The 114,483-nt window shown below is 70.8% G+C and carries 104 protein-coding genes, 3 tRNA genes and 1 pseudogene (2 of these 108 running past the window's edge); 55 read left to right on the top strand and 53 right to left on the bottom strand.

Annotated elements, in window-relative coordinates:
• Positions 1 to 151, top strand: partial view of an RNA 2'-phosphotransferase gene (locus EIZ62_RS16390; RefSeq protein WP_156693410.1) — the 3' portion only. 392 nt of this gene lie to the left of the window's left edge; only the last 151 of its 543 coding nucleotides appear in the window; its start codon lies off the left edge, out of view; the stop codon is at positions 149 to 151.
• Between the two features lie 61 nt (positions 152 to 212).
• On the opposite strand, the gene EIZ62_RS16385 is transcribed toward EIZ62_RS16390, so the two are convergent.
• The gene (locus EIZ62_RS16385; protein WP_156693409.1) at positions 213 to 1,106 is read right to left on the bottom strand and encodes an LLM class flavin-dependent oxidoreductase; all 894 of its coding nucleotides are present in this window, start codon (positions 1,104 to 1,106) and stop codon (positions 213 to 215) included.
• A gap of 94 nt (positions 1,107 to 1,200) precedes the next feature.
• Between EIZ62_RS16385 and EIZ62_RS16380 the strand changes: the two genes are divergently transcribed.
• Positions 1,201 to 2,061, top strand: coding sequence for a Cof-type HAD-IIB family hydrolase (locus EIZ62_RS16380; RefSeq protein ID WP_156693408.1), 861 nt, complete (start codon positions 1,201 to 1,203; stop codon positions 2,059 to 2,061).
• 4 nt (positions 2,062 to 2,065) lie between these two features.
• Here EIZ62_RS16380 and EIZ62_RS16375 read toward each other — a convergent pair whose 3' ends face one another.
• The 5 genes from EIZ62_RS16375 to EIZ62_RS16355 form a co-directional block, all read right to left on the bottom strand.
• Positions 2,066 to 3,301 (bottom strand): peptidoglycan DD-metalloendopeptidase family protein, encoded by a 1,236-nt coding sequence (locus EIZ62_RS16375; RefSeq protein ID WP_244375740.1) that lies wholly within the window; start codon positions 3,299 to 3,301, stop codon positions 2,066 to 2,068.
• A gap of 89 nt (positions 3,302 to 3,390) precedes the next feature.
• Positions 3,391 to 5,166: a sensor histidine kinase gene (locus EIZ62_RS16370; protein ID WP_156693407.1), complete on the bottom strand. Its 1,776-nt coding sequence runs from the start codon at positions 5,164 to 5,166 to the stop codon at positions 3,391 to 3,393.
• Positions 5,167 to 5,186: 20 nt separating this feature from the next.
• Positions 5,187 to 8,837, bottom strand: a complete 3,651-nt coding sequence (gene cydD, locus EIZ62_RS16365; RefSeq protein WP_156693406.1) for a thiol reductant ABC exporter subunit CydD — start codon at positions 8,835 to 8,837, stop codon at positions 5,187 to 5,189.
• Between the two features lie 15 nt (positions 8,838 to 8,852).
• Complete coding sequence (gene cydB / locus EIZ62_RS16360) at positions 8,853 to 9,857, bottom strand: cytochrome d ubiquinol oxidase subunit II (RefSeq protein ID WP_156693405.1); 1,005 nt, start codon at positions 9,855 to 9,857, stop codon at positions 8,853 to 8,855.
• Positions 9,858 to 9,873: 16 nt separating this feature from the next.
• Positions 9,874 to 11,400, bottom strand: a complete 1,527-nt coding sequence (locus EIZ62_RS16355; RefSeq protein ID WP_156693404.1) for a cytochrome ubiquinol oxidase subunit I — start codon at positions 11,398 to 11,400, stop codon at positions 9,874 to 9,876.
• Positions 11,401 to 11,598: 198 nt separating this feature from the next.
• Here EIZ62_RS16355 and EIZ62_RS16350 point away from each other — a divergent pair, with 198 nt between their 5' ends.
• Entirely contained in the window at positions 11,599 to 11,967 is a 369-nt protein-coding gene (locus tag EIZ62_RS16350; protein ID WP_156693403.1) for a cyclophilin-like fold protein, read from the top strand.
• A 91-nt stretch (positions 11,968 to 12,058) separates the two neighbouring features.
• Here the strand turns inward: EIZ62_RS16350 and hisC are convergent, their stop codons facing one another.
• Positions 12,059 to 13,141 carry a histidinol-phosphate transaminase gene (gene hisC / locus EIZ62_RS16345; RefSeq protein WP_156693402.1) on the bottom strand — a complete coding sequence of 361 codons (1,083 nt, stop codon included), beginning with the start codon at positions 13,139 to 13,141 and terminating at the stop codon, positions 12,059 to 12,061.
• A 441-nt stretch (positions 13,142 to 13,582) separates the two neighbouring features.
• Here hisC and EIZ62_RS16340 point away from each other — a divergent pair, with 441 nt between their 5' ends.
• The 3 genes from EIZ62_RS16340 to EIZ62_RS16330 all read left to right on the top strand — a co-directional run bounded on the left by EIZ62_RS16340 (position 13,583) and on the right by EIZ62_RS16330 (position 17,003).
• The gene (locus EIZ62_RS16340) at positions 13,583 to 14,689 is read left to right on the top strand and encodes a LacI family DNA-binding transcriptional regulator (RefSeq protein ID WP_156693401.1); all 1,107 of its coding nucleotides are present in this window, start codon (positions 13,583 to 13,585) and stop codon (positions 14,687 to 14,689) included.
• Positions 14,690 to 14,921: 232 nt separating this feature from the next.
• Positions 14,922 to 16,019 (top strand): metallophosphoesterase, encoded by a 1,098-nt coding sequence (locus EIZ62_RS16335; protein ID WP_156693400.1) that lies wholly within the window; start codon positions 14,922 to 14,924, stop codon positions 16,017 to 16,019.
• A gap of 159 nt (positions 16,020 to 16,178) precedes the next feature.
• Complete coding sequence (locus EIZ62_RS16330) at positions 16,179 to 17,003, top strand: hypothetical protein (protein WP_167536385.1); 825 nt, start codon at positions 16,179 to 16,181, stop codon at positions 17,001 to 17,003.
• A gap of 76 nt (positions 17,004 to 17,079) precedes the next feature.
• Here the strand turns inward: EIZ62_RS16330 and thiC are convergent, their stop codons facing one another.
• Positions 17,080 to 18,861, bottom strand: a complete 1,782-nt coding sequence (gene thiC, locus EIZ62_RS16325; protein WP_156693399.1) for a phosphomethylpyrimidine synthase ThiC — start codon at positions 18,859 to 18,861, stop codon at positions 17,080 to 17,082.
• Positions 18,862 to 19,060: 199 nt separating this feature from the next.
• Between thiC and EIZ62_RS16320 the strand changes: the two genes are divergently transcribed.
• The gene (locus EIZ62_RS16320; protein WP_156693398.1) at positions 19,061 to 20,398 is read left to right on the top strand and encodes a YibE/F family protein; all 1,338 of its coding nucleotides are present in this window, start codon (positions 19,061 to 19,063) and stop codon (positions 20,396 to 20,398) included.
• Between the two features lie 98 nt (positions 20,399 to 20,496).
• On the opposite strand, the gene EIZ62_RS16315 is transcribed toward EIZ62_RS16320, so the two are convergent.
• From EIZ62_RS16315 to EIZ62_RS16300, 4 genes are all read right to left on the bottom strand, one after another.
• On the bottom strand, positions 20,497 to 20,931 hold the full coding sequence (locus tag EIZ62_RS16315; protein WP_156696432.1) for an SsgA family sporulation/cell division regulator: 435 nt from the start codon (positions 20,929 to 20,931) through the stop codon (positions 20,497 to 20,499).
• A gap of 151 nt (positions 20,932 to 21,082) precedes the next feature.
• On the bottom strand, positions 21,083 to 21,868 hold the full coding sequence (locus EIZ62_RS16310; RefSeq protein WP_208828228.1) for an IclR family transcriptional regulator: 786 nt from the start codon (positions 21,866 to 21,868) through the stop codon (positions 21,083 to 21,085).
• A gap of 352 nt (positions 21,869 to 22,220) precedes the next feature.
• Positions 22,221 to 22,442, bottom strand: a complete 222-nt coding sequence (locus tag EIZ62_RS16305) for a DUF5326 family protein (protein WP_156693396.1) — start codon at positions 22,440 to 22,442, stop codon at positions 22,221 to 22,223.
• 144 nt (positions 22,443 to 22,586) lie between these two features.
• Positions 22,587 to 22,904, bottom strand: coding sequence for a cupin domain-containing protein (locus EIZ62_RS16300; RefSeq protein WP_156693395.1), 318 nt, complete (start codon positions 22,902 to 22,904; stop codon positions 22,587 to 22,589).
• 51 nt (positions 22,905 to 22,955) lie between these two features.
• Between EIZ62_RS16300 and EIZ62_RS16295 the strand changes: the two genes are divergently transcribed.
• From EIZ62_RS16295 to EIZ62_RS16280, 4 genes are all read left to right on the top strand, one after another.
• Positions 22,956 to 23,336 carry a phage holin family protein gene (locus EIZ62_RS16295; RefSeq protein WP_156693394.1) on the top strand — a complete coding sequence of 127 codons (381 nt, stop codon included), beginning with the start codon at positions 22,956 to 22,958 and terminating at the stop codon, positions 23,334 to 23,336.
• 47 nt (positions 23,337 to 23,383) lie between these two features.
• The gene (locus EIZ62_RS16290) at positions 23,384 to 24,505 is read left to right on the top strand and encodes a cystathionine gamma-lyase (protein WP_156693393.1); all 1,122 of its coding nucleotides are present in this window, start codon (positions 23,384 to 23,386) and stop codon (positions 24,503 to 24,505) included.
• Positions 24,506 to 24,721: 216 nt separating this feature from the next.
• Complete coding sequence (locus EIZ62_RS16285; RefSeq protein WP_156693392.1) at positions 24,722 to 25,618, top strand: LysR family transcriptional regulator; 897 nt, start codon at positions 24,722 to 24,724, stop codon at positions 25,616 to 25,618.
• Between the two features lie 62 nt (positions 25,619 to 25,680).
• Entirely contained in the window at positions 25,681 to 26,160 is a 480-nt protein-coding gene (locus tag EIZ62_RS16280) for an NUDIX hydrolase (protein ID WP_156693391.1), read from the top strand.
• 33 nt (positions 26,161 to 26,193) lie between these two features.
• On the opposite strand, the gene EIZ62_RS16275 is transcribed toward EIZ62_RS16280, so the two are convergent.
• From EIZ62_RS16275 to EIZ62_RS16265, 3 genes are all read right to left on the bottom strand, one after another.
• The gene (locus EIZ62_RS16275; protein WP_156693390.1) at positions 26,194 to 27,834 is read right to left on the bottom strand and encodes a globin domain-containing protein; all 1,641 of its coding nucleotides are present in this window, start codon (positions 27,832 to 27,834) and stop codon (positions 26,194 to 26,196) included.
• A gap of 975 nt (positions 27,835 to 28,809) precedes the next feature.
• Complete coding sequence (locus tag EIZ62_RS16270) at positions 28,810 to 29,238, bottom strand: GlcG/HbpS family heme-binding protein (RefSeq protein ID WP_156693389.1); 429 nt, start codon at positions 29,236 to 29,238, stop codon at positions 28,810 to 28,812.
• A 60-nt stretch (positions 29,239 to 29,298) separates the two neighbouring features.
• A complete protein-coding gene (locus EIZ62_RS16265) occupies positions 29,299 to 30,516 on the bottom strand; it encodes an MFS transporter (RefSeq protein WP_156693388.1) in 1,218 nt (405 codons plus the stop codon).
• A 140-nt stretch (positions 30,517 to 30,656) separates the two neighbouring features.
• Between EIZ62_RS16265 and EIZ62_RS16260 the strand changes: the two genes are divergently transcribed.
• Together EIZ62_RS16260 and EIZ62_RS16255 are read left to right on the top strand one after the other, a co-directional pair.
• Entirely contained in the window at positions 30,657 to 31,118 is a 462-nt protein-coding gene (locus EIZ62_RS16260; RefSeq protein WP_156693387.1) for a MarR family winged helix-turn-helix transcriptional regulator, read from the top strand.
• Between the two features lie 34 nt (positions 31,119 to 31,152).
• The gene (locus tag EIZ62_RS16255) at positions 31,153 to 31,605 is read left to right on the top strand and encodes a GNAT family N-acetyltransferase (RefSeq protein WP_156693386.1); all 453 of its coding nucleotides are present in this window, start codon (positions 31,153 to 31,155) and stop codon (positions 31,603 to 31,605) included.
• Positions 31,606 to 31,662: 57 nt separating this feature from the next.
• Here the strand turns inward: EIZ62_RS16255 and EIZ62_RS16250 are convergent, their stop codons facing one another.
• From EIZ62_RS16250 to dnaB, 5 genes and pseudogenes are all read right to left on the bottom strand, one after another.
• Entirely contained in the window at positions 31,663 to 33,039 is a 1,377-nt protein-coding gene (locus EIZ62_RS16250; RefSeq protein WP_156693385.1) for a serine hydrolase domain-containing protein, read from the bottom strand.
• A 41-nt stretch (positions 33,040 to 33,080) separates the two neighbouring features.
• A complete protein-coding gene (locus EIZ62_RS32745) occupies positions 33,081 to 33,206 on the bottom strand; it encodes a hypothetical protein (RefSeq protein WP_280117745.1) in 126 nt (41 codons plus the stop codon).
• Positions 33,207 to 33,302: 96 nt separating this feature from the next.
• Positions 33,303 to 33,542: pseudogene (locus tag EIZ62_RS16245) on the bottom strand (hypothetical protein); the annotation flags it as partial.
• 39 nt (positions 33,543 to 33,581) lie between these two features.
• The gene (locus EIZ62_RS16240; RefSeq protein ID WP_156693384.1) at positions 33,582 to 33,896 is read right to left on the bottom strand and encodes a hypothetical protein; all 315 of its coding nucleotides are present in this window, start codon (positions 33,894 to 33,896) and stop codon (positions 33,582 to 33,584) included.
• A gap of 69 nt (positions 33,897 to 33,965) precedes the next feature.
• Positions 33,966 to 35,456: a replicative DNA helicase gene (gene dnaB, locus EIZ62_RS16235; RefSeq protein ID WP_156693383.1), complete on the bottom strand. Its 1,491-nt coding sequence runs from the start codon at positions 35,454 to 35,456 to the stop codon at positions 33,966 to 33,968.
• Positions 35,457 to 35,878: 422 nt separating this feature from the next.
• Here dnaB and EIZ62_RS16230 point away from each other — a divergent pair, with 422 nt between their 5' ends.
• The gene (locus tag EIZ62_RS16230; protein WP_156693382.1) at positions 35,879 to 37,216 is read left to right on the top strand and encodes an MATE family efflux transporter; all 1,338 of its coding nucleotides are present in this window, start codon (positions 35,879 to 35,881) and stop codon (positions 37,214 to 37,216) included.
• Between the two features lie 284 nt (positions 37,217 to 37,500).
• Here the strand turns inward: EIZ62_RS16230 and rplI are convergent, their stop codons facing one another.
• The 4 genes from rplI to rpsF form a co-directional block, all read right to left on the bottom strand.
• Positions 37,501 to 37,947, bottom strand: coding sequence for a 50S ribosomal protein L9 (rplI, locus tag EIZ62_RS16225; protein ID WP_156693381.1), 447 nt, complete (start codon positions 37,945 to 37,947; stop codon positions 37,501 to 37,503).
• Between the two features lie 17 nt (positions 37,948 to 37,964).
• Positions 37,965 to 38,201, bottom strand: a complete 237-nt coding sequence (rpsR, locus tag EIZ62_RS16220; RefSeq protein ID WP_005315025.1) for a 30S ribosomal protein S18 — start codon at positions 38,199 to 38,201, stop codon at positions 37,965 to 37,967.
• A gap of 61 nt (positions 38,202 to 38,262) precedes the next feature.
• Positions 38,263 to 38,844: a single-stranded DNA-binding protein gene (locus EIZ62_RS16215; protein WP_156693380.1), complete on the bottom strand. Its 582-nt coding sequence runs from the start codon at positions 38,842 to 38,844 to the stop codon at positions 38,263 to 38,265.
• 77 nt (positions 38,845 to 38,921) lie between these two features.
• Positions 38,922 to 39,212, bottom strand: coding sequence for a 30S ribosomal protein S6 (gene rpsF / locus EIZ62_RS16210; RefSeq protein ID WP_004950685.1), 291 nt, complete (start codon positions 39,210 to 39,212; stop codon positions 38,922 to 38,924).
• Between the two features lie 271 nt (positions 39,213 to 39,483).
• Here rpsF and EIZ62_RS16205 point away from each other — a divergent pair, with 271 nt between their 5' ends.
• The 3 genes from EIZ62_RS16205 (at position 39,484) to EIZ62_RS16195 (ending at position 42,211) form a co-directional block, all read left to right on the top strand.
• Positions 39,484 to 39,798, top strand: a complete 315-nt coding sequence (locus EIZ62_RS16205; protein WP_156693379.1) for a hypothetical protein — start codon at positions 39,484 to 39,486, stop codon at positions 39,796 to 39,798.
• Between the two features lie 142 nt (positions 39,799 to 39,940).
• Positions 39,941 to 41,059 carry a lipid II:glycine glycyltransferase FemX gene (locus EIZ62_RS16200; RefSeq protein ID WP_156693378.1) on the top strand — a complete coding sequence of 373 codons (1,119 nt, stop codon included), beginning with the start codon at positions 39,941 to 39,943 and terminating at the stop codon, positions 41,057 to 41,059.
• A 120-nt stretch (positions 41,060 to 41,179) separates the two neighbouring features.
• A complete protein-coding gene (locus EIZ62_RS16195) occupies positions 41,180 to 42,211 on the top strand; it encodes an alanine racemase (RefSeq protein WP_156693377.1) in 1,032 nt (343 codons plus the stop codon).
• Between the two features lie 75 nt (positions 42,212 to 42,286).
• On the opposite strand, the gene EIZ62_RS16190 is transcribed toward EIZ62_RS16195, so the two are convergent.
• Both EIZ62_RS16190 and EIZ62_RS16185 read right to left on the bottom strand, forming a co-directional pair.
• Positions 42,287 to 43,774: a glycosyltransferase family 87 protein gene (locus EIZ62_RS16190; RefSeq protein WP_156693376.1), complete on the bottom strand. Its 1,488-nt coding sequence runs from the start codon at positions 43,772 to 43,774 to the stop codon at positions 42,287 to 42,289.
• Between the two features lie 205 nt (positions 43,775 to 43,979).
• On the bottom strand, positions 43,980 to 46,718 hold the full coding sequence (locus EIZ62_RS16185; RefSeq protein WP_156693375.1) for a transglycosylase domain-containing protein: 2,739 nt from the start codon (positions 46,716 to 46,718) through the stop codon (positions 43,980 to 43,982).
• 373 nt (positions 46,719 to 47,091) lie between these two features.
• Between EIZ62_RS16185 and EIZ62_RS16180 the strand changes: the two genes are divergently transcribed.
• The 3 genes from EIZ62_RS16180 to EIZ62_RS16170 all read left to right on the top strand — a co-directional run bounded on the left by EIZ62_RS16180 (position 47,092) and on the right by EIZ62_RS16170 (position 50,282).
• Positions 47,092 to 47,808 (top strand): PadR family transcriptional regulator, encoded by a 717-nt coding sequence (locus tag EIZ62_RS16180; RefSeq protein ID WP_156693374.1) that lies wholly within the window; start codon positions 47,092 to 47,094, stop codon positions 47,806 to 47,808.
• A gap of 49 nt (positions 47,809 to 47,857) precedes the next feature.
• Positions 47,858 to 48,940 (top strand): inositol-3-phosphate synthase, encoded by a 1,083-nt coding sequence (locus tag EIZ62_RS16175; RefSeq protein ID WP_156693373.1) that lies wholly within the window; start codon positions 47,858 to 47,860, stop codon positions 48,938 to 48,940.
• Between the two features lie 73 nt (positions 48,941 to 49,013).
• A complete protein-coding gene (locus EIZ62_RS16170) occupies positions 49,014 to 50,282 on the top strand; it encodes an MFS transporter (RefSeq protein ID WP_156693372.1) in 1,269 nt (422 codons plus the stop codon).
• Between the two features lie 96 nt (positions 50,283 to 50,378).
• Here EIZ62_RS16170 and EIZ62_RS16165 read toward each other — a convergent pair whose 3' ends face one another.
• Positions 50,379 to 51,845 (bottom strand): CCA tRNA nucleotidyltransferase, encoded by a 1,467-nt coding sequence (locus tag EIZ62_RS16165; protein ID WP_208827941.1) that lies wholly within the window; start codon positions 51,843 to 51,845, stop codon positions 50,379 to 50,381.
• Positions 51,846 to 52,052: 207 nt separating this feature from the next.
• Between EIZ62_RS16165 and EIZ62_RS16160 the strand changes: the two genes are divergently transcribed.
• From EIZ62_RS16160 to trxA, 7 genes are all read left to right on the top strand, one after another.
• Positions 52,053 to 54,500, top strand: a complete 2,448-nt coding sequence (locus EIZ62_RS16160) for a DUF6049 family protein (RefSeq protein WP_208827939.1) — start codon at positions 52,053 to 52,055, stop codon at positions 54,498 to 54,500.
• Between the two features lie 46 nt (positions 54,501 to 54,546).
• Positions 54,547 to 56,721 (top strand): murein biosynthesis integral membrane protein MurJ, encoded by a 2,175-nt coding sequence (murJ, locus tag EIZ62_RS16155; RefSeq protein ID WP_156693371.1) that lies wholly within the window; start codon positions 54,547 to 54,549, stop codon positions 56,719 to 56,721.
• Positions 56,722 to 56,837: 116 nt separating this feature from the next.
• Positions 56,838 to 58,568: a protein kinase family protein gene (locus tag EIZ62_RS16150; protein ID WP_156693370.1), complete on the top strand. Its 1,731-nt coding sequence runs from the start codon at positions 56,838 to 56,840 to the stop codon at positions 58,566 to 58,568.
• A 57-nt stretch (positions 58,569 to 58,625) separates the two neighbouring features.
• Entirely contained in the window at positions 58,626 to 59,330 is a 705-nt protein-coding gene (gene sigM / locus EIZ62_RS16145; RefSeq protein WP_156693369.1) for an RNA polymerase sigma factor SigM, read from the top strand.
• Positions 59,327 to 60,247, top strand: a complete 921-nt coding sequence (locus EIZ62_RS16140; RefSeq protein ID WP_156693368.1) for an anti-sigma factor — start codon at positions 59,327 to 59,329, stop codon at positions 60,245 to 60,247. Before sigM ends, EIZ62_RS16140 begins: the two co-directional genes overlap by 4 nt.
• 143 nt (positions 60,248 to 60,390) lie before the next feature.
• Positions 60,391 to 61,365 (top strand): thioredoxin-disulfide reductase, encoded by a 975-nt coding sequence (trxB, locus tag EIZ62_RS16135; protein WP_156693367.1) that lies wholly within the window; start codon positions 60,391 to 60,393, stop codon positions 61,363 to 61,365.
• Positions 61,366 to 61,408: 43 nt separating this feature from the next.
• Positions 61,409 to 61,750, top strand: coding sequence for a thioredoxin (gene trxA / locus EIZ62_RS16130; protein ID WP_156693366.1), 342 nt, complete (start codon positions 61,409 to 61,411; stop codon positions 61,748 to 61,750).
• 103 nt (positions 61,751 to 61,853) lie between these two features.
• Here trxA and EIZ62_RS16125 read toward each other — a convergent pair whose 3' ends face one another.
• From EIZ62_RS16125 to rpmH, 9 genes are all read right to left on the bottom strand, one after another.
• Positions 61,854 to 62,471, bottom strand: coding sequence for a GNAT family N-acetyltransferase (locus EIZ62_RS16125; protein ID WP_156693365.1), 618 nt, complete (start codon positions 62,469 to 62,471; stop codon positions 61,854 to 61,856).
• Between the two features lie 333 nt (positions 62,472 to 62,804).
• Positions 62,805 to 63,935 carry a ParB/RepB/Spo0J family partition protein gene (locus EIZ62_RS16120; RefSeq protein WP_156693364.1) on the bottom strand — a complete coding sequence of 377 codons (1,131 nt, stop codon included), beginning with the start codon at positions 63,933 to 63,935 and terminating at the stop codon, positions 62,805 to 62,807.
• Positions 63,932 to 65,008, bottom strand: a complete 1,077-nt coding sequence (locus EIZ62_RS16115; protein WP_156693363.1) for a ParA family protein — start codon at positions 65,006 to 65,008, stop codon at positions 63,932 to 63,934. The genes EIZ62_RS16120 and EIZ62_RS16115 overlap by 4 nt, the downstream gene beginning before the upstream one ends.
• A gap of 235 nt (positions 65,009 to 65,243) precedes the next feature.
• Entirely contained in the window at positions 65,244 to 65,954 is a 711-nt protein-coding gene (gene rsmG / locus EIZ62_RS16110) for a 16S rRNA (guanine(527)-N(7))-methyltransferase RsmG (protein ID WP_208827937.1), read from the bottom strand.
• A gap of 122 nt (positions 65,955 to 66,076) precedes the next feature.
• Positions 66,077 to 66,586 (bottom strand): Jag family protein, encoded by a 510-nt coding sequence (locus tag EIZ62_RS16105; protein WP_156693361.1) that lies wholly within the window; start codon positions 66,584 to 66,586, stop codon positions 66,077 to 66,079.
• Between the two features lie 14 nt (positions 66,587 to 66,600).
• Entirely contained in the window at positions 66,601 to 67,836 is a 1,236-nt protein-coding gene (gene yidC, locus EIZ62_RS16100; RefSeq protein ID WP_156693360.1) for a membrane protein insertase YidC, read from the bottom strand.
• Between the two features lie 3 nt (positions 67,837 to 67,839).
• The gene (gene yidD, locus EIZ62_RS16095) at positions 67,840 to 68,166 is read right to left on the bottom strand and encodes a membrane protein insertion efficiency factor YidD (RefSeq protein ID WP_156693359.1); all 327 of its coding nucleotides are present in this window, start codon (positions 68,164 to 68,166) and stop codon (positions 67,840 to 67,842) included.
• Complete coding sequence (gene rnpA / locus EIZ62_RS16090) at positions 68,163 to 68,534, bottom strand: ribonuclease P protein component (protein ID WP_156693358.1); 372 nt, start codon at positions 68,532 to 68,534, stop codon at positions 68,163 to 68,165. Before rnpA ends, yidD begins: the two co-directional genes overlap by 4 nt.
• Positions 68,535 to 68,554: 20 nt before the next feature.
• Entirely contained in the window at positions 68,555 to 68,692 is a 138-nt protein-coding gene (rpmH, locus tag EIZ62_RS16085) for a 50S ribosomal protein L34 (RefSeq protein WP_018846094.1), read from the bottom strand.
• 360 nt (positions 68,693 to 69,052) lie between these two features.
• On the opposite strand from rpmH, the gene dnaA reads away from it, so the two are divergent.
• The 11 genes from dnaA to EIZ62_RS16030 all read left to right on the top strand — a co-directional run bounded on the left by dnaA (position 69,053) and on the right by EIZ62_RS16030 (position 83,798).
• Positions 69,053 to 70,822, top strand: a complete 1,770-nt coding sequence (gene dnaA / locus EIZ62_RS16080) for a chromosomal replication initiator protein DnaA (protein WP_156693357.1) — start codon at positions 69,053 to 69,055, stop codon at positions 70,820 to 70,822.
• A gap of 950 nt (positions 70,823 to 71,772) precedes the next feature.
• A complete protein-coding gene (dnaN, locus tag EIZ62_RS16075) occupies positions 71,773 to 72,903 on the top strand; it encodes a DNA polymerase III subunit beta (protein ID WP_156693356.1) in 1,131 nt (376 codons plus the stop codon).
• A gap of 138 nt (positions 72,904 to 73,041) precedes the next feature.
• Positions 73,042 to 73,932: a phosphogluconate dehydrogenase (NAD(+)-dependent, decarboxylating) gene (gnd, locus tag EIZ62_RS16070; RefSeq protein ID WP_156693355.1), complete on the top strand. Its 891-nt coding sequence runs from the start codon at positions 73,042 to 73,044 to the stop codon at positions 73,930 to 73,932.
• 58 nt (positions 73,933 to 73,990) lie between these two features.
• Positions 73,991 to 75,109, top strand: a complete 1,119-nt coding sequence (recF, locus tag EIZ62_RS16065; RefSeq protein ID WP_156693354.1) for a DNA replication/repair protein RecF — start codon at positions 73,991 to 73,993, stop codon at positions 75,107 to 75,109.
• A complete protein-coding gene (locus tag EIZ62_RS16060) occupies positions 75,106 to 75,639 on the top strand; it encodes a DciA family protein (RefSeq protein ID WP_156693353.1) in 534 nt (177 codons plus the stop codon). Before recF ends, EIZ62_RS16060 begins: the two co-directional genes overlap by 4 nt.
• A gap of 411 nt (positions 75,640 to 76,050) precedes the next feature.
• Positions 76,051 to 78,123, top strand: a complete 2,073-nt coding sequence (gyrB, locus tag EIZ62_RS16055; RefSeq protein ID WP_156693352.1) for a DNA topoisomerase (ATP-hydrolyzing) subunit B — start codon at positions 76,051 to 76,053, stop codon at positions 78,121 to 78,123.
• Between the two features lie 41 nt (positions 78,124 to 78,164).
• On the top strand, positions 78,165 to 80,867 hold the full coding sequence (gene gyrA, locus EIZ62_RS16050; protein WP_156693351.1) for a DNA gyrase subunit A: 2,703 nt from the start codon (positions 78,165 to 78,167) through the stop codon (positions 80,865 to 80,867).
• A gap of 2 nt (positions 80,868 to 80,869) precedes the next feature.
• Positions 80,870 to 81,523 (top strand): DUF3566 domain-containing protein, encoded by a 654-nt coding sequence (locus tag EIZ62_RS16045; RefSeq protein WP_156693350.1) that lies wholly within the window; start codon positions 80,870 to 80,872, stop codon positions 81,521 to 81,523.
• A 59-nt stretch (positions 81,524 to 81,582) separates the two neighbouring features.
• Positions 81,583 to 81,656, top strand: a tRNA-Ile gene (locus EIZ62_RS16040).
• Between the two features lie 221 nt (positions 81,657 to 81,877).
• Positions 81,878 to 82,012 (top strand): DLW-39 family protein, encoded by a 135-nt coding sequence (locus tag EIZ62_RS16035; protein WP_003958712.1) that lies wholly within the window; start codon positions 81,878 to 81,880, stop codon positions 82,010 to 82,012.
• A gap of 472 nt (positions 82,013 to 82,484) precedes the next feature.
• Positions 82,485 to 83,798, top strand: coding sequence for a hypothetical protein (locus EIZ62_RS16030; RefSeq protein ID WP_244375734.1), 1,314 nt, complete (start codon positions 82,485 to 82,487; stop codon positions 83,796 to 83,798).
• A 31-nt stretch (positions 83,799 to 83,829) separates the two neighbouring features.
• On the opposite strand, the gene EIZ62_RS16025 is transcribed toward EIZ62_RS16030, so the two are convergent.
• Together EIZ62_RS16025 and EIZ62_RS16020 are read right to left on the bottom strand one after the other, a co-directional pair.
• A complete protein-coding gene (locus tag EIZ62_RS16025; protein WP_156693349.1) occupies positions 83,830 to 85,338 on the bottom strand; it encodes a serine/threonine-protein kinase in 1,509 nt (502 codons plus the stop codon).
• Positions 85,339 to 85,415: 77 nt separating this feature from the next.
• Positions 85,416 to 85,964, bottom strand: coding sequence for a helix-turn-helix domain-containing protein (locus EIZ62_RS16020; protein ID WP_156693348.1), 549 nt, complete (start codon positions 85,962 to 85,964; stop codon positions 85,416 to 85,418).
• A 152-nt stretch (positions 85,965 to 86,116) separates the two neighbouring features.
• Between EIZ62_RS16020 and EIZ62_RS16015 the strand changes: the two genes are divergently transcribed.
• From EIZ62_RS16015 to EIZ62_RS16000, 4 genes are all read left to right on the top strand, one after another.
• Positions 86,117 to 86,189 (top strand) — tRNA-Ala (locus EIZ62_RS16015).
• Between the two features lie 223 nt (positions 86,190 to 86,412).
• Positions 86,413 to 88,098 carry a hypothetical protein gene (locus tag EIZ62_RS16010; RefSeq protein WP_156693347.1) on the top strand — a complete coding sequence of 562 codons (1,686 nt, stop codon included), beginning with the start codon at positions 86,413 to 86,415 and terminating at the stop codon, positions 88,096 to 88,098.
• A gap of 96 nt (positions 88,099 to 88,194) precedes the next feature.
• Entirely contained in the window at positions 88,195 to 88,956 is a 762-nt protein-coding gene (locus EIZ62_RS16005; protein ID WP_156693346.1) for a bestrophin-like domain, read from the top strand.
• 120 nt (positions 88,957 to 89,076) lie between these two features.
• A complete protein-coding gene (locus EIZ62_RS16000; protein WP_208827933.1) occupies positions 89,077 to 89,613 on the top strand; it encodes a DUF6344 domain-containing protein in 537 nt (178 codons plus the stop codon).
• Between the two features lie 115 nt (positions 89,614 to 89,728).
• Here the strand turns inward: EIZ62_RS16000 and EIZ62_RS15995 are convergent, their stop codons facing one another.
• The gene (locus tag EIZ62_RS15995; RefSeq protein ID WP_156693345.1) at positions 89,729 to 90,445 is read right to left on the bottom strand and encodes a DUF5324 family protein; all 717 of its coding nucleotides are present in this window, start codon (positions 90,443 to 90,445) and stop codon (positions 89,729 to 89,731) included.
• 286 nt (positions 90,446 to 90,731) lie between these two features.
• Here EIZ62_RS15995 and EIZ62_RS15990 point away from each other — a divergent pair, with 286 nt between their 5' ends.
• Both EIZ62_RS15990 and EIZ62_RS15985 read left to right on the top strand, forming a co-directional pair.
• Positions 90,732 to 91,265 (top strand): peptidylprolyl isomerase, encoded by a 534-nt coding sequence (locus tag EIZ62_RS15990; RefSeq protein WP_156693344.1) that lies wholly within the window; start codon positions 90,732 to 90,734, stop codon positions 91,263 to 91,265.
• A 130-nt stretch (positions 91,266 to 91,395) separates the two neighbouring features.
• Positions 91,396 to 92,259, top strand: a complete 864-nt coding sequence (locus EIZ62_RS15985) for a rhomboid family intramembrane serine protease (protein ID WP_156693343.1) — start codon at positions 91,396 to 91,398, stop codon at positions 92,257 to 92,259.
• A 282-nt stretch (positions 92,260 to 92,541) separates the two neighbouring features.
• On the opposite strand, the gene crgA is transcribed toward EIZ62_RS15985, so the two are convergent.
• Positions 92,542 to 92,799: a cell division protein CrgA gene (gene crgA, locus EIZ62_RS15980; RefSeq protein ID WP_156693342.1), complete on the bottom strand. Its 258-nt coding sequence runs from the start codon at positions 92,797 to 92,799 to the stop codon at positions 92,542 to 92,544.
• A gap of 150 nt (positions 92,800 to 92,949) precedes the next feature.
• Between crgA and EIZ62_RS15975 the strand changes: the two genes are divergently transcribed.
• The 6 genes from EIZ62_RS15975 (at position 92,950) to EIZ62_RS15955 (ending at position 97,182) form a co-directional block, all read left to right on the top strand.
• Positions 92,950 to 93,717, top strand: coding sequence for a DUF881 domain-containing protein (locus tag EIZ62_RS15975; RefSeq protein ID WP_156693341.1), 768 nt, complete (start codon positions 92,950 to 92,952; stop codon positions 93,715 to 93,717).
• Between the two features lie 20 nt (positions 93,718 to 93,737).
• On the top strand, positions 93,738 to 94,469 hold the full coding sequence (locus EIZ62_RS15970; RefSeq protein WP_156693340.1) for a class E sortase: 732 nt from the start codon (positions 93,738 to 93,740) through the stop codon (positions 94,467 to 94,469).
• Positions 94,470 to 94,567: 98 nt separating this feature from the next.
• Positions 94,568 to 94,729 (top strand): hypothetical protein, encoded by a 162-nt coding sequence (locus EIZ62_RS31970; RefSeq protein ID WP_150175734.1) that lies wholly within the window; start codon positions 94,568 to 94,570, stop codon positions 94,727 to 94,729.
• Complete coding sequence (locus EIZ62_RS15965; RefSeq protein ID WP_156693339.1) at positions 94,726 to 95,364, top strand: aminodeoxychorismate/anthranilate synthase component II; 639 nt, start codon at positions 94,726 to 94,728, stop codon at positions 95,362 to 95,364. The genes EIZ62_RS31970 and EIZ62_RS15965 overlap by 4 nt, the downstream gene beginning before the upstream one ends.
• Positions 95,295 to 96,467, top strand: coding sequence for a class E sortase (locus EIZ62_RS15960; protein WP_156693338.1), 1,173 nt, complete (start codon positions 95,295 to 95,297; stop codon positions 96,465 to 96,467). Before EIZ62_RS15965 ends, EIZ62_RS15960 begins: the two co-directional genes overlap by 70 nt.
• Positions 96,468 to 96,504: 37 nt before the next feature.
• Complete coding sequence (locus EIZ62_RS15955; RefSeq protein ID WP_156693337.1) at positions 96,505 to 97,182, top strand: class E sortase; 678 nt, start codon at positions 96,505 to 96,507, stop codon at positions 97,180 to 97,182.
• A 110-nt stretch (positions 97,183 to 97,292) separates the two neighbouring features.
• On the opposite strand, the gene pknB is transcribed toward EIZ62_RS15955, so the two are convergent.
• The 6 genes from pknB to EIZ62_RS15925 form a co-directional block, all read right to left on the bottom strand.
• Positions 97,293 to 99,338, bottom strand: coding sequence for a Stk1 family PASTA domain-containing Ser/Thr kinase (gene pknB, locus EIZ62_RS15950; RefSeq protein ID WP_156693336.1), 2,046 nt, complete (start codon positions 99,336 to 99,338; stop codon positions 97,293 to 97,295).
• 164 nt (positions 99,339 to 99,502) lie between these two features.
• Positions 99,503 to 100,969 (bottom strand): peptidoglycan D,D-transpeptidase FtsI family protein, encoded by a 1,467-nt coding sequence (locus tag EIZ62_RS15945; protein ID WP_156693335.1) that lies wholly within the window; start codon positions 100,967 to 100,969, stop codon positions 99,503 to 99,505.
• On the bottom strand, positions 100,966 to 102,408 hold the full coding sequence (locus EIZ62_RS15940; RefSeq protein WP_156693334.1) for an FtsW/RodA/SpoVE family cell cycle protein: 1,443 nt from the start codon (positions 102,406 to 102,408) through the stop codon (positions 100,966 to 100,968). The genes EIZ62_RS15945 and EIZ62_RS15940 overlap by 4 nt, the downstream gene beginning before the upstream one ends.
• Positions 102,409 to 102,435: 27 nt before the next feature.
• Positions 102,436 to 103,938 (bottom strand): Stp1/IreP family PP2C-type Ser/Thr phosphatase, encoded by a 1,503-nt coding sequence (locus EIZ62_RS15935; protein ID WP_156693333.1) that lies wholly within the window; start codon positions 103,936 to 103,938, stop codon positions 102,436 to 102,438.
• 135 nt (positions 103,939 to 104,073) lie between these two features.
• Entirely contained in the window at positions 104,074 to 104,589 is a 516-nt protein-coding gene (locus EIZ62_RS15930) for an FHA domain-containing protein FhaB/FipA (protein ID WP_156693332.1), read from the bottom strand.
• A 10-nt stretch (positions 104,590 to 104,599) separates the two neighbouring features.
• Positions 104,600 to 105,466 carry an FhaA domain-containing protein gene (locus EIZ62_RS15925; protein WP_156693331.1) on the bottom strand — a complete coding sequence of 289 codons (867 nt, stop codon included), beginning with the start codon at positions 105,464 to 105,466 and terminating at the stop codon, positions 104,600 to 104,602.
• Positions 105,467 to 106,065: 599 nt separating this feature from the next.
• On the opposite strand from EIZ62_RS15925, the gene EIZ62_RS15920 reads away from it, so the two are divergent.
• A tRNA-Leu gene (locus EIZ62_RS15920) sits at positions 106,066 to 106,152 on the top strand.
• Between the two features lie 252 nt (positions 106,153 to 106,404).
• Positions 106,405 to 106,611 (top strand): hypothetical protein, encoded by a 207-nt coding sequence (locus EIZ62_RS15915; RefSeq protein WP_156693330.1) that lies wholly within the window; start codon positions 106,405 to 106,407, stop codon positions 106,609 to 106,611.
• Positions 106,612 to 106,758: 147 nt separating this feature from the next.
• Here the strand turns inward: EIZ62_RS15915 and EIZ62_RS15910 are convergent, their stop codons facing one another.
• Positions 106,759 to 107,184, bottom strand: a complete 426-nt coding sequence (locus EIZ62_RS15910; RefSeq protein WP_156693329.1) for a MarR family winged helix-turn-helix transcriptional regulator — start codon at positions 107,182 to 107,184, stop codon at positions 106,759 to 106,761.
• A gap of 245 nt (positions 107,185 to 107,429) precedes the next feature.
• Here EIZ62_RS15910 and EIZ62_RS15905 point away from each other — a divergent pair, with 245 nt between their 5' ends.
• The 3 genes from EIZ62_RS15905 (at position 107,430) to EIZ62_RS15895 (ending at position 110,370) form a co-directional block, all read left to right on the top strand.
• Entirely contained in the window at positions 107,430 to 108,890 is a 1,461-nt protein-coding gene (locus tag EIZ62_RS15905) for a DUF2252 domain-containing protein (RefSeq protein WP_156693328.1), read from the top strand.
• A gap of 183 nt (positions 108,891 to 109,073) precedes the next feature.
• Positions 109,074 to 109,886 carry a hypothetical protein gene (locus EIZ62_RS15900; protein ID WP_244376213.1) on the top strand — a complete coding sequence of 271 codons (813 nt, stop codon included), beginning with the start codon at positions 109,074 to 109,076 and terminating at the stop codon, positions 109,884 to 109,886.
• A gap of 139 nt (positions 109,887 to 110,025) precedes the next feature.
• On the top strand, positions 110,026 to 110,370 hold the full coding sequence (locus EIZ62_RS15895; RefSeq protein ID WP_156693326.1) for a rhodanese-like domain-containing protein: 345 nt from the start codon (positions 110,026 to 110,028) through the stop codon (positions 110,368 to 110,370).
• A gap of 33 nt (positions 110,371 to 110,403) precedes the next feature.
• On the opposite strand, the gene EIZ62_RS15890 is transcribed toward EIZ62_RS15895, so the two are convergent.
• The 6 genes from EIZ62_RS15890 to paaA form a co-directional block, all read right to left on the bottom strand.
• The gene (locus tag EIZ62_RS15890; protein WP_156693325.1) at positions 110,404 to 111,537 is read right to left on the bottom strand and encodes an acyl-CoA dehydrogenase family protein; all 1,134 of its coding nucleotides are present in this window, start codon (positions 111,535 to 111,537) and stop codon (positions 110,404 to 110,406) included.
• 155 nt (positions 111,538 to 111,692) lie between these two features.
• A complete protein-coding gene (locus tag EIZ62_RS15885) occupies positions 111,693 to 112,751 on the bottom strand; it encodes a 2Fe-2S iron-sulfur cluster-binding protein (protein WP_156693324.1) in 1,059 nt (352 codons plus the stop codon).
• Positions 112,752 to 113,261, bottom strand: a complete 510-nt coding sequence (gene paaD, locus EIZ62_RS15880) for a 1,2-phenylacetyl-CoA epoxidase subunit PaaD (protein WP_156693323.1) — start codon at positions 113,259 to 113,261, stop codon at positions 112,752 to 112,754. It abuts the gene before it with no gap.
• On the bottom strand, positions 113,255 to 113,977 hold the full coding sequence (gene paaC / locus EIZ62_RS15875; RefSeq protein ID WP_156693322.1) for a 1,2-phenylacetyl-CoA epoxidase subunit PaaC: 723 nt from the start codon (positions 113,975 to 113,977) through the stop codon (positions 113,255 to 113,257). Before paaC ends, paaD begins: the two co-directional genes overlap by 7 nt.
• Positions 113,974 to 114,261: a 1,2-phenylacetyl-CoA epoxidase subunit PaaB gene (paaB, locus tag EIZ62_RS15870; protein WP_156693321.1), complete on the bottom strand. Its 288-nt coding sequence runs from the start codon at positions 114,259 to 114,261 to the stop codon at positions 113,974 to 113,976. The genes paaC and paaB overlap by 4 nt, the downstream gene beginning before the upstream one ends.
• Positions 114,258 to 114,483, bottom strand: partial view of a 1,2-phenylacetyl-CoA epoxidase subunit PaaA gene (paaA, locus tag EIZ62_RS15865; protein ID WP_156693320.1) — the 3' end only. 728 nt of this gene lie beyond the right edge of the window; only the last 226 of its 954 coding nucleotides appear in the window; the start codon falls outside the window, past its right edge; its stop codon occupies positions 114,258 to 114,260. Before paaA ends, paaB begins: the two co-directional genes overlap by 4 nt.

Genomic DNA, 114,483 nt, shown 5'->3' with positions numbered 1-114,483 from the left:
GACCCGGGTCGGCGCCCGCCGGGGCCGGCCCGTCGTGCTGTCCGTGGACGCCGCGGCCATGCACCGGGACGGCCACGTCTTCCACGTCAGCGCCAACGGGGTCTGGCTCACCGACGCCGTACCGCCCGCCTACCTCCGGTTCCCGGACTGAGCGCGACCGGGCGCGTCCGGGAGCCACCGGCGGCGACCCGCGCCGGACGAGTCCGCCCACGTCAGCGCAGCTGGGCGAGCGCCTCCGTGGCGATCCGCTCGTACACCTTCTCGTCGGCGGCGAACATCGAATCCGCGATCGGCGCGTGGACCACGATCTCCGTGAAGCCCAGCTCGGCATGGCGGCCCGCGAAGTCGACGAAGGCGTCGAAGGACTCCAGCGGGCGGTCCGGGGTGAAGCCCGCCAGCAGGACCTTGTCCAGCTCCGCCACGTCCCGCCCGGCGTCCGCGCACGCCTTGCCGAGCTTCTCCAGCTGGCCGCGCAGAGCCGCACGCGACTCCTCCGGCGTCCCCGTCCCGAACAGCTTCGGGTCCCCGGTCGTCACCCACGCCTGCCCGTGCCGCGCCGCCAGCCTCAGCCCGCGCGGCCCCGTCGCGGCGACCGCGAACGGCAGCCTCGGCCGCTGGACGCACCCCGGGACGTTCCGCGCCTCTCCCGCCGAGTAGAACGACCCCTCGAAGGTCACCGACTCCTCCGTCAGCAACCGGTCCAACAGCGGTACGAACTCGGCGAACCGGTCCGCCCGCTCCCGTGGCGTCCACGCCTCCTGGCCCAGCGCCGTCGCGTCGAAGCCGTTGCCGCCCGCGCCGATGCCGAGCGTGATCCGGCCGCCCGACACGTCGTCCAGCGAGATCAGCTCCTTGGCGAGCGTGACCGGATGCCGGAAGTTCGGCGAGGTCACCAGGGTGCCCAGCCGGAGCCGCTCCGTCGCCGTGGCCGCCGCCGTCAGCGTCGGAATCGCGCCGAACCACGGCCCGTCCCGGAACGGCTCGCGCCACGACAGGTGGTCATAGGTGTACGCGGTGTGGAAGCCCAGCCGCTCGGCCCGGAGCCACGCTTCGCGGCCACCATCGGACCAGCGACGGGTAGGGAGTATCACTGTGCTCAGACGCATACTTCGAGCCTACGGTGTCCCACCTGCAACACCCCAGGGCTCAGATGTGCAGCTATCCGCACGCCCGTGCACCCGCGTACGGGACAATGGGGCCGTGACCTCAGCGACCTCTCCCCGCCCCCGGCCCACGGCACAAGGACGTCCCCGGCTGATCGCCACCGACCTGGACGGAACGCTCCTGCGCGACGACAAATCGGTCTCCCACCGGACGATCGCGGCGCTCGCCGCCGCCGAGGAGGCCGGGATCGAGGTCTTCTTCGTCACCGGTCGCCCCGCCCGCTGGATGGGTGTCGTCAGCGACCACGTTCAGGGCCACGGCCTGGCCATCTGCGCCAACGGCGCGGCCGTCGTGGACCTGCACTCCGGCGGCAGGCTCCTGGAGGTCCGGCCCCTGGAGCGGACGACCGCTCTCGACGTCGTCCGGACCCTCCGCCGCGAGGCACCCGGCACCAACTTCGCCGTCGAGCTCACGACCGGCTTCCACTTCGAGCCCGACTACCCGCCCTTCTGGCTCGACCCGTCCGCCACGATCGCCCCCGCAGAGAAGATCCTGCACGAGGACGAGCCCGGATCCGGCGCCCCCGTGCTCAAGCTGCTCGCCCACCACACCGACCTGACGCCCGACGGCTTCCTCACCCTGGCCCGCACGGCCGCCGGCGACCGGGCGAGCATCACCCGCTCCAGCCCCAGCGCGCTGCTGGAGATCAGCGGCCTCGGCGTGTCCAAGGCCAGCACCCTCGCCCTGTGCTGCGCCGAGCGCGGCATCTCCGCCGACGAGGTCGTGGCGTTCGGGGACATGCCGAACGACATCGAGATGCTGTCCTGGGCAGGCCGCTCGTACGCGATGGGCAACGCCCACCCCGACGTGGTCGCCGCCGCCTCCGGCCGCACCGTCGCCAACAACGATGACGGCGTGGCCCGCGTCATCGAGGACCTGCTCGACGCGACCGCCTGACCGCTCACCGGGACGCCGGGAGCCGCACCCCGTGCTCGCGCAGCCAGCGCACGGGGTCGACGGCGGCGCCCATGTGCGGGGTGAGGCGGATCTCGAAGTGCAGGTGCGGCCCCGTCGAGTTGCCGGTGTTCCCGGACCACCCGATCGGCTGCCCGGCCGCGACCGGCTGCCCCGGGGACACCCGGGGCGCGGCGAGGTGCGCGTACTGCGAGTACCAGCCGCCCGCGTGCCGCACCACCACCTCGATCCCGAACGCGCCACCGCAGGCGACCGACTGCACCCGGCCCGCACCGACGGCCCGCACCAAAGTGCCCACGGGCACCGCGAAGTCCTGGCCCGTGTGCCGGCGCGCCCAGTGCGCCCCCGCCCGGTGGAAGCCGGCGGACAACACGTACTCCTCCACCGGCGCCACCCACGCGCGCGCCGCTCCTGCCGCGGGCCGGCGCGGTCCACCGTGTACCGCGCCGGTCCGGCTTCCGGCGCCCACGCCCGCGGCGCCGGTGACGGCGTCGGCGTCGGCGTTGGCGCGCAGCCCGTCGGTCCCGCCGCCCCGGACGGCCGCCGCGGCTCCGGTCTGTGCCCCGGCGGCACTCCCCACCCGCGGAACCACCCCGAGCCCCGCCACCGCATGCTCCACGACGCCCCCACCCGCGCCAGGCACCGCCGCGCTCCCGCACCGGCCCGCGGCCACCTTCCGGTCCGCCTCCGCCTGGAGCCGCCACTGGGCCCGCTCCAGCCGGAGCGCGATGCCCCGCCGGAGCGCCGCCAGCCGCTCGCGGCGGGCGTCCAGGTCGTGCCACGCGGACCGGGCCTCCCCCTCGGCGCGCGCCAGACGCCGCTCCGCCTCGCCCGTGCGCTCCATGAGACGGTTCACCGCCCGGTCCGCCTGCCGGGCGAGCCGCTCCGCCCGCATCACGCCGTCGGCGTCGTCGCCCAGCAGCAGCCGCGCCGCGAGTCCGGCGGAGCCGCCGGCCCGGTACTGGGCCCGCGCCACCTCCCCCATCCGGTCGTTCAGGACGGCCAGCTCGCGCCGCTTCGCGACCAGCTCACGCTGGAGCCGGCCGGCCAGCGCACGCTGCGTGGCGGCCGCGCGCCGGCCCCGTTCGTACGTCTCGGTGGCCCGCGCGGCCTCGTCGTACAGCCGCGCCACCTCGGCGGCCGCGCCGCCCGGCCCGTCGGCGGCGGCCGCCGGGGGCTGGGGGAGCAGGGCGAGCAGGACGGCCAGCGCCACGAGCACCATCCTGGGATGGTGGCGCCGGGCGCGCCCGAAGTCCGGCACCCCAGCGGTGTCGTACCGCCGTCCGGCGCATCCCGGTTCCGCCGACCGGCCTACGGACGCCCCCGCGAGGGTGCCCGCAGTGGCGCTTCCCAGACCAGCGTCGTACCGCCGCCGTCCTCGCCGATGCCGGGCCCGCACCGGCTGGACCCGCCCAGTGACTCGGCCCGCCGCGCGAGGTTGCGCAGACCGCTGCGCCGGCCGCCCTCCGGGAGGCCCACGCCGTCGTCCGCGACGGTCAGCCGTACGCCCGCGCTGCCGTCGGGGAGCGTCGCCGTGGCGTCCACGACGACCTCGATCCGCTGCGCGTGGGCGTGCCGGAAGGCGTTGGACAGCGCCTCCCGCAGCGCCGCCACGAGGTTCTTGCCGGTCAGCTCGTCGACCACCGTGTCGACGGGGCCGGCGAACCGGTGCGCGGGCGTGAACCCCAGGGGCACGGCCGCCATGTTGATCTCCCGCAGCACCCGGGTGCGCAGGCCCGACGGCACCTCGGCCGGGCCCTGCTGGAGCGCGAAGACGGCGGTGCGGATCTCCTGGATGGTGACGTCCAGTTCGTCGACCGCCCGTTCCACGCCGTCCTGGACGGCGGGGGCGAGGTTCTTGCGCTGGGCGCTCTCCAGCATCATGCCGGTGGCGAACAGCCGCTGGATGACCAGGTCGTGCAGATCGCGCGCGATCCGGTCCCGGTCCTCGTACACCGCCAGGCGCTCCCGGTCGCGCTGCGCCTCGGCCATGATCAGCGCCAGTGCGGCCTGGGAGGCGAACTGCGTGGCCAGGGTGCGTTCCATCTCGGTGAACTGGCGGGCGCCCGGGGCGCGCGGGGTGGCCAGCGCGCCGAGGACCCGTCCGCCGCTGTGGAGCGGCAGCATCATGCTGGGCCCGTACAGCCGCGCGAGTCCGGTGATCATGCGCGGGTCGGTAGCCGCGTCCGCGACGAACACCGGTTCACCGGCCAGCAGCCGCTCGACGACCGGGCTCTCCGGCGGGATGACGACGCCCAGCGCCGTGGACGGGTCGTCGGCGGAGACGGCGACGATCTCCAGACCGCCGCTGCCGTCGGCGGCCGGCAGCAGCACGACCCCGGCGGACGCGTCGGCGAGCCTGCGGGCCTGTTCGGCGACGACGGAGAGGGCCTCGTCGGCGTCGCCGCCGGAGAGCAGGGCCGTGGTGACGGCCACCGAGCCGTCGATCCACCGTTCGCGCTGGCGCGCCGCCTCGTAGAGGCGGGCGTTGCCGATGGCGATCCCCGCCTCGGTGGCCAGCACCCGCACCATGTGCAGGTCGTCGTCGGTGAACTCGGCCCCGTCCCGCTTCTCCGTCAGGTAGAGGTTGCCGAAGATCTCGCCCTGGACGCGGATGGGTACGCCGAGGAAGGTACGCATCAGGGGGTGGCCGGCCGGGAACCCCGCCGCGCGCGGATCCGCCGTCAGATCGGCGAGCCGCATGGCCTCGGGGTGGTGGATGAGCGCGCCGAGCAGCCCCGCGTGGCCGTCGGGGCGGCGGCCGATCGCACGCGCGATCTCGTCGGGCACCCCGTGGGTCACGAAGTCGGACAGGCCGCCGCCCTCCTCGTCGACCACACCGATGGCGGCGTAGCGGGCGTCGGCGAGTTCGGCGGCGGTCTCGCAGATCCGGTCGAGGGTGGAGTGCAGTTCGAGCCCGGTGCCGACGGAACGCATGGCCTCCAGCAGTTGCGGGACGCGGGCGGTCAGCTCGGTCGACAACCCCTGGAAACCCTGCGGGTCCTTCGGGCCCTTCGGGTCGTTGGGGTGCTTCGACTTCTTCCGGTCCGTCGGGTCCTTGGGGTCGTTGGGCCGCGGCTCGATCATGACAGTGAGCGTAGTTAGTCCTATTTGGCGAGGAAAGTCGGCTTCGCCGCCGGACCGGTCAGCAGCCGGTCGGCCGCCCGCTCGCGCTCCAGCATGCCGCGCAGGGGGCCGTCCGCGGCGGCCAGTTCGGCGTAGGGCCCCCGCTGGACGGTGCGCCCGTCCTCCAGGACGACGACCTCGTCGACCGCGCCGAGGCCGTGCAGCCGGTGGGTGATCAGGACGGTCGTACGACCCTCGGTGGCCCGCAGCAGGTCGTCGGTGAGCGCGTCCGCCGTGGCCAGGTCCAGGTGCTCGGCGGGCTCGTCGAGTACGAGGACGGGGAAGTCCGCGAGGAGCGTACGGGCGAGTGCCAGCCGCTGCCGCTGACCGCCGGAGAGCTGGGCGCCGTGCTCTCCGACGAGCGTGTCGAGGCCCTCCGGGAGGTCCCGCACCCACTCCAGGAGCCGGGCGCGCTCCAGCGCCGCGCACAGCTCGTCGTCGCTCGCGGCGGGCCGTGCGAGCCGCAGGTTCTCCCGGATGGAGCTGTCGAAGGTGTGCGCGTCCTGGGCGCACAGCCCGACCAGGCGGCGTACGTCGTCGCCGTCGAGCCCGGCCGCGTCCGCCCCGCCGATCCGGTACGTGCCGTCGTGGGCGTCCAGGAACCGCAGCAGCACCTGGGCGAGCGTCGTCTTGCCCGAGCCGGACGCCCCGACGACGGCGACCCGCCGACCGGGTTCCAGCCGCAGGTCGAACGCCGCGAGGGCGTCCCTGTCCTGCCCCGGGTACCGGGCGCCGAGCCCCCGCAGCTCCAGCGGGAACGCACCGCTCGGCGCCGGCTGCGGCTCGCGCGGTTCGTGTACGGGCACGGGGGCGTCGAGCACCTCGTACACCCGCCGCGCGCTCCGCTCCACGCGCTGGCGGTACTGCACGGCCAGGGGGAGACCGGTGACCGCTTCGAACGCGGCCAGCGGGGTCAGCACGACCACGGCCAGCGTCACGCCGTCGAGCCGCCCGTCGTGCACGGCCTGTACGCCCACGAGGGCGGCCGCGGCCACGGTCACCCCGGCGACCAGCGCCGAGAGGCCGCCGCCCAGGGCCGTGGCGGTGGCCTGGCGGGTGGCGATCCGGGTGAGGGCGCCGTCCGCCTCCCGTACCCGGTCGATCCGCCCGGTGAGCGCGCCCGCCACCGTCAGCTCGGCGCAGCCCCGCAGCAGGTCGACGATCCGGGTAGCCAGCACACCGCGCGCGGGGGCGAGCCGCTGCTCGGCGCGGCGGGCGACCGCGCCGGTGACCAGCGGCACGGCGACACCCGCGACGAGGAGGCCGGCCGCGAGGACCGCCCCGGCCTCGGGCAGCAGCCATGCGGTGAACCCGACGGCTCCCGCACCGACCACGGCGGCCGCCCCGGCAGGCAGCAGCCAGCGCAGCCAGTAGTCCTGGAGGGCGTCCACGTCGGCCACGAGCCGCGACAGCAGGTCGCCGCGCCGTACCGTGCGCAGCCCGGCCGGCGTGATCCGCTCCAGCCTGCGGTAGACGGCGACCCGCAGCTCGGCGAGCATCCGCAGCACGGTGTCGTGGGAGACGAGCCGCTCGGCGTACCGGAACACGGCCCGCCCGATGCCGAACGCCCGGGTCGCGGTGACGGCCACCATCAGGTACAGCACGGGCGGCTGTTCGGAGGCGCGCGAGATCAGCCAGCCGGACACGGCCATGAGTCCGACGGCCGAACCGAGGGCGAGGCTCCCCAGCAGCAGGGCGAGTCCGAGCCGCCCGCGCTGTTCCCCGGCCGTCCCCCGCACCCGGGCCAGCACGCCACCGCGCCCCGCCGCCCGGACGTGCGCGCCGGCGGCAGGCACGCCGGCAGGCGCGTCCGCCGTGAGCGCGTCGGTCTGAGGCGCGTCCCCTTCGGATGTGGTGGGCGCGTCCGCGTCGGGCGCCTGAGGCGTGTCCGCTCCGGGCGTTCGCTGCTGCCCGCCCACGAGGCCGAACGCCGCGTCGAGGGCGTCCAGACCGCGCGGCGTACCCGCCGAGTCGGTGACCGCCCCGGCGGGCACGGACTCCTGGAGCGTCACGACCCGGTCCGCCACCGCGAGGAGCGCCGGGCGGTGGACGACCAGCAGCACCGTGCGCCCCCGGGCGAGGCGGCGCACCGCGTCCACCACAACCGCTTCCGTCTCGCCGTCGAGGGCCGCCGTCGGCTCGTCGAGCAGCAGCAGCGGCCGGTCGGCCAGGAACGCGCGTGCCAGGGCGAGCCGTTGGCGCTGGCCCGCCGACAGGCCCGCGCCGTCCTCGCCCAGCACCGTCCCGGCGCCCGCCGGCAGCGCGTCCACGAAGGCGGCCGCCCCCGCGTCCCGCAGCGCCCGCGCGACAGCCTCGTCGTCCGCGTCCGGGCGGGCGAGCCGTACGTTCTCCGCGATGGTCCCGGCGAACAGGTACGGCCGCTGCGGCACCCACGCGATCCGCTCGCGCCACCGCTCCAGGTCCAGCGACGCCAGGTCGACGCCCCCGACGCGTATGCGGCTCCCGTCGTCCGACGGCTCCGCGAAGCCCAGCACCACGTCCAGCAGCGTCGACTTGCCGACCCCGCTCGGCCCGACCAGGGCGACCGTCTCGCCGGGCTCCACCACCAGCGACGCCCGGTCCAGCGAGGGCGAGGTGCGCCCCGGGTGCCGCACCGTCACGTCGTCCAGCTCGAGCCGCAGGGTGCCGGGCACTGGCGCGCCGCCACCCGTCCGGAGCGGTGTCTCCAGGACGGTGAAGATCTCCTGCGCGGCCGACAGTCCCTCCGCCGCCGCGTGGTACTGCGTGCCGACCTGGCGCAGCGGCAGGTACGCCTCGGGAGCCAGGATCAGGATGACGAGGCCCGTGTACAGGTCCAGGTCGCCGTGCACCAGCCGCATGCCGACACCGACGGCGACCAGCGCCACGGAGAGCGTGGACAGCAGCTCCAGCGCGAACGACGACAGGAAGGCGATCCGCAGCGTCCGCAGCGTCGCCTGCCGGTACTCGGACGTGATCGCGCGGATCGACTCGGCCTGGGCCTTGGCCCGGCCGAAGACCTTCAGCGTCGGCAGGCCGGCGACCACGTCCAGGAAGTGCCCCGACAAGCGGGACAGGAGCTTCCACTGCCGGTCCATCCTCGACTGGGTGGCCCAGCCGATGAGCACCATGAAGATCGGGATCAGCGGCAGGGTCCCGACGATGATCGCCGCCGACACCCAGTCCTCGGTGACGATCCTCGCCAGGACGGCCACCGGAACCACTACGGCCAGCCCCAGTTGCGGCAGGTAGCGCGAGAAGTAGTCGTCGAGCGCGTCCACGCCCCGGGTCGCCAGGGCCACCAGCGAGCCGGCCTTCTGGCCGCCGAGCCACCCCGGCCCCAGCCCGGCCGCCCGCTCCAGCAACCGCCTCCGCAGCTCCGACTTGACCGCGGCGCTCGCCCGGTGCGCGGCCAGCTCGGTCAGCCAGGAGACCACGCCCCGCCCGACCGCGACGGCGGTGAGCAGCACCAACGGCGTGATCAGGTCCCCGCCGCCCAGCCCCCGCTGGAAGGCGCCCACCACCACCTCGGCGATGAGCATGGCCTGGGCGACGACCAGCGCCGCCCCGATGACCCCCAGGGCCACCACCGCCGCCAGGAACAGACGGGTGGCCCGGGCGTACCGGAGCAGACGCGGGTCGATCGGTTTCACGTGAAACATCCCCTACTAGTGCGCGGCGTCGGCGATGTGCTGCGTACCGATGCGCTTGCGGAACACCCAGTACGTCCAGCCCTGGTAGAGCATCACCAGCGGCGCGGCGATCGCCGCACACCAGGTCATGATCTTCAGTGTGTAGGGGCTGGAGGCCGAGTTGCTGACGGTCAGGCTCCACTCCGGGCTCAGCGACGAGGGCATGACGTTCGGGAAGAGCGTCAGGAAGAGCATCGAAACCGCGGCCGCGATCGCGACTCCGGACAGCGCGAACGACCATCCTTCGCGCCCCGCCCTGATGGCGCCGACCGCGCCGACCAGCGCCATCGCGGCGACCGCCATGGCGACCAGGCTCGTTCCGTCACCGCGCGACGCCTGGAGCCATCCGAGGAAGGCCAGGGACAGCACGACGGTGACGGCTCCCAGGGTGAGCGCCAGCTTCCGCGCCCGCACCCGGATGTCGCCGACCGTCTTGAGGGCGGCGAACACCGTCCCGTGGAAGGTGAACAGCGTCAGCGTCACCAGTCCGCCCAGCAGCGCGAACGGGTTGAGCAGGTCGAGCAGCGTGCCCACGTACTCCTTCGACGCGTCGATCCGCAGCCCGCGCACGATGTTCGCGAAGGCGACACCCCACAGGAACGCCGGGATCAGCGACGTCCAGAAGATGGCCTGCTCCCAGTTGCGCTGCCACTTCTCCTCCGGGCGCTTGGCCCGGTACTCGAAGGCGACGCCCCGCACGATCAGGCAGACCAGGATGGCCAGCAGCGGCAGGTAGAAGCCGGAGAAGAGCGTGGCGTACCAGTCGGGGAAGGCTGCGAACGTGGCCCCGCCCGCCGTCAGCAGCCAGACCTCGTTCCCGTCCCAGACGGGTCCGATGGTGTTGATCAGCACCCGCTTCTCGACCCGGTCGCGGGCGAGCAGCTTGGTCAGGACGCCGATCCCGAAGTCGAAGCCCTCCAGGAAGAAGTAGCCGGTCCACAGGAAGGCGATGACGACGAACCAGATGTCGTGGAGTTCCATGCCTCAGCTCCAGTTCTCAGTACGAAAAGGCCATCGGCCGGTCGACTTCACGCTCGGGGTTCTCCGGGTCCCGGTCGTGGCCGCCGATCCTGGTGGGCGGGTTGAGGTCGGCCTCCGTCAGCTCGGGCGGGCCGGCCTTGACGTACTTCACGAGCAGCTTGACCTCGACGACGGCGAGGATCGCGTACAGCGTCGTGAACACGATCATGGAGATGAGGACCTCGGCCTGGGACACCCCGGGCGAGACCGCGTCACGGGTGCGCAGCACGCCGTACACCACCCAGGGCTGGCGGCCCATCTCGGTGAAGATCCAGCCCCAGGAGTTCGCGATCAGCGGGAAGGCCAGGGTCCAGAGGGCGACGAGCCAGTACATCCTGGTCAGCTTGGGGCTGAGGGCGTTCCGGAACAGGACGAGGTGGGGCACCTCGTCGTCCCCCACGCGCATGCGGGCGGGCAGCAGGAACCGCTTGCGGGTCAGCCACAGGCCGAGCAGACCGAGCGAGAAGGACGCCATGCCGAAGCCGATCATCCACCGGAAGCCCCAGTAGGCGACGGGGATGTTGGGCCGGTAGTCGCCCGGGCCGTACTTCTCCTGAAGGGCCTTGTTGGTGTCGTTGATGCCCGGCACGTAGGACTCGAAGTCGCTGTGTGCGAGGAAGGAGAGCAGGCCGGGGATCTCCACCGCGACCTTGTTGTGGCCCTTGTCCACGTCGCCGACGGCGAACACGGAGAACGGCGCCGGCTTCTCGCCCTCCCAGAGGGCCTCGGCCGCGGCCATCTTCATCGGCTGCTGCTCGTACATGACCTTGCCGAGGAAGTCGCCGCTGATCGCGGTGAACATGCCGCCGATCACCACGGTGACCAGGCCCAGTCGCAGCGAGGTCTTCATCACCGGGACGTGCTTCCTGCGCGCCAGGTGGAAGGCGGCGATGCCGACCATGAAGGCGCCACCGGTGAGGAAGGCGGCGGACATGGTGTGGAAGACCTGCGTCAGCGTGGTGTTCTGGGTGAGGACCAGCCAGAAGTCGGTGAGTTCCGCGCGCCCGGTCTTTTCATTGATCTTGTACCCGACCGGGTGCTGCATCCAGGAGTTGGCCGCCAGGATGAAGTAGGCGGACAGAATGGTGCCGATCGACACCATCCATATACAGGCGAGGTGGATCTTCTTCGGCAGCTTGTCCCAGCCGAAGATCCACAGGCCGATGAAGGTCGACTCGAAGAAGAACGCGATCAGCGCCTCGAAGGCGAGCGGCGCCCCGAAGACGTCCCCGACGAACCGCGAGTAGTCGGACCAGTTCATGCCGAACTGGAACTCCTGCACGATGCCGGTGACCACGCCCATCGCGATGTTGATGAGGAACAGCTTTCCCCAGAACTTCGTCGCCCTGAGGTACTTCTCCTTCTCGGTCCGCACCCATGCCGTCTGCAGACCGGCGGTGAGTGCGGCGAGGGAGATCGTCAGGGGAACGAAGAGGAAGTGATAGACGGTGGTGATGCCGAACTGCCACCTCGCCAGCGTCTCTGGCGCCAGAGCCAGGTCCACGTCAGCTTCTCCTTACGGCCTACGTCCTACGGTCCGGACGTCCTAGCGTCGCCTCGCCGATTCCGGTGGATCACGGGAGGAACCAGGCGCGCTTGTGAATGCGTTCACAATCACAAGCTATTATGACTCAAACGAAATCCGTACCGGAAACCGGGGGGCCTCTTCCCGAAAACTTCAACATCTTGTTGAATTCCGCGGGTGCAGATACGACTCTCCTGGCCCGCGGGCCATATCACCGCAACCCTCGACGAAACCCCCACGAGCAAGGCGCTCGCAGGGGTTCTCCCGATCACGTCCACCGCCCACACCTGGGGCGAGGAGGTCTACTTCGAGACCCCCGTCTCCCCCGCCCTGGAGGCCGACGCCCAGCAGGTCGTGGAGCCCGGCACGGTCGCCTTCTGGACCGAGGGCGACGCCCTGGCCCTGCCGTACGGGCCCACGCCGATCTCCCGCGGTGACGAATGCCGCCTGGCCGGCCCGTGCAACGTCCTCGGCCGCCTCGACGGCGACCCCCGCGTCCTCGCCACGGTCCGCTCCGGCGACCCGGTCCGCGTGGAACTCGCCTGACCCCCTGCCCGCCACGCCGTACGGCGCCCACGCCTCCGCCCCGCGCCCGCCCCGGCCGTCGGCCGGGGCGGGGCCGGAACGGGCCGAAGAGCTAGAACCGCTCCTTGCGGAAGGCCTCGGCCGCCCGCAGGAAGATGTCGTTCGCCTCGGTCTCACCGATGGTGACCCGCACGCCCTCGCCCGGGAACGCCCGCACGACGACGCCCGCCTGCTCGCACGCCGCCGCGAAGTCCACGGTCAGCTCACCCATCCGCAGCCAGACGAAGTTGGCCTGCGTGTCCGGCACGGTCCAGCCCTGGCCGGCGAGCCCCTCGGACACGCGCTGCCGCTCGCACACCAGGGACCCCACCCGTCCGAGCAGCTCGTCCTCCGCCCGCAGCGAGGCCACCGCCGCGTCCTGGGCGAGCTGGCTGACGCCGAACGGCACGGCGGTCTTGCGCAGCGCGGCGGCCACCGGCTCGTGGGCGACCGCGAAGCCGACCCGCAGCCCGGCGAGCCCGTACGCTTTGGAGAACGTCCGCAGCACGGCCACGTTGGGGCGGTCGCGGTAGATCTCCAGGCCGTCCGGCACCTCGACGTCCCGGATGAACTCCTTGTACGCCTCGTCCAGCACGACCAGCACGTCCGACGGCACCCGGTCCAGGAACCGCTCCAGCTCCTCCCGGTGCACCACCGTGCCGGTGGGGTTGTTGGGGTTGCAGACGAAGATCAGCCGCGTCCGCTCGGTGATCGCGTCGGCCATGGCGTCGAGGTCGTGGACGTCACCGGAGGTCAGCGGCACCTGCACCGGCGTCGCGCCGCTGACCTGCGTGATGATCGGGTACGCCTCGAAGGACCGCCAGGCGTAGATGACCTCGTCGCCCGGGCCCGAGGTGGCCTGCACCAGCTGCTGGGCCACACCGACGGACCCGGTCCCGGTGGCGATGTGCGTCACCGGCACGCCGAAGCGCTCGGCGAGCTCGTTCATCAGGCCCGTGCAGGCCATGTCCGGGTAGCGGTTGAATCCGGCCGCGGCGGCCAGCGCGCTCTCCATCACACCGGGCAGCGGCGGATAGGGGTTCTCGTTGGAGGACAGCTTGTACGCGACCGGTCCCTCCGCCGCGGCGGGCTTGCCCGGCTTGTAGGTGGGGATGCCGCCCAGCACGGCGCGCAGCTTCGGGCTCGTCTCGCTCACTCTGGTCCTCCTCGACCGTACGTACCACCAATACTGCTCACCATATGAGGATTCCGCCGTGCTGCGAATGGCCGATTTTCGGTCCGGGCCCCGCACCGGCTCCGGCAGGCGGTCCCGGCACCCCGCCCGCCCGGTCGCCCGGGCCCCCGCGCAGGCCCGCGCCACCGGCGCGACAGCAGGGGGGAGCGCTCCCGCGAGTGCCGCGCGCCCGTGGCTCGCGCCGTGGCGCGCGTCCCCCGTAGAGGTGAGTTGAGACCTCCCCGAAACATCGTCCATTTGGCAGGACCATGCGTGCCGACAACTGGCCGCGCCATGCGGAACACCCCAACTACCTCGGATTTCAAGGCCATTGGGGGGTGGCGACCGTGCAGAAACGTGCCTGTCAACGAGTGAATATGCGAACGGCCCAACCGCCCGACATCGCCCTACTATCGGCTCGCCATGACAGCAGCAGGGAAGCACCAGGTGAGCCGGGCACAGACCCGGGGAAGCCGGCAAGGGCGAGCGGGCATCCGGGACGTGGCCGCCGCAGCCGGGGTCTCCATCACGACTGTCTCCGACGCGCTCAACGGCAAGGGCCGGCTCCCGGACGCCACCCGCCGCCATGTCCGCGAGGTCGCCGACCGGCTGGGCTATCGCCCCTCCGCCGCGGCCCGCACGCTCCGTACCGGCAAGTCCGGCCTCATCGGCCTGACCGTGACGACCTACGGGGATGAACCTTTCACCTTCACCGAATTCGCGTATTTCGCCGAGATGGCCAGGGCCGCCACCTCCGCCGCGCTCGCCCGCGGCTACGCCCTGGTCATCCTCCCCGCCACCTCCCGCCATGACGTCTGGTCGAACGTCGCCCTCGACGGCACCGTCGTCATCGACCCCTCCGACCACGACCCGGTGGTCACCGAACTGGTCCGCCAGGGCCTGCCCGTCGTCTCCGACGGCCGCCCGGCCGGCACCCTCCCGGTGACCGCCTGGGTCGACAACGACCACGAAGCCGCCGTCCTCGACCTGCTCGACCACCTCGCCGCCGCCGGCGCCCGCCGGATCGGCCTGCTCACCGGCACCACCACCGACACCTACACCCGCCTGTCCACCACCGCCTACCTGAACTGGTGCGAGCGCGTCGGCCAGGACCCGGTCTACGAGGCCTACCCGGCCCACGACCCCTGCGCGGGCGCCGTCGCCGCCGACCGGCTGCTGGCCCGCCCCGACCGCCCGGACGCCGTGTACGGGCTCTTCGACCCCAACGGCACCGACCTGCTCGCCGCCGCCCGCCGCTACGGGCTGCGCGTACCGGACGATCTGCTGCTGGTCTGCTGCAGCGAGTCGACCGTCTACGCCGCCACCGAACCGCCCATCACCACCCTCTCCCTCAAACCCCGCCGGATCGGCACCGCGGTCGTCCAGCTGCTGATCGACGCCATCGAGGGGATCGACACCGACCGGCCCGTCGAGCAGGTGATACCGACCGAGTTGATCGTCCGGACCTCCTCCCAGCGGCGGCCCCCACGGACGACCGTCAGCCCTCCCCGGTCCCCGTCAGGAGCGTGACCGGCAGGTGGCTCCCGGGGACGACCGGAGCCACCCCTCGGTCAAGGCCGTGCGCAAACTTCCCCAATTGGGGGTGAATCGGCCGATGAACCCGGGGTGCACCCGGATTCACCACCCCTGGTGCGTCACACAGCACAGGGCTCATTCCTATGATGGGCGGACGACACCGCGGACCGCCCCGACCAGGCCGGTCCGCCAGGTGTAGGGCGTCGCGACGGTGGTGGAGGGGTCGATGACTCAGGGGGCCGGTCAAGGACCCGTGGTGCGGACGGCGACGTTGCGCGACTTCCGCGTACCGCCGTACGCCCAGGTGCCCGTACAGGGTCATGTCGCTCATGCCGCGCACCCGGGCAACGCGTTCCCCGGGGACGAGCTGCCGGAGGGGTACACGCCGACCGAGCGCGACCTCCCGGTGATCAACCGCGGCGACACCGTCCAGGTGTCCGTCGACCCGCAGCAGGCCTCCGAGCCGGCCGCGGCGCCCGCTGACGCCCCCGCGGCCGGCGACGGCCCGGGTCCGCTCTTCGTGGTGGGCGACGTCCACGGGTACCTGGACGAGCTCCTCGCCGCCCTGCACCGGCAGGGACTCATCGACGCCGAGGGGCACTGGGCGGCCGGCAACGCCCGCCTGTGGTTCCTCGGCGACTTCACCGACCGCGGCCCCGACGGCATCGGCGTCATCGACCTCGTCATGCGGCTGTCCGCCGAGGCCGCCGCCGCCGGCGGCTACTGCAAGGCCCTCATGGGCAACCACGAGCTGCTGCTGCTCGGCGCCAAGCGGTTCGCCGACACCCCGGTCAACTCCGGCGCGGGGACGGCCACTTTCCAGGCGGCGTGGCTACTCAACGGCGGCCAGAAGAGCGACATGGACCGCCTCCAGGACGTGCACCTCCAGTGGATGTCACGGCTCGACGCCGTGGTGGAGGAGGACGGTCACCTGCTGGTGCACTCCGACACCACCGCGTACCTGGAGTACGGCTCCACCATCGAGGACGTCAACGACACCGTCCACGAGATCCTCACCCGCAACGACGCCGACGAGTGCTGGGACCTCTTCCGCAAGCTGACCAAGCGCTTCGCGTTCCGGGACGAGGCAGGGCCGACGGCGGTGCAGGAACTGCTGGCGGCCTACGGCGGCGAGCGCATCGTCCACGGCCACAGCCCGATTCCGTATCTCCTGGGCGAGGTGGGCTCCGAGGACGGCGAGGACAACGGCGGCCCGACGGTCGAAGGACCGCACGTGTACGCGGACGGCCTGGCGATCGCCATGGACGGCGGCGTGACCATGGCCGGAAAGCTGCTGGTCGTCCAGCTCCCCCTGCCCACCTGAGACATGACGCAGCGCAGTCGGGCCAGTCGATTTCCGGAAATCCTCTGTCACCCCTTGCCGTAACCGCTCTACCATCGGTATTTCCGTAGCAGGCTCTCCTCCGTTTCTGCCCGGCTGCCCGTTCTACGCGGGCGAACAGGGCCTACGGAGCATCGGGGGATGCACATGAAAAGCGCTCCGCACCTGCTGACCGAGGACCGCGCCGAGTACGAGCGCGTCCTCGACGAGGCACTGAGCACCGCGCACGACCGACCGGAACTCGCTGGGATCGGGCAGCGGCTCAACACCGAGCAGTTGCGCACCATGGCGCTGCACGCCACCGCGCTCATATCCGCGGCCGCCGCCGCGGAGTACGACCACTTCGTCAAGGTGCGCGAGGAGTCGCGGACCCCCGGCACCACGTCCACCATCGGTTCCGTCCTGGCCCCGGCCGATGACGAGGCCGAGAGAGGACCGGGCGCCGGGGTCGGTGTCGTCGTCACCGTGCTGGCACCGGTCCTCGCGGGGACGGCGGCGGTCATCTTCCTGCTCGTCGGCTACATCCTGAAGATGCTCGACCCGGCACCCGCCTTCGCGGATTCGCTGCTCGCGGCGGGGTGGTTCTTCGGGGCCGTGACGGCTGCCGGGATTCTGGCCGCCGCGATCGGCCTGCTGCTCACGGCACTGCGCAACAGCTCCACCCAGGTTCCGGCTCAGGAGCCGGGGGGCGAGCTGCCCGACGAGGTCGCCCGCGCCCGGGAGGCGTGGCGGCACGCCCTGCGGGAGCGGGGCATCCTGCCGTTCCTGCGGGACGCGCTGGCGGACCCGAGCGCGGACCCCCGCTCGGGGGTGCCGCCGCGCCAGGTCGGCCGGATTCCGAAGGTGGGCTACAGCGGCCCGGAATTCTCCAGTCCCAGCCAAGGCGGTACGGCCTCCCGCCCGACGTTCACCAGTCCCGACTTCAGCAGTCCGGACTTCGGCGGCCCCGAGCACCAGCCGGACTGACCGACGGCGGGCGCCTGTTTCACGTGAAACGAACAGACGTTTCACGTGAAACAGACCGGCGCTCCACCGGCGGACGTCAGTCCGCCAGCGGCAGGTAGACGCGGTTGCCGGCCGCGGCGAACTCCGCCGACTTCTCCGCCATTCCGGCCGCGATCTCGTTCTCCTTCAGGTCACCGCCGTGCTCACGCCGGATGTCCTGCGAGATCTTCATCGAGCAGAACTTCGGCCCGCACATGGAGCAGAAGTGCGCGGTCTTGGCCGGCTCGGCGGGCAGCGTCTCGTCGTGGAACTCCCGGGCCGTGTCCGGGTCGAGGGCCAGGTTGAACTGGTCCTCCCACCGGAACTCGAACCGGGCGTCCGAGAGGGCGTCGTCCCACTCCTGAGCGCCCGGGTGCCCCTTGGCGAGGTCCGCGGCGTGCGCGGCGATCTTGTAGGTGATGACACCGGTCTTCACGTCGTCCCGGTTCGGCAGCCCCAGGTGCTCCTTGGGCGTGACGTAGCAGAGCATCGCCGTGCCCCACCAGGCGATCATCGCCGCGCCGATACCGGAGGTGATGTGGTCGTAGGCCGGAGCGACGTCGGTGGTGAGCGGGCCGAGCGTGTAGAACGGCGCCTCCTCGCAGATCTCCTGCTGGAGGTCGATGTTCTCCTTGATCTTGTGCATCGGGACATGGCCCGGGCCCTCGATCATGGTCTGCACGTTGTGCCGCTTGGCGATCTGGTTCAGCTCTCCGAGCGTGCGCAGCTCGGCGAACTGCGCCTCGTCGTTGGCGTCGGCGATCGATCCGGGACGCAGGCCGTCGCCGAGCGAGTACGTCACGTCGTACGCGGCGAGGATCTCGCAGAGCTCCTCGAAGTTCTCGTAGAGGAACGACTCCTTGTGGTGCGCCAGGCACCACGCGGCCATGATCGAGCCACCGCGGGAGACGATGCCGGTCTTGCGGCGCGCGGTCAGCGGCACGTACCGCAGGAGCACACCGGCGTGGACCGTCATGTAGTCGACGCCCTGCTCGGCCTGCTCGATGACCGTGTCCTTGTAGATGTCCCAGGTGAGTTCCTCGGCCCTGCCGTCGACCTTCTCCAGTGCCTGGTAGAGCGGCACCGTGCCGATCGGCACCGGCGAGTTCCGCAGCACCCATTCACGGGTGGTGTGGATGTTGCGGCCGGTGGAGAGGTCCATGACCGTGTCAGCTCCCCAGCGGGTGGCCCAGGTCATCTTCTCCACCTCCTCCTCGATGGACGAGGTGACCGCCGAGTTGCCGATGTTGGCGTTGACCTTCACCAGGAACCGCTTGCCGATGATCATCGGCTCGATCTCCGGGTGGTTCACATTGGCCGGCAGCACCGCGCGCCCGGCCGCGATCTCCTCACGCACCACCTCGGGGGAGACGTTCTCGCGGATCGCGACGTACTCCATCTCCGGGGTGATCTCGCCCCGGCGGGCGTACGCGAGTTGTGTCACCGCCTGACCGTCGCGGCCGCGGCGGGGCTGGCGCGGGCGGCCGGGGAAGACGGCGTCCAGGTTGCGCAGCCCGCCGCGCGGCGAGGTGTGCTTGATCCCGTCGTCCTCGGGCCGCACCGGGCGGCCGGCGTACTCCTCGGTGTCACCGCGGCCGACGATCCAGTTCTCCCGCAGCGGCGCCAGGCCGCGGCGGACATCGGTCTCGATGTCCGGATCGGTGTACGGACCGGACGTGTCGTACAGCGTCACGTCCTTGCCATTGGTGAGGTGCACCTTGCGGACCGGCACCCGGAGGTCGGGGCGCGAACCCTCGACGTATCCCTTGTGCCAGCCGATGGACTTCCCGGCCTCGTCGTTCTGGTTCGAGGCAGGCGTGCGTGCGTCCTGAACGGTCATCGTGACCTACTCCCTACGCCGGCATTACCCGGTAACAGGTTCGGCGGTCGACGCAGCGGTCTCCGTACCTCTCGTACGGATGTCAGCGCCCTCTCAGCCCGGTGCTCCGAGCTCCCGCGTGTGCAAAGGTGCCACCACGCTAGCGCCATCCCGGCCGCGCTGAACAGAGGGCCCCCACCGTTCTTGCGATGATCGGTCGGTGACTTCCTCGCAGCAGCCCCCCGACCCGACCGGACAGGCACATGGTCATATCCATAGCCACGGCCACTCCCACGGCCCCGCCGCGCCCGTCTCCAAGCACCTGCGCAAGGTCATCGCCGCGGTCCTGATCCCCTTCGCCACGGCGGTGGTGGTCGGGCTCGCGGTGCTGTGGCCCGGCGGCGCCCCGGCACACGAGCGCACCGGAGTGGGCTTCGACCGGCAGACGGAGCAGGGAACGGTGACCCGGGTCGACCGGGTGGACTGCAAGGACGTGAACGCCGCGCAGGTCCCGCCGACCGCCGACCCGACGACGCCCGAGGGCCGTGAGGCGGCCAACGCCCAGCAGGGGAAGTGCGCGAAGGCGACGATCGAGGTCACGACCGGCAAGGACAAGGGCCGTACGTTCGTCGAGATCGTCCAGCCCGACGCCCCGCGCCAGCTCGAAGAGGGCCAGGACGTGGTGGTGGCCTACGCCCCCGACGCCCCGCGTGACCTGCAGTACTCGGTCACCGACGTGGACCGCAAGGTGCCGATGCTGCTGCTCGCCGGCATCTTCGCGCTGGCGGTGGTGGCCGTCGGCCGGATGCGCGGTGTCATGGCGCTGATCGCGCTCGCGGCGAGCTTCGGCGTCCTCACCCTGTTCATCCTGCCTGCCATCCTCCAGGGTTCGAACCCGCTGCTGGTGGCGGTGATCGGGTCGAGCGCCATCATGCTGATCGCGCTGTACAGCTGCCACGGCCTGACCGCGCGCACCTCGGTGGCCGTCCTGGGCACCCTGATCTCGCTGCTGTTGATCGGGCTGCTCGGTTCGCTGTTCATCGGCTGGGCGTCGCTGACCGGCAACACCGACGACTACACGGGCCTGATCCACGGGCTGTACCCGAACATCGACATGTCCGGCCTGCTGCTGGCCGGCGTCATCATCGGTTCGCTCGGTGTGCTCGACGACGTGACGGTGACGCAGACGTCGGCGGTGTGGGAACTGCACCAGGCCGACCCGAGGATGGGGCCGCGCGCCCTGTACCGGGCGGCCATCCGTATCGGGCGTGATCACATCGCCTCGGTGGTGAACACCCTGGTGCTCGCCTACGCGGGTGCGGCCCTCCCGCTGCTGCTGCTGTTCTCGATCGCGCAGAGCAGCGTGGGGTCGGTCGCCAACAGCGAACTGGTCGCACAGGAAATCGTGCGGACTCTGGTGGGTTCGATCGGTCTGGTCGCCTCGGTACCGGTGACCACCGCGCTGGCCGCGCTGGTCGTCTCGGCCGACCGGCCGTCCCCCGAGGCGACCGGGCAGACGGCCCGCGGCGGCGGCCGGGGGCGGCGCCGCAAGAGGTGACCCGAGCCGGTCCGTAGGGACGGGCCCCGGGCACCCGGCGCGCGGCGGCCCCCGGGCCGTCAGCCCGCGTTCTCAGCCCGCGTTCTCGGACCTTGTTCTCAGCCCGCGTTCTCCTCGGCGAGGATCCGGCCGAGCGCCTCCTCGAGGTGCTCCTCGAAGTCACCGAGCGTACGTTCCTGCCCCAACGGCACCAGCTTGTCGGTGCGGTCGAGGAAGGCGACCAGGGGTGGGGCGCTGGACCGGAACAGTGCGCGGTCACCCCCGACCTGCAACCGGATGCTGACGTCCGAAAGGTCCTCGGAGCCGGCCGGTCTGATGTGCACATCGCCCTCACCGCTCGGGCCGTTGATGCCGTCCAGCAGGAGTTCCCTACCGAATGCCCAGGTCACAGGCGCATCGCCGGGGAGGTGGAACGTCATCCGGACCGCGAACGGGTCCCTTGTCTCGTACCCCAGCTCGACCGGGATCCTGAAGGAGAGTTCGTCGGAGACGACGAAGCTCATCAGGACCTCGGCCTGAACCGACTCGCGCATCATGTACCCCGCAAATGGATGAAGCCGTGGCGAACGACAGTTGATGAAGATCGGTGAGGAAAGCGGCTGGAAAAATCGGCCAGGAATGATCTGTGCTGGCCTCTTGACGTAATCGTCCTGGACGCTCTACAGGATCACAAGGAGTGAGTTTTCAGATACTGATAGAGAACGCCAGTGAGCTGAAGAGCTTTCCCACCTCCCCGCGCAGCCGGTCGACCGCCGGCAGCAACCGTTGCTCCTGGTGGGAGGGTACGGAAATGGCCATCGTCGCGGCGGCGGAACCCGCCGTGATGGGGATGGCCGCGCACACCGTGCCGAGCGCGTACTCCTGACGTTCGACGACCGGCTGTGTCCGTTCCGCGGTCCTGAGCCGTTCCAGCAGCGTCGGTCCGTCGCGGACCGTGTACGGCGTGATGGACTCCACCGGGTGCCGGTCCAGGTGGTCCCGGCGGGCACCCTCGTCGAGCTGGCTGAGCAGGCACTGGCCGATGGCGTGGGCGTGACCCGTCTCGCGGAAGTCGGCCCACTCGTCGACGGCGGGCGCCGCGGGCGTGTCGGAGACCGCGACCAGGTCGATCTCGCCGTCCCGGTACACCGCGAAGTACACGGGGACGCCGATGGCGTCGCGCCACTGCGCGAGCGAGTTCTCGATCTTGCTGCGACGATTCTGCAGGGCTCCTCCGCGCGCCAGCCGTTCCGCCGCGTCGCCGAGGACGAACACCCCGTTCTCCCGCCACAGATAGCCCTCGTGCGTGAGCGTGCGCAGCAGGTGGTACGCGGTGGGCAGCGGCAGCCCCGTCTCCCGCGCCAGCTGCTTGGCGGGAGCCCCGTCGGCGTGGGAGGCCACCGCTTCCAGCAGCCGCAACGCCCGCTGGACGGAGCCGATCAGGGTCGGGGGAGGGGTGCCCGAAGGGTTCGCGGGAGCGGTTCCTGGCAGGGTGCCGGGCGGAGTCCGGGCAGGGGTAGCGGAGTGCGGTGCCGTGGCCAAAGGTCACCCCCAGGCGAATCGCCCAGTTCAGTCGTACAAACCGCTGGTAGGGCGTATGTCAACCCCTTGATTCCAAGGGCAGCGGAGACCCGCCACTCTAATGGCAGGCTCCGTTCGGGGTGAGGTTTCACCGGGGCCGTTCCCTCTCGCGGGCTAACGGCCGGGCGCATGGCCGGGTGAGCGAGCGTCCTCTCGGCCCGCAGGCAGCGGCAACGGCAACGGCACGGCACGGCACGGCAACGGCGTACGAACACCGTTCGTACGCCGTCACAACGGGAGCGGGAGGGCCGTCAGCGCGAGGTCACCAGTCGCTGCGGGACGACGAGGAGGACATGAACTTCCGCACGACGTAGATCAGTCCGCCGACCAGCACGGCGAACACGAGCACCTTGAACAACAGCCCGATCACCACGCTGATGACCGTACCGATCAAGCCACCGAACACCACCAGCGCGATGACGGGAATGGCGATCCACTTCACCCACCACGGCATCCCCGCGAGCATGTGCCGAACCGACGCCATCGTCCCTACCCCATCTCTGGTGACACTTCCTACCGTTGGACACCCTCGATGCTAGGCGCCCACGACGCCCGCCGGACGTCCCCCGGCCCCCGCTCTCCCCTGATCCTCCCCCTAGGGAACCCCGACCCGACGACAGCCGGAAGGTCAGCTCTCCGGAGGAGAGAAGACCACCATGACCCGCAGGTCCTCGGTGATGTGGTGGAACCTGTGCGGCACCCCCGCCGGCACGTACACCACGCTGCCCCGCCCCACCTGTGTGGTCTCCGTCCCCACGGTGATCGACGCACGCCCGCTGACGACGAAGTACACCTCGTCCTCCTTGTGCGGCCGCTGCGGGTCGAGCTGTCCGGCGTCCAGCGCGTACAGGCCCACGGACATGTTCCGCTCGCGAAGGAACTGCAGATACGCGCCGTCGTTCGCGACGCGTTCCGCCTCCAGCTCATCCAGTCGGAATGCCTTCATCGCCTGTCCGCCCCTGCCCCTCGTCCGATCACGTCTGCCACGATCAGACACATGATGAATTTCCTCGTCAAGACGATCGCGAACGCGGCCGCGCTGGCCGTTGCCATATGGCTGCTCACCGACATCACACTGACCGGTGACAACACCGGAAAGAAGGCCCTGACCCTGGTCCTGGTGGCCCTGGTCTTCGGCGTCGTCAACGTTCTCGTCAAGCCGGTCGTGAAGCTTCTCACGCTTCCGCTGTACATCCTCACGCTCGGTTTGTTCACACTGATCGTCAATGCGCTGATGCTGCTGCTGACCTCATGGCTGGCCGACAAGCTCGACCTGAACTTCCACGTCGAGGGCTTCTGGACCGCCGTGCTCGGCGGCCTGATCATCTCCGTCGTGTCGTGGGCCATGAACGTGGTCCTCCCCGACGGCAGGGACTGAGCCGCGATCGCACCGCACACGCCCGACCAGAGCAAGGAGCATGCCGCATGACGTGGGGCGAGGGAACCAGGACGGTACGGGCGGGACTGCCCGAACCGCAGGCGTACGAACCGACCCTGCCGGGGCCGGTGTTCGCCGCCCACTACCACCTGCCCGGGGAGCCGGCCGGCCCGTACACCTACGGGCGGGACGAGAACCCGACCTGGACGCATCTCGAACGGGCCATCGGCGAACTGGAGGCACCGGGGGATCCGGATGCCGAGACCGTCGTCTTCGCATCCGGGATGGCCGCGATCTCCTCCGTGCTGTTCTCGCAGCTCAAGGCAGGGGACGCCGTCGTCCTGCCGGCTGACGGCTATCAGGCGCTGGCGCTCGTCCGCGAACAGTTGCAGGCGTACGACATCGAGGTGCGCACCGCCCCGACCGGTGACGACGGGCAGCTCGCGGTGCTGGAGGGCGCGCGGCTGCTGTGGATCGAGACACCGTCCAACCCCGGGCTGGACGTCTGCGACGTCCGGCGCTTGGTGACCGCCGCGCACGCCGGCGGCGCGCTCGTCGCCCTCGACAACACGCTCGCCACGCCGCTGGGGCAGCGCCCCCTGGAGCTGGGCGCGGACTTCTCGGTGGCCAGCGACACCAAGGGGCTGACCGGCCACGGTGACATCCTGCTCGGGCACGTGACCTGCCGCGACGCCTCGCTGGCCGCGCCGGTCCGGCGCTGGCGCAAGATCGCCGGTGCGATCGCCGGCCCCATGGAGGCCTGGCTCGCCCACCGGTCGCTGGCCACGCTCCAGCTGCGCCTCGACCGGCAGTGCGCCACCGCGATGACGCTCGCCGAGGCGCTGTCGGCCCGCCAGGACGTGACCGGACTGCGGTATCCCGGACTGCCCGGCGACCCGTCGCACAAGGTGGCGGCCGGGCAGATGCGCCGCTTCGGGTCCGTGGTCTCCTTCGTGCTGCCCGACCGTGAGCGGGCGGAACGCTTCCTCGGTGCGCTGCGGCTGGTGGACGACGCGACCAGCTTCGGCGGGGTGAGGTCCACGGCCGAACGGCGCGGCCGCTGGGGCGGGGACGCGGTGCCCGAGGGCTTCATCCGACTCTCGGTCGGCGCCGAGGACGCCGAGGACCTGGTGGCGGATGTGCTGCGTGCGCTGGACGAGACGTCCTGAGCGGTTCGGCTACGACGAACGGACGGTCCGAGCCTCCCCCCTCATGGCTCGGACCGTCCGCGCCTTCCAGCGGATAACCGCGTGCACAAGGCTAGTTGACTCTGTGTCATTGTCCAATCACGGTAGCGACAGCGACCTATCGACTTATTTATAGTTGGACGGTCGGCCCTGAGGCGCCGTCAGCCCGGCCTGGCCGAAGGCGGGAGAGGGAGGCGCATGGACCTGGCGTTGCTGCGTACGTTCGTGACGGTGCACCGAGCCGGTTCCTTCACCCGCGCGGCCGCCCTCCTCGGCCTCTCCCAGCCGGCCGTGACCAGCCAGATCCGCACGCTGGAGCGCCAGCTGGGCCGCCCGCTGTTCCTGCGCCAGGCCCGAGGCGTCACCCCCACCACCATCGGCGACGAGCTCGCACACCGCGCGGCCCCGCACCTGGACGCGCTCGTCGAGATCGCCGAGACCGGACTCGACGACGAGTCCGGGGTACGCACCCTCCACCTGGCCGGACCTCCCGAGTTCACCTCCGCACGCGCGCTCCCGGCCCTCACCGCCCTGGTCTCCCAGGGCCTCGCGGTACGCACCTCCCTGGTGTCCCCCGCCGAGGAGGCCCTCGAAGGGCTGGCCGCCGGCCACCACGACCTCGTCATCGCCACCGCCCGGCCGCGCGGCGGCCTGCTCACCGCCACCCCGCTCTGCGACGAGGAACACGTCCTCGTCGCCTCCCCGCGCTGGGCGGCCCGGCTGGCGCCCGGCGTCCTGCTGCGCAAGGGCGCCGTCGTGCTCGAACAGCTCCCCGTCGTCGAGGTGCACGAGTCGCTGCCGTTCGTCGCGCGCTACTGGGCGGCGGTCTTCGAGTCCAAGCCCGCCGCCGCGGCCACCGTCATCGCCCCCGACCTGCGCGCCGTCCTGGAGTCGGCCGCCTCGGGTGCCGGACTGGCGGTGCTGCCCCGCTACCTCTGCGAGGACGACCTGGATAGCGGCCGCCTGGTGGCACTGCTGGACCCGCCGGTGCCGCCGCTGCGCACCTATTTCCTGGTCGTGCGCACCGGCACCCTGGCCCTGCCGCACATCGCGCGGGCGCACGAGACGCTGCTGCGCGCGGCGACGGACTGGTGACGCCGCGTGGGAGCCGGGCCGACCGGGGTTTCAGAACGCGCGCGGCGGGCCATTTTCAAGCCATGACCGAACGTCCAGTGGTCAAGCGCACCGCCCGTGCCGTCCTCCTCGACGGTGACGACCTCGTCCTGATCAAGCGGACGAAACCCGGCATGGATCCGTACTGGGTCACCCCCGGCGGCGGTGTCGAGCCGAGTGACGCCACGGTCGTCGACGCGCTCCACCGGGAGGTCGACGAGGAACTCGGCGCCAAGATCACCGACGTGGTGCCGTGCTTCGTCGACACCGTCGAGCACATCGAGAACGGCGGCGTCTCGGGCGTGAAGGTGCAGCACTTCTTCGTCTGCCGGCTGGAGTCGATGGACCCCGCGCAGCGCCACGGACCGGAGGTGGACGAGCCGCTCGGCGAGTACGAGATCGTCCGGGTGCCGTTCAGCCGCGTCGGGATCGCCGCCGTCAACCTCGTACCGCTGTCGCTGCGGCACTACCTGGACGGCAACATCGAGGGCGTGCGCGCGATGCACGCCCCCGATCTGGGCTAGGTCGCGTCTTCGAAGTCCCGTCTGCCCGGCGGTTCAGTCGGCCGCCGCGACGAGTTCCTCGAGCGAGTCGTGACGGATCCGCTCGTAGGGCACGCCGACGCCCCGGAGCGCGTCGACGCCGCTGCGGATCATGCCCACCGGCCCCGAGAGGTACGCGTCGTACTCGTTCCACGGCCCGTACTCGCGGACCACGTCCGGCAGCTGCGCCTTGCCGTCGATCATGGCGCGCACCTCCAGCCACGGGTGGGACTGCTGGAGCCGCAGCATGGTGTCGATGTCGTACAGGTCGTGATCGGTACGGGCCCCGTAGAAGACCTCGACCGGGCGCCGTTCGCCGTGCTCGGCGACGTCCTCGACCAGGGCCTTGATGGGCGCGATGCCGGTGCCGCCGCCCACGCAGAGCAGACCGCTGTCCGTGGTGTGGTCGACGGTCATCGAGCCGGCGGGCGGCCCCAGGCGCAGTACGTCTCCCGGGCGGGCGTGATGGACCAGGGCGTTGGACACCCAGCCCGCCGGCACGGCCTTGACGTGGAAGGACAGCAGCCCGTCGGAGCGGGGCGCGGAGGCGAAGGAGTAGTGCCGCCAGATCCGCGGCCACCAGGGGGTCTCCAGGCTCGTGTACTGCCCGGCCAGGAAGGGGTAGGGCTGGTCGGGCCGGACCGTGATGATCGCGATGCCGGGCGTTCTCAGGTCGTGCGAGACCACTTCCGCGTGCCACCAGGCGGGCGCGTGCCGTTCGTTCTCGGCAGCCGCGTCGATCATGATCTGGGAGATCGTGGTGTACGTCCGCACCCACGCGGCCTCGGTCTCCTCGTCCCAGGTCGACGTCGCGTACCGGCTGAGCGCCCCGATGAGCGCCTCGCCGACGGCCGGGTAGTGCGAGGCGTCGGTGCCGTACTTGCGGTGGCCGCGTCCCAGGTGCTGGAGGTACTCGGTGAGGAGCGCGGGGTCGTCCATGTGCTCGGCCGCGGTCAGCAGCGCCTTGAGGAGCCGGTCGCGCTGGGTGTCCATGGCGGCCGGGAAGAGGGCGCGCAGCTCGGGATAGCGGGTGAAGAGCAGGGCGTAGAAGTACGAGGTCACCTTGTCCGACACGGGACCGACCTCGGCCAGCGTCCGCCGGACCCGCACCGCGTCCGGCGACCCGGCCTCGGCGGCGTTCACGCCGCCACTGGGACGTCCACCGGGGCGCTGCGGGCCGTCGTCGTGACCGCTGGGCGCGTCGTACGGGGCCGTCCGGGGAGCGGGGTCGTGCGGGGCCCTGGCGGGGTCGTCGTCGGGACGGGGCGCCACGGGCCGGTCGGCGGGTCGTTCGTGTACGCGTGTCCCGGATCCGTCGGGCCACGGGACGGCCGACGGCGCCGGGCCGGAAGGGGCCCCGGTCGCACTGGCCGTTCCACGCGAGGCTCCGGCGCCGACCATGCGTATGGACGTGAGGGGCCGCCGCTGTCCCGCTATTCGGTCCTGGGTCGGGTTCTGGTTCTGACCCGGGTTTTGGTCCGGGGCCGGGGCCTCTCCGGCGCCGCCCTCCGCATGCCCCGGGCGGTCCTCGGCTCGGGCCGCCGCGGGTTCGGCGGGCCGGTCGTCGACCGGCTTGCGCGGGGTGAACCAGCCACCGCCCTCGCCGCTGTCGCCGCGCGTGCCGTTGTCGGCCGACATGGTGGTCGGAGCGTCCATACAGTGCCTCGCCTCGAACATCTCTCGGTCGGTCAGTGCACCCTTCGCCCGCCCGGCAGGTGCCTCAATTCGCCGCTTTTCGCCTGGTATTCGCTGCCCGCCGCCCAGACTAACTCTCAGCTGCCCCGCAAAACCGGGATGATTACCACTGACTGTGACATTGACCGCAGTGGTCGTGGTCGCAGCATGACAGGAGTGGCCGGTTCGGTAGAGCGAGAGCGGAAAGCCCGGATTTCGACCCCAGGTTTCGTTAAGCTGCGTTACTGCCGTGTCTTTGAACTAACGGCCGGCTCGTACACGTTCGTAGGCTTCGTGGAGAACGCCTCCCGTATAAGCGTTTGTGGCCCGCCCGGACAGATGATGGTCCGCGTTGATCGCCACCGCTACCGGTCCGTCGCGAGGATCTCCGCGTCGGACATGGAATCACCGTAAGCAACACACACGTCCAGTTCCACCCCCATCTCTGCACAGAGTCGGTTCGCGACCTTCACTTTCCCGGATGGCCATGTACACCGGGGCGAGTACGGGCGATGTCTCTCGCCGTCGGACGCGGATGTCGCATCCGAGGGGAACCGTGTTTCACGTGAAACCACTCAAGCGCCCCGTTCGCCGGGCTCTCCTCTCCGTCCACGTTGCGGTGTCCGTAAGCTGGCTGGGCCTCAGCCCTGGCCTGCTGGCGCTCGGTATCACCGCGTACGCGACCGCCGACGCCTCCCTCACCGTGGCCGCTGACCGGGCCATGCAGGCGGCAGGTGTCCCGGACAGCAGTCTGATCGCGGCACCGATCGTCGCCACCAGTACGTATCTGTTGATGACGGTGATCTCCGTCCTCAAGCCCCGGGGCCTCACCCGCCGTGGCCGGCGTATGCGCGCCTCGGCATACGCCCGTCCCCCTGGCCGGGAGTCTGTCCGGTCCAGGGGGACGAGGGTCGCGGGAACCCGCTGACGGGTCTTGAAACGGGTTTCCAGGTGGCTTTATGACAGAGCCCGCACTGCCGCGGTGGCAAAGCCGTGATCCTGCTCCGGAGCGCCGCCACCGACGCCGATGGCGCCGATGAGACGGCCGTCGCGGTGGACGGGGACGCCACCCGCGATGAAGAGGAGTGGACGGTCGAGGGCGGTGGGCAACGTGTGGAACGGCCCGCCGGGCCGGACGGCGTCCACCAGGTCGGCGGTCGGTGCGTTCAGCTGCAGCGCGGTGAAGGCCTTGCGGGTGCTCGTCTCGCCGGCGATCAGTACGGCCCGGTCGTCGCGGCGGAACGCCAGCAGGTGGCCGCCCGCGTCCAGGACGGTGACGGCGACCGTGACCCCGGCCGTTTCGGCGGCGCGGCGGGCGGTGTCCAGCAGGGTTTCGGCGTCCTGGGTGGTCAGCGGCGCGACAGCGGTGGTGCTGGTGGTGCTCATGCGGGGTGGCTCCTTGGTGCGAAGGGGTGCGAGACGCGGGGTTGCGAGGGGAGGTCGGTGTCAGTGGTGGACGAGGGGGGCGGCGGCGGCCGGCTCCGGCGTGGCGCCGGTGACGACCCGGCTGTCGCGACGGAGGTCCCTGCGTTCCAGGGCGCTGGAGAGGACGGCGAGGACCAGGGCCGAAGCGGCGAGCGCTGCGCCGACCCAGTTGGGGGCCGTGAAGCCCATGCCCGCGGCGATGACGATGCCGCCGAGCCAGGACGCCAGGGAGTTGCCCAGGTTGAAGGCGCCGATGTTGACGGCGGACGCCAGGGTCGGCGCTCCGGACGCCTGGTCGAGCACCCGCTTCTGGAGGGGCGGCACGGTGGCGAAGCCCAGGGCGCCGATCAGGGCGAGCGTGACGGCCGCGGCCACCTTGTGGTGCGCCGTGAAGGTGAAGAGGGCGAGCACCAGGGCGAGGGCGGTGAGCGACACGTAGAGCAGGGGCATCAGCGCCCGGTCGGCGTACTTCCCCCCGATCAGGTTGCCGCCGACCATGCCGAGCCCGAAGAGGACCAGCAGCCAGGTGACGGCACCGGCCGAGAAGCCGGCGACGTCGGTCATCATCGGCGTGATGTAGGTGATCGCGGCGAAGACGCCTCCGAACCCGAGGATCGTCATCGCCATGGCGAGCAGGACCTGTACGTTGCGGAAGGCCGCGAACTCGTGGCGCAGGCGCACGCCCGCGGGCTTGGGCTGCTCCGGAACGAGCTTGGCGACGCCGATCAGGCCCAGTACACCCAGCGCCGCGACCAGGAAGAATGTCGTCCTCCAGCCGGCGCTCTGGCCGATGAAGGTGCCCAGGGGCACGCCGACGACGTTGGCGACGGTCAGGCCGGTGAACATCATCGCGATCGCGCCCGCCTTCTTCTCCGGGGCGACGAGGTCGGCGGCGACGACCGAGCCGATGCCGAAGAAGGCGCCGTGCGCGAAGGAGGCCACCACGCGGCCGGCGAGCATCAGCTCGAACGCGGGGGCGGCCGCGGAGAGCACGTTGCCGGCGATGAACAGCCCCATCAGCAGCATCAGCATCCGCTTGCGGGAGATGCGGGTGCCGAGGGCGGTCATCAGCGGGGCACCCAGGACGACGCCGAGCCCGTAGCCGGTGACCAGCAGTCCGGCCGTGGGGATGGACACCTGGAAGTCGGCCGCCACCTCGGGCAACAGGCCCATGATCACGAATTCCGTGGTCCCGATACCGAAGGCCCCGATAGCGAGGGCCAGAAGCGCGAGCGGCATGGAGTACACCTTCCGGAAGATTGCGTCTGCGCCTTACGAGCGTCGACAATAATTGCAGACGCGGGTTAATTGCAAGCGCGGGCTATTGCAGACGTCGTCTATCCTGGTGACAAGCCGCTCCGGGACGGAGGACACATCCCATGACAGCCACAGACCCGGCTCTCACCGCCCTCTCACAGGGCTGGTGCGCGCTCTCCCTGCTCCACGGGAAGATCGAGGCCAGCATCGAGCGCGAGCTGGAGGCCAAGCACGGCCTCAGCGTGCGCGAGTTCTCCCTGCTCGACGTCCTCAGCCGTCAGCACAACGGGCCCGGTGGCCACCTCCAGATGAAGCAGGTGGCCGATGCGGTCGTGCTGAGCCAGAGCGCCACGACCCGGCTCGTCACCCGCCTGGAGGACCGCGGCCTGCTCACGCGCTATCTCTGCGACACCGATCGGCGCGGCATCTACACCGACGTCACCGAGTCCGGCCTCACCCTGCTCGCCGAAGCCCGGCCCACCAATGACGCCGCTCTGCGGGCGGCGCTCGACGAGGCGGCGACGAACCCGGAGCTCGCCCCGCTGGTCCGGGCCGTCGAAGAACTGCACGTACCGGTCGGCTGACCGGGCGGGGCAGGGGGCAACGTAGCCTGCAGCCATGAGCGATCTTGAGATCAGGCCCGCCGCCCCTACCGACATCCCCGCCATCGTGGCCATGCTGGCCGACGACCCCCTGGGCGCGCAGCGCGAGTCGCCCGACGACCTCACCCCGTACACCACGGCCTTCGAGCGGCTGTCGGGCGACCCCAACCAGCACCTGGCCGTGGCCGTGCGCGACGGACGGGTCGTCGGGACCCTGCAGCTCACGATCATCCCCGGACTGTCACGGCGCGGCGCCACCCGGTCGATCATCGAAGGCGTCCGCATACACGCCGATGAGCGCGGCGGAGGCCTCGGCACCCAGCTCATCGAATGGGCGATCGCCGAATCGCGGCGTCAGGACTGCCGGCTGGTCCAGCTGACCTCTGACGCCACGCGCACCGACGCCCGCCGCTTCTACGAACGGCTCGGGTTCGAGGCCTCACACGTGGGCTTCAAGATGGCGCTGTGACGCGCGTGCCAGGGGGCTTCCCCAGGGCGAACGTGCACGGTTTCACGTGAAACGTCGTCAGAGTCCGCGCCAGCCCTCCGCGTCGACCCCGCCCGGCACGGCACCGCCCGGCTCGTACGGCTCTCGGGTGAAGACGAACGACCCGAGGTCGACGTGGCTGACCGTGCCGTCCTCGCGCCGGACCACGCGTAGCGTCTCCCCCGCGTAGTACCCGTCCAGCCCGATCCAGGTGCCCTTGTCCTGCGCCCGGAAGTGCGAGGCGCGGCCCGGACCGCGCAGGGGGCTCAGCTCGACCCCGCCGTCGGCGACCACCCGGAGACCGTAGGAGTAGGTACCCCAGTACCAGGGACCGGTCAGCTCCAGCAGCGCCGGATCGGCCTCCGGCAGCGGCCGCCAGGGCTCCGGGATCCGCGGTTCGGCGTCCGCCACGATACGTACGAGGTCGGCGGCGACCGCCCCCGGCGCCGGCCCGGACGTGGCATTCGCCAGGGCGACCGCGGCGACACCGTCCTCCACGCTCACCCACATCCCCGCGACGAAGCCGGGCAGGGAGCCGCAGTGCCCCACCAGCGTGCGTCCGTCGCCGCGCACCAGCTGCAACCCGAGCCCGTAGCCGCTGCCCCACTCCCCCGCCTCCGAAGGGACGGCGGGCGTACGCATCTCCCGCACCGTCTCGGCGCTCAGCACCCGGTCGTCACCCTCCGCCAGGAAGAGAGCGAACCGGCACAGGTCCTCCGCGGTCGACCAGAGCTGCCCAGCCGGGGCCATCAGCCCCAGGTCCTCCGCCGGCTCCGGCAGCAGCACGTCGGCCCACGGGTGCACCGCCCAGCCCCCGGCGTGCGGGGCGACGGGCTGGGGGCTCGTGCGCCGCAGGCCCAGGGGCTCCAGGATCTCCGCCTTCAGCGCCTCCTCCCACGGCACCCCGCGCACGGCTTCGACGAGCGAACCCAGCAACGTGTAGCCGGTGTTGGAGTAATGGTGACGGCGCCCCTGCGGGTGCAGGAGCGGCCGCTCGCCCAGCACGTCCGCCAGCTCGGGGCGCAGCGTGCCCGGTGTCCGCTCCCACCACGGTGACGGCGACTCAGCCGCCAGGCCTGCACTGTGCCCCAGCAGTTGCGCGACCGTCACGTCACCCACACCGGTCCCTGGCAGGTGCTTCTCCAGCGCGTCCCCGAGGTCCAGAAGACCCTCGTCCCGCAGCCGCATCACCAGAACCGCCGTGAACGGCTTGGTGATGGAGCCGATCCGGTACTGCGTATCGGCGTCGGGCACCTGCCCGTCCACGCAACTGCGCCCGCCCTGCCACCGCAGCCGGCCGTCCCTGGCGACCGCACCGACGAGCGAGGGCGTCCGGCCCTCCACCTGCGCGGTGGCCACCCGGTGCAGGAGGGCGCGCTCCGTGCTGGGGAGAAGTGCTTCGAAGGATGACGTCATCCCCCAGGTGTATCCGCCATACTGCGGCACCGTCGACCGCATTAGCCCACGACGGGCGCCCGCTCCACCTCCGCCGAGCCGTTCAGCGCGCCGACGAGCCGCCCCAGCGCCTCCTGTTCGTCGCGGGGCAGCCACCGGCCCGCATGCACCATGTGCAGGGCCGCCACCAGCCGAGTCCGGTCGCCTTCCGTTCCAAGATCAGCCAGGTGGGCAGGAAGCACCATGAGTTGGACCGGCAGCGGCCCTGTACCGCCCGCCTAGACCTCACCGGTGCTGACGGTCAGCAACTGCTGGCACCGCCACTGCAACGGAACCTCGGGGCGGTGCGTGAGCCGCTGCACGAGCGTCGGGAACAGGTGGTGCGTCGCCTCTGCGGCGAGGTGCTCGCTCAGCCAGTCGACCGGGAGCCGCTGGCTGAAGCCGTGCACGGCGGCCTCCTGGGCCAGGTCCAGGAGGTGAGCGGTGTCGACGGCTCGGATGGTGCGGGGAAGGGTCGGGGCCATGCCGCGATGATGCCAATAAGCCTCTGCGGGGCCGAGCGGTCAGCCGGGCCGGGACGCGATCCGGCGACGTGCAGACCCCCAGACTTCTTCGAACTCCTCGAAGGTGAGTTGTTCGGGGTCGTGGCCTTCCCATTCCGAGACGGGCGACTCGGCGGTGATCCCGAACCTGCCGTCGTACTCATCGAGGCGGCCTGCGTCACGGGCCCGCTGCCCCTCGGCGACGGAGGCAGCTGCGACCGGGATCAGCTCAGGCCCTTCGAGTTCGACCTGCCGGATCACCCAGCCGTCGGAGTCGACCTCGAAGTAGAACCAGGTGTCACCCTCGTCCCAGTGGCAGCGCATCCATGTGGTCATCAGGCGACTTTCATCCGACATCGGGTCGTGGGATCCCAACGCGAAGGTGAGACTCTGCTAAGCCGTGGATCAGGTCTGCGCCATGTCGACGAACCGCGAGTAGTGGCCCTGGAAGGCCACGGTGATCGTCGCTGTCGGGCCGTTACGGTGCTTGGCCACGATGAGGTCCGCCTCGCCCGCGCGGGGGGACTCCTTCTCGTACGCGTCCTCGCGGTGCAGCAGGATGACCATGTCCGCGTCCTGCTCGATGGAGCCGGATTCGCGGAGGTCGGAGACCATCGGCTTCTTGTCCGTGCGCTGCTCGGGGCCACGGTTCAGCTGGGACAGCGCGATCACGGGGAGCTCCAGCTCCTTGGCCAGCAGCTTCAGGTTTCGCGACATGTCGGAGACCTCCTGCTGCCGGCTCTCGGCCCGCTTGGAGCCGCCGGACTGCATCAGCTGGAGGTAGTCGATGACCACCAGCTTCAGGTTGTTCCGCTGCTTGAGCCGGCGGCACTTGGCGCGGATCTCCATCATCGACAGGTTCGGGGAGTCGTCGATGTAGAGCGGGGCCTGCGACACGTCCGGCATCCGGCGGGCGAGCCGCGTCCAGTCCTCGTCCGTCATCGTGCCGGAGCGCATGTGGTGCAGGGCCACCCGCGCCTCCGCCGACAACAGACGCATGGCGATCTCGTTGCGGCCCATCTCCAGGGAGAAGATGACGCTCGGCAGGTTGTTCTTGATCGAGCACGCACGGGCGAAGTCCAGCGCGAGCGTCGACTTACCCATGGCGGGACGTGCGGCGATGACGATCATCTGGCCGGGGTGCAGGCCGTTCGTCAGCGAGTCGAAGTCCGTGAAGCCGGTCGGTACGCCGGTCATCTCGCCGCTGCGCGAGCCGATCGCCTCGATCTCGTCGAGCGCGCCCTCCATGATGTCGCCGAGCGGCAAGTAGTCCTCGCTCGTGCGCTGCTCGGTGACCGCGTAGATCTCCGCCTGGGCCGAGTTGACGATCTCGTCGACGTCGCCGTCGGCCGCGTATCCCATCTGCGTGATCTTCGTGCCCGCCTGGACGAGCCGGCGCAGGACCGCCCGCTCGTGGACGATCTCCGCGTAGTACGAGGCGTTCGCCGCGGTGGGTACCGACTGCACGAGGGTGTGCAGGTACGACGCCCCGCCGACCCGGGTGATCTCCCCGCGCTTGGTCAGTTCGGCGCCCACGGTGATCGGGTCGGCCGGCTCGCCCTTGGCGTAGAGGTCGAGGATCGCGGTGTAGATGGTCTCGTGGGCCGGCTTGTAGAAGTCGTGGCCCTTGATGATCTCCACGACGTCCGCGATGGCGTCCTTGGAGAGCAGCATGCCGCCGAGCACGGACTGCTCGGCGTCGAGGTCCTGCGGGGGGACCCGCTCGAAGCCGCCCGCGCCGCTGTCCCAGGGGCCGCTCTCGCTGCCCCGCTCGTGCTGTTCGTCCCGGCCCATGCCCCGGCCGCGGTGGTCGCTCCCGCGCTGACGCGTGACGGGCAGACGGTCACTGGGTCCGGTGTCGGCCCAGGGGTCGTCCAAGGGCTCGGGGATGCTCACCGGCCCACCTCCTCCCGTCCGCTCCGCGGACCTCGCCGTGCCATTCTTTCTACGGCACGACACTGACAAGCGAGAGGCTCAACTCCGCTTCTGGCGCGTCGAGCGCCGGACCACGGTAGGCCCGCGGGCACCGTCAGCCAATCTGGTTATCCACAGGGCCTGTGGGTGAAGACCCAGATGCTGTGGAGAACCCCGCAGAACCTGTGCACGGAGCGGGGGACAGCCGTGTGGACAAACTCATAGCCCCACCAGCAAAGCGTCTCTGACCTGCGTCTTTTCCATCCACTGGCTGTGGGGGAGAAAAACTTTCCCCGCTGGACCAAGATCAGAACAAACGGCGCACACCCGAAGGGTCAACTCAGCGATCGGTAAGGATCCAATGGCCCTTGCATCTCTTACCTGTGGAAGATTAGATTGCCCCCATGACCCAGGCCCCCGCCCGACCGAAGAGCGACCGCCGCCGGCACGACCGCGAGATCATCGCCCTCGCCGTGCCGGCCTTCGGAGCGCTCGTCGCCGAGCCGCTCTTCGTGATGGTCGACAGCGCCGTCGTGGGTCACCTCGGCACCCCGCAGCTCGCCGGTCTCGGCATCGCCGCCGCCCTGCTCGCCACGGCCGTCAGCGTCTTCGTCTTCCTCGCCTACGCCACCACCGCGGCCGTCGCCCGCCGCGTCGGGGCCGGCGACCTGCCGTCCGCCATCCGGCAGGGCATGGACGGCATCTGGCTGGCCCTGCTCCTGGGGCTGGCTGTCATCGTCGTCACCCTGCCCGCCGCGCCCTGGCTGGTCGACCTCTTCGGCGCCTCCGGCACCGCCGCCCCGTACGCCACCACCTACTTGCGCGTGTCCAGCCTCGGCATCCCGGCCATGCTCATCGTGCTCGCCGCCACCGGCGTACTCCGGGGCCTCCAGGACACCAAGACCCCCCTCTACGTCGCCGTCGCCGGGTTCACCGCCAACGCGGTGCTGAACGTGGCGCTGGTGTACGGCCTCGGCCTCGGCATCGCCGGCTCCGCCTGGGGCACGGTCATCGCCCAGTGCGGCATGGCGGCGGCGTATCTCGTCGTGGTCGTCCGGGGAGCACGACGCCACGGCGCCTCCCTGCGCCCGGACGCCGCCGGGATACGGGCCAGCGCCCAGGCAGGCGTCCCGCTCCTGGTCCGCACGCTCTCGCTGCGCGCGGTCCTGATGATCGCCACGGCGGTGGCCGCTCGCCTCGGGGACGTGGATGTCGCCGCCCACCAGATCATCCTGTCCCTCTGGAGCCTGATGGCCTTCGCCCTGGACGCCATCGCCATCGCCGGCCAGGCGATCATCGGCCGCTATCTGGGCGCGGGCGATGCCGACGGGGCACGACGGGCCTGCCGCCGCATGGTCGAGTGGGGGATAGCCTCCGGACTGGTGCTGGGCGTACTGATCGTCCTGGCCCGCCCCCTCTTCATCCCGCTCTTCACCAGCGACTCCACCGTGCGGAACGCCCTCCTGCCGGCGCTGCTGGTCGTGGCGCTCACGCAGCCGATCGCCGGGGTGGTCTTCGTCCTGGACGGGGTGCTGATGGGCGCCGGCGACGGCCCGTACCTGGCGGGAGCGATGGTGGTGACCCTCGCGGTCTTCGCCCCGGTCGCCCTGCTGATCCCCCTGCTGGACGGCGGCCTGACCGCCCTGTGGTGGGCGATGGGGCTGATGATGACGGTCCGGATGCTCACCCTGGGCCTGCGCATGCGGTCGGGCCGCTGGGTGGTCACCGGCGCCACCCGCTGACCCGCGACGGCGGCCCGGCCCGCACGGCCCGCATGGCCCGCCCGGCCCGCACGGCCCGCGCGACTCATCACGGCCTCCAGGGCCGCGACCCACACCACCTTGGCCTCTCGGGCCACGCCCCGTGCCACGACCCCCTTGGTCATGTTTCACGTGAAACACGACCGGCCGTCCCCGCAGCGCGCGCAGGCACAGCAGAAGGGCCGCACCCTCAGGTGCGGCCCTTCCGTGTCACGCGATGAGCCTGTCACTCAATGATCGCTGCGCGACCTGCTGAGCGCAGAAACTCAGGCAGCGACGATCTCGACGCCGAGCTTCGCGACGACCTCGGCGTGCAGACGCACGGAGACCTGGTGCGAACCAAGGGTCTTGATCGACGAGCCGAGCTCGACACGACGCTTGTCGACCTCGGGACCACCGGCGGACTTGATCGCCGAAGCGATGTCGGCCGGGGTCACGGAGCCGAAGAGACGGCCGGCGTCGCCGGAGCGAACGGCCAGACGCACCTTCGTGCCCTCGAGCTGAGCCTTGATCTCGTTGGCCTGCTCGATGGTCGCGATCTCGTGGATCTTGCGGGCGCGGCGGATCTGCGCCACGTCCTTCTCGCCACCCTTGGTCCAGCGGATCGCGAAACCACGCGGGACCAGGTAGTTGCGAGCGTATCCGTCCTTGACGTCGACGACGTCGCCGGCGGTGCCGAGGCCGGAGACCTCGTGCTTGAGGATGATCTTCATGTTTCGGTCACCCTCTCTTATCGCGCGGTGGACGTGTAGGGCAGCAGCGCCATCTCACGGCTGTTCTTCACGGCCGTGGCGACGTCACGCTGGTGCTGCGTGCAGTTGCCGGTGACGCGGCGGGCACGGATCTTGCCGCGGTCGGAAATGAACTTCCGCAGCATGTTCGTGTCCTTGTAGTCCACGTACGCGGTCTTGTCCTTGCAGAATGCGCAGACCTTCTTCTTCGGCTTGCGCACAGGCGGCTTCGCCATGGTGTATCTCCTGTGTGATCAAGAAGTGGGGTACGAGCCTGATCCCCGTAAGCCCTGGGGCTCAGAAGGGAGGCTCGTCCGAGTAGCCGCCGCCGGAACCGCCGGAGCTTCCGCCCCAGCCGCCCCCGCCGCCCTGCTGCTGCTGGCCGCCGGCCGGCGCGCTGGTCGCCCACGGGTCGTCGGCGGGAGCGCCGCCACCCTGCTGGCCACCACCCGGGGCACCGCCCCAGTTGCCGCCGCCCTGCTGACCCCCGCCGTAGCCGCCCTGGCCACCGCGGCCGGTGGTCTTGGTGACCTTGGCCGTGGCGTTCTTGAGGCTGGGGCCGACTTCCTCGACGTCCAGCTCGAAGACCGTGCGCTTTACGCCCTCGCGGTCCTCGTACGACCGCTGCTTCAGCCGGCCCTGCACGACGACGCGCATGCCTCGCTGGAGCGACTCGGCGACGTTCTCCGCCGCCTGGCGCCAGACCGAGCAGGTCAGGAACAGGCTCTCGCCGTCCTTCCACTCGTTGGTCTGACGGTCGAACGTACGGGGAGTGGACGCGACGCGGAACTTCGCGACCGCCGCACCGGACGGGGTGAAGCGCAGCTCGGGGTCGTCGACAAGATTGCCGACGACCGTGATGACGGTCTCGCCTGCCATGGGGAACCTCTCGGCGGGATTGCTTCTGGCTGCTTGCTGCTGCTACTCGAAACCCGATGACCTCTGAGCGAGAGTGCTCAGTGGGTCTCGGGACGGAGGACCTTGGTCCGGAGGACCGACTCGTTCAGGTTCATCTGGCGGTCGAGCTCCTTGACGACCGCAGGCTCGGCCTGCAGGTCGATGACCGAGTAGATGCCCTCGGGCTTCTTCTTGATCTCGTAAGCGAGACGACGACGGCCCCAGGTGTCGACCTTCTCGACCTTTCCGTTGCCCTCACGGACGACGGAGAGGAAGTTCTCGATCAGCGGGGAGACAGCGCGCTCCTCGAGATCGGGGTCGAGGATGACCATCACCTCGTAGTGACGCATGTGGAACCCACCTCCTTTGGACTCAGCGGCCACGGTCGTTCCGTGGCAGGAGGGTCGTGATGCGTACGCAACGGTATCGGCCACCACTGACATTCGCCCTCAGCGAGTGAGGGACTCCGATCAGGGCATGGGCAGACACCGGTGCAGACCGTACAGAGTACCCGCACACCGGCTTCCGGTTGAAATCCTGTGGCCAGGGGACGCAATCTGTACACATCGGGTGCGTGCGGCGCTACGATGCGCCGCCTTCCGGCACAGCCAGGAGGACCTCATGGCCCAGGCATTCCATCGACACCCCACCTCGTCCCTCTTCGCCACGGACGGCAAGCCCCACCCGCTGCAGGACACCCTGATGGCGGTGACCCTGGGGCTCGGTCTGATCGCCTTCATCACGGCCCAGTTCCACAGCCTCCACCTGATCAGCTCCTGGGCGGGCCTGGTGGGCGTCGTCACCGGCGCCTACGGCCAGTACATCTCCGAGACGACACGCGAGCGCACGGTGCTGATCATCGGCATGGGGGCGTCGGCGATCGGACTGGGGCTCGGAATGGCCCACGGCGGCCTCTTCGGCGGCGTACTCGGTTAGGCCCTTCCGCCACGGCCGGCGGGGCTCGGTACGGGCCCTCCCGGCATGCAGCCAGCCGGGGCGCTCCTCGGTGCCAGTAGGCTTCGCGCGAGAGCCGGAGCCCCTGTACCCATGGGGACACACCTGCCGAGGAGCGCCCCGCATGAGCCTGACCCTGAGGACCATCAGCCGAGAGCAGCATCTGGCGTACATCCAGACCCTGCCCGCGGCGAGCCACTGCCAGGTCCCCGCATGGGCTGATGTGAAGACCGAGTGGCGCTCGGAGAACCTGGGCTGGTTCGACAAGGACGGTCAGCTCGTCGGCGCGGGCCTGGTCCTGTACCGCCAGCTCCCGAAGATCAAGCGGTACCTCGCGTACCTCCCCGAGGGCCCGGTCATCAACTGGTACGCGCCGAACCTGGACGACTGGCTCCAGCCGATGCTGGCGCACCTGAAGAACCAGGGCGCCTTCTCGGTGAAGATGGGCCCGCCGGTCGTCATCCGCCGCTGGGACTCGGCCGCGATCAAGTCCGGCATCCAGGACCCGGACGTCAAGCGGCTGCGTGACGTCGAGGCCTCGCACATCGAGCCGCGCGCCTTCGAGGTGTCCGACCGGCTGCGCAAGATGGGCTGGCAGCAGGGCGAGGACGGCGGCGCCGGCTTCGGCGACGTCCAGCCCCGCTACGTCTTCCAGGTGCCGCTGGCGAACCGTTCGCTCGACGACGTCCTCAAGGGCTTCAACCAGCTGTGGCGCCGCAACATCAAGAAGGCCGAGAAGGCCGGTGTCGAGGTCGTCCAGGGCGGTTACGAGGACCTCGCCGAGTGGCAGCGGCTGTACGAGATCACGGCCGTGCGCGACCGGTTCCGGCCCCGGCCGCTGTCGTACTTCCAGCGGATGTGGACCGTCCTCAACAGCGAGGACCCCAACCGCATGCGGCTCTACTTCGCCCGGCACAACGGCGTGAACCTGTCGGCGGCCACCATGCTCGTGGTCGGCGGGCACGTCTGGTACTCGTACGGCGCCTCGGACAACATCGGCCGCGAGGTCCGGCCCTCGAACGCGATGCAGTGGCGCATGCTGCGCGACGCCTACGCCATGGGCGCGACCGTCTACGACCTCCGGGGCATCTCCGACTCCCTGGACGAGACGGACCACCTCTTCGGCCTCATCCAGTTCAAGGTGGGCACCGGCGGTGAGGCCGTCGAGTACATCGGCGAGTGGGACTTCCCGCTGAACAAGCTGCTGCACAAGGCACTCGACATGTACATGTCGCGTCGCTGAACGCTTCCGTAGTCCGTAGTCCGTAGTCCCGCCCCCCGAGTCTCCCGTCCCGGGGCTCGGGCCTCGGGTCTCGTACATCCCTCTGCTACACCGCAGCCACAGAAAGGTTCCGGGCCGGCCATGGCGCTCTCCCTCTACGTCGACACCGCTCGCTGGCGGGCGCACCAGAAGTCCGTGATCGACCAGTTCCCGGGCGTCGTCCCGGTGTGCAAAGGCAACGGCTACGGCTTCGGCCACGAGCGGCTGTCGGACGAGGCGTCCCGCTTCGGCGCCGACATGCTGGCGGTGGGCACCACGTACGAGGCGGCCCGCATCAAGGACTGGTTCGGCGGCGACCTGCTGGTCCTGACGCCGTTCCGGCGGGGCGAGGAGCCCGTCCCGCTGCCGGACCGGGTGATCCGCTCGGTGTCGTCCGTGGACGGCGTCCACGCGCTCGTCGGCGCCCGTGTCGTCATCGAGTGCATGAGCTCGATGAAGCGGCACGGCATCGGCGAGCACGAGCTCGGCCAGCTGCACGCGGCGATAGAGGACGTGCGCCTGGAGGGCTTCGCGCTGCACCTGCCGCTGGACCGCACCGACGGCACCGACGCCGTCGAGGAGGTCATCGGCTGGATGGACCGGCTGCGCGCGGCCCGCCTTCCGCTGCACACCATGTTCGTCAGCCACCTCAAGGCGGCGGAGCAGGCCCGGCTCCAGCAGCAGTTCCCCCAGACCCGCTTCCGGGCCCGCATCGGTACGCGGCTCTGGCTGGGCGACCACGAGGCGACGGAGTACCGGGGCGCGGTCCTGGACGTCACGCGCGTCGCCAAGGGTGACCGTTTCGGCTACCGCCAGCAGAAGGCGGCGTCCGACGGCTGGCTGGTCGTCGTCGCCGGTGGCACGTCGCACGGGGTGGGCCTGGAGGCCCCCAAGGCCATGCACGGCGTGATGCCGCGCGCCAAGGGCGTGGCCCGGGCGGGCCTGGCGACGGTCAACCGCAACCTGTCGCCGTTCGTGTGGGCGGGCAAGCAGCGCTGGTTCGCCGAGCCGCCGCACATGCAGGTGTCGATCCTGTTCGTCCCCTCGGACGCCCAGGAGCCGAAGGTCGGTGACGAGCTGGTCGCCCACCTGCGGCACACCACCACCCAGTTCGACCGCATCGTCGAGCGCTGAGCACCCGGGCGGTGCCGGGCCGCCCGGGGCCGTCGCTCATGCGCGGCCCCGGCGGTCACGCGCGGCCCCGGGCGGTCACTCCCGTACGACGCCCCACTCCACACGTGGTCCCTGGACCGCGTGTGCGGCGTGCTGCGGCGGGGGTGCGGCGGGGCCGAGTACGAACACGTCCTCCGCGCGGTCGAGGACGCCGCCCGACGGGTCGTCCGTGCCGTCGCGCCGCACCCCGTCGCGCTCGGGCAGCAGGATGTCCCGTACGACCATGGCGCACAGGAACAGCGTCCCGGCCAGGTGCAGCAGGATCGCGAACTGGTAGCCCTCCGTCGGCAGCCCCTGCTTGTTGCCGCTCGTGGTGTACGCCAGGTACATCCAGATCCCGGCGAAGTACATGACCTCGCAGCCCTGCCAGACGAGGAAGTCGCGCCAGCGCGGGCGGGCCAGGGCGGCGAGCGGGATCAGCCACAGCACGTACTGCGGTGAATAGACCTTGTTGGTGAGGATGAACGCCGCCACCACCAGGAAGGCCAGCTGGGCGAAGCGGGGGCGGCGCGGCGCGGTCAGGGCCAGTGCGGCGATCCCGGCACAGGCGAGCACCATCAGCACGCTCGCGTAGGTGTTGACGGCGTCCGGGGTGATGTCGGCGCCGGTGCGCTGGGTGATGATCAGCCAGAAGGACCCGAAGTCGATGCCCCGGTCGTGGCTGAAGGAGTAGAACTTCTTCCAGCCCTCCGGTGCCAGCAGCATCACCGGCACGTTCACCACCAGCCACGAGGCGGCCGTGCCCAGCACGGCCAGACCGAACTCCCGCCACTTCCAGGCCCGCCAGCACAGCAGCAGCAGCGGCCCGAGCAGCAGGAACGGGTAGAACTTGGCGGCCGTGGCCAGGCCCAGGAGGACACCGAAGGCGAGCGCCCGCCCCCGGGACCACATCAGCATGGCGGCGGCGGTCAGCGCCACGGCGAGCAGGTCCCAGTTGATGGTCGCCGTCAGGACGAAGGCGGGGGCCAGGGCGACCAGCAGGGCGTCCCACGGGCGGTGGCGGTGCGTGCGGGCGACGCAGACGGCGAGGACGGCCACGCAGATCATCAGCATGCCCGCGTTGACCATCCAGTACATCTGCTCCCGGTACTGGAGGTCGCCGTCGAAGGGGAGCGTCAGCCAGGACGCGACCTGCATGAACAGGCCGGTGAGCACCGGGTATTCGAGGTACTCCATGTCGCCGCCGAGGCGGTCGAAGTAGGGGATCAGTCCGTCGGCGAAGCCCCGCCCGATGAAGAGGTGCGGGATGTCCGAGTAGCAGGCGTGGGTGTACTGCGAGCTGGTGCCGCGGAACCACGCCCAGTTGTAGCAGGGCAGCTTCTGGACCATGCCGAGCGCGAACATCCCGATCGCGACGAGCGCGATCACCCGGACGGGCGTGAACGCGCTGTCGCCGAAGCGCGCCCACCGGCCGGCGGGGCCACCGATCAGTTCGCTCCCGGCGGCCGCGATCTCGTCCCGGCGGGTCGGGGGCACGACGGGACGGTCCTGGTGGGCGCTCGTCGTCTTGTGTGGGCTCGGCATGGGGACATCCTGCCGTACGTGGCCGGGGCCCGGCGCGGCCTGTGGACAACGGTCCGCGGGGGCGGGCGGGCGGCCGCCGGGCGACGCGGAAGAGCACCGGGCAACGCGGAGGGCCGCCGCGTCCGGCGTACGTACGCGAGGTACGTACCCGGTGCGACGGCCCTCGCAGCCGTGGCCTTCGGTGGCCGTGGAGGGGGAGCGGGGGCTAGCCCTCGGTCCCGCCGAACCAGCCGCCGTTGGCGCCGCCGTTGCCGTTGCCATTGGTCGTGCCGGCGGTGGGCGGCGAGGGACTGGTGCCGCCGGTGGTGGTCCCGCCGTCGTCGGTGCCGCCGGTATCGGTCCCGCCGGTGTCGGTTCCGCCACCGCCGTCCTGGCCGCCGTCCTGACCGCCGTCCTGGCCGCCGTTCTGGCCGCCGTCGTCGTTGTTGCAGTCCCAGTCGAACGGTCCGCACGAGGGCTCGGCCGGCTTGCTCGACTCCGACGGCGACGGGGTCGGCGAGGGGCTCTCCGACTCCGAAGGCGACGGGGTCGGCGAGGGCGAGTCGGACGGCGTCGGCTCGGGGCTCTCGGCGCCACCGCCGTACACGGTGTCGGCCTCCAGCTCCTCCGGCTCGGGGAACGGGATGACCTCCGCGCCCTTGAGCGCGGTCGACATGTACTTCTGCCAGATCTCGGACGGGAAGGACGAGCCGTGGATCTTCTTCTGGCCGCCGGTGCCGAACATCTCCAGGAACTTGCGGTTCTTGTTCTCGGCGTTGTCGTCCATCCGGTACATGTCGATGGCCGTGGCGAGCTGCGGCGTGTAGCCGACGAACCAGGCCGACTTGTTGCCGTCGGTGGTACCGGTCTTGCCGGCGACCTGACGGCCCTGGATGGCCGCGTTGTTACCGGTGCCCTCGGGGTCCTCGACGACGTCGCGCAGGACGTCGGTGACGTTGCTGGCGATGGCGGACGAGAAGGCCTGCTTGGTCGTGGCCTCGTGCTTGAAGATCACGTTTCCGCGCTTCGACACCTCGGTCACGGAGAACGGGTCACGCTGCTTGCCGTTGGCGGCGAAGGTGGCGTAGGCGCCCGCCATGCGGATGGCGCTGGGGTCGGAGATGCCGATGGAGAAGGACGGGACGTCGCCCTCGACGAGGCTCTCCTTGCGCAGCCCGGCCTGGATCGCCGTCTCGCGGACCTTGTCGATGCCCACGTCCATGCCCAGCTGGACGAACGGCGAGTTGGCCGAGTGGATCATCGCCTCGCGGAGGTTGATGTCCCCGTAGTCCTGGTCACCGTCGTTGACCTGGAGCCACTCCTTGCCCTCTTCGTTGTGCCAGACGCTTCCGTCGTACCTCTTGATCTTGAGCTTGTTCTTGCCGTTGTAGATCGTCTTGTCCGGGTCGACCGTCCGCCGCTGGTCGGGTCCCTGTTCGGGGCCGCTGCCCGGGTCCCGGACGCCGTGTTCCATCGCCGCGGCGAGGACGAACGGCTTGAACGTGGAGCCCACCTGGGCACCGGTCTGGTCGGCGTTGTTGGTGAAGTGCTTGGTCGCGTCGGAGCCACCGTAGATGGCGACGATCGCGCCGGTCTTGGGGTTGACCGAGGCGCCACCGAACTGGACGTGCGTGTCCGTGTCCGGGCGCTCCTTCGGGTCGATGTTGGCCTTCTCGACCTTCTCGACGGCGGCCTTCAGCGCGTCGACCTTCGGCTTCTCGAAGGTCGTCTTGATCGTGTAGCCGCCCTGGGCGAGCTTCTTCGCCGTGATGCCCACGTCGTTGTTGTTGATGACGTAGGCCTTGGCGAGGTCGACCATGTAACCGACCTGACCGCTGAGCCGAGCCTGCTTCTTCGGGGCGACGGGCATCGGGAACTTCGTGTACTTCGCCCGCTCCGAGGCTTCGAGGTGCCCGTCCTTGACCATCTCGTCGAGGATCCACTGCCACCGCTTGGTGACCGCCGCCGTGTTGGCCGCCGGGGTCGCCCGGGGGTCGATGTCCACCGAACCCGCGGGGTCGTAGTAGGTGGCGCCCTTCAGCAGTGCGGCGAGGAACGCGCACTCGCTGGCGTTGAGGTCCTTGGCGTCCTTCTCGTAATAGGTGCGCGCCGCGGCCTGGATCCCGTAGGCACCTCGTCCGTAGTACGAGGTGTTCAGGTAGCCGGCCATGACGTCCTCTTTGTCCTCCTCGAAACCTGCCTTGAGGGAGATGAAGAGTTCCTTGGCCTTGCGGCTCACGGTCTGGCTCTGGTCGTCCAGCATCGCGTTCTTCACGTACTGCTGGGTGATCGTGGAGCCGCCCTGGGTCTGCTCGCCCATGGCCATGTTGTAGAACGCCCGGCCGATGCCCTTCGGGTCGACGCCCTTGTCCTTCCAGAACGTCTTGTTCTCGGCCGAGACCACCGCGTTCTGCATGTCCTCGGGGATCTGCTTGAAGTCCAGGATCTGCCGGTTGATCTCACCACCGGTGGCAGCCATCTGAGAGCCGTCGGCGTACAGGTAGACGTTGTTCTGAGCCGTCGCGATCTTGACGGCCTCGGGGACCTCGACCATGGAGTACACCACCGTCGACGCACCGAGCACCGTCGCCGCGAACCCGAGGAACGATCCCGTCACGAGCTTCCAGGAGGGCACCCAGCGGCGCCAGCCGTCCTTGTTGTGGCGCGGGTAGTCGATCAGCCGCTTCTTGCCCGGCTGTACGCTCCGCGCGGCCCGCCCCCCGGCCGCACCGGCGGCTGCCTCGGCACCGCGGCGGCGGCCGCCCCGCTGGGCGGCCCGGCGGGCCTCGGCACGACTGCCGTACACCCGCTCCTCGCCACCGCCGCTGTGGGGGTCGGCGGCTGATCCTGCGCTGGTTCCTCGCGCCGGAGCCGCCCTGCGGCCCGGGGGCTGCTGGGCGGCTCGCCTGGCTGCGGCACGTCCGCCACCCTGCGGCTGCGGCGGTTTGCGACGGTGCTCGCTCATCGAACGACTACTCCTCGGGCAGGCGAGTACGCCTGGAAGCGGCAGCTGAGTTCCGGTCCCCCCGAAATGGATACGGACCAGCCCTGGCTCGGGCTCATCCGCCATGCACTCGCAACGAGGACGCCGTCCGGCGTCGCATGGTTCCCACGGGTGTGCATGCCGCACAGACTACGCACGGTCAAAAACCACTGAGGACCGAAGTTCATCCCAAATCAGGCAAGTCGTTTACTGCGAATTGACCATGTGACGCCGCTCACCCTAGTCGGCCTTGTCGAGTGTGCCGGGCCGTTCTATCGTCGGGATGTATCGAGTCGATACATCAGCACGGCATAAGAGCCACGGTACGGGCCGGTGAGGGCGGAGGAGGCGGCGGATGAGCAGGCGCTCCGGCATCCTCGAGTTCGCCGTGCTCGGCCTGCTCCGCGAAGCCCCCATGCACGGGTACGAGCTGCGCAAGCGGCTCAACACATCGCTGGGGATCTTCAGGGCCTTCAGCTACGGGACGCTGTACCCCTGCCTCAAGACGCTGGTCGCAAACGGCTGGTTGATCGAGGAACCGGGCAGCGCCCCCGAGGACGCCCTCGCCGCCTCGCTCGCGGGCCGCCGCGCCAAGATCGTCTACCGGCTGACGGCCGAAGGTAAGGAGCACTTCGAGGAGCTCCTCTCCCACACCGGCCCGGACTCCTGGGAGGACGAGCACTTCGCCGCCCGTTTCGCCTTCTTCGGGCAGACGGAGCGCGAGGTGCGGATGCGGGTGCTGGAAGGCCGGCGCAGCCGCCTGGAGGAGCGTCTGGAGAAGATGCGCGCCTCCCTGGCCCGTACGCGCGAGCGCCTGGACGACTACACGCTTGAGCTGCAGCGGCACGGCATGGAGTCCGTGGAGCGCGAGGTGCGCTGGCTGAACGAGCTCATCGAGAGCGAGCGGGCGGGGCGGGGCCGGCGACGGTCCGGCCCCGAGACCCCGGACACCGACCAGGCGTCCACGGCCTCCGCCGCCGCTCAGCAGGACGACACATCTGGAGAGACGGGCGGCCTGCCCCGGCACGGGGGCAGTACCCGGCCGGATCCGTCCGACGACACCGCCAAGTGAGGCCCTGCGACCTGCAGGGCTTCGAAGATCAACACAGGGAGCAACCGGAATGGGTTCGGTTCGCGTAGCCATCGTCGGCGTGGGCAACTGCGCCGCCTCGCTGGTGCAGGGCGTCGAGTACTACAAGGACGCCGACCCGGCGGCCAAGGTGCCGGGTCTCATGCACGTGCAGTTCGGCGACTACCACGTCCGGGACGTCGAGTTCGTGGCCGCCTTCGACGTGGACGCGAAGAAGGTCGGTCTTGACCTCGCCGACGCCATCGGCGCCAGCGAGAACAACACCATCAAGATCTGCGACGTGCCGTCGACGGGCGTGTCCGTCCAGCGCGGCCACACCCTGGACGGCCTGGGCAAGTACTACCGCCAGACCATCGAGGAGTCCTCCGAGGCCCCGGTCGACGTCGTCCAGGTCCTCAAGGACAAGAAGGTCGACGTCCTCGTCTGCTACCTGCCGGTCGGCTCCGAGGACGCGGCGAAGTTCTACGCCCAGTGCGCCATCGACGCCAAGGTCGGCTTCGTCAACGCCCTCCCGGTCTTCATCGCCGGCACCAAGGAGTGGGCGGACAAGTTCACCGAGGCGGGCGTCCCGATCGTCGGTGACGACATCAAGTCGCAGGTCGGCGCCACCATCACGCACCGCGTCATGGCGAAGCTGTTCGAGGACCGGGGCGTCATCCTGGACCGCACGATGCAGCTGAACGTCGGCGGCAACATGGACTTCAAGAACATGCTCGAGCGTGAGCGCCTGGAGTCCAAGAAGATCTCCAAGACGCAGGCCGTCACCTCCCAGATCCCCGACCGGGACCTCGGCGAGAACAACGTCCACATCGGCCCGTCCGACTACGTGGCCTGGCTGGACGACCGCAAGTGGGCCTACGTCCGCCTCGAGGGCCGCGCCTTCGGTGACGTCCCGCTGAACCTGGAGTACAAGCTCGAGGTGTGGGACTCCCCGAACTCGGCGGGTGTCATCATCGACGCCCTGCGCGCCGCGAAGATCGCCAAGGACCGCGGCATCGGCGGCCCGATCCTCTCCGCGTCCTCGTACTTCATGAAGTCCCCGCCGGTCCAGTACTTCGACGACGAGGCCCGCGCCAACGTCGAGAAGTTCATCAAGGGCGAGGTCGAGCGCTGAGGCTCCGTCCCCCGCACCGAAGGTCCCCGTGGCGTCTGCCCGGGGGCCTTCGGCGTATGTGACCCTTGCTGCCATGCCTGTCGTACGTGATCTGCGCGTACTCGTGCGCCTCACCGACTTCCGTCGCCTGCTGGCCGTACGACTGCTCTCCCAGTGCGCCGACGGGGTCTACCAGGTCGCCCTCGCGACGTACGTCGTCTTCTCCCCCGAGAAGCAGACCTCGCCCACCGCGATCGCCTCCGCCATGGCAGTCCTGCTGCTGCCGTACTCGTTCGTCGGCCCGTTCGCCGGTGTCCTGCTGGACCGCTGGCAGCGCCGCCAGGTCTTCCTCCACGGCAACCTGCTGCGGGCCGTGCTCGCCGCCGGTACGGCCCTGCTGATCCTCACCTCCGTACCGGACTGGCTCTTCTACGCCTCGGCCCTCTCGGTCACGGCCGTCAACCGGTTCGTCCTCGCCGGCCTCTCGGCCTCGCTGCCCCGCGTCGTGGACCCCGACCGGCTCGTGATGGCCAACTCGCTGTCCCCCACCGCGGGCACGCTCGCCGCCACAGCCGGTGGCGGGCTCGCCTTCGTCGTACGGCTGACGGGCGCCGACTCCGACGCGGTGGTGGTCCTCCTGGGTGCCGGGCTCTACCTCTGCTCCGCCCTCGCCTCGCTGCGCATGGGCCGCGAACTGCTCGGGCCCGACCCGGACGCGGTGCAGCCCCGGCTGGGCGCCGCGCTGGCCTCGACGGCCCGGGGCCTCGTCAGCGGCGTACGGCACCTCCGCCGCCGGCGCGCGGCCGTCCGGGCGCTCACCGCCATGACGGTGATGCGCTTCTGCTACGGAGCCCTGACCGTGATGGTGCTGATGCTCTGCCGGTACGCCTGGTCGTCGACGGAGTCGCAGGGGCTCGCCCTGCTCGGCCTGGCCGTGGGTGTCTCGGGGGCGGGCTTCTTCGCCGCTGCGGTGCTCTCGCCGTGGGCGGTCGAGCGGCTGGGGCAGGGCGGCTGGATGATGGTGTGCGCCGGGTCGGCCGCGGTGCTCGCACCCGCGCTGGGCCTGCTCTTCACTCCGGCGCCCATACTGGCCGCGGCCTTCATGCTCGGCCTCGTCACCCAGGGCGCCAAGATCGCCACCGACACGGTGGTGCAGGTCGCGGTGGACGATGCGTACCGGGGGCGGGTCTTCTCGCTGTACGACGTCCTCTACAACGTGGCCTTCGTCGGCGCTGCCGGCGTCGCCGCTCTGATGCTGCCGCCCGATGGCCGCTCGGTCGCGGTGATCGCGCTGGTGGCCGTGCTGTACGCCATCGCGGCCGTCCTGCTGCTGCGGTGGAGACAGCGGGACGGCTTGCTCTAGGCACAGCGCGAGGGGCGATGTTTCACGTGAAACATCGCCCCTCGCGTGGCCCGCCGTCATGTTTCACGTGAAACATGACGGCCTCCCGCGATCCGCTCAGTTCTGAGTGGACCACCACTCCTTGAGCGCGGCGACGGCGTCGTCGTGCGCCATGGGCCCGTTCTCCAGGCGCAGCTCCAGCAGGAACTTGTACGCCTGGCCGACGGCGGGGCCGGGGCGGATCCCGAGGATCTCCTGGATCTGGTTGCCGTCCAGGTCAGGGCGGATGGAGTCCAGCTCCTCCTGCTCCTGGAGCCGGGAGATGCGCTCCTCCAGCCCGTCATAGGCCCGGGACAGCGCGGTCGCCTTGCGCTTGTTGCGAGTGGTGCAGTCGGAGCGGGTCAGCTTGTGCAGACGGCTCAGCAGCGGCCCGGCGTCGCGGACGTAGCGCCGGACGGCGGAGTCGGTCCATTCGCCGGTGCCGTACCCGTGGAAGCGAAGGTGCAGCTCCACCAGCCGGGAGACGTCCTTGACCATGTCGTTGGAGTACTTCAGCGCCAGCATGCGCTTCTTGGTCATCTTCGCGCCGACCACTTCGTGGTGATGGAAGGAGACCCGGCCGTCGGACTCGAAGCGACGGGTGCGCGGCTTGCCGATGTCGTGCAGCAGGGCGGCAAGGCGCAGGACCAGGTCCGGGCCGTCCTCTTCGAGGTCGATGGCCTGCTCCAGCACGGTCAGCGAGTGCTCGTAGACGTCCTTGTGCCGGTGGTGCTCATCGCTTTCGAGCCGCAGCGCGGGCAGCTCGGGCAGCACGCGCTGCGCGAGCCCGGTGTCGACCAGCAGGCCCAGCCCCTTGCGCGGGTGAGCGGAGAGGATCAGCTTGTTGAGCTCGTCCCGGACACGCTCGGCGGAGACGATCTCGATCCGCTCGGCCATCCGCTTCATCGCGTCCACGACCTCGGGAGCGACCTCGAAGTCGAGCTGCGCGGCGAACCGGGCGGCGCGCATCATGCGCAGCGGGTCGTCGGAGAAGGACTCCTCGGGCGTTCCCGGCGTCCGCAGGATGCGCTGCGCCAGGTCCTCCAGGCCGTCGTGCGGGTCGATGAACTCCTTCTCCGGCAGCGCGACGGCCATCGCGTTGACGGTGAAGTCCCGGCGGACCAGGTCCGCCTCGATGGAGTCCCCGTAGGAGACCTCCGGCTTGCGGGAGGTCCTGTCGTACGCCTCGGAGCGGTACGTCGTGATCTCGATCTGGAAGAGCTGTTCAGCGTCTCCCACGCGGGCGGCCTTCTGGGCGCCCACCGTGCCGAAGGCGATCCCGACCTCCCACACCGCGTCGGCCCACGGCCGGACGATCTTCAGAACGTCCTCGGGACGGGCTTCGGTGGTGAAGTCCAGGTCGTTGCCGAGCCGGCCGAGCAGTGCGTCGCGTACCGAGCCACCGACCAGGGCGAGGCTGAACCCCGCCTCCTGGAAGCGTCGGGCGAGGTCGTCGGCGACCGGGGACACGCGCAGTAGTTCGCTGACCGCGCGGCGTTGCACCTGGCTCAGTGCAGTCGGGTTGTCTTCGTTGGCGTTCGGCACAACAGAAAAGGGTACGTGCCCCGGCCCCGGGCCAGGTCCCGGTTTTCCGCCGCCCCGGCTCCCCGCTTCCATGATCTTCCGTTCCCCTGCTTCCCCGATCATGTGGAGCAGTCCGCGGCACTTAGCCCCGGCGCTCCTCGTTACCATGCGTGGACGCAGGAACCGACGAACCACCAACGGCAACAGACGACGAGGACGGGCGAGCGCGTGGCCGAGGCGGCAGACTTCCAGAGCACCGGTCGCTCTCCTGCCCGGCGGTGGCTGCGACGTGCGGCCTCCGTGCTCGTGAGCGTGCCGGTTCTGGCGGGCCTGCTGTACGTCCCCGCGACGCCGGCGTCCGCCGCCGAGAAGGCGGCTCCGTCCCCCATCGTCGATGTGTCTCTGGACACGTTCACACCCGCCGCGCCGGTGGAGGGGGACACGCTCACGATCAGTGGCACCGTGACCAACGAGGGCAAGGAGACGGTCAGCGAGGCGCGGGTCGACCTGCGCGTCGGCTCGCCCGTGGCCAACCGGGGTGCGATCGACAGGGTGGCCAAGCGCAACGGCTTCGTCCCCGGCGACGACGGCGCGGCGCTCGGCGGCCCGTACAGCATCAAGATCCCCAAGCTCGCGGCCGGCATCAGCAAGGACTTCACCATCGCCGTGCCGGTCGAGAAGCTGGGCCTCGACGACGACGGGGTCTACCCCCTCGGGGTCTCCCTCTCGGGCCGGACGGCGAGCGCCCAGTACGACCGGGTGCTGGGTGTCGAGCGGACCTTCCTGCCCTGGCAGCCGGAGGCCACCGACAAGAAGACGCAGGTCAGCTACCTCTGGCCGCTGATCTCCTCCACACACCTGTCCGCGGAGACCGGCTCGGACGATCAGCAGACCCCGGTCTTCGAGGACGACGCCCTGGCCGCGGAGCTCGCTCCGGGCGGACGGCTCGAACGGCTCGTCGCCCTCGGCGCCGAGCTGCCCATCACCTGGGTCGTCGACCCGGACCTCCTGGCGACCGTTGACGCGATGACCCGGAACTACCAGGTGAAGGACGGCGAGGAACGGGTCCCGGGCAGGAACCAGGCCGTCGCCAAGCAGTGGCTCAACAGCCTGGACAAGGCGGTGCAGGGCGACAAGATCGTCGCGCTGCCCCACGGCGACCCGGACCTGGCCTCGCTGGCCCACCGCGGCAAGGACGTCTCGGGCTCCCTCAGCCACCTCCAGCCGGCCACCGAGGTCGCCGAGACCACGGTCGAGACGATCCTCCATGTGAAGCCGTCCGTGGACTTCGCCTGGCCGATCGACGGAGCGGTCGACCCGTCGATCGTCGACATCGCCACCTCGGCCGGCGCCGACAAGGTGATCGCCCGCAGCGACAGCATCCGGGACGAGCTGCCCTACACCCCCAACGCCGCCAGGCCCATCGGCGGCGGGACCACCGCGGTCGTCGCCGACGCGGCGCTCTCCACGGCCTTCCACGGCGACATGACCAGGGCGGGGAACTCGACCCGGGCCGTCCAGCAGTTCCTCGCCCACACGCTGGCCGTCACGCAGCAGCAGCCGGGCAAGCAGCGCAACATCGTGGTCGCCCCGCAGCGGATGCCGACCACCGCCCAGGCCCAGACGATGGCGTCCGCGCTCCGCGCACTGGCGCCGCAGCGCTGGACCCAGCCCAGTGACCTCCTCGCGACGGCCGCGGCCAAGCCCGACGACGGGGCCGTCTCGACGATCCCCAGCGCCAAGAAGTACCCGGCCAAGCTGCGCAAGCAGGAGCTGCGGGTCCAGGCGTTCCAGGACATGCAGGCGACCCAGGGCACCCTGGACAACTTCAAGGTCATCCTGACGGCGGCCTACCGGGTGGTCACGCCGTTCGGCAACGCGATCAACCGGGAGATGTCGACGTCCTGGCGCGGCCGCTCCGAGCCCGCCACGGCGTACCGGCGCAGCGTGCAGGACCACCTGCTCGACCTCACCAGCGAGGTCCAGCTGATCGACAAGTCGGACCTGACCCTGTCGGGGCGCAGCGCCACCATCCCGGTGACGGTCCAGAACCAGCTGCTCCAGGGCGTCGATCACCTGGTGCTGCGGCTGACGTCGACCAAGCCGACCCGTCTGAAGCTGAACGGCGGTACCGCCGTCGCCGAGCTGCCGGTCAAGATCGACGGCGGTCACAGCCAGTCGGTGAAGTTCACCGCGTCCGCCAACGCCAACGGTCCGGTGCCGATGACGGCCCAGCTGTACACGGAGGACGGCAAGCCGTACGGCAAGCCGATGAACTTCACCGTCAAGGTCTCCGAGATCACTCCGACGGTGATGCTGGTGATCGCCGGCGGATTCCTGCTGCTCGCGCTCGCCGGCATCAGGATGTACACCCATCGCAAGCGCGCCGCCGCACGCGAGGCGGACGGGCCGGACGACACGACGGACGGACCGCACGACGGGCCGGCCGGGCCGGACGACGCGGCGGGCGGTCCGGAGGGGCCGGACGACACCACCGACGAGCCGGACGGCGAGCCCCGGCCCGTGACCGGCACGGAGGCCGGGACGACGGCGGACCCGGAACCCCGGGTGACGGCTGAGCGGAGCGACGATCCCGAGCAGCCGAGTGACCTGACGCCGGACACCGGAGCGCAAAGCGCCGACCCGTCGGGCCCGGGTGAGAAAGTGGACCGTTGAGCTATGTCGTGGCCGGTCGGCCGGGGACGATGAGGTGGGGTAAACCATGAACGCGCCGTACGACGGTGACCGCGGTCACAACGCGGGCGGCGGCAGCGCGCCTTCCGGCGAGATGCCCCCCACGGCGGGTCACGTCCCGCCCCCCGCCGCACCGCCCGCCCCGGATCCGTACGTCCAGCACGCCTACGAGCAGGATCCGTACGGAAGCCACGACCTGGCCGCGCAGGACCCGGTCGGCGAGGCGCTCTACGACAGGGCGGCGCACCCCCCGCCCCCGCCGGGCACCTATGAGGAGCCCCCGCCGCTCTACCAGCAGCCCGCCGCGCCCCCGTACGCGCCGGACCCGCGGGTCTGGGCCCAGACCCCGCCGCCCGAGCCCGACGGACCGTCCCGCCACCTTCCTTACGGCGACGACGCCAGGACCGTTCAGTTCACCGGCGTGGACGACCTCGTCACGCACGCGGCCGAGCAGGAGCCCGAGCCGGACGCGTTCGCGCACCTCTACCGCGACCAGCAGAGCCACGGACAGCCGCCCGCCCCGCAGGAGCCGGAAGCGGTCCCCGCGCCGGCGCCCGCCCCGAAGAAGTCCGGCGGCCGTGCGTCCGGCCTGCTGAAGTCGAGCGCCGTGATGGCGGCCGGCACCCTGGTCTCCCGCCTGACCGGCTTCGTCCGCAGCCTGGTGATCACCGGAGCCCTGGGCGCCGCCCTGCTCGGTGACACCTACACCATCGCGGCCACCCTGCCGACGATGATCTACATCCTGACCGTCGGTGGTGGCCTCAACTCGGTCTTCGTCCCCCAGCTCGTCCGGTCGATGAAGGACGACGAGGACGGCGGCGAGGCGTACGCCAACCGGCTGCTGACGCTCGTGATGGTCGCGCTGGGCGTGATCGTCACCCTGGCGGTGTTCGGCGCCCCGCTGCTGATCCGGGCGATGTCCGACACCATCGCGAGCGACGCGGCCGCCAACAGCGTCGCCGTCACCTTCGCCCGCTTCTGCCTGCCCACGATCTTCTTCATGGGCGTGCACGTGGTGATGGGTCAGATCCTCAACGCGCGCGGCAAGTTCGGCGCGATGATGTGGACCCCGGTCCTCAACAACATCGTCGTGATCTTCACCTTCTCGCTGTTCATCGGGGTGTACGGCTCGTCGGCCGAGTCCCAGATGGGCGTCACGACCATTCCCGACGACGGGATCCGCCTGCTCGGCATCGGTACGCTGCTCGGCCTGGTCGTCCAGGCCCTGGCGATGGTGCCGTACCTGCGCGAGGCCGGCTTCCGCTTCCGCCCCCGCTTCGACTGGAAGGGCCACGGGCTCGGCAAGACGGTCAAACTCGCCAAGTGGACCGTCCTGTTCGTCCTCGCCAACCAGGCCGGTGTCGTCGTGGTCACCCAGCTCGCCACGGCCGCCGGCAAGGCCTCCGGTCAGGACGGCGCGGGCTTCCTCGCCTACTCCAACGCGCAGCTCATCTGGGGCATGCCGCAGGCCATCATCACCGTCTCGGTCATGGCCGCACTGCTGCCGCGCATCTCGCGCGCCGCGCACGACAACGACCCGGGTGCCGTCCGTGACGACATCTCCCAGGGCCTGCGGAACTCGGCCGTCGCCATCGTGCCCGTCGCCTTCACCTTCCTCGCGCTCGGCGTCCCGATGTGCACCCTGCTGTACGCCTCCAGCGGCACCGAGGCCGCCCGCAGCATGGGCTTCATCCTGATGGCGTTCGGGCTCGGCCTCATCCCCTACTCGGTGCAGTACGTCGTCCTGCGGGGCTTCTACGCCTACGAGGACACCCGGACGCCCTTCTACAACACGGTGATCGTGGCGGCCGTCAACGCCGCCGCCTCGGGCGCCTGCTACGTCCTCCTGCCCGCGCAGTGGGCCGTCGTCGGCATGGCCGCCTCCTACGGCCTGGCCTACGCCGTGGGTGTCGGGGTCGCCTGGCGGCGGCTGCGGAACCGGCTGGGCGGCGACCTGGACGGTGCGCTCGTCGTCCGCACCTACGCCCGGCTCTGCATGGCGTCCGTCCCCGCCGCCGTCCTCGGTGGCGCCGCCGGATTCGCGATCCTCAAGGTCCTGGGCGAGGGAGCCCTGGGATCGCTCGCGGCACTCGTGGCCGGTGGGATCGTACTGATGGGCGTGTTCTACGTCGCCGCACGCAAGATGCGGATCGAAGAGCTCAACACCCTGGTCGGCATGGTGCGTGGCCGTCTCGGACGCTAGAACGAGAGCTCGCACAACCATCGCGGGCCTCCGCGTGTCGTGCATAGCGCCGGACTGTGGGCACAATTGGCATGGCTGTTGGATGTGGCGCAACGGATGGGGAGGCAGGAACGACGGTGGCGGAACGTAGCACGGCTGCCGTCGACGTGGCCGACAACAGCGGTGACGACCCGCTGGCCGCGAAGGCGGACAAGGCCGCGAGCGACGGGGTGGCGGAAGCGCAGGACACGGCGGAGCAGTCCGCCCAGGGCGGCGACGGCGAACGGCGGGACGGTGAGCGGTCCGGCTACACCACGCCCGACCTGCACAGTGGCCACAAACTCGCCAAACGCTACCGGCTCGAGGAGTGCGTCACCCGTCTGGACGGCTTCAGCAGTTGGCGTGCCGTCGACGAGAAGTTGCGCCGGGCCGTCGGGGTCCACATCCTCCCCGCCCTTCACCCTAGGGCCCGTTCGGTACTGGCCGCGGCCCGCTCCTCGGCGCTCCTGGGTGACCCCCGATTCGTCCAGGTCCTGGACGCGGTCGAGGAGAACGAACTCGTCTACGTCGTCCACGAATGGCTGCCGGACGCCACCGAGCTCACCGCGCTGCTCGCGGCCGGCCCCCTCGAAGCGCACGACGCCTACCAACTCGTCAGTCAGGTCTCCCAGGCGATGGCCGCCGCCCACCGGGAAGGCCTGTCCCACCTGCGGCTGACCCCGAGCGCCGTCCTGCGCAGCTCCACCGGCCAGTACCGGATCCGCGGACTCGCCGTGAACGCCGCCCTCCGCGGCATCACCGCCGACCGCCCGCAGCGCACCGACACCGAGGCGATCGGCGCCCTGCTGTACGCGGCGCTGACCAAGCGCTGGCCGTACGAGACCGACGCCTACGGCCTGTCCGGGCTGCCCAAGGGCGTGGGGCTCCTCCCGCCGGACCAGGTACGGGCCGGCGTGCACCGCGGCCTCGCCGAGATCGCCATGCGCGCCCTGGTCAACGACGGTGCGACCGCGTCCCGTCAGGAACCGCCCTGCACCACACCCGACGAGCTCGCCAAGGCCGTCGCGGCCATGCCGCGCATCCGCCCGCCGGAGCCCGACTTCCCCGCCCCGCTCGAGTACCAGCGCACGACGTACCAGCAGGGCAACTACGGCCGCGCCCAGGCGCGCCCCAGCGCCGCCACCACCACCGTCACGCCCGTCCCCCCGCCTCCGTTGCAGAGCCGGACGGGCAAGGCCCTCAAGTGGGCCGTCTCCGCGCTTCTCATCGCCGCCCTGGGCCTGGGCAGCTGGCAGGTCGCCGACAAGCTGCTGGACCAGAGGACCAACGAGAAGACCGGTGAGACGGGCACCCAGACATCACCGGGCGGCGAGAGCCAGAAGAAGCCGCCGGCGCCCAAGCCCCTGAAGCCGCTCCAGATCAGCGACGTCAGCGAGTTCATGCCCCACGGGTCCGGCATACAGCTGGACGAGGTGCCCCACGCGGCGGACGGCCAGGGGGACACCTCCTGGGTCACCCCGCGGTACGAGGGGTACGCCAACTTCGGCAATCTCCCGGAACGCCGGCAGGGCAGCGGGATCATCGTCGACCTGGGAAGCGTCCAGGACGTCCGTGGCATCGATGTCGCCATGTACCGCTCGGGCCAGAAGGCCGAGGTCCTCGCAGCGGCCGAGGACGCGACCGACCCCGGCAGCGCCGACGCCTTCCCGCACCGCCTGACCGAACTGCAGACGGCGGGGGACACGCTCAAGGCGAGCGTGCAGAAGCCCGTCCGCACGCGCTACGTACTGATCCACATCACGGAGCTGCCGTCCGACGGAACGGGCGGCTACCGTGGCGGGATCTCCGAGATCAAGGTGCTCGGCTGACGGCCGTGTCCGGCGCGGGCACTGCTCTGGGCGGGAACCGGGAGGGGAGGTGGCGGCATGACGAGCGAGGCATCCGAGGAGCCGAGCGACAAGGAACTCCTGGCGCGCCATGTCGCCGGGGACCCGGACGCCTTCGGTGAGATCGTGCGCCGTCATCGCGACCGGCTCTGGGCGGTCGCCCTGCGTACGCTGGGGGACCGCGAGGAAGCCGCGGACGCCGTCCAGGACGCCCTGGTGTCGGCCTTCCGGGCCGCCCACACCTTCCGGGGCCAGTCGGCGGTCACGACCTGGCTCCACCGCATCACGGTGAACGCCTGTCTCGACCGGGCCCGCAAGGCCGCCTCGCGCAGGACCTCGCCGGTCGACGACACGGAGCGGCTGGAGCAGCTCCTGGAGCCGCACGAGTCGGCCGAGGCGCCGGCCGAGCGGCAGGACCTCCACCGGGAACTGTTCGCCGCGCTCGCGAAGCTTCCCGCGGACCAGCGGGCGGCTCTGGTGCTCGTGGACATGCAGGGATACCCGGTCGCCGAGGCCGCACGTGTCCTCGATGTACCGACGGGCACGGTGAAGAGCCGCTGTGCACGGGGGAGGGCCAGGCTCCTCCCGCTGCTCACTCATCTGCGCGGTGACACCGGGGATAACGGTGGCCTGGACAGGGGAAGGAACCGGACGCCGGGGACATCCGTCCCACCGGCGTCGGGACCAAGGGATGCAGGACCAAGCGATCCTGCTGCTGTGAAGGGCGGAGGTGGGCGCACGTGACATCCACGACCGACACGGCTCAGCACCCGGACGTCTCGGAGATCTCCGATCTCACGGAAGGGCTTCTCCCTCCGGCCCGGACGGCTGATGTACGTGCCCATGTCGAGGGCTGCGCGCTGTGTGCCGACGTCCGGTCCTCGCTGGAGGAGATCCGCGGACTGCTGGGCACCCTCCCGGGCCCCGCCCGGATGCCCGCCGACATCGCCGAGCGGATCGACGCGGCGCTGGCCGCCGAAGCGCTGCTCAACGCCACGGCTCCCGCCGAGGCGGAGGAGCATGTTTCACGTGAAACAGCGACGGCGTCCGTGGCTCCCGAGCCGGCCCCAGCCCCCGTCGCCACCGACCGTCCCACCGACCGCGCAGCCGACCGTCCCGCAGGCCGCCCCCGTTCCGCTACGGGCCCCGGCCGTGCGCGTCCCGTCCGCCGCCGTCGTACCGCGGTGCTCGGTGCCGTCTTCGGTGTCGCCGCCCTGGGAGTGAGCGTTCTGCTTTTCCAGGCCGTGCAGCCCGGGGACGACCCCGACGGGTCCAGGACGGCCGACACCGCTGTCAGCGCTCCGGGCAACCCGACGTTCTCCGGCACCGCTGTCGAAGACCGGGTCGAGGCCCTGCTGACGGAGAAGCCCGCCGCCTCACCGCGCAACGAGAAGCAGCCCCCGTCCGTGGACAACCCGTCGACGATGTCCACCGATGAGGCGGTGACCGTGCCGCCCTGCATCCAGGCGGGCACCGGCCGCGACGACCCGGCCGTGGCCGCCCAGCCGGGGAGCTACGACGGCAAGCCCGCGTACCTGGTGGTCCTGCCGCACGCGACGGAGCCGTCCCAGGTCCAGGCGTACGTCCTCGACGCGTCCTGCACCACGCAGAGGAGCGCCAAGGCGGACGTGCTGCTCTCCCGGGCCTACCCCCGCCCCTGACTCCCGCCCGGCTTTGGCCGACGCCACAGAGCCGCTCGGACACTCCGGGAATGCACGCCCCGTAGGATCCGTTGGGTGGGGTGAGAGTCCTTGACCCGGCCCCCGTAGGCAGTAGGCAGTCCCCAGAGACGAGGAAGAAACCCGTGAGCGACGTCCGTAACGTGATCATCATCGGCTCCGGGCCCGCCGGCTACACGGCTGCGCTGTACACGGCGCGAGCCTCGCTGAAGCCGCTGGTCTTCGAAGGTGCCGTCACCGCCGGTGGTGCGCTCATGAACACGACCGACGTGGAGAACTTCCCCGGCTTCCGGGACGGGATCATGGGTCCTGACCTGATGGACAACATGCGCGCCCAGGCCGAGCGCTTCGGGGCCGAGCTCCTCCCGGACGATGTCGTCTCGGTCGACCTGACCGGTGACATCAAGACGGTGACCGACACGGCCGGCACGGTGCACCGCGCCAAGGCCGTGATCGTGACGACCGGGTCCCAGCACCGTAAGCTCGGGCTGCCGAACGAGGACGCGCTGTCGGGTCGCGGCGTCTCCTGGTGCGCCACCTGCGACGGGTTCTTCTTCAAGGACCAGGACATCGCCGTGGTCGGCGGTGGCGACACCGCCATGGAGGAGGCGACCTTCCTCTCCCGGTTCGCCAAGTCCGTCACCATCATCCACCGTCGGGACACCCTGCGGGCCTCCAAGGCCATGCAGGAGCGTGCCTTCGCCGACCCGAAGATCAAGTTCGCCTGGGACAGCGAGGTCGCGACGATCCACGGCGAGCAGAAGCTCAGCGGTCTGACACTGCGCAACACCAAGACCGGCGAGACCTCCGAGCTGCCGGTGACCGGTCTGTTCATCGCCGTGGGCCACGACCCGCGCACCGAGCTGTTCAAGGGCCAGCTCGAGCTCGACGACGAGGGCTACCTCAAGGTCGACGCGCCCTCGACGCGCACCAACCTGGCCGGCGTCTTCGGCGCTGGTGACGTCGTGGACCACACCTACCGCCAGGCGATCACCGCCGCCGGCACGGGCTGCTCCGCCGCGCTCGACGCCGAGCGCTTCCTGGCGTCGCTCGCCGACAGCGAGAAGGCCGCCGAGCCCGAGAAGACCGCGACGGTCTGACCACCATCCCCCACCCACACCCCGCGAAGAGAAGGAGGCCGCCGTGGCCGGCGACCTGAAGACCGTTACCGACGACTCGTTCGAAGAGGACGTCCTCAAGAGCGACAAGCCCGTCCTCGTGGACTTCTGGGCCGCCTGGTGCGGTCCGTGCCGTCAGATCGCGCCGTCGCTGGAGGCCATCGCCGCCGAGTACGGCGACCAGATCACGATCGTCAAGCTCAACATCGATGAGAACCCCGCCACGGCCGCCAAGTACGGCGTCATGTCGATTCCGACGCTGAACGTCTACAAGAACGGCGAGGTCGACAAGACCATCGTCGGCGCCAAGCCGAAGGCCGCGATCGTCCGCGACCTTGAGCCCTACCTCGGTGAGGTCAAGGCCTGACGCCTTCGGGTGTTTCACGTGAAACACGAATGGCCCGTCCGAAGGGACGGGCCATTCGTGTTTTCGCAGCCGTGCCGCCGAAGCGCGGAACAGCCGGCCGTCCTCACAGCGGGCGCAGCGCCGGCTCCTTCTGGACGGCGCCCAGCAGGCGGTCGAGCGCCAGCTCGACGTCTTCCTTCCACGACAGCGTCGTCCGCAGCTCCAGCCGAAGCCTCGGGTAGGCGGGGTGGGGGCGCACGGTCTTGAAGCCCACGGCCAGCAGGTGATCGGCCGGCAGCAGACAGGCCGGCTCCTTCCAACGGGCGTCACCGAACGCCTCGATGGCTTTGAACCCCCGGCGCAGCAAGTCCTTCGCCACGGTCTGCACCATCACGCGCCCCAGGCCCTGCCCCTGGTAGCCGGGCGCTATCCAGGCGGTCATCAGCTGCACGGCGTCGGGGGAGACGGGGCTCGTGGGGAACGCGGTCGAGCGCGGTACGTAGGCGGGCGGGGCGTAGAGCACATAGCCGACCGGCACGTCGTCCACATAGACCACCCGGCCGCAGGAGCCCCAGTCCAGGAGCACGGCGGAGATCCAGGCCTCCTTCTCCAACTCCGGAGTGCCTGCCTTTACCGCGGCTTCTCCACTGACCGGGTCAAGCTCCCAGAAGACACACGCGCGGCATCGCTTGGGGAGATCTGGAAGGTTGTCCAACGTGAGCGGTACGAGCCGACGCCCCATGAAGGCTGTTCCTCACTTCCTTCGCCTGCCGCTCCCAGAGCGGCGGTCAGCGCGCTCCGTTCCCGGAGCAGGCTGCCGATGAACCCGCCGACCGCACCGATGCCCAGTCCTGCTGTCAGCAGTTGGCTGCGGCTCACCTCTCGCATGCCTGGCTCTCCCTCCGAGGTGGATCAGGCGGATGCGCATACCAGAACGCATCGTATCGATCGGGTGATGACGCGCATACGGGAAGAGGCCAAAGGGCGGACCGCGTTCCGGTGAACACCGGACCCGGTCCGCCCTGACAGCGTTGAGCCGTGCGCGCGGGAGAGCGGCCTCTCCGCAGCTCCCGGTTCAGCTCTCCTCGTCGCCCTGCTGACGCTCTTCGGCCAGGCCCTTTTCCAACACGCGCCCCTCGCCGGGGGCGAGGCTGCCGAGGATGCGCTCCAGATCCTCCATCGAGGCGAACTCGACGACGATCTTGCCCTTCTTCTGCCCCAGGTCCACCTTCACGCGTGTCTCAAAGCGATCGGAGAGCCGGGTGGCGAGCTGGGAGAGCGCCGGCGAGACGCGGGCACCGGCTCGCGGTCCCTTGGCCTTGGGGGCGCTGCTGGGCTCGGAGCCCATCAGCGTGACGATCTCCTCGACGGCGCGGACCGACAGCCCCTCGGCCACGATCCGGTACGCCAACTTGTCCTGGGCCTCGGGGTCCTCGACGGACAGCAGCGCCCTGGCGTGGCCCGCCGACAGCACGCCGGCGGCGACCCGGCGCTGCACGGGAGGCGACAGCCGGAGCAGACGCAGGGTGTTGGAGACCTGCGGACGCGAGCGACCGATGCGGTCGGCCAGCTGGTCATGGGTGCAGCTGAAGTCCTTCAGCAGCTGGTCGTAGGCCATGGCCTCTTCCAGCGGGTTCAGCTGCGCCCGGTGCAGGTTCTCCAGTAGAGCGTCGAGCAGGAGTTTGTCGTCCTCGGTCTCACGGACGATCGCCGGGATCCGCTCCAGACCCGCTTCCCGGCAGGCACGCCAGCGACGCTCGCCCATGATGAGCTCGTAGCGCTCGGGGCCCAGCTGGCGCACGACGACGGGCTGGAGCAACCCGACCTCCTGGATGGAGGTCACCAGCTCGGCGAGGGCGTCCTCGTCGAAGACCTCCCGCGGCTGGCGCGGGTTGGGCGTGATGGCGTCCAGCGGAAGCTCGGCGAAGTGCGCGACGGCTGACGTCTCGGCCTCGGCGCCCGCCTCGGGCTCCGGGGAGGTCGCCGGAGTGGGGGTCTGCGCCACCGGGCGGTCGCCATCCACGGGCGCCGCGCTCTGCGGCAGCTTCGCCACCTTGGCAGCCGCCACCCCGCGCTCGGCCGTCAGGGAGGGAATGGATCCCGGGGAGGTGGACCCCGACCCCACCGAGGTGGCCGGCCGCTCCTGGGGTGCCGCCGGAATCAGCGCACTGAGCCCACGCCCCAGCCCCCTACGTCGCTCGCTCACTGGATCCCCTCCGACATGCTGTGCTGGTTGCTCTGGTTGCCCAGGTGGGCGTGCTGGGCGTCGTAGTGGATACCGACCCCCCGCAGTGCGATCTCGCGGGCCGCCTCGAAGTACGACAGCGCTCCGCTGGAACCGGGGTCGTACGTCAGGACCGTCTGTCCATAGCTCGGCGCCTCCGAGATACGGACGGATCGCGGAATGCTGGTCCGCAGGACCTCGTCCCCGAAGTGGCTGCGTACCTCCTCTGCCACCTGCGATGCGAGCCTGGTCCGCCCGTCGTACATGGTGAGCAGGATCGTCGAGACGTGGAGCGCCGGGTTGAGGTGCCCCCGCACCAGGTCGACGTTCTTCAGGAGCTGGCCGAGGCCCTCCAGCGCGTAGTACTCGCACTGGATGGGGATGAGCACCTCGGCACCGGCCACCAGGGCGTTGACCGTGAGCAGGCCGAGCGAGGGCGGGCAGTCGATGAGGATGTAGTCCAGCGGCTGCTCGTACGCCTGGATCGCTCGTTGCAGACGACTCTCCCGCGCCACCAGCGACACCAGCTCGATCTCCGCACCGGCGAGATCGATGGTGGCCGGGGCGCAGAAGAGGCCTTCGACGTCCGGGACGGGCTGGACCACGTCGGAGAGCGGCTTGCTCTCCACCAGGACGTCATAGATCGAAGGAACTTCGGCGTGGTGGTCGATGCCGAGGGCGGTGGACGCGTTGCCCTGCGGGTCGAGGTCGATGACCAGGACCCGGGCACCGTGCAGCGCCAGCGAAGCGGCAAGGTTCACCGTTGTGGTGGTCTTGCCCACCCCGCCCTTCTGGTTGGCGACCACCATGATGCGGGTCTGCTCAGGACGAGGGAGCCCCTCGCCCGCACGGCCCAGAGCCTCCACCGCCAGCTGGGCGGATCGACCAATGGGGGTGTCGTCCATGGGGGGCGGTGTTTCACGTGAAACATCCTCCCCCGCCGATTCGGTACGGGGACCGGGGACCGGATCGGTCATCGGTCCCGCGATGTTGGCGTCGGACCGCAAGGATTCACTCTCCTCGGCTTCAGGCTCGCGATGAACAGAGCCTGCCATGCTTTCGGGGTCGTGAACCAGCGAGGCCCGTGGTTCTGTGGACAACTCCACCTCTGTGGACAAGTCCGTAGCCCTCATGGGTGGCCTACGGTCGCGCGGCGTGGCAGCCGCGCGACCGCGGCTGATGATTCCCTGCAGCAGTGAGCGACGTTTCACGTGAAACATTGATGCACTCGCTGGAGGGTCAGCGTGTCACGACACTCCGAAATGCGTACGTATGAGGATCAACCAGGCGTCAACGGCGGCGGCGAGACGTCCGGGCCGCCTTGGCCCGCTTGGCAGCGAAGCGCACACCGCCCGGGCTCTCACCGACCTCGACGCGCACCACGGTCGACAGAGGATCGACGATTCCCTCACCGACCTGAACCACGGAGGTCTCCACCACACCCAGCTTGCTCAGCGCGGCCCGGGCACCCTGGAGCTCCTCCTCCGCCGTGTCTCCCTTGAGCGCCAGCATCTCCCCGTAGGGCCGCAGCAGGGGCACACCCCAGCCGGCCAGCCGGTCCAGGGGCGCGACGGCCCGCGCCGTGACGACATGGACGGGCGGCAGCTTGCCGAGCACTTCCTCCGCTCGACCGCGCACCACGGTCACATGGTCCAGCCCGAGCAGCTCCACGACTTCCTGGAGGAAGTTCGTCCGGCGCAGCAGAGGCTCAAGAAGGGTGATCTTCAGGTCCGGGCGGACCAGAGCCAGCGGGATACCGGGCAAGCCGGCCCCCGAGCCGACGTCGCAGACCGTGACCCCCTCGGGCACGACCTCGGAGAGCACCGCGCAGTTCAGCAGGTGCCGCTCCCACAGCCTCGGCACCTCCCGGGGGCCGATCAGGCCGCGCTTGACGCCCGCGTCCGCGAGGAGCTCCGCGTACCGCACGGCCTCGGGGAAGAACTCACCGAAAACCGTCCGCGCTTCTTGAGGCGCATGGGGAAGCTCTTCTGCCTCCGTCACGGGAACCGTCCTTCCGTACCGCATTACCGCACTGGGTGCTGGCCCCCAGTGATCAGTGAGTATCAGGCTGACAAAGATCGGCCCCGCCTGCGAACAGACGGGGCCGACCATACAAAGGGTGATCAGGCAGGGAGCACGACGACGAAGCGCTGCGGCTCCTCGCCCTCGGACTCGCTGCGCAGACCGGCGGCGGCCACCGCGTCGTGTACGACCTTGCGCTCGAAGGGGGTCATCGGCTCGAGCTTCACCGGCTCGCCGCTGGTCTTCACGTCATTGGCGGCCTTGGCGCCCAGCTCGGCGAGCTCGGTGCGCTTCTTGGCCCGGAAGCCCGCGATGTCCAGCATCAGGCGGCTGCGGTCGCCGGTCTCCCGGAGCACCGCGAGACGCGTCAGCTCCTGGAGTGCCTCGAGCACCTCGCCGTCACGGCCCACCAGCTTCTGGAGGTCGCGGCTGCTCGAGTCACTGATGATCGAGACCGCGGCGCGGTCCGCCTCGACGTCCATGTCGATGTCGCCGTCGAGATCGGCGATGTCGAGCAGACCCTCGAGGTAGTCGGCCGCGATCTCGCCCTCCTGCTCCAGGCGGGTCAGGGTGTCGCCACCCTGGGCGGCGGAGGTGGTGCCTTCCGTCACGGATGGACTCCTTCTTACTTCTTGGACGACGGGTGCTTGGGCCGCTGCTGGCCCTTGCGCTGTCCGGACTTGGCCTGGCGGGCAGACCCGCCGGCGGGCTTGGCGGGCTGCTGCTTGGCGTCCTGGGGCTCGTCGGCCTTCTCCAGGGACGTCTTGGCGGGGGACTGGTGCGCGGCCTGGGCCTGGCGCTTCGCCTTGGGCTGGCGCTTGGGCTGCTGGCGCCGGGTCGCGGCGGCGTTCTCCGCCTCGGCGGTCGCGGGGTCGACCTTCTTGACGGAACCGTCGGCCTGCGGGGTGAACCCGGCCTTGGCGAGGCTGGTGTAGAACTTGCGCTCGTTGTCGTTGCGGTCCGGGCCCTTGGCGACGATGGCCTGGACGACGGCACGGCGCCGGCGGCCCCGCACATCACCGTGGGAGGTGACGCTCTTCACCAGGCGCTGGAGGTACTGGTCCTGCGCCTTGCTGCCCGGGGTCGGGTTCTGGTTGATCACGTACATCTGCTGGCCCATGGTCCACACGTTGGTGGTCAGCCAGTAGACGAGGACGCCGACGGGGAAGTTGATGCCCATCACGGCGAAGATCACCGGGAAGATGTACATCAGCATCTTCTGCTGCTGCATGTACGGGGTCTTGACCGTCAGGTCGACGTTCTTCTGCATCAGCTGGCGCTGGGTGAAGAACTGCGACAGCGACATCAGGACGATCATGACCGCGGTGACGATGCGGACATCGAGCAGGGACGCGTTGAGCGCTTCGACCTTGGCCGGGTCGTCCATGAACTTCGCGGCGATCGGGGCCCCGAAGATGTGGGCCTCACGGGCGCTGTTCACCAGGCTCTGGTTGAGGACGCCGATGGTGTCACCAGAGGCGATCTTCGACAGCACGTGGTAGAGGGCGAAGAAGAACGGCGACTGCGCCAGGATGGGAAGGCACGAGGAGAGCGGGTTGGTGCCCGTCTCCTTGTACAGCTTCATCATCTCTTCGGACTGACGCTGCTTGTCGTTCTTGTAGCGCTCCTGGATCGCCTTCATCTTCGGCTGGAGCGCCTGCATGTTCCGGGTCGACTTGATCTGCTTCACGAACAGCGGGATCAGGCAGATCCGGATGAGCACCACGAGGGACACGATCGACAGACCCCAGGCCCAGCCCGTGTCGGGTCCGAAAACCGCCCCGTAGAGGCTGTGGAACTGGACGATGATCCACGAGACAGGTGTGGTGATGAAGCTGAACAGACTGGCAATCGTGTCCACTAATCAGGCTCCTTGAGCATTGGGCGAGGTCTCTGCGGCCGGGCTCGTCTCGGCGGAGGTCCCGCCCTTGCCGCCGCGCAACGCGTCGCGCAGCATTTCGTGCCAGCGCGGGCGCTTACGAGGGGGTACATGGTCCACACCGCCCGGCGACCACGGATTGCACCGCAGGATGCGCCAGGCGGTCAGGGCTGTGCCCTTGACCGCGCCGTGCCGGTCGATGGCCGTGAATCCGTAGTGGGAACACGACGGGTAGTACCGGCAGACGGGGCCGAGCAGCGGGCTGATCGTCCACTGGTACAGCTTGATCAGTGCCAGCAGCGGGTACTTCATCGCGCGCCCCCTCCCAGCAACCGCTGAAAGGCGGCATCCAGGTCTCGGGCCAGCTGTGCTTGGTCGGCGTCGCCCGCTCCGGGCAGCGCCCGTACTACCACCAGGCTACCGGGGGGCAGGGAAGGCAGTCGGTCGCGCATCAGGTGGCGAAGTCTGCGCTTCACCTGGTTCCGCACGACCGCACCGCCCACGGCCTTGCTGACGACGAAACCCGCACGTGTCGGGGGAGCGCTCTCCCCTGACGCGTGCGGGTCCGTTGCACCGCTTCTTAGGTGGACGACGAGGAGCGGGCGGCCGGCCCGGCGTCCTCGGCGTACCGCGGTCGCGAAGTCCTCGCGCCGCCTCAGCCGATTCTCGGTAGGCAGCACGTCATGACCTGTTTAAACGATCAGGCGGACAGGTTGGCGCGACCCTTGCTACGGCGGTTCGCCAGGATGGCGCGGCCGGCGCGGGTACGCATGCGCAGACGGAAACCGTGGGTCTTGGCACGACGACGGTTGTTCGGCTGGAAGGTGCGCTTGCTCACTCGGGGGCTCCAGAAATGATTCGGGTGGTGGCGGGACATCGCCTGGCTGTCACCGTGCGCCCACGAGTAGCTCGCAATACGCCCGAGTGCACCGCTTCACGATCACTGACCGTGATCTTTGCCCATCGGAGGCAGGCGGCAGCAGCCATCGACAACTCGACCTGGTTACGGTACGCGCGGCTACGCCATCCGGTCAAACCGGCCCCGGGTCGTGGTCCACTGTGCACAGGCTGTGGACAACAACTTGAACCACGCGAGCCGCCACGACTACCGTGGCTGAACTCGGATTCCTTTCCTGCCTGTCCTTCCATCCCGTCCCGAGAACCACACATTCGTGGGACCTGTGAGAGAGCGTGCCTTGTGGCTGACGTACCTGCTGATCTTGCCGCAGTGTGGCCACGAGTGCTCGAGCAGCTCCTGGGGGAGGGCCAGCAGGGCATCGAGTCGAAGGACAAGCAGTGGATCGAGCGCTGCCAGCCGCTGGCCCTGGTCGCGGACACCGCTCTCCTCGCCGTCCCCAACGAGTGGGGCAAGCGCGTCCTGGAGGGCCGCCTCGCCCCGCTGATCAGCGAGACGCTGAGCCGCGAGTGCGGCCGCCCCATCCGGATCGCGATCACCGTCGACGACTCCGCGGGTGACCCGCCGCCCCCGCCGCCCCCCGGCAGGCAGCAGCCGCAGCAGCCCCGCTACGACGAGCGGCAGCAGAACGACGCGTACGACAAGCCGTACGACAAATACGACGGCTACGGCCACCAGGCCATGCCCGACGACGGGCTGCCGGCCGTGCGCCCGGCGTACCCGGACTACCAGCAGCAGCGCCCCGAGCCCGGCGCCTGGCCGCGTACCCAGGAGGACCTGTCCTGGCAGCAGCCGCGCCTGGGCGGCTTCCAGGACCGCGACCCCTACGCGTCGCCCCGCCCGCAGCAGCCGCACCACGACTACCGCGGCCCGCAGGCGACCGACCACTCCCCGTACGACCAGCAGCGCGGCGACCGGCGCGACCTGCCGGACGTCCCCGGCCAGCAGCGCCCCGGCGGTGCGGGGAGCGCGAGCGGCGGTACCGGCGCGGGAGCCGCGGGCGGCCGCCCCGGTGAGCCGCACGCCCGGCTGAACCCCAAGTACCTGTTCGACACCTTCGTCATCGGGTCGTCCAACCGGTTCGCCCACGCGGCGGCCGTCGCGGTCGCCGAGGCGCCGGCCAAGGCGTACAACCCGCTCTTCATTTACGGGGAGTCCGGGCTCGGCAAGACGCACCTGCTGCACGCGATCGGGCACTACGCGCGCAGCCTCTACCCCGGCACGCGCGTGCGGTACGTGAGCTCTGAGGAGTTCACCAACGAGTTCATCAACTCCATCCGCGACGGCAAGGGCGACACCTTCCGCAAGCGCTACCGCGACGTGGACATCCTGCTCGTCGACGACATCCAGTTCCTGGCGAGCAAGGAGTCGACGCAGGAGGAGTTCTTCCACACCTTCAACACGCTCCACAACGCCAACAAGCAGATCGTGCTGTCCTCGGACCGGCCGCCCAAGCAGCTGATGACCCTGGAGGACCGGCTGCGCAACCGCTTCGAGTGGGGCCTGACCACCGACGTGCAGCCGCCGGAGCTGGAGACGCGCATCGCGATCCTCCGCAAGAAGGCGGTGCAGGAGCAGCTCAACGCCCCGCCGGAGGTCCTGGAGTTCATCGCCTCCCGCATCTCGCGCAACATCCGCGAGCTGGAGGGCGCGCTGATCCGGGTCACGGCGTTCGCGAGCCTCAACCGGCAGCCGGTCGACCTGGTGCTCACCGAGGGCGTGCTGAAGGACCTGATCCCGGGCGGCGAGGACGCGGCCCCCGAGATCACGGCCGGCGCCATCATGGCGGCCACCGCCGACTACTTCGGGCTCACGGTCGAGGACCTGTGCGGATCGTCGCGCAGCCGGGTGCTGGTGACGGCCCGACAGATCGCGATGTACCTGTGCCGTGAGCTGACGGACCTCTCGCTGCCGAAGATCGGCGCCCAGTTCGGCGGGCGCGACCACACGACCGTGATGCACGCCGACCGCAAGATCCGCGCGCTGATGGCGGAGCGGCGCTCCATCTACAACCAGGTCACCGAGCTCACGAACCGCATCAAGAACGGCTGACGCCCGGCCGGACACCGCCGACCGCTGGAGCCCCCGCCCAGGGCGCCGGAACCGCTGCCCCGAGAGGCGCGGACCAGACCGCCCGGGGACGGGGGCTCACGCGTACCCGGGAACGCTCACGTCGCGCGGACCCGCGTGCCCTCCGGGGGCGGCCCAAGGCCCTCGTCAACGGTTTCCGGAGCGGTTCCGGGCCGCTCCTCGCCGCTGTCCACACCCTGTGTCCGGCCCGGACTGTTCGAATAGTTCGGTGGGTCACCGGGTTCTCCACAGCTCAGGCGGCGATCCCGAATCCACACCCTGGGGACCGCCAAGTTGTCCAGACGGCGTCCACAGGGTGAGGTGTCGGGGGCACATCCTCGCAGGTCACCCGGTTGTGGATTTGTGGCCGAACGCGCTCCACAGGCTGTGGACGAATCCGCCGTCCACAGGGCGCTCTCGCGGTTGTCCACCGGCGGCCCACAGGGACCGGTCCATGGTCCACAGCTTCTCCACACCCCTGTCCACTGTTCGGCAACGAAACGCCCGGCCTCACCGCGCCGAGTGAAAGCGGTCACACCAAGGAGGTCGATTGGCCTGTGGGGAAGCTGGGTAAAACTGGGGACGGCGCTGGGGAGAAGTCGGCCCCTGCTGTGCATCGGGTGTGCAGAACTTTCCCGCGTCCACAGAAACGGGTGGTTGTCCACTGGTCCCGCCCACAGGCGCGGTGGACAAAAAATGGGCTGTGACCTGCGCGGACGGGGTTATCCACGGTTTCCACAGGCCCTACTACTACTCCCACTCAGAGTTACCGGTGAATCCGCTTCGAAGCGGGGCCTGTGCACAACTCGGCGCCGGAGCGTCCTGCTGCTCTCGTCGCGACTTGACCCCGACCCGCACCGACTGTCGGCGGCGTGCGTCAGACTGGTTCCCGCAGTCGAGATACGAGCCAGCAACAGCAGGAGGCGGTTCCGGTGAAGATCCGGGTGGAGCGCGATGTACTCGCGGAGGCGGTGGCCTGGGTGGCCCGCAGCCTCCCGGCCCGTCCGCCGGCGCCCGTACTCGCGGGCCTTCTGCTGAAGGCCGAGGACGGCGCGCTCAGCTTCTCCAGCTTCGACTACGAGGTCTCGGCGCGCGTCTCGGTCGAGGCCGAGGTCGAGGAGGACGGCACGGTCCTCGTCTCCGGCCGCCTGCTCGCCGACATCTGCCGCGCCCTCCCCAACCGGCCGGTGGAGATTTCCACAGACGGTGTACGGGCGACCGTGGTCTGCGGCTCCTCCCGCTTCACCCTCCACACCATGCCGGTGGAGGAGTACCCGGCGCTGCCGGAGATGCCGACCGCGACCGGCACCGTCCCCGGTGAGGTCTTCGCCTCCGCCGCCGCCCAGGTCGCCATCGCGGCCGGCCGGGACGACACGCTGCCCGTCCTCACCGGTGTGCGCATCGAGATCGAGGGCGACACGGTCACGCTGGCCTCGACCGACCGGTACCGCTTCGCCGTCCGCGAGTTCCTGTGGAAGCCGGAGTCCCCGGACGCCTCGGCGGTCGCCCTGGTGCCCGCCAAGACGCTGCTGGACACCGCCAAGGCGCTCACGAGCGGCGACACGGTCACGCTGGCGCTGTCCGGTTCGGGCAAGGGCGAGGGCCTGATCGGTTTCGAGGGCGCCGGGCGGCGTACCACCACCCGTCTGCTCGAAGGCGACCTCCCGAAGTACCGCACCCTCTTCCCCACCGAGTTCAACTCGGTCGCGGTGATCGAGACGGCGCCGTTCGTCGAGGCCGTGAAGCGTGTGGCGCTGGTGGCCGAGCGGAACACGCCGGTCCGGCTGAGCTTCGAGCAGGGCGTGCTCATCCTGGAGGCCGGTTCCAGCGACGACGCACAGGCTGTGGAGCGCGTGGACGCGCAGCTCGAGGGCGATGACATCTCGATCGCCTTCAACCCGACGTTCCTGCTGGACGGCCTGAGCGCGATCGACTCCCCGGTCGCCCAGCTCTCCTTCACCACCTCCACCAAGCCCGCGCTGCTGAGCGGCAAGCCGGCCCTCGACGCCGAGGCGGACGAGGCGTACAAGTACCTGATCATGCCGGTGCGGCTGAGCGGCTGACCCCGCGGCCGGGGCGGTGCGCTGAGTGGCTGATCGTGCGCCTGATGAGCGCCTGACCCCACAGGTGTGCGCCCGCGTCCGGGCGTAGGCTCGGACGCGGGTACGAACTCTCCGCACACAACGATTGAGGAATCTCTGATGGAGCTCGGTCTCGTCGGTCTCGGCAAGATGGGCGGCAACATGCGCGAGCGCATCCGCCGCGCGGGTCACACCGTCATCGGGTACGACCGCAACCCTGACCTCGCCGATGTCCACAGCCTCGAGGAGCTTGTGGGCAAGCTCAAGGGCCCGCGCGTCGTGTGGGTCATGGTCCCGGCCGGCGCCGCGACCCAGTCCACGATCGACGAGCTCGCCGAGCTGCTCGCCCCGGGCGACATCGTCGTCGACGGCGGCAACTCGCGCTGGACGGACGACGAGAAGCACGCCGCCGAGCTGGCCGAGAAGGGCATCGGGTTCGTCGACTGCGGCGTCTCCGGCGGCGTCTGGGGCCTGGAGAACGGCTACGCGCTGATGTACGGCGGCGACGCCGAGCACGTGGCGAAGGTCCAGCCGGTCTTCGACGCGCTGAAGCCCGAGGGTGAGTTCGGCTCCGTCCACGCGGGCAAGGTCGGCGCGGGCCACTTCGCCAAGATGGTCCACAACGGCATCGAGTACGCCATGATGCAGGCGTACGCCGAGGGCTGGGAGCTGCTGGAGAAGGTCGACTCCGTCACCGACGTGCGCGAGGTCTTCCGCTCCTGGCAGGAGGGCACGGTCATCCGTTCCTGGCTGCTCGACCTGGCGGTCAACGCGCTGGACGAGGACGAGCACCTGGAGCGGCTGCGCGGTTTCGCACAGGACTCCGGCGAGGGCCGGTGGACCGTCGAGGCCGCCATCGACAACGCGGTCCCGCTGCCGGCGATCACCGCGTCGCTGTTCGCGCGGTTCGCGTCCCGGCAGGACGACTCGCCGCAGATGAAGATGATCGCCGCGCTGCGCAACCAGTTCGGCGGGCACGCGGTGACGTCCGCGGGCGAGTCCAGCAAGTAGATCCACAGGCTGTGCACCCGGCGGTGCACGGCATGCCGGGGGAAGGTCGGCGCACATCATGCATGTCACGCATCTGTCGCTGGCCGACTTCCGCTCGTACGCCCGGGTCGAGGTCCCTCTCGATCCGGGCGTCGGTGTCTTCGTGGGCGCCAACGGGCAGGGCAAGACCAATCTGGTCGAGGCCGTCGGATACCTGGCGACGCTCGGCAGCCACCGGGTGTCGTCCGACGCGCCGCTGGTGCGGATGGGCGCCGAGCGGGCGGTCATCCGGGCGGCGGTCCGGCAGGGCGAGCGGTCGCAGCTCGTCGAGCTGGAGCTCAACCCGGGCCGGGCGAACCGCGCCCGTATCAACCGGTCGTCCCAGGTCAGGCCCCGTGACGTACTGGGCATCGTCCGCACGGTGCTGTTCGCGCCGGAGGACCTGGCGCTGGTCAAGGGTGACCCGGGCGAGCGGCGGCGCTTCCTCGACGAGATGATCACCGCGCGTGCGCCGCGGATGGCGGGCGTACGGTCCGACTACGAGCGCGTACTGCGGCAGCGGAACACCCTGCTGAAGTCGGCCGCCATGGCGCGGCGGCACGGCGGCCGCTCCATGGACCTGTCCACCCTGGACGTGTGGGACCAGCATCTGGCGCGGGCCGGCGCGGAGCTGCTGGCGCAGCGCCTCGACCTCGTGTCCACCCTCCAGCCGCTGGCCGACAAGGCGTACGAGCAGCTCGCGCCGGGCGGCGGGCCGGTGGCGCTCGATTACAAGGGTGCCGTCTCCGGGGCCCACGACCGGGAGGCCCTGTACGAGGGGCTGATCGCCGCGATGGCCGAGGTGCGCAAGCAGGAGATCGAGCGGGGCGTCACGCTGGTCGGCCCGCACCGCGACGACCTGGTGCTCAAGCTGGGCGAGCTGCCCGCGAAGGGGTACGCCAGCCACGGCGAGTCCTGGTCGTACGCCCTGGCGCTGCGGCTGGCCTCGTACGACCTGCTGCGGGGCGAGGGCAACGAGCCGGTGCTCGTGCTGGACGACGTCTTCGCGGAGCTGGACGCGCGGCGCCGCGAGCGGCTGGCGGAGCTGGTCGCGCCGGGCGAGCAGGTGCTGGTGACGGCGGCGGTCGACGACGACGTGCCGGGGGTGCTGGCGGGAACGCGGTACGCGGTGTCCGAGGGCACGGTGGAGCGGCTGTGACGGACGACGCGCGCGTACCGGAGCCGTCCGGGGTCGACCTCGCGCGGGTCGCGCTGCGTGCCGCGAAGGAACAGGCGAAGGCGCGGGGCGCGGCGGCGCAGCAGAAGAAGCAGGCCCGGCGGGGCGGCGGCCTGCGGTCCGGTGCCCGCGCGGACGGGCGCGACCCGCTGCCGCTGGGCGCCGCGATCAACCGGCTGATTACCGAGCGCGGGTGGGAGACCTCCGCGGCGGTCGGCGGCGTGATGGGGCGCTGGCCGCAGATCGTGGGCGACGACCTGGCCAAGCACTGCGTACCGCTGCGGTACGACGAGGACCCGCAGGAGCGGGTGCTCACCGTGCAGTGCGACTCCACCGCGTGGGCGACGCAGCTGCGGCTGCTGGCGCCGCGGCTGGTCGCCCGGCTGAACGAGGACCTGGGGCACGGAACGGTACGGGTCATCAAGGTCCTCGGCCCGGGCGGCCCCCGCCGCGGCTACGGCGGCCCGCTGCGGGCGCCGGGCAGCACGGGGCCGGGCGACACCTACGGCTGACGCGCGCCCCGGGAGTCCCCCGCCCGCGCGAGCCCGCAAGCCGCCAACCCGCAACCCGCCAACCCTCCAGCCCTCAACCGTTCGCCCCGGGCAGCGGTGGCCCGGGCGCGGGGGGTGCCGGGGCGTGCCGGTGAGGGGGGTGGAGGCTGCTCCGGGAGGGGTCGGGGTGAGGTGGCCGTCACCGTCGCTGGAGGTTGACAGGCCGAAGCGCTGAGTGGCGGCGTGAGGCTCTTGGAGCCCCTTCCCGGATATGGGGAGTCGGCAGGCGCCGGTTCAGGGCGGCACATGCGGACTCAGGCACCGGCAAGCCCCCATTAATGTCAGTGCTACCGGTAGACTGGTAGGTAATCCCGCCCACCGCGGAACATGTCGAACGACGCAGCCGCTCCCGCATGCCCGGAGAGACGGCTTGTGCTGTGCCAGAAAGGGCGCTTCGTGGCCGATTCCGGCAACCCCAACGAGAACATTCCGTCCACTGCCGCCGGCGAGAACGGCGAGGCCACCTCGTCGTACGACGCCAGCGCGATCACCGTCCTCGAGGGTCTGGACGCGGTTCGCAAGCGTCCCGGCATGTACATCGGCTCGACCGGTGAGCGTGGACTCCACCACCTCGTACAAGAGGTCGTCGACAACTCCGTCGACGAGGCCCTGGCAGGGCACGCGGACACCATCGACGTCACGATCCTGGCGGACGGTGGCGTCAAGGTCGTGGACAACGGCCGCGGCATCCCCGTGGACATCCACCCCGTGGAGAAGAAGCCGGCCGTCGAGGTCGTGCTCACCGTCCTGCACGCGGGCGGCAAGTTCGGCGGCGGCGGTTACGCCGTCTCCGGCGGTCTGCACGGCGTCGGTGTGTCCGTCGTCAACGCCCTGTCGACCAGGGTGTCGGTCGAGATCAAGCGCGACGGCTACCGCTGGACGCAGGACTACAAGCTGGGTGTGCCCACCGCCCCGCTCGCCAAGCACGAGGCGGTCGAGGACTCCGGTACGACGGTGACGTTCTGGGCGGACCCGGACGTCTTTGAGACGACCGAGTACTCCTTCGAGACGCTGTCGCGCCGCTTCCAGGAGATGGCGTTCCTCAACAAGGGCCTGCGGATCACGCTCACCGACGAGCGCGAGTCGGCCAAGGCGACGATGAACGCCGACGACCCCGACGCCGCCGAGACGGTGGAGGAGGCGCCGGCGAGGACCGTCTCGTACCACTACGAGGGCGGCATCGTCGACTTCGTGAAGTACCTGAACTCGCGCAAGGGCGAGCTCATCCACCCCACGGTCATCTCGGTCGAGGCGGAGGACAAGGAGCGCCTGCTCTCCGTCGAGATCGCGATGCAGTGGAACTCGCAGTACACCGAGGGCGTGTACTCGTTCGCGAACACGATCCACACCCATGAGGGCGGTACGCACGAGGAGGGCTTCCGCGCCGCGCTGACGGGCCTCGTCAACCGGTACGCGCGCGACAAGAAGCTGCTGCGCGAGAAGGACGACAACCTCACGGGCGAGGACATCCGCGAGGGTCTGACGGCGATCATCTCGGTCAAGCTGGGCGAGCCGCAGTTCGAGGGCCAGACCAAGACGAAGCTGGGCAACACCGAGGCGAAGACGTTCGTGCAGAAGGTGCTGCACGAGCACCTCTCCGACTGGTTCGACCGCAATCCGAACGAGGCCGCGGACATCATCCGCAAGGCCTTCCAGGCCGCCACGGCCCGCGTCGCCGCCCGCAAGGCGCGTGACCTGACCCGCCGCAAGGGCCTGCTGGAGTCGGCCTCGCTGCCGGGCAAGCTGTCGGACTGCCAGTCGAACGACCCGGCCAAGTGCGAGATCTTCATCGTCGAGGGTGACTCCGCCGGCGGCTCCGCCAAGTCGGGCCGCAACCCGGAGTTCCAGGCCATCCTGCCCATCCGCGGCAAGATCCTGAACGTCGAGAAGGCGCGGATCGACAAGATCCTCCAGAACACCGAGGTCCAGGCGCTGATCTCCGCGTTCGGCACCGGTGTGCACGAGGACTTCGACATCGAGAAGCTCCGCTACCACAAGATCATTCTGATGGCGGACGCCGACGTCGACGGTCAGCACATCAACACCCTGCTGCTGACGTTCCTCTTCCGCTTCATGCGGCCGCTGGTCGAGGCCGGGCACGTGTACCTGTCCCGTCCGCCGCTGTACAAGATCAAGTGGGGCCGGGACGACTTCGAGTACGCGTACTCGGACCGCGAGCGCGACGCGCTCGTCGAGCTCGGCAAGCAGAACGGCAAGCGCATCCGCGAGGACTCGATCCAGCGCTTCAAGGGTCTGGGCGAGATGAACGCCGAGGAGCTGCGCGTCACCACCATGGACCAGGACCACCGGGTGCTCGGCCAGGTCACCCTGGACGACGCGGCCCAGGCCGACGACCTGTTCTCGGTGCTGATGGGCGAGGACGTGGAGGCGCGGCGCTCGTTCATCCAGCGCAACGCCAAGGACGTCCGCTTCCTCGACATCTGAGTCGGTCTCAGCTGACCGTACGAAAGGACTGAAGACCAGCAATGGCCGACGAGAACACCCCCGGCACTCCCAGCACTCCCGAAACCCCCGACGCCCCCGGCACCGTGACGCCCGAGCCTGAGCCCGCCGTGCCCGGTGTGGGCCTGCGGGTCGAGCCCGTCGGGCTCGAGACCGAGATGCAGCGCTCGTACCTCGACTACGCGATGTCCGTCATCGTGTCGCGAGCGCTGCCCGACGTGCGGGACGGCCTCAAGCCCGTCCACCGCCGCGTGCTCTACGCGATGTACGACGGCGGGTACCGGCCCGAGAAGGGCTTCTACAAGTGCGCCCGCGTCGTCGGTGACGTCATGGGTACGTACCACCCGCACGGTGACTCCTCGATCTACGACGCCCTGGTCCGCCTGGCCCAGCACTGGTCGATGCGCATGCCGCTGGTGGACTCCAACGGCAACTTCGGTTCCCCGGGCAACGACCCGGCCGCCGCCATGCGGTACACCGAGTGCAAGATGATGCCGCTGGCCATGGAGATGCTCCGGGACATCGACGAGGAGACCGTCGACTTCACGGACAACTACGACGGCCGCAACCAGGAGCCGACGGTCCTGCCGGCGCGCTTCCCGAACCTGCTGGTCAACGGCAGCGCCGGTATCGCGGTCGGCATGGCGACCAACATCCCGCCGCACAACCTCCGCGAGGTCGCGGCCGGCGCCCAGTGGGCGCTGGAGCACCCCGAGGCCACCCACGAGGAGCTCCTGGACGCGCTGCTCGAGCGCATCAAGGGCCCCGACTTCCCGACCGGCGCCCTCGTCGTCGGTCGCAAGGGCATCGAGGAGGCGTACCGCACGGGTCGCGGCTCCATCACGATGCGCGCGGTCGTCGAGGTCGAGGAGATCCAGAACCGCCAGTGCCTGGTGGTCACCGAGCTTCCGTACCAGGTGAACCCGGACAACCTGGCCCAGAAGATCGCCGACCTCGTCAAGGACGGCAAGATCGGCGGCATCGCCGACGTCCGTGACGAGACGTCCTCCCGGACCGGCCAGCGGCTGGTGATCGTCCTCAAGCGGGACGCGGTCGCCAAGGTCGTCCTCAACAACCTCTACAAGCACACCGACCTCCAGACGAACTTCGGCGCCAACATGCTGGCGCTCGTCGACGGCGTGCCGCGCACGCTCTCGCTGGACGCGTTCATCCGCCACTGGGTGACGCACCAGATCGAGGTCATCGTCCGGCGTACCAAGTTCCGCCTGCGCAAGGCGGAGGAGCGGGCGCACATCCTGCGCGGTCTGCTCAAGGCGCTGGACGCGATCGACGAGGTCATCGCGCTGATCCGGCGCAGCGACACCGTCGAGGTCGCCCGCGAGGGCCTGATGGGCCTGCTCCAGATCGACGAGATCCAGGCCAACGCCATCCTCGAGATGCAGCTGCGCCGCCTCGCCGCCCTGGAGCGCCAGAAGATCGTCGCCGAGCACGACGAGCTCCAGGCCAAGATCAACGAGTACAACGCGATCCTGGCGTCGGAGTCCCGCCAGCGGCAGATCGTCAGCGAGGAGCTGGCCGCGCTCGTCGAGAAGTTCGGCGACGACCGCCGCTCCAAGCTGGTGCCCTTCGACGGCGACATGTCCATGGAGGACCTGATCGCCGAGGAGGACATCGTCGTCACCATCACGCGTGGCGGCTATGTGAAGCGTACGAAGACCGACGACTACCGCTCGCAGAAGCGCGGCGGCAAGGGCGTGCGCGGCACGAAGCTGAAGGAAGACGACATCGTCGACCACTTCTTCGTCTCGACCACGCACCACTGGCTGCTGTTCTTCACCAACAAGGGCCGGGTCTACCGGGCCAAGGCCTACGAGCTGCCCGACGCCGGGCGGGACGCGCGCGGCCAGCACGTCGCCAACCTGCTGGCCTTCCAGCCGGACGAGCAGATCGCCGAGATCCTCGCGATCCGCGACTACGACGCGGCGCCCTACCTGGTGCTCGCCACCAAGGCCGGCCTGGTGAAGAAGACGTCCCTCAAGGACTACGACTCGCCCCGCTCCGGCGGCGTCATCGCGATCAACCTCCGTGAGAAGGAGGACGGCAGCGACGATGAGCTGATCGGCGCCGAGCTGGTCTCGTCCGACGACGACCTGCTGCTCATCAGCCGGAAGGCCCAGTCCATCCGGTTCACCGCGACGGACGAGGCGCTGCGCCCCATGGGCCGTGCGACGTCCGGTGTGAAGGGCATGAGTTTCCGCGAGGGCGACGAGCTGCTCTCGATGAATGTGGTCCGGCCGGGTACGTTCGTGTTCACCGCGACGGACGGCGGGTACGCGAAGCGGACCGCCGTCGACGAGTACCGCGTCCAGGGTCGTGGCGGCCTCGGCATCAAGGCTGCGAAGATCGTGGAGGACCGTGGCTCGCTCGTCGGCGCGCTGGTGGTCGAGGAGACGGACGAGATCCTCGCCATCACGCTGTCCGGTGGTGTGATTCGTACGCGAGTCAACGAAGTCAGGGAGACGGGCCGTGACACCATGGGCGTCCAACTGATCAACCTGGGCAAGCGGGATGCCGTCGTCGGTATCGCCCGCAACGCCGAGGCGGGCCGTGAGGCCGAAGAGGTCGAAGGTGCCGACGGGATCGATGCGATCGACGGCCCCGACGAGACCGATGAGGTCGTGGACGCCGGGGCTGCCGCCGAGAGCGGTGCCGCGGTCGAGGCAGCCGAGGGCACGGAGCCCTCGGCCGGGGAGCACGAGGAGTAAGCGTGAGTAAGGCCACGGGCGCCGGATCGGCCGCTTCCGGAACGAACGGTGCCCGTGGCCCTGCCACGGACTCCCAGGGGGGTGCGGTGACCACGTACGAGGACGGCCCACTGCCCGCCGAGCGGCCCGTATCCGGGCAGCAGACGGCGCAGCCGTACCACCCGCCGCAGGCGTACGCCGCGCAGAGCGGCGGTACGGCGGGTGCCGCGGCGGGCGGCGGGACCACGGGCGGCACGTCCGGCGGAACGGTCCGCCGGCCGCGTACGGGCGCGAAGACCACGCCCCGGACGCGCAAGGCGCGGCTGCGGGTGGCCAAGGCCGACCCGTGGTCGGTGATGAAGGTCAGCTTCCTGCTCTCCATCGCGCTGGGCATCTGCACGGTGGTGGCGGCGGCGGTGCTGTGGATGGTCATGGACGCGATGGGCGTCTTCTCGACCGTCGGCGGCACGATCAGCGAGGCCACCGGCTCCAACGAGAGCAACGGCTTCGACCTCCAGTCGTTCCTGTCGCTGCCGCGCGTCCTGCTCTTCACCTCGGTGATCGCGGTGATCGACGTGGTGCTCGCCACGGCCCTCGCGACGCTGGGCGCCTTCATCTACAACCTGTCCGCCGGCTTCGTGGGTGGCGTCGAGCTGACGCTGGCCGAGGACGAGTAGCGGATTTGGGAAGACGCCGCTCCGTGCGCTAATCTTCAGAGGTCAGCGCGCAGCGCGGAGGGGCTATAGCTCAGTTGGTTAGAGCGCATCCCTGATAAGGATGAGGCCACAGGTTCAAATCCTGTTAGCCCCACAGTGACGATCGGCCCGGACGGAGATTCTCCGCCCGGGCCGATCGCTTTGTGTGCCGTCGCTTGTGTGCGCGGTGGGTTCGCGGGTCGCGGTGGTGGGGCGGGCGGGCCGGGTGGACCGGGTGGGTCGGCTGGACGGACGTAGGTCACCGATCGGTATCGGTCGGTGTGTATAGTCGGGCGCCAGAAGGTCTCCGACGTCAAGGAAAGACGAGGTCGCGCGGTGAAGAAGCTTCTCCTGGTCGCACTGGCCGCCATCGGCGGGCTCCTCGTGTACCGCCAGATCCAGGCGGACCGCGCCGAGCAGGATCTGTGGACGGAGGCGACCGACTCCGTGCCCGCAGGTTCCGGTGTGTGAGTCGCACGCAAGCAGATCGCGAATGGGCCCCGGCCGCTGAAAAGCGGCCGGGGCCCATTGCTGTGCGCCCCTAGCGCCCCTAGCGCCCCAAGCGCCCCAAGCGCCCCTAGCGCCCCTTGCCGTCCGCCCGCCCCTTGAGTTCACGTGTGTGAATAGCTGGCTTGCGATAGCGAATCGACGGGTGGCGGGCCGGGACCGCCGACGGACAACCGGGACGATCCGGTCGTCCCCGCAGACAGCGGCGGGACGGGCGGGGCAGGATGGACCGGCATCGCGGTCGCTCACCGAGGGGACCGGCGCGGGGCGGGGCGGCCATGGAGTGGACGAGGGGAAGCGCGTGATGAGGCGGAGGGGTGGCCGGCGGGCCCCGACGGCACCGGCCGCACCGGCGGTGCCGGCAGTCGCATCGGCGGTGCCGGCAGTCGCATCGGCGGTGCCGGCAGTCGCGAGGGCCGTACTGGTGGCGGTGTGCGTGACGGCGGTACTTCCGGGCCGGGCGTGGGCGGTGGCGCCGGGCGCGGCCGGGGCGACCGACTCGTCCGGGGGGCCCGGCGCGTACGCCTTCGCCGAGGGCATCACGCCGATCCGGGGCGCGGCCGGCACCAGTGACGCGCCCCGGCTCACCGCGGGAGAGACGTACAAGGACGCCCTCAAAAGCGGCAGTGAGCTGGTCTACCGGCTGGACCTCGACGCGAAGAGCAACGCGTACGTCTCCGCCGTCGCCGTACCGAAGCCCGGCAGCAAGGTGGCCACGTCCGACCGGCTGAAGGTGTCCGTCCAGGACCGGAACGGCATCGACTGCGGCTCCAACGACGCCCGTTTCGGTTCCGCCGACTTCCCCCGGCCGCTCGCGGCCTTCGCGTACCGCACGATGAAGCGGGACGGCTCGACCTGCCAGGAGGCCGGCCCCTACTACGCCGTCATCGAGCGGGAGAGCGACGCCGGTTCCACCGCCGACGCGTGGGACCTGGAGATCCGGCACGAGCTGGAGCCCGGACTGAAGACGGAGGGCCCGACGGCGGCGCCCGAGAACTGGCCCAGCGCCTCTCCCCCGGCGCCGGCCGGCGGGTCGCGGGAGCGCACGGGCGGGGCGAGCTTCTCCGACGCGACCGGGCTCACCACGGGCGAGTGGACGGACCACATCGAGCCCGGCCAGTCGCGCTTCTACCGGGTGCCGGTGGACTGGGGCCAACAGCTCTTCGCCAGCGCCGACCTCGGCAGCTCGCCCGGCAGCGGCTCGGTGGGCGGCGCCCTGGCCGTGACGATGTTCAACCCGATGCAGGGCGTGGTGAACAGCGCGGACTCGGTCCTCTACGACGGTGACCAGAAATCCGTGGACCTCGACCCGATGCCGCCGGTGAAGTACGAGAACCGGTACGACTACCGCGCCCAGTTCAGCAACGCGCGCTTCGCGGGCTGGTACTACCTGCGCGTCAGCCTGAACCCGAAGGTCGCCGAGGAGTTCGGGAAGAAGCCGTACGGGCTGACGCTGCGGGTCACCGTCAGGGGCGATGCGGCTCCTGCCCCGGCCTACGACGGACCCGCGGGCATCTTCGACGTGTCGGCGGCGGACGAGGAGGCGGCGGCGAACGGCCAGAGCGGCCCGGAGGCGGAGCGGAGCGGCACGATGAAGCTCGTCGCCGCCACCGGGATCGGAGCCGGCTCGGTGCTGCTGCTCGGACTGGGCGCGTGGGCACTGCTGGCCCGGAGACGAGCGGCCCGTACGGCCCGGCCGGACGCGGGGAGCGCGGGACCGCCGCAGTTCGGGCCGCCGACGTCCTGGTGAGCGCGGGGCGGCCGGGTGGCGAACGGCCCGGTCACGCCTGGGCGAGTGCCCAGAACCCGACCGCGAAGCAGATCAGGGCCACCACCAGTACGGGAACCGCCACCTTCGCGGGCGGCCCCGGCGGTCGCTCACGCGCAGGCTGCCCGGACGAACCGGGGACCTGCGGGGCGTGGCCGGTGTACGGGAGCGTGGCGGCGGGCGCCTGCGGTACCGGGGCGGTCCGTTCGTACGGGAAGTGCGGCGGCGCTGCGGCCTGGTGCGGGGCGGCCGCGTGCGGGGGCACGGGCGCGGTGGGACCGGAGGCGGAGCCGGGGGCGGGATCAGAGGCGGGGCCGGGGGAGATGGCGCTGCCCGGGGCGCCGGTGGGTGCGGCTGGGAACGAAGGGGCGAAGGGCGCCGGGGCCTGGGGCGCGGGCCCGGCGACGGGGTGCGGTGCGGGCTGCTCCGGTGCGCGGGGCAGTGGTGCGGCGGGCAGTGGTGCGGCGGGCTGCGGCGGCGCGGGCTGCGGCGGCGGGGCCAGGTGGAAATCGCCCGACTCCGACTCGGACGGGCCCGGCGGAGCCGTGTGGTCCGTCGAAGCCGCGTGGTCCGCCGAAGTCGCTTGGTTCGGCGGAGCCGCGGGGGTCGGTGACGCGGACGTGGTCGGGCCGGCGGCGGGGTTCTGCGGGCCGTCGGGGCCGAAGCCGGACGGCAGGGGGCCGATCTGGTCGAAGACCTCGACCGGCTCCTCGTCACCCGCCGGGGCGGGCAGCATCTCGACCGCGGACGTCAGCGCCTTCCGCGCGCCCGTGGCCGTACGGAACCGGGCACCCGGGTCGGGCTGGAGCAGCCCCGCGAGAACCTGCCACAACGGCTCCGGTACGCCCTGCGGGGCACTGGGCGTGCCGTGCGCCGCGAAGTGCTCGATCAGCGCCCGCGAGTCCGGCTTCTGACCCTGCAGCAGGTAGAGCGCGACCAGGCCGACCGCGAACAGGTCGGCCGGGAAGTCCGGCTCCGCGCCCAGCATCTGCTCGGGCGCGAAGTAACCGGGCGTGCCCAGCACGTAGTTGGTCTCGGTCAGCCGGGGCTCGCCCTTGCGCATGGAGATGCCGAAGTCGGACAGCCGCAGGTGCGGCCGCCCGGTCCCGGTCGCCTCCAGCAGGATGTTGGCCGGCTTGATGTCGCGGTGCACGACCCCCTCCGCGTGCACCGCGGCAAGTCCGGACAGCAGCTGGTCGAGCAGGGTGCAGACGAACCGGGGCGGCAGCGGGCCGTAGTCGCCGATGACGTGCGCCAGCGAGCCGCCGGTCACCAGGTCCATGGTGAACAGCACCTTGTCGTCGTCGGCGGCCCAGCTCGCCGGGGCGAGGACGTGCGGGTGATCGATCCGCAGCGCCTGCTCGCGGACGAAGCGCAGCAGGGCGTGCGCGTCGCTCTGCTGGAGGACCTTCGCCGCCACGTAACGGCGTCGCCGGTGGTCCCAGGCACGCCATACCGCGCCGGCCCCACCCCGTCCGATCGGGTCGACCAGCTCGTACCGACCAGCGAAGACCTCACCCATCGCGCTGTCCGCTCCCAGTTGCCCGGCTTGCCCGGTTGTCCGGCTGCCCAGTTGTCCGTTCCGGCGTTCTGCTTCGGTCAGCTCTGGTGCGACTCGTAGTGGGCGACCGCGTCAGCGGTGCGCCCGGCGCCGTACACCCGGAGGAACTCTGCCAGTTCGGGGTGGGTGGGGGCGAGTGAGTCGGCGGCGTCGATGATGTCACCGGCCGCCGAGACCGACCGCAGCAGCGACTGGATCTCGCGCACCACGCGGCGGACGGTCGGCGCACCGGAGCTGTTCGTGGTCTGGCTGGTGCCCGTGAGGACCGAGCCGCCCTGGGACTTCTTGATCTCGTCCATCCGGTCGGTGGCCTCCACCGCGCTCACGCTGCCGTCGGCGACCTGCCCGGCCAGCTCCTGGAGCGCCTGCACGCGCTGCACCACGGCCGGGTTGCCGATCTTGGCGCGCTGACCGCTCATCAGCTGGGACAGCATCGGAGCAGACAGCCCGAGCACCGCGGCGAGGCGGGCCTGGTTCAGGCCCAGATCGTCGATGAGCCTACGGAAGAGCGCCCCCAACGGCTCCCCGTACCAACTGCGCTGAAGCTCTCTGGCTCTCGCGGTCGCTTCCTGCTGTGCTGCATCCATTGCGTCTCCCCATCGCTTCGGTTCGCTGCTGCGAACCTCGTCCAGCATCTTACGGAGAGTGGTCGTCCACCGGGAGTCCCAAACCTTTTGCGGGGCACCCCCCGGCACCCGGTACTCTGGTCTGCGACACGTGCCGCGCGGCGGCCGTGCCCGGGGCCTTAGCTCAGTTGGTAGAGCGCTGTCTTTGCATGGCAGATGTCAGGGGTTCGACTCCCCTAGGCTCCACTCCCGAGATCCTCTGTGACCCGTTCGACGCCGGTCGCAGGGGATCTTTCGCGTCGCAGGGGATCTTTCGCGTACGGCGCCGGGACCCGCCCCACGTCCGCCATCGCGGTGCACTCGCGCACGGACAGCGCAATCGCCGGGGCTCCCGGCTTTCCGGCCCTCCCCCGGTGACGGACGCTGACCGGTGTCCGGGCACAACCGAGGACCGGAAGGGGCCTCCTGGATGGCGGTCAGGCCAAGCACCCGTACCCGAACGCTCCTCCTTTCCGCCGGAGCCCTGCTCCTGGTCGCGCACGCGGGCGGCTGGCCGCTGGTCGCCCGGCCGCCGCAGGCCGCGGCGGGCGGTACGGGCCGGTCGGCGCTCGTCCTGTCCGTCACCGTCAACAAGAAGCCCCCGCGGCAGGCGGAACGCATCGGTGTACGGGTCGGACACCCGGTCGTCATGCGGTACCGGCTCACCAACCGCTCCGGCGCCGACCTGCACCGCGTCACGGTCACCGACCCCTCCGTACCCCGCGGCACGCTGCGCTGTCCGCGCGGACAGGGCTTCTGGATGCGGGGGCTGAGCACGGTCACGTGTACGGCACGCTTCAGCGCCGCTCCGGGACGGCACGCCGCGACGGTGCGCGCCCGCGGGGAGGTTCCGTCGCTGGGCCTGCGCCCCACCGCCTCCGCCCGGGGCGGCTACCAGGGGGTGACCGGCGCACTCGGGCTCGCCGTCACCGTCGACGCCTCCGTGGCACCCCGCGCCGTGGTCCGGTACACCATCGCCAACCCGGGCAACCGCACGGTCCACGGCACCCGGCTCGTCGACCCCGTCCTGGGGCGGCACCCCGTGGACTGCGGCGGCCGGCCGGGGCCGCCGCAGGCCCTGGCGCCCGGCGCCGTCGTGGTGTGCGTCGCGCGGCTGAACGGTCTCCGGCCCGGTACGTATCGCAGCACGCCCGAAGTGCGCGGCACCGACCGGCTGTTCACCCTGGGCCCGACGTGTACCCGGCTCGTCCCGCCGCCGCCTCTCGTGGCGCGGGCGGCCGCCCCGTTCGTGGTGCGGCCGCGCCCGGCGCCCCCGGCGCCCCCGCCGCCCCCGTTGCGGGTGCTGCCGCCGCCCGGGGGAGCCGGTGGGGCGGGTGGGGGTGGAGGTGTTGGAGGTGCCGCCGGTGTTGCCGGAGCCGCCGGTGGTGCCGGAGCCGACGGTGCGGTCGGCGCTGCCGGTGCGCCTGCTGCGGCAGCCGGTGCTGCCGGGCCACCCGGGGTTACGGGGGCAACCGGGGCCGCCGGGGCGGGCGCTGCCGGTGCGGTTGCCACTCCTGCGGGCCCCGGTGCCGGGGTTCTCGCCGGCGCGGGCCCGGCCGCCGGGCTCGTGGCCGCTCCGGGCACCCCGGCCGCCGCCGCGGGCGCAGCCGCGGCCGCCGCACTCGCCGCTGCCGTACCAGGGGCCGTACCCGGCGCCGTCCCGGGTGCCGTACCAGGAGCCGCCGCACTCGCCGGTGCCCCGCCCGGTGCCGTACCCGGTGCCGCCGTCCCCGGCGTCGTACCCGGAACCGCTCCGGCCCTCGGGGACGCCGGGCTCCTCCTGCCCCCCGGCCCAGCGCCAGGAACCGCGGGCGTGGGCGCCTCGGCGGGGGCCGGAGCCCGCCCACCGGCCGCCCGCCCACCGGCCGCCCGCCCACCGGCCGCCCGCCCACCGGCCGCCCGCCCACCGGCCGCCCGCCCACCGGCCACCGACCGCTCGCCCGCCGAACGGCAGCGCGACCGCTCGCGCACCGCCGAGGCACCCGACGGGCGGAGCCTGACCACGCGGGCGGACGGGCGGTACCGGCGGGACGACTCGCTCAGCCCGGCCGTGTTCCTGCTGCTGCTCTTCCTGCCCGCCGCGGCACTGGTCGTCCTGGCGAGCCGCCGCCTGTAGCGCGACACCAGCCCCCGACCCAGGCACACCCCCCGACCCCGCCGACCGCCGACCGCCGACGGCCGACCGCCGACCGCCGACCAGAGAGGAGCAGCCGTGGAGCACGTGATCGGGACGCTGGCCCTCGGGCTGCTCGCCGCGCTCGTCGCCGCCGCGGCGGTCGTGGCCTGGCGCCACTTCCACCCCGCCGAGGCGGAGACGGAGGACGGTGGGGAGGTCGCCGAGTACATGTCGATGATGATCGCCCTGCTGTACGCCCTGCTGCTCGGGCTGGCCCTGGTGTCCGTGTGGGAGCTGCGGGGCGACGCGGAGAGCCACACCTCCACCGAGGCGGGTGCCCTGCACCAGATGACGGTCCTCGCCGAGGGGCTGCCGCCCGGCCAGCGGAAGCAGGTCGAGGCGGTGGCCGAGCGCTATGCGGTCCACGTGGTCCAGGGGGAGTGGCCGGCGATGAAGCAGGGGGGCGACCTGGCCGACTCCGGCTGGAGCCTGGTGCGGCAACTGCGCGCGGTGGCCGCCGCACCGCCGGATGCGACCTCGTCCCAGGAGGTGACGGCCCTGGAGCTGCTCGGGCAGCTCAGCGCGCTCGACGACGCCCGGCGCGGCCGTGAGTCGGTCTCTCAGGAGACGCTGTCACCGGTGCTGTGGGCCGGGATCTTCGTGGGGGCGGTCCTGTCGGTCGGCATGCTGTTCTTCTTCGGCATCGGGCGCAGCCCGGGCCAGTTGATGATGGCCATGGGCATGGTGGTGCTCACGGTCTTCCTGGGGCTCCTCATCCACTACCTCTCGACGCCCTTCGGAGAGGTGATGGGCGTCAGCCCGGACCCGTTCACGCGCTACTTCCCCACGGCGGCCTGAGCCGGACGGGTGGTGTTCATCAGAAGATCTGCGCAGCGGTGGCGTCGCTCCCCGGGTTCCCGAGATGCGTACACATCATGAGAAAGGTATGTAGATCGCTCAACCCGAAAGCGAGGGGCCATGGCTGCCGTCACGGTCACGCACAAGGTCACACACTTCTGGACCGCCTTCTTCTCTCTCCTGTCCGCGATCCTCACCTCTCTCGGCGTGAAGCGCACGCCGAAGACCGCCGTTCCGGTGTACGCCGCCCGGAACGCGGCCGCGTCCGCCTCCCCGGCCACCACCGCCCCGGCTGCGGAGCCCGACACCGGCTCAGGCGCACGGACGCGGGCCCCGGCACAGCGGTCCCGGGCGACGACACCGGCCCCGCTCCGGGCCTGGGCATCCGCCTACGCCCGGTCCCTGCCGCCCACCATCAAGCAGCGCATCCGGGCGGAGGCGCACGGAACCTCGCCCTCCGTACGGCACCTTCCCGCCGCCTGCGACTCCGACCAGGCCGACGTCACCGGCGTCACCGGCGTCACCGACAGCACCGGCGTCACCGGCGTGACCGGTCCCGCCATGGCGGCCGACGCCGCCGCACAGAGCGGTGCGGCCGACCGGGCCGACCGGATGATCGACCGGGTCGGCCGCACCGACCTCGCTCTCGCCGCCTGACGACGAACGTGCATCCCGTCCTCAGCGGCGCTCTCGGTGACGCTCGTTCCCGTACGTCCTCGGCAACGCCCTCACCAACGCCCTCACCAACGCCCGTCCGCGGTGAGGCCCGGCCTCAGCGACGCTCGTCGTCCGTGCCCGCGTCGGCGTCGGCCTCGGCCTCCGCCTGCTTGGCCTCCACCTCGGGGTCGAGCGATCCAGGGCCCGTACCGTCGACGGAGGTCAGCGGAGTGCGCTCGGCGACCTCGGTGGCGACCGGGGGCTCGACCAGCCAGTCCGGGTTGGCCTGCTTGTCCCACCACTTCCAGGCGGCGAAGACGCCGCCGGCGACGACACCGATGACCGCCAGACCCTTGACGAGCCGGCCGGCCTTCGCGCGGCGCTCGTGCTTCCTCACGATCTTCTGAATGTCCTTGGCCGTCACCTGACCGCGCATCGCGGCCACGGCGGCGGCAGAGCGGGCGATGGCCTGCTCCTTCACGGGCTGAGCGGCCGCGATGGCCTGCTCCACCCGGGGCACCGTGTAGTCAGCCGCCTGGCGCGCTGCCTGACGGGTCCGGACCGCGGCACGATGCGCGGCCTCGTCGACCCTCGGCGGCACATGCGGCGCCACACGCGCGTCGTACTGGAAGCGCGCCTGCGTACGTGCCTGCCGCGCGGCCTTCGAGACCTTCGGCGCGACCCTGACACGTGCCTCCTGCGCATAGTGCTGCGCGTACTGCGCTGCGGTGTCCTTGGCCGTTCCGGCGTAGGGCGCCACCACTTCCGCGGCGTGCCGCACGCTGTCCTTCGCCGAGCTGGTCGCGGCGCGCACGCTGTCCTTGCGGGTCACAGGATCCTCCTCCTCGGTGGCGGGGTCGCTATTCGCCTTTCCGTCCTTTTTGAAATCATGCCTGCCGGAGGCACGGTCGGCATGCGGTGTGCGGGCATCCGGGGCAACGGGGCGTGAACCCGGCCCGCCCGGCCCCCGCCCGGCCCTCGCCCGGGCCCGTCGACGACGGTGCCACGGTTCGCCCCGTCGCGCGGCGCTTCGGCCCGGACGGGCCCACCTTTGTTCATGGGAGGCCCTTCCGTGCGAGGATCGGTAGACGTCAGAGCAGACTTACGGAAGGCACATCGTGGCCGAGCAGCTTTACGCCACCCTGAAGACCAACCAAGGCGACATCGAGATCCGGCTCTTCCCGGACCACGCGCCGAAGACGGTCAAGAACTTCGTCGAGCTCGCCCAGGGCGAGCGGGAGTGGACGCACCCGGCGACCGGGAAGAAGTCCACCGACCGCCTCTACGACGGCACGGTCTTCCACCGTGTCATCAGCGGCTTCATGATCCAGGGTGGCGACCCGCTGGGCAACGGCACCGGCGGCCCGGGGTACGAGTTCGGTGACGAGTTCCACCCCGAGCTCTCCTTCAACAAGCCTTACCTGCTGGCGATGGCCAACGCCGGTCCGGGCACCAACGGCTCGCAGTTCTTCGTCACCGTGGCCCCGACCACGTGGCTGACCGGCAAGCACACGATCTTCGGCGAGGTCTCCAACGAGGCCGGCAAGAAGGTCGTCGACGCGATCGCGGGCACCCAGACCAACCCGCGCACCGACCGCCCGGTCAACGACGTGGTCATCGAGTCCGTCGTGATCGAGACCCGCCAGGCCTGATCCGGCCGACAGGTTCCGGGTCCACCGACGGGAACCTTTGCGCCTCGTCCGTCCGTAAGGATGGACGAGGCGTTGTCGTCGTACGGTGTCGTCGTACGGGCACGGCCCGCGAGGCCGACGAGGGGATCCCATGGAGCAGGCGCAGATGCCGGACTGCTACCGCCATCCGGGCGTGGAGACGGGTATCCGTTGTACGCGCTGCGAGCGGCCCATCTGTCACGCCTGCATGGTGGACGCGTCGGTCGGCTTCCAGTGCCCGCAGTGCGTGCGCGACGGTTCCGGCACCGGGCACTCGCGCACGGCCAACCAGCCGCGCACGATCGCGGGCGGCCGGATCACGGCCGGGCACCCGCACCTGGTCACCAACGCGCTCATCGGCCTCAACGTGCTGGTCTTCGTCCTCGGGCAGATCAGCCCGGCCCTGATCGACGAGATGGTGCTCATCGGGTTCGCCTTCGACTCGGATCTGCACCGGGTGGTCGGGGTGGCGGACGGCGAGTGGTACCGGCTGGCGACCTCGGTGTTCCTGCACCAGGAGATCTGGCACATCGCCGGCAACATGCTGCTGCTGTGGCTGCTCGGCGGCACGCTGGAGGAGGAGCTGGGGCGGGTCAGGTACCTGACGCTCTACCTGCTGTCGGGTCTCGCCGGCAGCGCGCTGACCTACCTGATCGCGGCGGAGAACCAGGGGTCGCTGGGCGCTTCGGGCGCCATCTACGGCCTGCTCGGCGCCAGCGTCGTGCTCATGCGACGGCTCAAGCGCGACCTGCGGCCCATCCTGGCGCTGGTGGCGTTCAACCTCGTGATCACCTTCGCGCGGGACGGCATCGCCTGGGAGGCGCACATCGGCGGGCTCGTCGCCGGCGTGATCATCGCGTACGCCATGGTCGGCGGAGCGCGGGAGCGGCGTGCCCTGCTGCAGTGGACGGCCTGTTCGCTGGTCTTCGCCCTGTCCCTGGTGACCGTGGTTCTGAGGACGGTCGCGCTCAGCTGAGCGCGTGGGAGGCGATGATTGTCCCCACCGTTGTCCACAGCATGTGTTCGATCTTGCGCATCGTGTGGGGAACGTCTGTGCCCCTCGCCTCTGACCTGCGGTTTTCTCAGGAAGGTGAGGGGCGCTTCCGTCCGTGCGGATGGGCGTACGCAGTCACATCGGCGTCAACCCGATGCAAGTTATCCACAGATCGTCTGACCTTTTCCACTCGCTGTGCACAACGCTGTGGATAACTCAGGGCAAGGCTTGACGGGAGGGAGCGGACGGGGTGCTACTCCGTGGCTACTTCCACTGCGTCGAGACGCCGAAGCCCGCCGCGATGAAGCCGAAGCCGACCACGATGTTCAGGTTCCCGAACGACTCGACGGGCAGGGAGCCGTCGGTGACGTAGAAGACCACGATCCAGGCGAGCCCGATGGCGAACAGGGCCAGCATCACCGGAGCGACCCAGCTGCGGCTGGTCAGCTTGATGTTGGTCGCCTGCTTCGCGGACGGCGGGGGCGTGAAGTCGGCCTTCTTGCGGATACGTGACTTCGGCACGAGGGACTCTCCTGTCGATGCGCTGCGTGACCGCGCAGGGAACTGTGGCTTTGTGGCTGGTCGCCGGGGTCGAGGTGAAGGGGGACCACTGCCTCACCCGGGCGTCCGTTAGCGTAGTGCTTCCGCGGCACTGAAGGAGATAAGGGTACGTTGAGCAATTCCGCCGGCTCTCCCGAAGAGCCGGCCGGGCGCAGGAACTGGCGGCCGGTCCGGTTGCTCACCGCTGCCGTCTTCGCCCTGGCCGGCCTGATCTTCGTGACCAGCTTCAACACCGCCAAGGGCACCAACATCCGTACGGACGCCTCGCTGCTGAAGCTCTCCGACCTCATCCGCGAGCGCAGCCACAAGAACGCCGAGCTCGACGAGACGACCGCGACCGTACGCGGCGAGGTGGACGCCCTCGCCCGCCGCGACGACGGTTCCACCGAGGCCGAGGACGCCAAGCTGGGCGCCCTGGAGAAGGCCGCCGGCACCACCAAGGTCGCCGGCCAGGGCCTCACCGTGACGCTCAACGACGCCCCGCCCGGCGCCCAGGCGGCCCCCGGCTACCCCGAGCCGCAGGCCAACGACCTGGTCATCCACCAGCAGGACCTCCAGGCCGTGGTCAACGCCCTGTGGAAGGGCGGCGCCAAGGGCATCCGCGTCATGGACCAGCGGCTGATCTCCACCAGCGCGGTGCGCTGCGTGGGCAACACCCTGATCCTCCAGGGCCGGGTCTACTCCCCGCCCTACCGGATCACCGCCGTAGGTGACACCGGAAAGCTCCAGCGGGCCCTCGACGACTCCCCCGCCATCCAGAACTACCTGCTGTACGTGAAGGCGTACGGGCTCGGCTGGAAAGTCGACGACCACGACGCGGTGACTCTCCCGGGCTACTCGGGCACAGTGGACCTCCACTACGCGCAGCCCGTCCGTTAGGGAGCACCGGGGAGGGTCCCGTGCGGCTGGTCGTCAGGAGCCTCAGCGAACTGTGCATCACCGCCGGCACCGTCATCGTGCTGTTCGTGGTCTACGTCGTCCACTGGACCGGAGTCCAGGCCGGGGGCGCGACCGCCGGCGAGATCGGCGCCCTGGAGCGGCGGTGGGCCGACGCGCCCCTGTCGCCCGTGCCGCCCCGGCAGGCAGCCGGCACACCCGCCCCGGCCCCGCCGTACGAGGCCCCGCCGTACGAGTCCCCGCCGTACGAGGCCCCGCCGTACGAGGACGGCGAACCCTTCGCGGTCATGTACGTCCCCCGCTTCGGCGCGGACTGGGACTGGCCCGTCCTCCAGGGCACCGCGGCCGCGACCCTCAAGAAGGGCCTCGGGCACTACGCCGCCACCGCCCGGCTCGGCGGCACGGGCAACTTCGCGGTGGCCGGGCACCGCAGGACGTACGGCGACCCCTTCAAGGACTTCCCCGCACTGCGCCCCGGCGACGCGGTGATCCTCAACGACGGGACGACCTGGTTCACGTACCGCGTCGCCAGGGAGCCGTACCGCACGGTGCCCGGTGACACCGGCGTCGTCGACCCCGTCCCGGCGAAGGCGGGGTTCGGCCGGCCCGGCCGCTACCTCACGCTCACCACCTGCGATCCGGAGTGGGGCAGCAGCCACCGCCTGATCGCCTGGGCGCGGCTGGAGGGCACCCGGCCTGTGACGCAGGGCAAGCCCCCGGCTTTCCACAGGTGACCCGCCCCGGGGGCAACGCCCCGTACTCTGGTGCGGTATCGAAGGGCATCCGACGGCCTCGGCGGCCGGGGATTCGACGGAAAGGACCGGCGGGCGTCATGTACGGCTGGATCTGGCGGCATCTGCCGGGCAACGCGTGGGTGCGGGCGCTGATCTCGCTCGTGCTGGTCCTCGCGGTCGTCTACGTGCTCTTCCAGTACGTGTTCCCCTGGGCGGAACCTCTGCTTCCGTTCAACGATGTGACGGTGGACGGCCAGTGAGCGCGCGCATTCTCGTCGTCGACAACTACGACAGCTTCGTCTTCAACCTCGTCCAGTACCTGTACCAGCTGGGCGCGGAGTGCGAGGTCCGGCGCAATGACGAGGTCGAGCTGCGCCACGCCCAGGAGGGCTTCGACGGCGTCCTGCTCTCGCCCGGCCCCGGCACCCCCGAGGAGGCCGGCGTCTGCGTCGACATGGTCCGCCACTGCGCCGGCACCGGAATCCCCGTCTTCGGCGTCTGCCTCGGCATGCAGTCCATGGCGGTGGCGTACGGGGGCGTCGTCGACCGCGCGCCCGAGCTGCTGCACGGCAAGACCTCGCCGGTGGTGCACGAGGGGCGGGGCGTCTTCGCCGGGCTGCCGTCGCCGTTCACCGCGACCCGGTACCACTCGCTGGCCGCCGAGCCCGCCGAGCTGCCGGACGTCCTGGAGGTCACGGCGCGGACCGAGGACGGCATCATCATGGGGCTCCGGCACCGCGACCTCGCCGTCGAGGGCGTGCAGTTCCACCCCGAGTCGGTGCTCACCGAGCACGGACACCTGATGCTGGCCAACTGGCTGGAGCAGTGCGGCGACACCGGTGCCGTGGGCCGGTCGGCAGGGCTCGCGCCGGTGGTGGGCAAGGCCGTCGCGTGACGCACGCCCGCCCGGAGCACGAGCACGGTTCGCCGTGGTTCCGGGCGGCGAACCATCCGGAATCACCGCTTCCGGAACCACCGTTTCCGGAGCCCGTGCCCGAGGGCCCCTACGCGCAGCCCTACGCCGACACCTGGGCCCCCGATCCCGGCTACGCCCCCGGTCGCGTACCGGACGACGAGACGATGGCCCTCCGTACGGAGGACACCCGGCGAATAGCGCCTACCCCGGCCGGTCCCGCCGACCCCGACGGTCCCGCCAGCCCCGCGCCGGAGCGGCCCACCGGTGGCCGGGCCGAGCGGCGCAGGGCCGCCAAGGGCCGTGGGCGCCGCCGTAAGGGCTCCTCGCCGCCCGCCGCCCCGGTTTCGTCGGCCCAGGACCCCGGCAGGCCCCTGACGCGCGTAGAGGCCCGCCGCGCCGCCCGGGCCCGCAAGGACAGCGTCGGCGTGGTCGCCAGCCGGGTCGTCGGCGAGGTGTTCATCACCTTCGGCGTCGTGATGCTGCTCTTCGTCACCTACCAGCTGTGGTGGACCAACATCCGCGCCGGCTTCGAGGCCGACCAGGCCAAGCAGGGCATCGAGGACGCCTGGGCGGAGGGCCGCAAGCCGGACGCGTTCGAGCCGGGCCAGGGCTTCGCGATCATGTACATCCCGAAGCTGGACGTCGTCGTGCCCATCGCCGAGGGCATCAACAAGAAGAAGGTCCTCGACCGCGGCATGGTCGGGCACTACGCGGAGGGGCAGCTCAAGACGGCCATGCCCTCCGACAAGCAGGGCAACTTCGCGGTCGCCGGGCACCGCAACACCCACGGCGAGCCGTTCCGCTACATCAACCAGCTCACGCCGGGCGACCCGATCGTCGTGGAGACCCAGGACGCCTACTACACGTACGAGATGGCGAGCATCCTGCCGCAGACGCCGCCCTCGAACGTCTCGGTGATCCAGCCGGTGCCGCAGGGCTCCGGCTTCACCCGGCCCGGCCGGTACATCACGCTCACGACCTGCACGCCCGAGTTCACCAGTACGTACCGGATGATCGTGTGGGGCAAGATGGTCGACGAACGCCCGCGCAGCAAGGGGAAACCGGACGCGCTCGTAGGCTAGGGCGGCCTGGCTTCGACCTCCAGACGGGACAGATGTAGTGGCACGTGCGCGCAGCCGGATCGCCGGCGTCATCAGCGTCTTCGGCGAACTGCTGATCACAGCCGGGGTGCTCATGGGCCTCTTCGTCGTCTACTCCCTGTGGTGGACGAACGTGCTGGCCGACCGCGAGGCCGACAAGCAGGGGCACGAGGTGCGCGACCAGTGGGCGTCGTCCGCCCCGGGCGCCCTCGACACCAAGGACGGCATCGGCTTCCTCCACGTACCGGCGATGAAGAACGGCGAGGTGCTGGTCAAGAAGGGCACCGATCCCAAGACGCTCAACAACGGCGTCGCCGGGTACTACACCGCCCCCGTCAAGTCCGCCCTCCCCTCCGACAAGCAGGGCAACTTCTCGCTCGCCGCGCACCGGGACGGGCACGGGGCGAAGTTCCACGACATCCACAAGCTCAAGAACGGCGACTCGATCGTCTTCGAGAGCAAGGACACCTGGTACGTCTACAAGGTCTACAAGACGCTGCCGGAGACCTCGAAGTTCAACGTGGACGTCCTCCAGCCGGTGCCCAAGGAGTCGGGCAGGACCAAGCCGGGCCGCTACATCACGCTCACCACCTGCACCCCGATCTACACCTCCGACTACCGCTACGTGGTGTGGGGGGAGCTGGAGCGTACGGAGAAGGTCGACAGCGCGCGGACGCCCCCGCCCGAGCTGCGCTAGCCCGGACCACGGAGAAGCCCCGGCACCCGGTGAGGGGGGCCGGGGCTTTCCCGTACGTGGTGCGTGGTGCGTGGTGCGTGGTGCCTGGTGCCGCTCCGCCGCGGGACCGGTCAGTCCTGCTCGCGGAAGGTGATGCCCGACGGGCCCCCGAAGAACCCGCCGTCGTTGTCACCGGCGTTGTCGCCGTTGTTCCCGTTGCCGCCGTTCTGGCCGCCGTTCTGGCCGCCGCCCTGGCAGCCCACGGTCGTCAGGGTGACGGTCGTGGTCGCCGGGTCGGCCTGCGTACCGGGCTGCGGGTCGCTATTGGCGACGAGCGCCGCGTCGTCGGCCGGGCAGCCCGGGGCGACCTGGATGTTGGTGAAGCCGCTGCCCGCCAGCGTCTGCTTGGCCTGGCCGAGCTGCTGGAGCCGCACCTCGGGCACCGGGACCTGCTGCTGCTGCGGGCCCTTGGAGACCTTGAGGGTGACGTCGCTGCCCTTGGGGGCCTTGCCGCCCTGCGGGCTCTGCTCGACCACGGTGTTCGCGGGCTGGTCGGAGTCGACGTCCTCCCGCTTGACCACGAAGCCGAGCGTCTCGAGCTGGGACTTCGCGTCCTCGAAGGGCTTGCCGGTGACCGGCGGGACGTCCTGCTCGCCCTGCTTGGACACCGTGATGGTGACCTTCGCGCCCTTCTCGGCCTGCGTGCCGCCCGTCGGGGACTGCTCCAGGACCTCGCCGGGCTGCGAGTCGGACTCCTTGTAGTCGACCTTGACCGCGAAGCCCTTCTCCTCCAGCGCCTTGCGGGCGCTGTCCTCGGACTTCTCCGTGACGTCCGGCACCTCGACCTTCGCGGCCCCCTCGGAGACGACGACCGTGACGGTCTCGCCCTTCTGCAGGGAACCGGACTCGGGCGACTGGCTGCAGATCGCGCCCTTCGGCTGGCCGCAGGCGTCGGTGCCGCCCCGGGCGATCTTCAGCCCGGCGGCCTCCACCGTCCGCTCGGCCTCCGGGAAGGGCTTGCCGACGACCGCGGGCACGTTGATCGTGTCCGAGCCGCCGCCGCCCTCGTTGTCGAAGACGGCCTTGCCGATCAGGATCGCGCCGACCAGCACCAGGATGCCGGCCAGGATCAGCAGGATCGTGGACACGTTCGACTTGCCCTGGCGGCGGCGGTCGGGGCGGTCGTCGTAGCCGTAGCCGCCGTCGTCCGGGTTCACCGGCGGCAGCATCGACGTCTGCCCCGCCGGGTCGGCCGGGCGCATCGCCGTGGTCGGCTGGTCGTCGGGGCCGTAGCCGCCGTATCCGGCCGCGCCCATCGCCGCGGTCGCGGCGACCGGCTGGCCGTCGAGGCACGCCTCGATGTCGGCGCGCATCTCGTCGGCCGACTGGTAGCGGTAGTCCGGGTCCTTGACCAGCGCCTTCAGGACGATGGCGTCCATCTCGGGCGTGATCTCGGCGTCGAAGTTGCTGGGCGGCTGCGGTTCCTCGCGGACGTGCTGGTATGCCACCGCGACGGGGCTGTCGCCCACGAACGGCGGGCGGACGGTGAGCAGCTCGTACAGCAGGCAGCCGGTGGAGTACAGGTCGGACCGGGCGTCGACCTGCTCGCCCTTCGCCTGCTCCGGGGAGAGGTACTGGGCGGTGCCGATCACGGCCGCCGTCTGCGTCATGGTCATCCCGGAGTCGCCCATCGCGCGGGCGATGCCGAAGTCCATGACCTTGACCTGGCCGGTGCGGGTCAGCATGACGTTCGCCGGCTTGATGTCGCGGTGGACGATGCCGGCCCGGTGCGAGTACTCCAGGGCCTGGAGGATGCCGACGGTCATCTCCAGCGTGCGCTCGGGCAGCAGCTTGCGCCCCGAGTGCAGCAGCTCACGCAGCGTGGAACCGTCGACGTACTCCATCACGATGTACGGGATGGAGATGTTGTCGACGTAGTCCTCGCCGGTGTCGTAGACCGCGACGATCGCCGGGTGGTTGAGCGAGGCGGCCGACTGGGCCTCACGGCGGAACCGGGCCTGGAAGGACGGGTCACGGGCGAGGTCGGCCCGCAGCGTCTTCACGGCGACGGTGCGGCCGAGCCGGGTGTCGTGGGCGAGGTAGACCTCCGCCATGCCACCGCGGCCGAGCACCGAGCCCAGCTCGTACCGGCCGCCGAGGCGACGCGGCTCTTCCATAACTGTTCCAGCCCTCTCCGTCAGTCCCGACCGCACCCGCGTGTGGTCCGGCGGTGTGCTGTTCGCGCATACGCTACCGGCCACGGGAAGTCGATCGGACCGCGACCACTACCTGATACGGGACCGGTACACACCGGCGCTCAGACGTGGCCGCGGCTCGCTCGTCACTTCTTGCTGTCGAGTACCGCCTTCATCACATCGCGGGCGATCGGCCCGGCGAGGCCGCCACCGCTGATGTCGTCACGGGTCGCCTTGGAGTCCTCGACGATCACCGCGACCGCGACCGGCGAGCCGTTGTCCGTCTTGGCGTAGGAGATGAACCAGGCGTACGGGCGGGCCTTGTTCAGCTCGCCGTGCTGGGCGGTTCCGGTCTTGCCGCCGACCGTCGCACCGTCGATCTTCGCCTTGCCGCCGGTGCCGACCTGGCTGTTGACGACGCTCTCCATCATTTCCTGGACGAGCTGGGCGGTCTTGGGCGACATCGGCCGGCTCATCTCCTCCGGCTCGTGCTTCTCCAGGATGTCGAGGTCCGGGGAGCGCAGCTCGTCCACCATGTACGGCTTCATCAGCTTGCCGTCGTTGGCGATGGCCGCGGTGACCATGGCCATCTGGAGGGGAGTGGCGTTGGTGTTGAACTGGCCGATGGAGGAGAGCGCGTTCCCCGGGCGGTCCATCTTCTTGTCGTAGACGGACGTGGCCGCGCGGACCGGGGTGTCGATCTCGGCGTTGTTGAAGCCGAACTTCTCCGCCATCTCGACCATCTTGTCGCGGCCGACCTCATGGCCCAGCTTGGCGAAGACCGAGTTGCAGGAGACCTCCATCGCGTACTTCAGCGTGGCGTTCTCACAGCCCCGGGCGTGGTTCTTCATCGCGACCCTGGTGTCGGGCAGGAGGTACGGCTCGGGGGTGTCGGTCGCCGCGTTGATGTCCGTGACCTTGCCGTTCTCCAGCGCAGCGGCGGCCGTCAGCACCTTGAAGGTGGAGCCGGGCGGGTAGATCTCGCGCAGCGCGCGGTTCAGCTTCGGCTTGTCCTTGTCCTTCTCCAGCGCCTGCCAGGCCTTCGCGTCCTTGTCGTGGTAGCCGGCGAAGGAGGACGGGTCGTACGACGGGGTCGACGCCAGCGCCAGGATCTTGCCGGTCGACGGCTCGATGGCGGCGACGGCGCCCTTCTTGTCGCCGAGGCCCTCGAAGGCGGCCTTCTGGGCGGCGCCGTTCAGGGTGGTGACGACGTCGCCGCCCTTCTTCTTGTCACCCGTGAACATCGACAGGGTGCGGTCGAAGAACAGCCGGTCGTCGTTGCCGGTGAGGATGCCGTCGTTCAGCTTCTCGAGCTGGTTGGCGTCGAACGCCTGCGAGGCGTACCCGGTGACCGGGGCCCACATGGGGCCGTTGGTGTAGGTGCGCTTGTACTTGTACGTCGGGTCCTTGGAGTCGACCGAGCCGGTGATCGGCTTGCCGTCCACGATGATGTTGCCGCGGACGCTGGCGTACCGCTCGATGGTGACCCGGCGGTTGCTGGAGTGGGTGCTCAGCTCGTCGGCGCGGACGTACTGGATCCAGTTGTCCCGGATGAGCAGGGCGAGCACCAGCAGGCCGCAGAAGATCGCGATATGGCGCAGGGGCTTGTTCACGGTCGGACCACCTGGGTCATCTCGGCGTCGGGGGACGGGGCGGGCGCCGGCGCGGGACGGCGGGCGGTGTCGCTGATCCGCAGCAGGATCGCGATCAGGGCCCAGTTGGCGATCACGGAGGAACCGCCGTACGCGAGGAACGGCATGGTCATGCCGGTCAGCGGGATGAGGCCCATGACGCCGCCGGCGACGACGAAGATCTGGAGGCCGAACGCCCCGGACAGGCCGGTCGCGAGCAGCTTGCCGAACGGGTCGCGGGCGGCGAGCGCGGTGCGCAGGCCCCGCTCGACGATCAGGCCGTACAGGAGCAGGAAGGCCATGACGCCGGCCAGGCCCAGCTCCTCGCCGACGGTGGCGAAGATGAAGTCGGAGTTGGCGGCGAAGCCGACCAGGTCGGAGTTGCCCTGCCCGAGGCCGGTGCCGAGCGTGCCGCCGGAGCCGAAGGACATCAGCACCTGGGTCATCTGGTCACAGGCCTGGATCATGTTCGAGCCCTCGGGTGCGGTCTTGAGGCACTCGAAGGGGTCGAGCCAGGCGGCCACGCGGGACTTGACGTGGCTGGCGGTCGAGCCGACGACCACCGCGCCGCCCACCGCCATCAGCAGACCCATGATGATCCAGCTGGTCCGCTCGGTCGCCACGTACAGCATGATCACGAACATGCCGAAGAACAACATCGACGTACCGAGGTCGTTCTCGAAGACCAGGATGAGGAGGCTGACGGCCCAGATGGTGAGGATCGGGCCGAGGTCGCGGCCACGGGGCAGGTACAGCCCCATGAAACGGCGGCTGGCCAGCGCGAGCGCGTCCCGCTTCACCATCAGGTAGCCGGAGAAGAAGACCGCGATCACGATCTTCGCGAACTCACCGGGCTGGATGGAGAACGGCCCGACCTTGATCCAGATCTTGGCGCCGAAGACGTCCGAGCCGAGGCCCGGCACCAGGGGGAGCAGCAGCAGGATGACCGCCACCACCATGGAGATGTACGTGTAGCGCTGGAGGACGCGGTGGTCCTTCAGAAAGATCAGCACCAGCAGGAACAGCGCGACGCCGATCGCCGAGTACATCAGCTGCTTGGGCGCGTCCGGGCTGTAACTGCCGAACTGGGCCATCGACTTGGCGATCACCCGCGGCGACTGGTCCAGCCGCCAGATCAGCACCAGGCCCAGGCCGTTCAGCAGGGTGGCCAGCGGCAGCAGGATCGGGTCGGCGTACTTGGCGAACCTCCGCACCAGCAGGTGCGCGATGCCGGCCAGCAGGCCCAGCCCGACGCCGTACCCGAGCATGCCCGCCGGGACCTTGCCGTCCAGGGCGAGGCCCACGTTCAGGTATGCGAAGACCGGGATGGCGACGGCGAAGCCGAGCAACGCCAGCTCGGTGTTCCGGCGGCTCGGCAGATCGATCGCGCCGATGGTGGTCGTGTTGGTGACAACGCTCATGGTGGTGAAAGGCCCCCCTACGGGTGCTTACTGCTTTCCGCAGTTCGAGGCCAGCTTCTGCTCCTCCTCCGAGAGGGTGGGGCCCGGAGTCGGAGTGGCTGCGGTGCTGGTGGACGGCTTGGGCTTGGGCTCGGTCGGCAGGCCGGTCGTGCCGCCGGCCTGGCCCTCACCGGGAGGCGCGGCGGGCAGCCGGTCGTCCGCCGCCTGGCGCTGCTCCTGCTTCTTGCAGGCGGAGGCCTGGGTGGCGAGCTCCTCGATCTTGTCCTGGGCCTTGCCGAGGTTGCCGCCGGCGATGGTCTCCTCGACCTGCTTGCGCTGGTAGTCGGGGAGGTACTTGAGTTCGATCTCGGGGTGGTCCTTCTCGACCTCCGAGAGCGAGACCCACGCCAGGTCCTGGCTGATGCCGCGGTACAGGGCGACATGGTCGTCCTTGGTGCCGACGTAGTACTGCGTCTGCGTCCACCGGTAGCCGCCGTAGGAGGCGCCGCCGAGCACGGCCAGGGCGAGCACCAGGAAGAACGATCTCTTCAGCCACTTCCGGCCGCCGCGCCGCGGCTTGGTGAAGTCCTCGTCGCCGTACGCGCCGAAGCTGCCCTCGGGCGGCATGCCGCCGTACCCGAGGTCGTCCCCGCTGCCGGGCGGGCCGAAGCCGCCGCCGGGCGGCTGCGGTGCCTGGCGGCCGAGGCCCGCGGCGCGGCCCGCCGGGGTCTCCATCGCTCCGCCGTCGTTCAGCTGCTGCTGGTTCTCGGCGACCGCGCCCACGATGACCGGGGTGTCGCTGAGCTGACCGGCCAGGGTGTCACCGCCGTCGACGTCGAGGACGTCGGCGACGATCACCGTGATGTTGTCGGGGCCGCCGCCGCGCAGCGCGAGCTGGATCAGGTCCTGGACCGTCTCCTGGGGGCCCTGGTAGCTGGCGAGCGTCTCCTCCATCGTCTGGTGGGAGACGACGCCGGACAGGCCGTCCGAGCAGATCAGGTACCGGTCGCCGGCCCGCACCTCGCGGATGGAGAGGTCCGGCTCGACGTGGTCGCCACTGCCCAGCGCGCGCATCAGCAGGGAGCGCTGCGGGTGGGTCGTGGCCTCCTCCTCGGTGATGCGGCCCTCGTCGACGAGGCGCTGCACCCACGTGTGGTCCTGGGTGATCTGCGTCAGGACGCCGTCCCGCAGCAGGTACGCGCGGGAGTCGCCGACGTGGACCAGGCCGAGGCGCTGCCCCGTCCACAGCAGGGCGGTCAGGGTGGTGCCCATGCCCTCGAGCTGCGGGTCCTCCTCGACCATCACCCGCAGCTGGTCGTTGGCGCGCTGCACCGCCGTACCGAGCGAGGTGAGGATGTCCGAGCCGGGCACGTCGTCGTCCAGCGTGACGAGCGTGGAGATCACCTCGGAGGAGGCGACCTCACCGGCGGCCTGGCCGCCCATGCCGTCGGCGATCGCGAGCAGGCGGGGACCGGCGTACCCGGAGTCCTCGTTGCCCTCGCGGATCATGCCCTTGTGGGATCCGGCGGCGAAACGCAGTGACAGACTCATGCGCACCTGCCCTGTTGACTCTGCCTCCGGGTACAGCCGGTCTCGAGCCACACTGCCCACCCTCCGGTCGGGAGCCTGTGCCGGTCACCTGTGGGCACCGCTGCGGCTCGCTCGCTCCGCTCGCTCATTGTCGTACTACTTCCGCAGCTCGATGACGGTCTTGCCGATGCGGATCGGCGCGCCCAGCGGAATCGGTGTCGGGGTGGTGAGTCGGGTCCGGTCGAGATACGTGCCGTTGGTGGACCCGAGATCCTCGACGATCCACTGGCCGTCACGGTCCGGGTAGATCCTGGCATGCCTGCTGGACGCGTAGTCGTCGTCCAGGACGATTGTGGAGTCGTGCGCCCGGCCCAGGGTGATGGTCTGGCCCTGGAGGGCGACCGTGGTGCCCGTGAGGGTGCCCTCGGAGACGACCAGCTTGGTCGGCGCCCCGCGGCGCTGGCGGCCGGACGGCTGCTGGCGCTGGGGCGGCGGTGCCGCGCTCTGCTGGCGGGCGGCCGCCTGCGGACGCGCGGCCTCGCGGCGCGAACCGCGCTGCGTGACGCGCGTACCGAAGAGGTCGCTACGGATGACCTGGACGGCCACGATGACGAACAGCCACAGTACGGCGAGGAAACCCAACCGCATGACCGTGAGGGTCAGCTCTGACATTGCCCCCGCTTCACCCTTCGGCTTGCCGGTAAACGATGGTGGTACTGCCCACGACGATCCGCGAGCCGTCGCGGAGCGTAGCGCGGGTGGTGTGCTGCCCGTCCACCACGATGCCGTTGGTGGACCCGAGATCCTGGATCGTCGAGGGCGTTCCGGTCCGGATCTCGCAGTGTCGGCGCGATACGCCGGGGTCGTCGATCCGCACGTCGGCCTCGGTGCTGCGGCCCAGCACCAGCGTCGGGCGGGAGATCTGGTGGCGGGTGCCGTTGATCTCGATCCAGCGGCGCACCTGGGCGCCGGCGCCGGGCAGCGGCCCCGCGCCGCCCGCGGGGCGGCCCGCGGCGGGCGGACGGTTCATGCCGGGCGGCGGGGCCGCGGGCATCGGAGGGGCACCGGCCGGGGGGTAGCCGTAGCCACCGGGGCGGCCGCTCGCGGGCGGCGCGCCGGGACCGGCCGCACCGGCGTGGCCGGCGGGCCCGCCGGGGGCCTGCGGCTGTGACGAACTCGACGCGAGCGTCCGGCTGCGTACCCGGTACAGACCCGTGTCGAGGTCGTCCGCCTTCTCCAGGTGGACCTTGATCGGCCCCATGAAGGTGTACCGCTGCTGCTTGGCGTAGTCCCGGACCAGGCCGGACAGCTCGTCGCCGAGCTGGCCCGAGTACGGGCTGAGGCGCTCGTAGTCCGGCGCGCTCAGCTCCACGATGAAGTCGTTGGGGACGACCGTCCGGTCGCGGTTCCAGATCGAGGCGTTGTTGTCGCACTCGCGCTGGAGGGCGCCCGCGATCTCGACGGGCTGGACCTCGGACTTGAAGACCTTGGCGAAGGTGCCGTTGACCAGACCTTCGAGACGCTGCTCGAAACGCTTCAGGACTCCCATGGGGCACCTCCTCCGTCGTTGCCGTCCTGGTACTGCTTACTGATCGTATCCACGCGTCGGGAAATCGGCTGGTTCCCCTTCTGTGCCCTGTGGACGAGTGTCACCTCTCACAGGGATCGTAGAGGCGCCCTCCAAACAGTGTCCCGCACCTGAGGCGCACCCTGGAGGAGTGGGTACGGCGGCAAGCCGTTCCGCTTCCGTGTCCCGTTCCCGTCCTGCTTCTGTTCCGATCCTGTGCCCGGCCGGTCGCCGTCCTGTGTGTGGCTGGTTGCCGTCCTGTGTGCGTGCGGGGGTGCTGTGTCGGGTGTGCTGTGGGCGTGCGGGTGTGCGGTGCGGTGCGTGCGGGGGGCGCGGCGCGAGCGGGGTGGCGGCGCGCCGCCGTCCGCCGTGACCCGCCCCACCACGGCCCGCCGGGGGCGGCTCGGCCGCCGTACGTCGGCTCCCTTCCCTCCCTGTACCCCGTCCATCCCCTCTCTGTTCGCGGTCGGGCCGCCCGAAACAAACGGATGTGAGTCCACCTCCCGCGACGTGCTAATCTTCAGATGTCGCCAGGGAGACGCGCCGGAACACGGCGGGGAACCCAAGCGGCAACACCCAATGCGCGGGTGGCGGAATAGGCAGACGCGCTGGATTCAGGTTCCAGTGCCCGCAAGGGCGTGGGGGTTCAACTCCCCCCTCGCGCACCACCGGAAACGGGCCCTCCCCAGAGACGAAAGTCCTGGTGAGGGCCCGTTTCTTGTTGTTCGGCCCGCTGGTGGGGGCGGAGTGACCGATGTCACTCTGGTCGTGGTCGTGGTCGTGGCGTGTCTGTGGCCGGCTTCCCGCTGGAGCTTGCCGGCTGGAGACCGCCTGGCCAACCGCCTGACAACTGGCCTCCCGTTGAGGCGGGTTGGCGAACGGCCGGGCGGCGCCTTGATCGACTCTGGCACCATGCGTGTATGGCACACGATGAGGTATCCGGGACGCGACCCATAGGCATCGGACTGGCGGCGGGCATGGCGATCGGGGTAGTCATCGGCCTCTTGCTCGGGCTCTACGTCGTCGACAACATCGGCCTCGGTGTGGGCCTCGGCATCGGTGTCGGCAGCGCCGTCGGTGTCGGCGCCGGAATCACCGCGGCGCGCCGCTCGCCCCGGGGCGCGTGACGTCGGACGACTCCTGCTGACCGGCTGGCTCGGGCACGGCTGCCGCGACGGGTCGCTGGTGCCGGCTCGCCGGGATCGGGCCCGGCGGCCGGCCGGGCGCGGCGCCTGGCGCGGCGGGCGCTGGCCCGCTGCGCGGCTGGCCGGCCGTCAGCCGCTGTGGTTGTAGCGGAGCAGGAAGGCCGCGAAGCGGTCGAGGTCCTCGGTGGACCAGTCGGCGAGGCGTTCCTGGTAGGCGGCGCGGCGGCTCGCGTGCGTGGACGACAGGACCCGGGTGCCCGCCTCCGTGGGGTGCAGGACCTGGACGCGGTGGTCGGCGGGGTCGGGGCGGCGCTCGACGAGGCCCAGTTTCTCGAGGGTGGCGACCTGCCGGCTCACGGTCGACTTGTCGAGCAGGTAGTGGGCCGCGAGGTCGGTCGCGCGGCACCCTTGCCGGTCGTCGATGTGGGCGAGCAGCGTGTACGAGACGAGGGACAGCTCGGGGTGGAGCCGCGCGGCCGTGGCGCGGGCGCGGCGGGCGAACGCCGTCAGCTCACGCTGGATGGTGTCCACCGACTCGTCGCGTCGGGCCGGCATGGGGGCTCACCTCTTCCTCGAAGCGTCGGTTGCATAGTACAACGGTCGCTGGGTTCCCGCGTGTGGGCGCGCCCGCGGGGATGCGGGTACGCGGGTGCGGGTACCGCGGGAGGGCTCCGTCATGTTGCCCACGGGCGGTTGTCCACGGACGGTTGTCCACAGGCGGTTGTCCACAGGCCGCGACGGACGGCCGGTGGCGGAGGTACGGTCTGGGCACTCGGCGATGGTGAACGGGGGCGGAGCTCATGGGAGACATCCGGACGGCGGTGCCGGCACAGCGCGGGACCGGGGCTGGCGGGCGCATACCGGAGGTGCCGGGGTTCGCCCCTCTGGACCGGGGCCGGGATCGGGAGGGCGCGGGTGCGGTCCCGTCGCCGAAGGCGCGCGGCAAGGCGCTGCGGGAGCGGGTGCCCCGGTCGTCGCACGGCTCGCTGGAGCTCGCGGCCGGGCGGCCGGACGCCGTGCGGGCGGTGGAGGAGTCGAGCCGTGGCCGTGTCCCCGCCCTGGCGCCGATACGGGTCGGCAGGATGGCCGCCACGCCCTTCGCGTTCCTGCGCGGCGCCGCCGGGCTGATGGCGCACGACCTGGCGGGTACGCCGGTCACCGGCATCGGTGCCCAGCTGTGCGGGGACGCGCACGCGGCGAACTTCGGGCTGTACGGCGACGCGCGCGGCCGCTTGATGATCGACCTGAACGACTTCGACGAGACCGTGACCGGCCCCTGGGAGTGGGACATCAAGCGGCTCGCGACCTCGCTGGTGCTGGCCGGGCGGGAGGCGGGCGCGGACGAGGACGTGTGCCGGGAGGCGGCCTTCGACGCCGTGGGCGCCTACCGGCGGACCATGCGGCTGCTCGCCAGGATGCCCGTGGCCGACGCGTGGAACGCGATCGCCGACGAGGAGCTCGTCTCGCACACCGACTCGCGTGACCTGCTGGGCACGCTGGAACGGGTGGCGGAGAAGGCGCGGGGCAACACGAGCGCCCGGTTCGCCGCCAAGGCGACCGAGGAGTGCCCGGACGGCGGGCGGCGGTTCGTGGACGCGCCGCCGGTGCTGCGCCGCGTGCCGGACGAGGAGGCCGCCGCGGTCGCCGCCTCGCTGGGCGCGTACGTCGGGACGCTGCCCGAGGACCGGCTGCCGCTGCTCGCGCGGTACGCGATCCACGACGTGGCGTTCCGGGTGGTGGGCACCGGGAGCGTGGGGACGCGTTCGTACGTGGTGCTCCTGCTGGACCACCGGGGCGAGCCGCTGGTGCTCCAGGTCAAGGAGGCCCGGCCCTCCGCGCTGCTGCCGTACCTGCCTCGGGTGGGCTTCCCGGTGGACGAGGTGGAGCACGAGGGGCGGCGCGTGGTCCTCGGGCAGAAGCGGATGCAGGTCGTCAGCGACAGCCTGCTGGGCTGGACGACGGTCGAGGGCCGTCCCTACCAGGTGCGGCAGTTCCGCAACCGCAAGGGCAGTGTCGACCCGGCGGCGCTCTCCGCCGACCAGGTCGACGACTACGGGCGGATGACCGGTGCCCTGCTGGCCCGGGCGCACGCGCACAGCGCCGACCCGCGGCTGATCGCCGGCTACTGCGGCAAGAACGCCGAGCTGGACGAGGCCGTGGCCCGGTTCGCCGTGGCGTACGCGGACCGGACGGAGGCGGACCACGCGGACCTGCTCGCGGCGGTGCGGAGCGGACGCATGGCCGCCGAGCTGGGGGTGTGACGGACGGGGCTCCCCTGACGGGCGGTGCTCCCCCTGACGGGCGGGGTGTGACGGCCGGGGCACCCCTGGCGGGCGGGGCGCGCTCTGCCGGTCGGGGGCGCGCCGGGGCGGGCGTGACGAGCGGGTGTGTGGGGCGGGCGCTCCCGCCCGTACGCTGGTCGGGTGACGACCCCGAACGACGACGTGACCGGTGCCCCGACCGCCGACGAGACCGACGCGGCCGAGCGTCCCGAGGCGCGGCTGGAGCGGGCCGTGCGCGCGGCGGAACAGGCGCTGATCGAGTTCGAGATCGCGGTGGAGACCTTCCGGGTGGAGGTGGAGAACTTCTCCCGCCTGCACCACCAGAAGCTCGGCCCGATGTACACCCGGCTCGACGAGCTGGACGCGCTGATCGCGGAGGCCAGGGCGGCCCGCAGCGGCGACCCCGAGGACCTGCGCAAGGCGCAGTCGGCGCGCGCGCTGGTGATGCCCATGCCGGGTGTCGAGGAGCTGTTCGGCGACTGGATGGGCTCCGAGGGCCTGTCGCCCGAGGCGGAGGCGATGCTCACCGACCGCCCGGTGCAGCCGCCCAAGCGGGTCCGGCCCAGCGACGAGGCGCGCAAGCTCTACCGCGAGCTCGCCCGCAAGGCGCATCCGGACCTCGCTCGGGAGGAGGAGGACCGCCGGCGGCGCGAGGAGTTCATCACGCGCGTCAACGCCGCGTACGGGCGTGGGGACGAGGCGCTGCTGCGGGAGCTTTCCGAGGAGTGGGCGGCGGGTCCCGCGCCCGTGGCCGCCGAGCTCAGCGAGAGCGAGGAGCTGTACGCCAGGCTCGACTGGCTGGCCCGGCGCAAGGAGTTGCTGACCGTGGTGGCGCGGGACCTGGAGGACAGCGCGATCGGCGCGATGCTGCGGATGGCGCCGGACGACCCCGACCGGCTCCTGGAGGAGATCGCCGAGCAGCTGCTGGCGCAGGTCGCCGAGCGTGAGGCGGAGCTGGCCGCACTCGCGCGGTAGCCGGCGGTCGTGCAGTAGCGTCGGGAGGTGTCCACACCGTGGTCACACCCTGACCGTGGTCACACCCCGGTGTCCGCACCCGGGGTGCCGGTCCCGGTGTCCCCACCGAAGCGTCCACCGATGAGAGAAGGCCTGACCCATGAACTTCGCACCGCTGCCCTCCGTGGACGCCGCCTCCGTACCGGCCGACGGGCTGGTGCTCGACGTCCGAGAGGACGACGAATGGGCGGCCGGGCACGTCGAGGGCGCGCTGCACGTGCCGATGAGCGAGTTCGTCGGCCGGTTCGGTGAGGTGACCGAGGCGGTCGCGGACGGTCGTCGCGCCCATGTGATGTGCCGGGTCGGCGGCCGGTCGGCCCAGGTGACGCAGTACCTGGTGCAGCAGGGCATCGACGCCGTGAACATCGACGGCGGCATGCTCGCCTGGGAAGGCGCCGGTCGCCCCATGGTCACCGACAACGGCAGCCAGGCCGCCGTCCTGTAGTCGCCGGCCCGGTTGGCTCGGTCGCGCCGGCGGTCAGCCCAGGGAGTGCGCGGCCAGCAGGTCGCCGAGCGCCTCCTCGTGGGCGGCGGCCGGGCCGAGCGACAGTTCGAGCTGTTTGGCCCAGGCGTGGTAGCGGTGCAGCGGGTAGTCGGTGTCCGCGCCGAAGCCGCCGTGCAGGTGCTGGGCGGTCTGCACGACCCGCCGTACGCCCTCGGACGCCCAGATCTTCGCCACGGCGATGTCCCCGGCGGCGGGCAGCGCCCCGGCCGCGTCCGCACCGATCCGCCAGGCCGCCTGCCAGAGGGTGACCTCCATGGCCCGCAGGTCGATGTAGCGGTCGGCGGCCTGGACGGCGACCGCCTGGAACGTCGCGACCGGGAACCCGAACTGTTCGCGCTTGCTGGTGTACGCCCCGGTCATGGCGAGCACGGCCTCGCCGAGGCCCAGCGCCAGGGCGCACGTCCCGGTGGTGAGCAGCCCGCGCAGCCACTCCCAGGCGCCCTCGCCGCCGAGCACCTCGCGGGCGGTGACCCGGACGGCGTCGAGCCGCACCTCGGCGAGCAGCTCGCCGCTCGTGGAAACCTGGTCGGCGAAGGCGAGGCCGTGGTGGTCGTGGGGCACCAGGGCGAGCACGGTGCGGCCCTCGGGGGTGTGCGCCGGCAGGGCGATCCGGTCCGCGCACCGTGCCCACGGGACACCCGACTGCACCCCGTCGAGCACCCAGTGCTCGCCGTCCGGCCGGGCCGTCACCGCGAGCTCGGCCGGATCGTGGCCGGTGCGGCCGTTGGCGCCGACCGTGAGCACCAGGTCTCCCCGGCCCACCCTCGGGAGCAGCTCGCCCCGCAGTCCCGCGTCGCCGTAACGCTCCACGGCCATCGCGACCGCGCTGGTCTCCAGCAGCGGCACCCGGGCGAGGACCTTCGCCGACTCGCGCAGCACCAGGCACAGCGCGACCGGGTCCAGGCCGGCGCCACCGTGCTCGGGTGCGAGGACCAGACTCAGCAGGTCCGCCGTCGCGAGCCTGGCCCACAGCGGCCGGTCGAACTCCTCGGCCACCGCACCCGCCGTGAGCGCGGGGCTCGGTACGCCGTCGGGCGCGACGCCCGAGAAGACCGCCTTCGCCGCCTCGACGGCCGCCTGCTGCTCCTCGCTGAACGTGAAGTCCACAGCCCTGCCTCCCCGCACGCACCCATGTCATCTGACGGGTCGTCAAGATAGAACAGGTTCTAGGGGAAGGGAATGGCCCCGGCGGAACGGCCTGTGCCCAGCGGATCAGCGGCCCAGCGGATCAGTGGCTCAGCGGAACGGATCAGCGGAACGGATCAGCGGTCGAAGTCGAGCTCCACCTCCGGTGTCACGGCGTGCGACTGGCAGGCCAGTACGTACCCCGCGTCGGTCTCCTCGCTCTCCAGGGCGTAGTTGCGGTCCATGCGGACCTCGCCGGTGACCAGGAAGGCGCGGCAGGTGCCGCAGACGCCGCCCTTGCAGGCGTACGGCGCGTCCGAACGGCTGCGCAGCACCGTCTCCAGCAGCGACTCCCCTTCCTGCACGGGCCAGGTGCCCGACCGGCCGTCCAGGGTCGCGGTGAGCGTGGCGTGCGCCGGCACCGCGGCCGCCCGCACGGCCGGAGCCGAGCCGTCATCCACGTGGAAGATCTCCTGGTGGATCTGGCCACGGTCCACGCCCAGGCCCCGCAGCGCTCGCTCGGCGCCGACGACCAGACCGAAGGGTCCGCAGAGGAACCAGCCGTCGACCTCGCCGACCGGCAGCAGCGCGGGCAGCAGGCCGGCCAGCCGCTCCTGGTCCAGCCGGCCGGAGGGGAGGCCCGACTGCTGCTCCTCCCGGGAGAGCACGGTCACCAGCTGGAAGCGGTCGGGGAACCGGTCCTTCAGGTCGGCGACCTCGTCCAGGAACATCGTCGAGGCCGCCGTGCGGTCGCTGCGTATGAGGCAGAACCGGGCCTGCGGCTCGCGGGCCAGCAGCGTCGACGCCATGGACAGCACGGGGGTGATCCCGCTGCCGCCCACGATCGCCGCGAAGCGCCCGGCGCGGGGGGCCAGCAGGAAGCGGCCCATCGGTTCCATCACCTCGACCGTGTCGCCGACGGCGAGTTCCTTCAGCGCGTACGTGGAGAACTCGCCGCCGTCCACCAGCCTGATGCCCACGCGGAGCACCGGTTCCTCGCCCTCGGGCGCGGCGGGGGAGCAGATCGAGTACGTACGGCGGATCTCCTCGCCGCCCACGCCGTGGCGGCGCAGGGCGAGGTGCTGGCCGGGGACGTGGCGGAAGGTCTCGCGCAGCTCGGGCGGCACCGCGAAGGTGACGGCGACCGAGTCGTCCGTGAGCCGCTCGACGTCGCTCACCCGGAGCGGATGGAACATCTACAACTCCTTGAAGTGGTCGAACGGTTCACGGCAGGCGGTGCAGCGGCGCAGCGCCTTGCAGGCGGTCGAGGAGAAGCGGCTGAGCAGCTCCGTCTCGGGGGAGCCGCAGTTGGGGCAGCGGATGGCCAGCGTGACGGGGACCGGGCCGCCGCCGGCGCCCTGGTGGCGGGGCGGCGCTATGCCGAACTCGGCGAGCTTGCGGCGCCCTTCCTCGCTGATGTCGTCCGTCGACCAGGCGGGGGAGAGGACCGTGACGACCGAGACCTCCGCCATGCCGTGCTCGCGCAGGACGTGCTCGATGTCCGACGACATGGCCTCGATGGCGGGGCAGCCGGTGTACGTCGGGGTCAGCTCGACCTCGACGCGGCCGGGCGCGAGGACGTGCACCCCGCGCAGCACACCGAGCTCCTCCAGCGTCAGGACGGGCATCTCGGGGTCCGGGACGGAGCCGGCCAGCCGGCTCAGCTCCGCCTCCAGCGACGTCATGTCCGGCGTGCCGGTCACCACGACGCCCCCGGGTGGCTGCGGTGCAGGTGCTGCATCTCGGCGAGCATCCGGCCGAAGCTCTCGGTGTGCAGGCCCTGGCGTCCCGCTCCGGCGCTCCACGCTCCCGTGCGGGGGCCGTCCGGCACGGTCAGGGTGGCCCGCTCCAGGACCGCCGTCACCGACGCGAGCCAGTCTGACTCCAGCTCCTGCCAGTCCACGTCCAGCCCGGCGACCGGCTGGAACAGCTCGCCGGTGAAGCGCCACAGTGCCGTGCAGGCCTGCCGCATGCGGTCGTGGCTCTCCGGGGTGCCGTCGCCCAGCCGCAGCGTCCACTGCTCGGCGTGGTCCTGGTGGTAGGCGACCTCCTTGACGGCCTTCGCCGCGAGACCGGCGAGATCGCCGGCCCCGGCCGCCGCCAGCCGCCCGTAGAGCAGCCGCTGGTAGGTGGAGAAGTACAGCTGGCGGGCGATGGTGTGGGCGAAGTCGCCGTTGGGCTGCTCGACCAGCTGCACGTTGCGGAAGGCCCGCTCCTCGCGGAGGTAGGCCAGCTCGTCCTCGTCGCCGACGAGGGACAGCAGCACCCGTGCCTGGCCGAGCAGGTCCAGCGCGATGTTGGCGAGCGCGACCTCCTCCTCGAGGACCGGCGCGTGCCCGGCCCACTCCCCAAGCCGGTGCGACAGGACCAGGGCGTCGTCGCCGAGGGCGAGCGCGGCGGCGGTGTGCGCGGTGGCGGTCACAGGTTCTTCACCCCCTCCGGCACCTCGTAGAACGTCGGGTGCCGGTAGGGCTTGTCGGCGGCCGGCTCGAAGAAGGGGTCCTTCTCGTCGGGCGAGGAGGCGGTGATCGCCGCGGACGGCACGACCCAGAGGGAGACGCCCTCGCTGCGGCGCGTGTACAGGTCGCGGGCGTTGCGCAGGGCCATCTCCGCGTCCGGCGCGTGCAGGCTTCCCGCGTGTGTGTGGGACAGCCCGCGGCGCGAGCGCACGAACACCTCCCACAGCGGCCATTCGCTGGTCGTCATGAATTCGCCTCCCCGTGCTTCGCCGCGTACGCCGCGGCGGCCTCCCTGACCCAGGCGCCTTCCTCGTGGGCGCGGCGGCGCTGGGTGATGCGCTGTTCGTTGCAGGGCCCGTTGCCCTTGAGGACGTCCCGGAACTCGGTCCAGTCGATCGGCCCGAAGTCGTGGTGCCCGCGCTCCTCGTTCCACTTGAGGTCGGGGTCGGGGAGCGTGAGGCCCAAGGCC

Origin of the sequence: Streptomyces ficellus, assembly GCF_009739905.1 — a bacterium.
In the GTDB taxonomy this organism is placed as follows: Bacteria; Actinomycetota; Actinomycetes; order Streptomycetales; family Streptomycetaceae; genus Streptomyces; species Streptomyces ficellus_A.
The sequence above is the reverse complement of the archived record's forward strand: the minus strand, read 5'-3'. Positions and strand labels throughout refer to the sequence as shown.

Bases quoted from the DNA above. Each gene is read 5' to 3' on its own strand.
- EIZ62_RS16385 (WP_156693409.1), bottom strand. From the start codon at position 1,106: ATGCGTCTGAGCACAGTGATACTCCCTACCCGTCGCTGGTCCGATGGT.
- EIZ62_RS16375 (WP_244375740.1), bottom strand. From the start codon at position 3,301: ATGGTGCTCGTGGCGCTGGCCGTCCTGCTCGCCCTGCTCCCCCAGCCC.
- EIZ62_RS16370 (WP_156693407.1), bottom strand. From the start codon at position 5,166: ATGATCGAGCCGCGGCCCAACGACCCCAAGGACCCGACGGACCGGAAG.
- cydB (WP_156693405.1), bottom strand. From the start codon at position 9,857: ATGGAACTCCACGACATCTGGTTCGTCGTCATCGCCTTCCTGTGGACC.
- EIZ62_RS16340 (WP_156693401.1), top strand. From the start codon at position 13,583: ATGACAGCAGCAGGGAAGCACCAGGTGAGCCGGGCACAGACCCGGGGA.
- EIZ62_RS16335 (WP_156693400.1), top strand. From the start codon at position 14,922: ATGACTCAGGGGGCCGGTCAAGGACCCGTGGTGCGGACGGCGACGTTG.
- EIZ62_RS16330 (WP_167536385.1), top strand. From the start codon at position 16,179: ATGCACATGAAAAGCGCTCCGCACCTGCTGACCGAGGACCGCGCCGAG.
- thiC (WP_156693399.1), bottom strand. From the start codon at position 18,861: ATGACCGTTCAGGACGCACGCACGCCTGCCTCGAACCAGAACGACGAG.
- EIZ62_RS16315 (WP_156696432.1), bottom strand. From the start codon at position 20,931: ATGCGCGAGTCGGTTCAGGCCGAGGTCCTGATGAGCTTCGTCGTCTCC.
- EIZ62_RS16305 (WP_156693396.1), bottom strand. From the start codon at position 22,442: ATGGCGTCGGTTCGGCACATGCTCGCGGGGATGCCGTGGTGGGTGAAG.
- EIZ62_RS16300 (WP_156693395.1), bottom strand. From the start codon at position 22,904: ATGAAGGCATTCCGACTGGATGAGCTGGAGGCGGAACGCGTCGCGAAC.
- EIZ62_RS16295 (WP_156693394.1), top strand. From the start codon at position 22,956: ATGATGAATTTCCTCGTCAAGACGATCGCGAACGCGGCCGCGCTGGCC.
- EIZ62_RS16290 (WP_156693393.1), top strand. From the start codon at position 23,384: ATGACGTGGGGCGAGGGAACCAGGACGGTACGGGCGGGACTGCCCGAA.
- EIZ62_RS16285 (WP_156693392.1), top strand. From the start codon at position 24,722: ATGGACCTGGCGTTGCTGCGTACGTTCGTGACGGTGCACCGAGCCGGT.
- EIZ62_RS16280 (WP_156693391.1), top strand. From the start codon at position 25,681: ATGACCGAACGTCCAGTGGTCAAGCGCACCGCCCGTGCCGTCCTCCTC.
- EIZ62_RS16275 (WP_156693390.1), bottom strand. From the start codon at position 27,834: ATGGACGCTCCGACCACCATGTCGGCCGACAACGGCACGCGCGGCGAC.
- EIZ62_RS16270 (WP_156693389.1), bottom strand. From the start codon at position 29,238: ATGAGCACCACCAGCACCACCGCTGTCGCGCCGCTGACCACCCAGGAC.
- EIZ62_RS16265 (WP_156693388.1), bottom strand. From the start codon at position 30,516: ATGCCGCTCGCGCTTCTGGCCCTCGCTATCGGGGCCTTCGGTATCGGG.
- EIZ62_RS16260 (WP_156693387.1), top strand. From the start codon at position 30,657: ATGACAGCCACAGACCCGGCTCTCACCGCCCTCTCACAGGGCTGGTGC.
- EIZ62_RS16255 (WP_156693386.1), top strand. From the start codon at position 31,153: ATGAGCGATCTTGAGATCAGGCCCGCCGCCCCTACCGACATCCCCGCC.
- EIZ62_RS16250 (WP_156693385.1), bottom strand. From the start codon at position 33,039: ATGACGTCATCCTTCGAAGCACTTCTCCCCAGCACGGAGCGCGCCCTC.
- EIZ62_RS16240 (WP_156693384.1), bottom strand. From the start codon at position 33,896: ATGACCACATGGATGCGCTGCCACTGGGACGAGGGTGACACCTGGTTC.
- EIZ62_RS16230 (WP_156693382.1), top strand. From the start codon at position 35,879: ATGACCCAGGCCCCCGCCCGACCGAAGAGCGACCGCCGCCGGCACGAC.
- rplI (WP_156693381.1), bottom strand. From the start codon at position 37,947: ATGAAGATCATCCTCAAGCACGAGGTCTCCGGCCTCGGCACCGCCGGC.
- rpsR (WP_005315025.1), bottom strand. From the start codon at position 38,201: ATGGCGAAGCCGCCTGTGCGCAAGCCGAAGAAGAAGGTCTGCGCATTC.
- EIZ62_RS16215 (WP_156693380.1), bottom strand. From the start codon at position 38,844: ATGGCAGGCGAGACCGTCATCACGGTCGTCGGCAATCTTGTCGACGAC.
- rpsF (WP_004950685.1), bottom strand. From the start codon at position 39,212: ATGCGTCACTACGAGGTGATGGTCATCCTCGACCCCGATCTCGAGGAG.
- EIZ62_RS16205 (WP_156693379.1), top strand. From the start codon at position 39,484: ATGGCCCAGGCATTCCATCGACACCCCACCTCGTCCCTCTTCGCCACG.
- EIZ62_RS16200 (WP_156693378.1), top strand. From the start codon at position 39,941: ATGAGCCTGACCCTGAGGACCATCAGCCGAGAGCAGCATCTGGCGTAC.
- EIZ62_RS16195 (WP_156693377.1), top strand. From the start codon at position 41,180: ATGGCGCTCTCCCTCTACGTCGACACCGCTCGCTGGCGGGCGCACCAG.
- EIZ62_RS16190 (WP_156693376.1), bottom strand. From the start codon at position 43,774: ATGCCGAGCCCACACAAGACGACGAGCGCCCACCAGGACCGTCCCGTC.
- EIZ62_RS16185 (WP_156693375.1), bottom strand. From the start codon at position 46,718: ATGAGCGAGCACCGTCGCAAACCGCCGCAGCCGCAGGGTGGCGGACGT.
- EIZ62_RS16180 (WP_156693374.1), top strand. From the start codon at position 47,092: ATGAGCAGGCGCTCCGGCATCCTCGAGTTCGCCGTGCTCGGCCTGCTC.
- EIZ62_RS16175 (WP_156693373.1), top strand. From the start codon at position 47,858: ATGGGTTCGGTTCGCGTAGCCATCGTCGGCGTGGGCAACTGCGCCGCC.
- EIZ62_RS16170 (WP_156693372.1), top strand. From the start codon at position 49,014: ATGCCTGTCGTACGTGATCTGCGCGTACTCGTGCGCCTCACCGACTTC.
- murJ (WP_156693371.1), top strand. From the start codon at position 54,547: ATGAACGCGCCGTACGACGGTGACCGCGGTCACAACGCGGGCGGCGGC.
- sigM (WP_156693369.1), top strand. From the start codon at position 58,626: ATGACGAGCGAGGCATCCGAGGAGCCGAGCGACAAGGAACTCCTGGCG.
- EIZ62_RS16125 (WP_156693365.1), bottom strand. From the start codon at position 62,471: ATGGGGCGTCGGCTCGTACCGCTCACGTTGGACAACCTTCCAGATCTC.
- EIZ62_RS16115 (WP_156693363.1), bottom strand. From the start codon at position 65,008: ATGGCAGGCTCTGTTCATCGCGAGCCTGAAGCCGAGGAGAGTGAATCC.
- yidD (WP_156693359.1), bottom strand. From the start codon at position 68,166: ATGAAGTACCCGCTGCTGGCACTGATCAAGCTGTACCAGTGGACGATC.
- gnd (WP_156693355.1), top strand. From the start codon at position 73,042: ATGGAGCTCGGTCTCGTCGGTCTCGGCAAGATGGGCGGCAACATGCGC.
- recF (WP_156693354.1), top strand. From the start codon at position 73,991: ATGCATGTCACGCATCTGTCGCTGGCCGACTTCCGCTCGTACGCCCGG.
- gyrA (WP_156693351.1), top strand. From the start codon at position 78,165: ATGGCCGACGAGAACACCCCCGGCACTCCCAGCACTCCCGAAACCCCC.
- EIZ62_RS16025 (WP_156693349.1), bottom strand. From the start codon at position 85,338: ATGGGTGAGGTCTTCGCTGGTCGGTACGAGCTGGTCGACCCGATCGGA.
- EIZ62_RS16020 (WP_156693348.1), bottom strand. From the start codon at position 85,964: ATGGATGCAGCACAGCAGGAAGCGACCGCGAGAGCCAGAGAGCTTCAG.
- EIZ62_RS16010 (WP_156693347.1), top strand. From the start codon at position 86,413: ATGGCGGTCAGGCCAAGCACCCGTACCCGAACGCTCCTCCTTTCCGCC.
- EIZ62_RS16000 (WP_208827933.1), top strand. From the start codon at position 89,077: ATGGCTGCCGTCACGGTCACGCACAAGGTCACACACTTCTGGACCGCC.
- EIZ62_RS15985 (WP_156693343.1), top strand. From the start codon at position 91,396: ATGGAGCAGGCGCAGATGCCGGACTGCTACCGCCATCCGGGCGTGGAG.
- EIZ62_RS31970 (WP_150175734.1), top strand. From the start codon at position 94,568: ATGTACGGCTGGATCTGGCGGCATCTGCCGGGCAACGCGTGGGTGCGG.
- pknB (WP_156693336.1), bottom strand. From the start codon at position 99,338: ATGGAAGAGCCGCGTCGCCTCGGCGGCCGGTACGAGCTGGGCTCGGTG.
- EIZ62_RS15940 (WP_156693334.1), bottom strand. From the start codon at position 102,408: ATGAGCGTTGTCACCAACACGACCACCATCGGCGCGATCGATCTGCCG.
- EIZ62_RS15935 (WP_156693333.1), bottom strand. From the start codon at position 103,938: ATGAGTCTGTCACTGCGTTTCGCCGCCGGATCCCACAAGGGCATGATC.
- EIZ62_RS15930 (WP_156693332.1), bottom strand. From the start codon at position 104,589: ATGTCAGAGCTGACCCTCACGGTCATGCGGTTGGGTTTCCTCGCCGTA.
- EIZ62_RS15925 (WP_156693331.1), bottom strand. From the start codon at position 105,466: ATGGGAGTCCTGAAGCGTTTCGAGCAGCGTCTCGAAGGTCTGGTCAAC.
- EIZ62_RS15915 (WP_156693330.1), top strand. From the start codon at position 106,405: ATGGCACACGATGAGGTATCCGGGACGCGACCCATAGGCATCGGACTG.
- EIZ62_RS15910 (WP_156693329.1), bottom strand. From the start codon at position 107,184: ATGCCGGCCCGACGCGACGAGTCGGTGGACACCATCCAGCGTGAGCTG.
- EIZ62_RS15905 (WP_156693328.1), top strand. From the start codon at position 107,430: ATGGGAGACATCCGGACGGCGGTGCCGGCACAGCGCGGGACCGGGGCT.
- EIZ62_RS15895 (WP_156693326.1), top strand. From the start codon at position 110,026: ATGAACTTCGCACCGCTGCCCTCCGTGGACGCCGCCTCCGTACCGGCC.
- EIZ62_RS15885 (WP_156693324.1), bottom strand. From the start codon at position 112,751: ATGTTCCATCCGCTCCGGGTGAGCGACGTCGAGCGGCTCACGGACGAC.
- paaB (WP_156693321.1), bottom strand. From the start codon at position 114,261: ATGACGACCAGCGAATGGCCGCTGTGGGAGGTGTTCGTGCGCTCGCGC.